The sequence below is a fragment of the Devosia rhodophyticola genome (assembly GCF_028816475.1).
Taxonomy (GTDB): domain Bacteria; phylum Pseudomonadota; class Alphaproteobacteria; order Rhizobiales; family Devosiaceae; genus Devosia; species Devosia rhodophyticola.
Genome location: NZ_CP118247.1, coordinates 2,726,475 through 2,841,817 on the forward strand (window position 1 = coordinate 2,726,475; position 115,343 = coordinate 2,841,817).

A 115,343-nucleotide genomic window follows, 5' to 3' on the forward strand; every position below is an offset into this window, starting at 1 on the left:
GGGCGAGCCGAACGGGTCACGGGTTCCCTGATAAATCATGGTTGGGGTTTTGTGCGTGCGCAGGTGTGCGGTGCGCAATTGTTGTGGCCTTTCTGGTGGGTGAAAGGGGTAGCCGAGGCAAACCAGTCCGGTGATGCGACCAGCAGCGAGAAGGTCGTCTGCGACCATGCTGGCGACGCGTCCACCCATAGACTTGCCGCCGATAATCAACGGTCCGTTGGTCGGGCCGAGATCGTCGACGGCGGCGATGAATTCGGGCATTACCCTGTCGGCGCGTGGTGGTGGTTTGCGGCCGGCAACGGTGCGTCGGCTGGCCATGTAAGCGAACTCGAAGCGGGCGACGCGAAAATTCTGTTTGGCCAGCGCATCGGCGGTCGCAGTCATGGACGCGGAGTCCATCGGGGCGCCTGCGCCATGAGCCAGCAGCACCGTTACACGCGCATCGTGGGGGCCATTAAACAGGAAATGGGTTGCCATTAGCCCGTGGTCCCGTCGCGGGTGGTTTTTTCGGCAAGACTTATGCCAGCGCGAGCGCGGCGTGCCCAGTCCGAGCTTTGATCGAGTTGCAGGTAGCTCCGCCACCAACCGCTGGCGCTGTTGAGGTTCCCGGCGTCATATTCGAGTGCGCCCAGATTATAAACGGCATCGGCAAAGGTGGGATCAAGTGTTGCGGCCTTGATCAAATGCTGTCGGGCGGCGTCAATGCGGCCCATATCTCGGAATAAACCGCCATAGTTGAACCAGGCTTCGATGAACAGGGGATCGCGCTTAAGGGCGGTCGCATAGGCCAACGCTGCTCCCTCGATATCATCAAGTTGACGCAGACAGTTGCCCAGATTGAAGGGGGCGGTGGCGTCGCTGGTGTCGATGGCGGAACAGTGTTGGTAGAGCGAGGCCGCTTCGGCATAAAGTTCGGCGGCTTCAGCGTTTTCTGCCAGTCCGAAATAGTCCTCTGCTTCGTCGTCGGTTTCGGGCAGGTCCAATAGCCGTTGCCCGCCGAGCTCGGCCAATGAATGGTTGTCACTGGTCAGTATCTTGTCGGCCCCGGCATGAAGGGTGAGCGCGGTCAATGAGCCGACCGGGCCGATCTGATGAACGGACCGAGCGATGGCACTCCAATTGGCGCCCGAGGCAATAAGCCCGGCGTATTTTTTGGCCAGGATGACATCACGGAAGGAAAAAGGTTCGGCGTGGTGCTCGAATGCATCAAGGAGGGTCAAAAGATCAAGAACAGGGGCGCTGAGCCGGGATTGATCAAGTAGTGCCTGGCGGTCGATGTTGGCGGGCGGCGTTTCGGGCAGCGTGCCGAGGGTCTTCAGAAATCCGTTTTCGCTGAGCAATCTGGCCCCATTGGCTCGTGCCGCTTCCAGCCGCGTTTCCAACTCGGTTTCGCTCAGGCGCGTCAGGAGCGTTCGGCCAACGACGATTGTAGTGGTGCCACGGGTAAAGTTGCGATGCAGGCGGCCGCCAAGTGCGGTGACGCGTTTGGCCGCGAGGCGCAGCGGAAAGGCGCTCAATGCCCCGATGACGCCAAAACTTTGCCCGCGCAAATGCATGGGACGTCAGGCTTTCTTCTTGGAGGCCGCCTTGGGCGATGCGGCCTTGCTGGCTTCGAGAGCGGCCTTGAGTGATGCCTTGGCCGGCGAAGTTTTGGCGGGCGTGGCCTTCGCAGGTGCCTTTGCCTTGCTTTTGGCGGCAGGTTTCGCATCGCCCAGACTTGCCTTGAGCGCGTCCATCAGATTGATGACGTTGCCGCGTTCGGGAGCGGCGGCGATGATCGGATTATGGCCTTTGAGCTTTTCGCGGATCATGGACATGAGTGCTTGCTCATACCGGTCCTCATAATCCTTGGGATTGAAGGGTTTTACCTTCTGTTCGATGAGTTTTTCGGCGAGTTCGAGCATTTCGGGATCGGGCTTGCCGACCGGAATGTTGTCAAAATATTCGGTGGTACCGCGCACTTCATTGGGGTTGCGCAAAGTTGTTACGAACATGCCGTTTTCGCGGGCACCAATAGTAATAACGCGCTCGCGGCTGGTCATGACCAGTCGGGCAACGGCGACCTTGCCGCTTTTGCGCAAGGCCTCGCGCAGAACAACGAACGTCTCTTCGGCCATGGCGCCGTCAGGGGCCAGATAGTAGGGCGTATCCTGATAGAGAACATCGACTTCGCTCTCGTCGACGAACGCCTCAATGTTCATCGTGTGGTTGGATTCGATGCGTACTGCATCCAGATCCTCGTTTTCGATGATAATGTATTGTTTGGGTTCGTACTCATAGCCACGCACCAGATCAGAGCGCTCTACCAGCCCCAGTTCAGGATCGACCGGCTTCATGTTGATGCGGTTGTGGGTTTCCTTGTGCAGCTGATTGAAGCTGATGCGCTCCGACGCGCTGGTTGCGGGAAACAGTTTAACTGGACAACTTACAAGGCTCAGCCTCAGTTGACCCTTCCAACTCGCTCGTGGCGCCAAGGCAGCCTCCTGTACGCGAACTCTGCTGAATCATTGGGTCTATCCTGGCGTCAAATCCCGTTCGGACTCATTAATGTCGGCCCAGGGGTCGCCAGAAGTGGTTAATAAACCCGGAAGTGTAGAGTAATTCAGGTCCGATGGAGAGTCTATGGACTCCAGATCGCGCCAATCGAGCGGCGTTGAAGCGGGCAGGTGGGGGCGGGCGCGCAAGGAATAGGCCGCTACGGCAGTGGCGCTGCGCGCATTGCGATGATAATCAATGAAAATCCGGTTCTTGCGATTGTCGGCGCCCATTGTGGTGACGAAAGTGTCGCGGCCCGTGGTGGCGAGCTTTGTCGCGATGGCGGCGCAGGCAGAGTGGGTCTGCTTCCAACCCAGTTTTTGGGTAACGGGGACGACAATGTGGACGCCCTTGCCGCCAGAGGTTTTGACAAAAGGCACAAAGCCCATGGCCTCAAGACCAGCGCGCAGGTGGACGGCGGCGTTGGCTACGTCGCGCCAGGCGATGCCTTCGCCGGGATCAAGATCAAAAATTACGCGGTCGGGTTTGTCGAGATGGCTCTTATGGGTGCCCCAGGCGTGGAATTCCACGACGCCGAACTGGGCCAGTGCCAAATAGCCCTTGGCGTCCTCAATTGAAATATAGGTCTGCTTTTCGCCTTCCGAATTCTGGGTGGGAAAAGAGGCAAGGGTTGCGGGCATGCCGGTGAATGGGTGACGCTGGAAGAAACAGTCCTGCGGTTTGCCGGTGGGGCAACGAAACAGCGACACCGGGCGGCCAAACAAATGGGGCAGCATGAAGTCACCTACGGCAGCGTAATAGACGGCGATTTCGAGCTTGGTGGGGCCGGACTTTCCGAACAGGCGCCGGGTGGGATTGGTTACCCAGATGCCGGCCAGATCGGCATCCGAGACGATGCGTTGGCGCGGCGCCGTTGGTGCCGTTGTAAGTTCGGTCTCGCGCAGACCCTTGAACACGGCGTGACGAAGCATGCCATCGCTGGTGATTGCGGCGTATTGAATGCGCGCCTTGAGCATTGGCTTGACCGGTAGGATCTCTCTTGGGGCGCCCTCAATCGGATCCTCGATGCGCATCGTGCCCAGCCGATCTGCGAGCGACTTTATAGTGGCGGCATCAAAACCGGTCCCTACCTTGCCGCGGTAGATCAAGTCATCACCTACCCATTCGGCCATGGCGAGCGCCCCGATGCCGCCATTGGCCGGACTATCACTATAGCCAGCGATAACGAAATCGCCGGTTTTGAGCGCCTTGATTTTGAGCCAGCTCTTGGAGCGCCCATCGGTGTGTTTGCTGTCGGCTCTCTTGGAGACAATGCCCTCCAAACCCAGATCGGAGGCATGGTCGAACAGCGGCGTGCCGTCGCCCTCGACGTGATCGCTGAACTGGATGGCCGAGCGAGTATCAATGTGGCCAGATAGGAGTTGGGCAAGCAGGAGCTTGCGCTTGACCAACGGCACGTTGCGAAGGTCCCAGCCATCAAGATGCAGCAGGTCGAATGCGTAAAACACCAGCTGATTGCCTGCCCCGTTCGACAGCGCGTCCTGCAATTTTCCGAAGCGGCTGATGCCTTTATCGTCCAGCACGACGATTTCGCCATCTATGACCGCTTCGCGACAATTGAGCTTGGCAAAGGCCGCCGGGAGGCCGCCGTAACGCTTGGTCCAATCGAGCCCGCCCCGCGTGATAAGGCGGGCGGTGTCGCCTTCAAGAAACGCCAAAGTCCGATAGCCGTCGAATTTGATCTCGTGCAGCCAATTGCCCTGTCTGGGCGGGGCGTCTGCGGGGGAAGCCAATTGCATCTTGAGAGAAGTCGGGAACGGCTTTTTGACTGCCCCGACACGTTTGCCCGGCTGGGGTTTGGCTTGCTTTTTGGACGGAGTGGGCGTGGCGACAAGATCTTCGATCAGGCGGCCTGATTTAACGCTTTCGGGGCGGTCGAGCAGAATATCTCCCTCGATATCCATCGCTTGATCGCGCTCCTTGAAAAGGAGCCAGTTGCTCTTTTCGCCCTCGTTCGGTTTTCCCTTGAGCCGCGCCAGCATCCAGCCGCCGCGCAGCTTTTCGCCGACCAGTCGGAATTTGAACGCACCATTTTCGAGGTCAATGGCCGGGTCACCCATTGGCGCCCAGGTGCCGGTGTCCCATACGATCATCGGACCGCCACCATATTCCCCCGCGGGGATTACGCCTTCGAAATCGAGATAATCGACGGGGTGGTCTTCGGTGGCGGCGGCGAAGCGTTTGTCGGCGGGATTGAGGGACGGGCCTTTTGGCACCGCCCAGCTCTTGAGGACGCCGCCGAGTTCCAGCCTTAAATCATAATGGTCGGCGGTGGCGGAATGCTTGTGGACGACGAAGCGATTGCTGCCGCCGTCCGACGTTCCGGTGGGCTCCGTCGTTTTGGCAAAGTTGCGTTTGCCCCGGTATTTTTCAAGTTTGCCATCGGCCATGGAAGAAATCTAACCCGGATTTGTCAGAACGCCAGTGGGGAAATCGTGTGCATGGCGGGCGGAGCATTTTGTCAATTTTCACAAGCAGGACATGAATGACGTCAGCATTGGATGGACAAACAGGTCCATTTGAATGTCGGCCAGTTCCTTTTGGGCGTGGCTGCGCTGGGCATTGATGCGGCCCGATGGAAGGTATCGAGGTCAAGATTCTGGACGAAGAATTTGGCCTGCGGGAAAAGGGTCTTTCAAGCCTTGTGGTGGTTCCCATCGGCTATCGCGATGCAGCCGCCGATTTCAATGCAGCCCTGCCGAAATCGCGTCTGACCTATGCCGATAGCGACGCCACGAAACCGACAGCCAGAATCGCCAATGGATAGCGGGAAGTGTCAGCAGCAAAACCGCACAACCGCCTAGCGGCCACGCTAGAAGACCGAGCCTGTATTTTTGAGGTCGAAGCGGTTCATTGCGAAGCCCTGGCGGCGCATTTGAGCATGGATCAAGAGCATTATGGCGCTATCAAGTTAGCTGGCGACTTGGCCGGATAGCTCAATGGTGGCGACATCGCGTGCCAGGGTCGCGGCGTCGAAATTCCATTTCCGCAGCGCGATTTTCACATCCGCTCGGGCAAGTTGCCGGTCAAAATTACCGAGCAAGCCCGCAAAAAAACGTCGCGGGGGGCGGGCGTGAGCCGACACAGGGTTGTCTTGTCGGGACCAACAAAAATGTCGGTCGCGGACATCCTGGACATCACTGGGTGTTCCAATTTCTACAAAATCAATTGGTAATAGCCCTGAACACCCTGCCTCCAATGCCGACAATGTCCGCTACCGGGTCTGGAACGCCTGCTTTATTTTCTATTTCAGATAGGCATCGCGCCAGTTTTCCGAGGCGCCGATTGCCAGGCCTGTTGCGTCGAACAGATGCACAAAATCTTCATGGAAGCCTATACTCAGCGTATCACCCGATTGCGTACCGCGAATGCCGGTCAGGGCTGCGGTGAAGGGTTCTCCAGATTTCAGCGCCGTGTGGATGATGGTCTGCGATCCCAGCACCTCGGTAGTCTCGACCTGAACCTCCAACGGTCCATCGCCGGCATGGCTATGCTCAGGCCGGATCCCCAGCGTAACCGGACTGCCGTCCGCAAGCGCGATCTGACGCCCCGGTAGTGGAATTTTGGTGCCGTCGGCAAGCGTCACGGCGAGCCTGTTATCAACCCGCTGGACTGTGCCGTTCAGCATGTTCATTGGCGGCGCGCCAAGAAATTTGGCGACGAAGGCATTCTGCGGCCTGGCATAGAGTTCGACGGGCGAACCAACCTGCTCGACCTGTCCCTCACTGAGCACCACAATCGTATCGGCCATGGTCATGGCCTCCACTTGATCGTGTGTCACATAGATCATCGTCGATCCGAGCCGCTTGTGCAGACTGATGAGTTCGCCGCGCATCGTCACCCGGAGTTCCGCATCGAGATTGCTCAGCGGTTCGTCGAACAGGAAAGCCCTGGGCTCCTTGACGATTGCCCGACCGATGGCGACGCGCTGGCTCTGCCCGCCGGAAAGCTGGTTTGTCCGTCGTGCCAACAAATGTTCGATCTGGAGAATATTGGCGGCCTTGGCCACCCGTGCCGCGATCTCGTCCTTGGGTAATCGCTGGTTCTCCAGGCCAAACCGCAAATTTTCGGCCACGCTCATATGCGGGTAGAGCGCATAGGACTGAAAAACCATGGCCATACCGCGCGCCGAAGGCAATAAATGGTCGCAGCGCTGGCCGTCAATGTGTACCTCGCCTCCGCTTACCTCTTCGAGCCCCGCCATCATGCGCAGCAGCGTAGATTTTCCACAGCCGGAGGGACCAACGAAGACGGTGAACGAGCCCTCATGAATGGCGAGATTGATGCCATGGATCACCTCCAGGCCCTGGAAGCTCTTGGTGACCGACTTGAGTTCGATTTCGGCCATCAGGACACCTCGAATGCGATGCTGTCACCGGCCTTGAGAGCAATGACATCGGCATGGCTTCGGCCATCGACGATGATCTCATTGGCAGCAAGGGTGCCGCCATCGACCGACAAATTGATGGCGTCGCCAACCTTGGTCAATGTGCCAAATCCCGTGCCTGCTGACCAGAACAGGCTGTAGTCGCCGTCCGCTTTGGGTGCAAAGCTCAAGCGACCCGCCACGAAGTCTGCGGAAAGTCCCGAATACGCATTTACCAACTGCCAAGCGGACATTGAGCGGGCATAGTAGGAGCCGCATTCGATATTGTTCCAAGGGTTGCGGCGGGCGCCATCATAACGGTCGCGGGCGGCACGGACGATATCCAGTCCCTCCTCGACAAGACCCTGCATGATCATGTGCGAAGCCGACATATATTCGACACCCGTCCATACCTCCTCTGCATAGGGGGCGGCCACCATCGGCTGACGGATGCCCGCTGGATAGGTGGCGATCAATAGACCACCTTCGCCTTCATAGGCATAATTGCGGCAGGGGTTGAAATGATTGGTCAGCGTCGTTCGGAAATTATTGCCATGAACAGATTTGAGTGCGGTCTTTACCTTGCTGGCATCAAGAAACCCGCCAAGTCCGGCAACTTCGGCATGCCATTGTCCTAGAATCTGGTCTGATATGCAGCCCTCGCCCATCTGATATTTGAGTTCGGAAAATTCATCCGACCAATAGGTCTCCATGATGCCGTCGGCCAGAACCCCGGCGTTGCGGCCCACATCGAATGGGGTCAGCACGGATCTGTCGGACAGGTCGATCTTCTGGATGAACCAGCTTCCATTGAACAGTTCACTATTGATAAAGTCGGCACCGGCCTTGCCCATGCGGTCGGTCTTCTCGGCCAGCGCATCGTCACCCATTGCCCTGGCCATCTCGGCGGTGGCCAGCAAGGCAGCCACATACATCGAATTGAGCCATGAATTGGGTTCGAAAAGCTCCATGTCGAGCGTCTGATGCTGGCGGCCGGAGAGAATGCCGGTCTGATCGGGGTCCCAGCGATCCTGGTTCTCCGGGCTCCAGGCATATTCAATGGCGCGCTTGAGTTGTGGCCAGTAGCGGCCGAGCCAGGCGCTGTCACCCGAGAGTTTCCAGTCGCGATAGGTCTTGATGATGGCACCGAAATGCCCGTCGGCGCAGGGACCGATGACGTCGAATCCGGAGCCAAGCGGTAATTTTTGTCGGAACGTCAGCCCGCCACTGGGCAGCATATTATAGGTGAGTTCGGTCTCGCGCAAAGTCCGCTCGATCGCGGGAAAAAGATGCGGAAGGGCTTGCTGGTAGTTCCAGACATGGGTACACGACCCCTCGCATGACCCGTCATGTGTATGCTGTCCCTCCCAGGCCCACAATTGACCCTGTTCGAGCCGGATCACCGTTGCGGTCCGAAGCAGGGCGAGCGTTGCACTGGCCGCATACTTGATTTCGGCGGGCAGGGTGGTGCCAAAAAAGCTGTCGCGGAACGCAACAGTGGCCTCAGTCAGCGTGTCCCAGCGGGTTAGCGCATCGGTGGCACAGGTCAGCGAGTCCGACCATTGCGTGGAATAATAATTGGTCCAGCTCGGCGTCGCCCGATCGGGGATTTCGCCATCGGGCTTGGGCCGGAACGCCCAGTATATGTCACCCTTGGGAAAGCTCCAGGAGATGACAAAGCGCACCGTCTTTCGCCCGCCAGCCGGCACGGTGATGCGCGCGCCAAGCGTGGCGTGTTCGGGTTGCTTACTCATATGCTTGCTGGCGCGCGGCTGGTCATAGTGCCGTTGTGGCAACCTGCCAGCGCGCGCGAATTCTTTCCAGAATACCGCCAGATCGTCGAACCACTGGCCGCGGAAATGATGGTCGATATGATCGACGTCATCCGCGTCGGTGGCAATGGTAAGGTCGCCACGCTGCGTTTCGGGCAGATCATTATCGGTCGAGGTGAGATGCAGTGAACTGATGCCGCCCTCCTGCCGGAACGTGTGGCGTCCGCTATTGGAGCCGTCATTGCCCAACGTTCCCGCCAGCGTATAGGTAAGCTCGTCGGCGGTGTCGTTGACCACCTCGAACTGGAACATGCCAACTGGCATGGACGAGATCCCGGTCATTGTGCGGAATAAACGGCGACAATGCCGTCATTCGTACCCCGCCTGGAAACTGGCTATCTGAAAATACCAGGTCGGCGGTGGGAAAGCGGCCGTAGAAATCGACCTTGTCGAAATGGGGTACCCCTGCCAGCGTCTGTCGGTTTGCGCCATGGCCAAAACCATCGAACATCTTGCGCATGCCTGGCGCGCCCGTCGGGTTGAGATCATAGGGACCATTGAGCACCCGGGCGTCGACAAGTTCACCTTTCTTCTCTGCCTTAATGGCGAAGTGTGAATAGCCATTATAATCCTGCAATGCTGGCCGGTTGCGGATGGACCAGTCGATCAGCCTGCCGCTGCCCGAGATCGAAAACCCGCCTGAACCAATACCGCCGAGAGGAAAGGCGAGGTATTTGGTGCGTTCGCCCGAATAGTGAAACGTGTCATCAACGGCGCGTAGATCATCCCACATGAGTCAAATATCCTTAAAGTTCAATTTTTGATGCCACTCATTGTGATGCCTTCGATCACGAATTTCTGGGCGATGAGGAAAAGCAGAACAACCGGCAGGATCGACAGGCTCATGGCGGCCATCACCACTGAAAGATTGCCCGCGCCCAGATAGCCGCGCAGCACGTCCATCGCCAGCGGCAGGGTCATCTGGTCCTGCTTGCCGAGCAATACCTTGGCCTGGAAATAGTAGTTCCAGGTCTGGGTAAAGGTGATGATGCCAAGCGCAGACAATGCTGGCCGCAATTGGGGGAGCGAAATTCGCCAGAAGATCTTGATATAACCGGCGCCATCCATCAGCGCCGCTTCTTCCAGGGCCTTGGGCTGACTGACCATGAATTGTCGCATCAGGAACACGCCAAAACTCGAGGTCAAATACATCAGCGCCAACCCCATAGGCTGGTTGACCAGACCGGTGCGCGCATAGCCAAGATAGATCGGCAGGATGGTGACCTGCGCGGGAAACATCAATCCGACCAGCAAAATGAAGAACATCGCATCGCGACCGCGAAACTTGAGCCGGGAGAATGCGAACGCGGCGAGTGAGCATGTGATCAACTGGCCAATAGTCACTACGACGGCGATCATCACCGAATTGGCATAAATCCTGATGAAGGGCACCTTGGAATTCAGCACCGCCCAGTAATTGGTAAGGTCAAGACTGGGCGGCAGGAAGCTCGGAGGCATCTTGTAGGCATCCGACACCGAGCGGAATGACATCGAGAACAACCACAGAAATGGCAGCAACATGCCGATGGCCAGCAGCATCATGCACGCGATGATGGCCCAGTCTATTATGCGCTTGGCGGAGCGTGTCTGCATCATTGTGTTCATTGTTGAACCCACCGACGGGAGAGGAGCTGTTGGATTGCGGTGATGACCAGGATGATCGCGGTCATGACCACCGAGATTGCGGCGGCGTAACCGATCTGGAAGCTGCCAAAACCCTCCTCGACGATCAGGATCGACAGCGACCGGGTCGTGTCGCCAGGTCCGCCCTGAGTCAGGATGACGATCGATTCGTAGACCTGCAGCGCGCCGATCGAGGCATAGACAATGCAGAAAAACACGACCGGCGATATATAGGGCAGGGTGATGCGCACGAATTGTCGCCATGCAGGCGTCCCGTCCATCACCGCCGCTTCGATAATCGCCTTCGGCACCCCCTGCAAGGCGGCGATAAAGATGATCATGAAGAACCCGGTATTTTTCCAGACATCCATGATGATGATCGAGGTCATCGCCTGGTCGGCATCAGTCAGCCAACGCACGCCTGGCAGGCCGATCAGCCGCAGATAATAGTTTATGACGCCCAGATCATCGCCATAGAGGTAACTCCAGACGATCGAGACGAATGCCGCCGCGATGATGACCGGCAAGAAAAACGACAATCGAAAGAAATAGAGCAGCCAGCTTGGCATCATTCTGTTCAGCGCAATCGCCAGGACGAGCCCGATGGCAACGTTGAATGTTACCGCAAAGAAGGTGAAGCGCAGCGTGTTCGACAGGATCTGGAGCGACCGTCGATCTGAAAAAAACCGGGCAAAATTGTCGAATCCTACCCAATGCGAGCCCAACATGGGATCGAAATAGGCAAAGGCGAGAATGCATGTGACGACAACGGGCGCCAGCACGAAGGTCAGATAGAGCACTGCAGTTGGCAGCACGAAGAGATATCCCGTGCGGGCCTGCGCTCGGCTCAATTCCGAGGGGCGGTTTCTTGAAACGTCGATGGCTGTCATGATCCGGGGTCCGCACAAAACGCTGTATCAGCCTTCCGCCTCAACAGACGCGGTAAGCAATGTTGTTATTGTGGAGGCCCGTCCGGGCGACGCAGCCGAGGCTGCGGGTCCGGACGGGTGGGAGAGTTCTTATCCGCCCATCTGCTGCTTGAGGCGCGCGAACGACTCGTTCAGCTCCGCATCGGCCTGCTTGACACCATCGGCGATCGAGACTTCGCCCGCCATCATCGCGGTATAATAGCGAATGACGATCTTCTCGACTTCCTGGAAATTGGCTGGTGAGGGAACTGCCTTCGTGTGCGGCAATGTCTGGTAGTAAAGTGCCGCTGACGGTGGATAGCTCAGGAAAGCTTCGGTCGAGGCTGCCGACAGGCGACCCGGTACGCCGCCACCCTTTTCGCCTTCTTCCTTCTGCGTTTCTTCGTTGGTGAGTTCAAGAATGAGCGCCTTGGCGAGGTCGGGATTGGCTGTGGCCTTGTTTATGGCGTAGCCGCCAAAGCCGATGACAGTGGTGTCGCTCTCCTTTGATGGAGGAATGGCGACGTCCATATTGAGATCGTTGGATTTGGCGCTTTGCACGATCCAGTGCCCGCGGCTGATCATCGCCACCTGACCCGCCATGAACTGGCTGTCCATCGTTGCGCCGCTGCTTGGAATGGGCGAGACGCCATCGATATGAATCAGGTCATAAAGGAACTGCAGGCTCTCGGCGACCTTGGGGTCGAGCATATTTGATGCCGACCAGTCGTCATTAAGAATACTGGTGCCGTTCGAGAAGAACCAGGGCTGTATGAAGAAGTTCTGATTGGGCACTTCATAACCGAACTGCGTCACGGTGCCCGATGCGTCCTTGATCGTCAGCTTTTTTGCGACTTCGCGGAATTCGTCCCAAGTCCATTTGCCATCCACGGGATAAGCAACGCCGGCCGCGTCGAACAGATCACGATTGTAGTTGATCATGATGTTGTTCCAGCTGATGGGGACGTAATTGATTGCCCCATTGTAGGAACCCTGTTCAAACAGGCTTGGCGCGAAGTCGGAGAAGCCGCTATTGGCCGCGACGAAATCATCGAGCGGCATCCACAAGTTACGCGATGAAAAGGCCTGGAAGGTTTCGATGGCAGTGCCATAGACGTCCGCTGCCGCGCCTGCATTGAACTGGCCCAGCACTTTGGTCACATAGTCGCCCCAGCCACCGGAGATGGCGTCGATTTCAAGCTCGACCGTGACGTTGGGATATTTGCTGTTGAATCGCGCTATGGCGTTGGTCATTGCGCCCAACTCGGCATCGCCACCAAAAGCCTGGAGTTTCAAAGTTGCCGTTTCGTCCGATTGCGCAAAAGCCGGTGCTATCCCCAAATTCACACCGGCGGCAAAAGCCGCTGACGATAGCAACAAACTGCGTCGTGAAATCTTATTCATGAATTTCCTCCCTATGCGCCGCTCTCGACGCCCAATTGTTCACTCGTTCCCCAGTCGAAACGTTTCGTGTAAAATGCCTGATACGCCGACAGTTTGATCTGTCTTCTTCCTATCGCACCAAATTTGCCTACACGAAACGTTTCGTATAATGCACTTAACGGCTCTTTTGACAAGGGGGCATACTTTACGGGAGAGAATGAATTGGCCACCATCAAGGACGTCGCACGACGGGCAGGCGTCGCCATCTCCACCGCGTCGGCGGCCATCAACCGTTCCGCCCCGGTTAGTCAGGACGTGATAGACAGGGTTGAAAAGGCTGTGCGCGATATTGGCTATGTGCCTCATGGCGCCGCACAAAGTCTGCGCATCGGCCAGTCCCGCCTGATCGGCCTGATATTGCCCGACATCACCAATCCGCACTTTTCCAATGTGGCAAAGATTGTGGAATCGGCCTGCCTGAAAATCGGCTACATGGCCGCCGTCTATTCAACCAATGAAGATTTCGATCGCGAACGGCAGATACTCAGAATGATGCGGGCGCAGCGCGTTGCCGGCCTCATCATTATCCCGACGCGCTCCGATATCGAGCACGGCAAGCGGCTGGCTGAGGAAATCCATGTGCCGACGATTCTCCTCGACTCCTTTGTCAAAGGGCTGCCTTATGACGTGATCAAGCTCGACAATGTGCGCGCCGGACGTCTGGCCACCGAATATCTGCTCGATCTTGGTCATTCTCGCATTGCGGTGACAGGCGGCCGCGACAACATCATTACCGGTGAAGATCGCCTTCGGGGTTATTTCGAAGCGCATGCCGCGCGCGGCGTCGCGGTCCAGCCGCGTCTCCAGATCGCCGGTCGCTTCCTGCAGGCGGTTGCGCATGAAAGTACGCTAGCACTGATGCGCGCGCCCGAGCCCCCGACGGCCATTTTCTCCCTATCCAACATGATGACCCTTGGCGTACTCAATGCCTTGCGCGAATTGAAGCTGTCGGTGCCAACAGATGTCTCGGTCATCAGCATCGACGACTTCGACTATGCCAATATCATGAACCCGCCGCCCACCGTCGTTGCCGCACCCGTGACCGAAATGGCCCAAACCGCGATCGATCAGCTCTTTCAGCAAATCCTGAGTAAATCCAAGCCAACCAGCTCAGTGGCCCAATTCTCGCCCGAACTCATCGTGCGCGAGAGCTGCCGATCGCCAGCCGGCGACGACCACGCCTCTTAGTTCTGGTTGAGCATTTAGAATCGCCAATTGTCGTGATTCACCAGACTGATGCGCTCGTGAGTGGGTTTCAGCCTGTGCCAGATAGGACCAGATCAGACTTTGCACTGGATCGCTAGCCTGCCCGGTGCGATACTTGACGGATGGTCCTCGATCGCCCGGTGTGCTGCGGTTTCAAGCACTGCTTCCCGCATCGTGGCGGCGTCTTTGAGAGCTAGGTCGGACGCCAGGGCGGCGCGGTGCTGTCTCAGCACATCTTCTACGAACCCGGCAACCTGCACACTGAGCGCGCGCCGGTGTTCGGCCCGTCCCACACGCGGCGCAATCCAGATCAATATCCTGCGCAGTTTCGGTTCCTGCGGGTGGTCGTCAAACGCCATGTCGACCAACGTGTCGACCGCCTCTGCGAGGGTATCGCCCGGCATCGCGGCAATTGCCTCGGCAAACCGCTCAATAAAGGCCTCGCCATAATAATCGACGACGGTGGCCACCAGCGCCTGCTTGTTGGGGAAATATTGGTAGGCGAACCGACGCTGACACCTACCCCCGTTCCGCCACTACCGCTGTGGTCGTGGTCTCACGCAGAAGAAAGGAGAAATGCAAATGACCAAGATGATCTCCGCAATCGACCAAGCATGCATCAATTTGCCAAGGGAGCCGCTTGATCAAGAGGCCCCATTTTTTGTTCCAGCAGGGGCACGTAATGGACGGGATCAAAGACCATATCTTCGCGAGTCAGCGCCTTGAGGAATGGCCCAAGTTCGGCGGCCTTGAGCGCGGCCCGGTGTTTCTGTGCACCGGCGCCTTGAGGGCGGTCGGCCTGTCCGCTGCGATCGGAAAATCTGTCACGCGACCTGAAGCAACTGACCTGCCAACACCACCGGATTGCGGCGCTTTATTCCCGCTCTTCGGGGCTATCCGAAGAGCGGGAATAGTGGGCCCACCAGCAGCGACTACCACCACCGAAAAGCCCGGATTTTCTATAATTCGAAGTAGTGGAGCGGAGCACTATGTCCCACTTGTAGGCTCAAATGCCATGCGGCCCTGGAACGCACAACGCTGCATATGCGGTGGGCGCACGAACCAGCATACGGAAAGAAGTTTGAAGTCCTCATTGATGGCGACGCTAAATGCATCACTTAGGGGTTTGACCCTCTAGCCGTCTTTCAAGACGCCTAGCGGCTGGCGCAGATAATAAATACCTTTGCGTGACCTCATTAGATAAACCGGGTTCAACAAGGCAAATGCCTCCCTTGAATGTCCCACTAACGAACATCAAGAGATAACCCATTATTTTCAAAGGGAGATGGTGGGCCCACCAGGACTCGAACCTGGAACCAGACCGTTATGAGCGGTCGGCTCTAACCATTGAGCTATGGGCCCTCGGGGGTTCAATAGCAGGCGGGTGGGGCATGTCAAATAGGTTGGGTGTTATTTTTGTGGGTTGGTGCCGAATGGTTGTCGGCGCTGACTAATGCTGGAAGACGACGAGGCCCGCTGCGGTGGCCATCATGGCGCCGGCGGTCTTGTTGAGGCGACCGAGTGCCCGGGGGCTGCGGAAAAAGTCGCGGGCGACTGAGGCCAGCAAAGCGTAGCCGCAGCCGATCGCCAGTAGAACAACGACGACAATGGCCGCTAGTTCGGCAAAGGCCAAGGGGTTCATCTGGTTGAGCGGGATGACAGTCGGCAAGATCGCCAGATAAAACACGATGGTTTTGGGATTGCCCAGCGTCAGGGAAAAGCCGGCGAGGAAGGTTTTCAGGGCGCTCTCGCTCTTGGGACGCATCTGTTCGGCGCCAGGGCGGGCGGTCCAAAATCTGTAGGCGACGTATAGCAGATAGGCAGCGCCAGCCCAGCGGACGATAATGAAGATCGGGCCGAAATAGGTGGCGATGGCCGCCAAGCCAAAGACGGCAAAAACAAAATAAAGCAAATCACCGGCGAGAATGCCCAAGACCATGGGAAATGCACCCTTGAAGCCACCGCCCAAGGCACGGGCAACAACAGCGGCGACGCCGGGTCCGGGCACGAGAACCGCGATGGCGTAGGCCAAGGTGAAGGCGAGCAGGGTAAAAAGGGACATTCGGAAATTCCACATGGCGACGCGGCACATTATGCCGCGTCAATCATGACGACAAGCTAGCAAATGAATCAGGGCAGGCGCGCCAATCGCTCCGTGAGCAGGGCGAAGTAGCCGTCCGCATTGCCGTGACGCAGATAGGTAGCGTTGCGCGGTTTATCGGTTACGTGCCAATAGTCAACTACGGTCATGCCGACAGTGAGTTCGCTGGCCGTTTCGATGCTGACGTTGCATTGGCGACCCTCAAACAATTCGGGTTGCAGCAGATAGGCGATCACGGTGGGATCATGCAACGGCGCGCCCGCCCAGCCGTATTTCTTGAGATCGAAGGTTTCGGAAAAACTGAGCATGGCGTGGACGGCTGTACCGGTCTTGTTGCCCAATTGCCTGATGGCGGCGAGGCGTTCCGGGGTTGCCTGCATACCGTGGGAAACATCAAGCGGCTGGATGGTGATGGGTGCGCCGGAGCGCATGACCACATCGGCGGCTTCGGGGTCCACATAGATATTGAATTCTGCAGCGGGAGTGATGTTGCCTGCTTCGAAATAGCCGCCGCCCATCAGGACGATTTCGGCAATGCGTTCGGCGATTGCGGGCTGTTTGATCAGCGCCATGGCAATATTGGTGAGCGGGCCCAATGCACACAGAGTGATGGTTTTGGGCGCCGCCTGCATCAGGGTTTCGACGATGTAGTCGACGCCGTGGGTTGGCTGAATGTCAATTTTGGGGTTGGGCAGGTTTGGGCCGTCAAGGCCGGTCTGGCCGTGCACGTGCTCGGCGGTAACCAGGGGACGGCGTAGTGGGCGTTCGCATCCGGCGTAGACCGGGATGGACGTTCGACCTGATAGTTCAACGACTTTAAGGGCGTTTTTGACATTTTGATTCAGCCCGACATTGCCCGCAACTGCGACTATGCCCAACACATCCAGATCCTCTGGGGAGGCGAGCGCCAGTAAAATGGCGACAGCGTCGTCCTGACCGGGATCGGTGTCGATAATAATTTTCTTCATGATTTGAACTCTCTGGCGTTACCCGATCAGTCTAGTGCGAAGCGGGCTTGGGGTCGACGGCCGTAACAGCGCTTTTCCAAGGGAACGTTTGCCATTTCGATCCGTTAGCGAAGGTGGAGACTTCAAAAATGATCAAGCCAGTGCGGCGTCCTCGTGCCTTGCAGCTATCCCAAGGCGTGTCGGATAGTCAGTTCGAACGGATATTAGGCAACGCGGCCAAAGGCGCAGTGGTGTTGATGGGGCTTGTCGTGCTGTTAGCAGCGCTCAAGACCGGGCAGGTCATTCTGGCACCGGTCAGTCTGGCCATCCTTATCGGGTTGATGTTCGGGCCGGTCGCGGACCGGATGGAGGCCTTCGGTGTGCCACCGGCGCTGTCGGCGGCGGCGGTTGTGCTGATGCTGATCGGTATCCTCTTGGGCGGCATCGCCCTGTTTGCTGTGCCGCTGTCGGACTGGGTGGATCGTGGACCGCTGATCTGGGAGAAGCTGCGCACCGAACTCGCCAACTGGAAAGAGCCGCTGCAGTCGGTTTCGGCGTTTCAGGAGCAATTGTCGGGTATTATGGGAAACTCCACTTCCATGGCTGTAACCGTGGAAGACGGTGGGCCAGTTACCAACATTGCCTTTTTGGCACCGGCGGTAGGTGCACAAATCCTGGTGTTTTTGGCGAGCTTTTACTTCTTCGTTGCAACGCGGGACCATATCCGCATTTCGGTGCTGTCGTTATGTGTCAGTCGGCGGATGCGCTGGCGGACGGCTCATATATTCCAGGACATTGAGCACAAGGTTTCGCGCTTTCTGTTATCAATCACTTTTATCAATTTTTGCGTCGCTGTGGCGGTGTCCCTAGCGATGTGGGGCATCGGCATGCCGTCGCCGATTCTGTGGGGGGCCATGGCGGGGGTGTTGAACTACATCCCGTATGTGGGGCAGGGCATCATGGTGATTGTCCTGCTGGCAGTTGGGCTGGGAACACAGACGGGACTAGCGGCAATCCTGTTGCCGACGGCCTGCTATATCGGGATCAATTTTGTCGAAGGGCAAATCGTGACCCCACATTTCATCGGACGCACGATGACGCTCAATCCGTTCATCATTTTCCTGTCGATCAGTTTCTGGATCTGGGCCTGGGGGCCAGTGGGTGGGCTCATTGCGGTGCCGAGCCTGTTGATCGCGACTTCGATCCTTGATCACGCCATACCGCGCAAGCCTGTGATGCCGAAACGCCCGGTGCGGCGCACGCGGAACATGTCCGATCGTGATGAGTTGCTGGCCAATGCAGCAACGGTTATCCGCGAAAAATCTGATGCGGAAGACGCCGCAAACGCTGCGGCTGTTGATGCCAAGAATAAAAGCAGGGATACCCCAGAGTCTGCAGATTCCCCCAAGCAGCATCTGCCACCCGAAGGCACGGCACCGTCTGGCGCACAGGCGACGTCCTGAACCTGGCGCAATATTCGGACTTGCTTGACGGGAGCGCGCTGTGGCTCAACACTGCCATTGTCCGATTGGGCAAAGGATAGTGATCAGGGGCCCCAAGTGTCAGTTGAAGCAGTTGCCAGTGGTGCAGAGGCCGCCGCCCACGGGGTGGATCTGGTTCCAGTTGTGGTATTGCTGGCGGCAGGCGTTTTTGCCGTGCCCCTGTTCAAGCGACTTGGATTGGGCTCGGTGCTCGGCTATCTGGCGGCAGGGCTGTTGCTTGGCCCCTCCGGTATTGCGCTGATCGCTGATCCCGGATCAGTACTGGCGGCAGCAGAACTGGGCGTGGTGCTGTTCCTGTTCATTATCGGACTTGAGATGGAGCCCAGCCGATTGTGGGCGCTGCGGCGGCAGATATTCGGTCTTGGCGCGCTGCAGGTGGTAATTAGCGGTGCCCTGTTGACAGGGGTTGGCGTTTTACTGGGGTTTGCACCAGCGATAGCCTTTGTTTTTGGCATGGGATTTGTGCTGACTTCGACGGCTATCGTCATGCAGATTTTGGGCGAACGCGGCGAATTGTCGACGTCGGGCGGGCAAAAGATCGTTTCAATCCTGTTGCTGGAAGACCTGGCCATCGTGCCGCTTTTGGCGTTAATTGCCATTCTTGCCCCTTCAGGAGCCGATGAAAGTCTGGTCAGCCGGCTGGGCGGGATTGCCATCGCCCTTGGTGCGGTGGGGTTGCTGATCGTTCTGGGGCGGCGGATCATGAATCCGCTGTTTGCACTTCTGGCTTCGGCAAAACTGCGCGAGGTCATGACGGCGGCGGCGTTGCTGGTTGTTCTGGGGTCCGCCCTGCTGATGCAGGTCAGCGGGCTGTCCATGGCCATGGGGGCATTTTTGGCAGGTGTGCTGTTATCCACTTCGACATTCAAGCATCAGCTTGAGGCCGATGTTGAGCCGTTTCGCGGCATTTTGCTGGGACTTTTCTTCCTTGCCGTCGGTATGTCGCTGGACCTGCAGGTAGTGACGGGACACTGGCAAATCATTGCGATAGCGGTGGTTGGCTATATGGTGGTCAAAGCGATTGCCATTTACGTGCTGGCACGGGTGCTGAAGTCGGACCATGCCCAAGCCCTTGAGCGCGCTGCGCTGATGTCACAAGGCGGCGAATTCGCCTTTGTGCTTTATACGACGGCTAGCGCCGCCGGGCTGATAGACGGGCCGACCAACGCCATATTTACGGCCACTGTGATCATATCCATGGTGATCACGCCGTGCCTGTTGATCGCATTGCGTTACCTGACGCCAAAACCGCAGCAATCGATGGAGGGGGTCGAGGTCGCCGAAGATTTGCACGAGCGCATACTGATCATCGGTTTTGGACGATTTGGCCAGATTGCCAGCCAGACCTTGCTAGGGCAGGGGCACCGCCTGACGATCATTGATACTGACACAGAGATGATCCGCGTCGCCGCGCAGTTCGGTTTCAAGGTTTATTATGGCGACGGCGGGCGGTTGGACATTTTGAGGGCTGCGGGTGCGGCCAATGCGGATCTGGTGCTGATCTGCATTGATGACAGGCGGACCGCGACCAGAATTGCTGAATTATTCCGGGATGAATTTGCACTGGTCAAAGTCATGTCCCGGGCGTTTGATCGTGGCCATGCGATTGAGCTGATCAAGGCGGGGGTCGAATATCAGCTGCGCGAAACTTTCGAATCGGCCGTCCAATTCGGAGCAAAAGCCATCGAAATACTGGGTGCCACGTCCGAGGAGATCGAGGCGGTTGTCGAGGGCGTGCGTGATCGTGACCGGCGACGGTTTGAGATGCAGATCAATGAGGACGTCAGTGCATTGGACGCCGCCAATATGTTGTTGCTGCAGAACGCGGCTGATCAGGCCCGCGAGGGTGGGGTGGCAATCGAACCGGACGAGATCGCCAAAACCGTTTCTGACGCGGGGATCGATGTTGCAAAGGAAACACAGGATTAGCCCGGCTGGATTTGGGGCTTTCAACTGCTTAAATTAAGTGCAAGACTGACGTTTCAAGAGGGGAATACATCGTTATGAAATCTGGATTGCGATATGCCGCAAAAGCCGATCGTCTACGACGCCCCTACACCCGAACCTCGGGCTACAACAGTTGAAGCCATTCAGGCGGAGATTCTTGAAAGACTAATATATTCGATAGGAAAAGATCCGATTGTTGCCCGGCCACATGACTGGCTGGCAGCGACGATTTTGACCGTGCGTGACCGGGTCATGGATCGTTGGATGGAATCATCGCGCGAGACCTGGCGCTCGTCGCAAAAGCGCGTCTACTATTTGAGTCTTGAGTTTCTCATCGGTCGGCTGATGCGCGATGCGATGAGCAATGTTGGGCTGATTGAACCGGTCCGCGACGCTTTGAAAAATCTCAATGTCGATCTGGGTGATCTAGTCAATCTGGAACCTGACGCCGCATTGGGCAATGGCGGACTTGGTCGGTTGGCGGCCTGTTTCCTGGAATCGATGTCTTCGGTCAAAATTCCTGCCTACGGCTATGGAATTCGCTATGTGCATGGCCTGTTTCGGCAGGAAATGAGCGAAGGCTGGCAGGTTGAACTGCCCGAAGAATGGCTGGCGCATGGCAATCCGTGGGAATTCGAGCGGCGCGAAAGTGCTTATGAAATCGGTTTTGGCGGCTCGGTCGAGCCGGTTATCGATCCCGATGGCATCGAGCGGCAGGAGTGGCGGCCCAATGACCATGTGATGGCGGTCGCTTTTGATACGCCCATCGTTGGGTGGCGCGGGGCGCGGGTCAACACGCTACGGCTTTGGAGCGCGCAGCCGATTGATCCGATCCTGCTCGACAAGTTCAATTCCGGTGACCATATCGGCGCGTTGGAAGAAAGCTCGCGCGCAGAAGCCATTACGCGGGTTCTTTATCCAGCTGATTCAACGGCGGCCGGACAGGAATTGCGGCTGCGACAAGAGTTCTTTTTCTCCTCGGCCTCGCTTCAGGACATCGTGCGACGGCATCTTCAGCAGTATGATGAACTCGACTCGTTGCCCGATAAGGTTGCCATTCAGCTCAACGATACTCATCCCGCGATCTCAATCTGCGAAATGATGCGCATTTTGCTCGATGTTCATGGGCTGGAATGGGCGCATGCGTGGAAATTGTCGCGTGGGGTTTTTGGATACACCAACCATACATTGCTGCCTGAAGCGCTGGAAAGTTGGCCGGTGGCCTTGCTCGAACGCCTTCTGCCAAGGCACATGCAGATCATTTATGCGATCAATGCCGAGGTATTGACCGAGGCGCGTCAGCGGGCGCAGTTCACCGATGGCCAGATTGCCAATGTTTCGCTGATTGACGAAAATGGTGGGCGTCGCGTTCGCATGGGACAGCTGGCATTTGTCGGATCGCATTCGACCAATGGCGTTTCGGCGCTGCACACGGAGCTGATGAAAAAGACCGTCTTCTCGGACTTGCACAGGCTTTATCCGGAGCGGATCAACAACAAAACCAATGGCATAACGCCAAGGCGCTGGCTGATGCAGTGCAATCCGGGCCTGACCAAGCTGATAACGGATCGGATCGGACCTGAGTTTCTGGACAATATCGATCTGCTGCAGGGGCTGAATGCGCATGCGGACGACCAGAATTTTCAAAAGCAGTTTGCGGCTGTCAAACGCGACAACAAGGTGCGGCTAGCCAAGGTGATCAAGGATCGTCTGGGCATCAATGTATCGCCAGACGCTATGTTTGACGTTCAAATCAAGCGTATCCACGAATACAAGCGCCAGTTGCTCAACATCATCCAGACCGTTGCAGCATATGACGAAATTCGCGCCCACCCGGAACGCGATTGGGTGCCGCGCGTTAAAATCTTCGCAGGCAAGGCAGCGCCGGGATACTGGAACGCCAAGCTGACCATCAAACTGATCAATGATGTCGCCAAAACGATCAACAACGATCCCTCGGTGCGGGGCCTGCTCAAGGTTGTGTTCCTGCCCAATTACAACGTCAGCCTGGCTGAAGTGATTGTGCCCGCAGCGGATCTGTCGGAACAGATTTCAACTGCAGGCATGGAAGCCTCGGGCACTGGCAACATGAAGTTCATGGCTAACGGTGCCGTCACTATCGGGACAATGGACGGCGCCAATGTTGAAATGCACAAGGAAGTGGGCGACGACAACATTGTCATTTTCGGGCTGAGGACCGAAGAGGTCAATGAAAAGCGGTCAACCAGCGAAGTACCACGATCATCCATTGATGCGTCGCCGCGGCTGATGGAGGCTCTGGAATCGATCAGCTCGGGAGTATTTTCGCCCGATGATCCGAACCGTTATCGCGATCTAATCGGCGGCCTTTACGATCACGACTGGTTTATGGTGGCACGCGATTTTGACGCCTATGTCGCCGCTCAGTCCAAGGTGGACAAATTGTGGAGCGATCCGCGCCGCTGGAGTTCGATGGCCATCAAGAACACGGCTCGGGTGGGCTATTTCTCTTCAGATCGCACCATTCGCCAATATGCGGAGGATATCTGGGGCGTTTCGGTGCCTGAGACATAGTTCGGCGACAACTTGTGCGCGGGGCATCAGCCTCGCGCCAAAGATGTGACGGTCCGGGCGGGGCCGTATGGCAGTCGCAGTTTAGCGGGGGAAGTGTAGTTGAGTAAGGAAAGCTGGCAGGCGGAATCGGCCGAGGTCGAGGCTATTGTGAATGGGCGCCACGGTGATCCGTTCGCCTTCCTGGGCCTGCAGCAGGTCGGCGAGCACTTCGTGTTGCGCGCGTTTGTGCCTCACGCCGAGATGCTGACCGCCTACACTCTTGCTGGTGAAAAGCTGGGCATGCTGGTGCCGCGCCATGGCGCTGGATTTTTCGAGGGCAAGGTAAAAATCAGCGAGCGCCAGCCGATCCGCTATCGCGCAAAAAATGCGAATGGCGAATGGGATGCGTATGATCCTTATACGTTTGGCCCGGTTCTTGGGCCGATGGACGATTATTACATTGGTGAAGGCAGCCATCTGCGCCTGTTTGACAGGTTGGGCGGCCACGAGATGGAATTTGACGGCATTCACGGCACGCATTTTGCGGTGTGGGCGCCCAATGCGCAGCGCGTGAGTGTTGTTGGCCCGTTCAACGATTGGGACGGGCGGCGAAATCCAATGCGCAAACGGTTTGATACCGGCATCTGGGAGGTTTTTGTGCCTGTGCTGGGGACGGGTACGATTTACAAATTTGAGATCGTAGGCGCCGATGGGCAAGTGTTGCCGCTGAAGGCTGATCCGTTTGCCCGCCAATCTGAAATGCGGCCGCGCACGGCCTCGGTTGTGCCCGACCCGACGCCCTTCAGCTGGACTGATCAAAAATATCTCGATGAGCGGGCGCAGCGCGACTGGCGGCGCACGCCAATGTCGATTTACGAGGTGCACCTGGGATCCTGGCGCCGACGCCCGGACGGCACATTCATGAGTTACGACCAACTGGCCGAACAACTGGTGCCCTATGTGGCCGATATGGGATATACCCACATTGAGCTGCTACCGATCACCGAACATCCGTTCGATCCCTCGTGGGGCTATCAGCCCATCGGACTTTACTCGCCGACAGCGCGGCATGGCGACCCCGCTGGATTTGCCCGGTTTGTCAATTCGGCCCATGAAGCGGGGCTTGGGGTGATCCTTGATTGGGTCCCCGCCCATTTCCCGACTGATGAGCATGGGTTAGCACATTTTGACGGCACTGCGCTTTATGAGCATTCCGATCCGCGACAGGGGTTCCACCCCGACTGGAACACGGCGATCTATAATTTCGGACGCAAGGAAGTTGTGTCGTTTCTGGTCAACAACGCGCTTTATTGGCTGGAAACATTCCACCTCGATGGATTGCGGGTCGATGCGGTGGCGTCGATGCTTTACCTCGATTATTCGCGCCAGGCGGGCGAATGGGTGCCCAACAAGCACGGTGGCAACGAAAATATCGAGGCCGTCGAGTTTCTCAAACGGGTCAATAGCGAGGCCTACCGGCTGCATCCGGGCACATTCATGATCGCTGAGGAATCCACGGCTTGGCCCGGGGTAAGCCAGCCTGTGCACACGGGCGGGCTTGGGTTCGGGTTCAAGTGGAACATGGGCTTCATGAACGACACGCTCAAATATATGAGCCGTGAAGCGGTGCATCGTCGCTATCACCACAACGACATGACCTTTGCCGCAGTTTATGGATTTTCCGAGAATTTCGTGCTGCCGCTCAGCCATGATGAAGTGGTGCATGGCAAGAAATCGTTGTTGGAAAAAATGCCGGGCGATGATTGGCAAAAGTTCGCAAATTTGCGTGCTTACTATGCCTTCATGTGGGGGTTTCCCGGCAAGAAGCTGTTGTTCATGGGACAGGAATTTGCCCAACGAGAAGAGTGGAGCGAGGCCAAGGCGCTCGATTGGTGGTTATTGGATGCTGGTATGCACGAGGGCGTGCGGCGTTTGATAACCGACCTCAATACTGCCTATCGACAAATGCCGGCACTGCATGCGCGCGATTGCGAGCCTGAAGGGTTTGAGTGGATCATCGGCAATGATCACGCAAATTCGGTTTTTGCCTGGGTGCGCCGGGCGCCGGGTGAAGACCCGGTGGTGGTTGTGGCCAATCTGACGCCGGTACCGCGCGATAATTATACGATCCCGATGCCCAAGGTCGGCAAATGGGTTGAACGGATCAACACGGACGCGGGTTGGTACTCAGGCTCCAATTCGGGCAATCAGGGCGTGGTTGAAGCACTGGCAGGAGAGGGCGGCCATTGGCCAGCCCATACCAAGTTGCATTTGCCACCATTGTCGACACTATTTTTGAAGTTCGAGGCGGATTGAACCGCACTCGTTAGACAAGATCCGGAGTAATCCGGACATTTTGAGGAGGGTATAATGGCTGATTATCGGGTTCCATCACCGCTCGCACGTGAGGCCATGGCCTACGTCCTCGCCGGTGGTCGCGGCACACGTTTGATGGAGTTGACGGACAGGCGGGCCAAGCCAGCTGTCTATTTTGGCGGCAAGTCCCGCATTATCGATTTTGCACTCTCCAACGCGATCAATTCGGGGATCAGAAGGATATCGGTGGCCACCCAGTATCAGGCCCATAGCCTGATCCGCCATTTGTCTCGCGGTTGGAACTTTTTGCGGCCAGAACGTAACGAAAGCTTTGATGTGCTTCCGGCCAGCCAGCGCGTCAAGGAAGATATGTGGTATGCAGGTACCGCCGATGCGGTTTACCAGAACATGGATATCATTGAGGATTACGGTGCACGCTATATCGTCATTCTGGCGGGCGACCACATTTACAAGATGGACTATGAAATCATGCTGCGCCAGCATGTCGATACGGGCGCCGACGTGACGATCGGGTGTCTCGAAGTGCCGCGCATGGAAGCATCCGGTTTTGGTGTCATGCACGTCGACGGGCGTGATCGGGTCATTGATTTTGTCGAGAAGCCCAAAGACCCACCTGCCATCCCTGACAAGCCGGATACGGCGCTGGCGTCGATGGGCATCTATGTGTTCGAGACGCGCTTCCTGATGGAGCAATTGCGGCGCGATGCGGCAACCGAAGGGTCCAACCGCGATTTCGGCAAGGATATCATTCCCTATATCGTCAAGAATGGCACGGCGTGGGCGCATCGCTTCACGCGATCCTGCGTGCGATCGTCTAAGGAGGAAGTGGCCTACTGGCGCGACGTTGGCACGATTGACGCCTATTGGAAGGCGTCAATTGATCTGACCGATATCAATCCGCAGCTCGATCTTTATGATCGCGACTGGCCGATCTGGACTTACGCCGAAATCACCCCACCGGCCAAGTTCGTGCATGATTTTGACGGGCGACGGGGCACGGCGGTCAATTCGCTTGTCTCGGGTGACTGCATTATTTCGGGCGGCAATCTGCAAAAGACACTTCTATCGACAGGATCGCGGGTTCATTCCTATTCGGAACTGAATGAAGCGGTGGTGCTGCCCTATTGCGATATCGGGCGCGGTGCGCGGCTCAATCGGGTGGTGGTCGATCGTGGCGTCAATGTGCCGGACGGTCTGGTCGTCGGGGAAGATCCAGAATTTGACGCACACTGGTTTCGACGTTCCGAAAATGGGGTGACCCTGATTACCCAGGCGATGATTGACAAGTATCTGGCGGGCCGATGATTGAAGTTCTTTCTGTTGCCTCAGAGGTTTATCCGCTGATTAAAACCGGAGGGCTCGCCGATGTGGCGGGCGCTTTGCCGCTGGCGGTCTCCGAATTCGGCGTGACTATGCGCACGTTGGTGCCCGGCTATCCGTCGATCCTGTCGGTCTTGAGCGACAGCAGGGTGGTCGGCGAGATCGAGGATCTTTTGGCGCGCCGGCGCGGTTGTTGGCAGGGAGGCATGCGGGGCTTGATCTGATTGTCATTGAAGCCGAGCATCTCTATTCGCGTCCCGGCAATCCCTATGTGGGGCCGGATGGGTGGGACTGGCCGGATAACTGGAAACGCTTTGCTGCGCTTTCCTGGGTGGCGGCAGAGTTGGGCAATGGGCTGATCGAGGGATATCGCCCTCAACTCATTCATTGTCACGACTGGCAGGCTGGGTTGACGCCTGCCTATATCAAGTTTGGCCCCTCGGTTGGGGTCAAGACAGTGATGACGATCCACAATATTGCTTTCAAGGGCTTTTTTGGCCCGGATGTCTTTGGTCAATTGAGATTGCCGTCGCACGCCTTTTCGGTGTCGGGCGTCGAGTTTCACGGCGGTATTTCTTATTTGAAATCAGGTATGGAATGTGCCGATTTCGTTACGACCGTCAGTCCAAATTATGCCAGTGAGATTTGCACGCCCGAATTCGGGATGGGGCTGGAGGGGTTGTTGAACGGTCGCTCGGATACCGTCACCGGCATTCTCAATGGGATTGATACGGTCGCCTGGGACCCGGCTATCGACAAGGCGCTGGTACAACCGTTCAGTGCCAACAACATTCAGAAACGACATCTCAACAAGCAGGAGGTGGCCAAAAAATTTGAGCTGGATGGAATCGACGGGCCGCTTTTCTGCGTCATTAGCCGACTGACTGACCAGAAGGGAATGGACCTGCTGCTGGAAGCGCTGGATGGACTGGTGGCGCTCGGTGGACGGTTGGCGGTCCTGGGATCGGGCGATGAAGCGCTGGAGCATGGGTTTCGCAATGCACGGACACGTCATCCCGGCAAGGTAGGCCTGATCACGGGCTACAACGAACAATTGTCGCACCTTATTCAGGGCGGGGCGGATGCTATTCTCATTCCGTCGCGGTTTGAACCCTGCGGGCTGACCCAGCTCTATGGGTTACGGTACGGGTGTGTGCCGGTGGTTAGCCGCATTGGCGGGCTGGCCGATACGATAATCGACGCCAATCCGGCCGCACTTGAAGCCGGGGTTGCTACCGGAATTTTGTTCAGCGCCAACAATACGCATGCGCTTTATGAGGCAATTCGCAAAGCTGTGCGTCTCTATCGTGATGAAAAATCATGGAAAAAAATGCAGCGACGCGGCATGAAGAGCGAAGTTTCCTGGCACAACAGTGCACGCCGCTATGTCGACCTTTATACCTCACTTATCGGAATTCAATTAAATGACGATATTGACTGAACAGACGACGCCCTATGACGACCAGAAACCTGGAACATCAGGTTTGCGCAAGCGCGTGTCGGTCTATCAACAGCCCCATTATGTCGAGAATTTTCTTCAATCGATCTTTGACAGTCTGGACGGAGTTGGCGGCAAGACGCTGGTTATTGGCGGCGACGGCCGATTTTACAATGATGTGGTTATTCAAATAGCCATTCGGATCGCGGCGGCCAACGGCTTTGGTAAGGTGATCGTGGGACAGAATGGCCTGCTGTCGACACCGGCGGCTTCCCACCTTATTCGGCACAATCAAGCGTTTGGGGGCCTAGTGCTTTCGGCGAGCCACAACCCGGGCGGGCCTGATGGCGACTTTGGCATCAAGTATAATATTGGCAATGGTGGTCCGGCACCTGAAAGAATTACTGACGCGATATTTGCGCGTAGCAAGGTGATTGATCGTTACAAGATCACCGATGCGCCCGACGTTGCGCTGGGGGAGATCGGCACCCAAAGCTCGGGCGAAATGATCGTGGAGATTGTCGATCCGGTCGCCGAATATGCCACGCTCATGCAAAGCCTGTTTGATTTTGAGGCGATCCGAAAGCTGTTTGCATCTGGCTTCAGGATGACGTTTGACGCCATGCATGCGGTCACGGGGCCTTATGCGCATGTGATCATCGAAGACATGCTGGGGGCGCCAAAAGGGACCGTAATCAATGGAACGCCTCTGCCCGATTTTGGCAAGGGGCACCCCGATCCCAATCTGGTTTATTGCAAGGACATGTTCGATCAACTGATGTCACCAGGCGGACCCGATTTTGGGGCGGCGTCGGATGGTGATGGGGACCGTAATCTGATTATTGGCAAGAACCGGTTTGTTACGCCCTCGGATTCCGTGGCAATCCTTGCGGCTAATGCGGCTCTGGCGCCCGGCTATGCCGCAGGTATCAAAGGGATTGCGCGGTCGATGCCGACCAGTGCGGCTGCGGATCGTGTGGCTGAGAAGCTGGGCATTGAAATGCACGAAACGCCAACCGGGTGGAAGTTTTTTGGCAATCTGCTCGATGCGGGGCGGGTAACCATTTGTGGCGAAGAGAGCGCTGGGACGGGTTCGGACCATGTGCGTGAAAAGGATGGTCTTTGGGCCGTTCTGCTGTGGCTCAATGTGATTGCGGCGCGAGCGCAAAGCGTTGATCAAATCGTACGCGATCACTGGGCGACTTACGGGCGCAACTATTATACCCGCCACGACTATGAAGAAGTGGACGCAGGGATCGCCAACAAACTGGTCGACGATCTGCGCGCCCGACTGTCAGGACTGGCAGGGCAGAACTTTGACGACCTGCAAATCGCTTTTGCGGATGACTTTACCTATCATGATCCGATCGACGGTTCGACCAGCGCCAAGCAGGGCATTCGCATTGGCTTTACCGATGGGTCGCGAATAGTGCTACGTCTGAGCGGAACCGGAACCGTGGGCGCAACGTTGCGGCTCTACCTTGAGCGCTATGAGGCTGCCGATGGAAGACATGATCTCGAAACCCAGGCCGCTCTCGCCGAACTCATCGAGCTTGCCGAACGGCTCTGCGGCGTCCGCGAGCGCACCGGTCGGCAAAAGCCGTCGGTCATTACCTAATTCCAGGAACACAATGAGCAAATCGCTTATCCCCAATGGGGGAAGCACTGAATATCTGGGCGCAACGATTACCGAGGAAGGCGTCAATTTCGCGGTATATTCGGAAAGCGCATCGGCCCTCTGGGTTTCAATCTATGACGAACAGGACAAGGAAACCGAACGGGTCGCATTCGACGTTCATCAAGATAATATCCATGCGGTGCATTTAGCAGGGCTTGGGGCCGGAACGCGTTATGGATTGCGGGCCGATGGGCCGTATGACCCTGGTCAGGGTTATTTCTTCGATCCGGCAAAATTGCTGGTTGATCCCTATGCCAAGCGTTTGGATCGGGTATTTGTGCGTTCGCCCAGGCTACGGTTGCCGCGTGAGGAAGCGCTCGATACCTCCCCGCTCATCCCGAAGGCTATCGTGCAGGAGGGCGGATACAAGCCGATCATGCCGCGTACCAAGGCGCCCAGTCTCATGTATGAGATGAATGTGCGCGGGTTCACCATGCGCCACCCAAGTGTGCAAGGGCCGCTGCGCGGCACTGTGGCTGCACTGACCACCCAGCGGGTGATCGACCATTTCCACTATCTGGGCGTCGATACAGTTGAGTTGATGCCGGTTGCCGCGTGGATTGATGACGGACATTTGCCCAGCCTGGGGTTGACCAATGCCTGGGGCTATAATCCGGTTTCGTATTTTGCGCCGGACCCACGACTGCTGCCACGCGGCCCGCAGGAATTGCGGCACATGACAGATCTTTACCGCAAGAACGGTATCTCGGTTATTCTTGACGTGGTTTACAATCACACCGGAGAGGGCGATGCCAACGGGCCGGTGCTAAGCATGATGGGGTTGGACGCCAAGACCTACTATCGGTTTGTCGAGGCCGACGGAAAGCAGCATCTTGTCAATGATACGGGCACGGGCAATACGCTGCGGTGCGACCATCCGGCGACACAACGCCTGGTGATTGAAAGCCTAAAATACTGGGTTGAGGAAATGGGCGTCTCCGGCTTCCGTTTTGATCTTGCGCCTGTCTTGGGGCGTGAGCCTGCGTTCAATTCGAATGCGGAGCTGCTGCAAAAAATCAAGGCTGATCCGGTGCTGTCGAAATCGCTTCTGGTTGCCGAACCGTGGGATCCGGGTCCGGGCGGATACCAGTTGGGCCAGTTCGGCAAGGAATTTCGCGAGTGGAACGACACTTATCGCGATGAGGTGCGCAGCTTCTGGAAGGGCGAACCGGGCAAGATCGGCGCGCTGGCCGGTAAGGTGGCCGGGTCCGCAGATGTGTTCAACCATGCCGGGCGTAAACCCAGCCATGGGGTCAATATGTTAGCTGTGCACGACGGTTTCACCTTGCGGGATCTGGTCAGCTACAATGATAAGCACAATGAAGCCAACGGCGAAGGAAACCGCGACGGACACAGCCACAACTCGTCCTGGAATGGCGGGGTAGAGGGCGAAAGCGACGATGAGGGTATCAATGCCAATCGCAAACGCGATGTGCGGGCGTTGCTGGCGACCTTGTTCATGTCGCGTGGCGTGCCGCTGATCCAGCAGGGCGACGAAATGTATCGCACGCAGGGCGGCAACAATAACGCCTATGCTCAAGATAATGAGATCACGTGGGTCGATTGGGAAAATTCTGACGGTGAGCTGGTTGATTTCGTGGCGGCGCTCAACCGTTTTCGCAAGGAACACAAGGCGCTGGTGCATGACCATTTCCTGACCGGAAAATCCAGGGCGGGAACACGCGATGTGGTCTGGCTGCATCCTGATGGACGCGAAATGAGCGAGCAGGACTGGGGCGATGCACATGCCTCGACGCTGGGCATGCAATTGAGCACCAAGGATGATGTGGTTCTGGTGTGGTTCAACCGTCGTGCTGATGATGTTGCCGCGCAATTGCCCGATGGAAATTGGCAGGTTGGATTGCAATCGACAGGCGGCGATGCGGTTGGAATTGCCGACGGTCGCGTCAATTTGCCGGCACGATCCGTGCTGGCATTGGTGCGCGGAACGGATTCCAGCGACTAGTTATCTATTCGGCGGCGTGGGCTGCGGATAGTCCACCCGTCGTTTCGATAAAGGTGATGATCTCATCGAGATTTTCGCGTTGCAGCATGTTTGTGAAAATATAAGGGCGGCCGTTGCGAGCGCGTTCGGTGTCGGCGTGCATTACGTCGAGGTCGGCGTGAACGTAGGGTGCCAGATCTGTGTGGGTGATCACCAGAAGATCCGAACGCGTGATGGCTGGACCGCCTTTGCGGGGGATTTTTTCGCCTTGGGCAACCGAGATGATATAGATGGTGATGTCTGCAAGGTCTGGAGAAAACGTCGCGGCAAGATTGTCGCCGCCGCTTTCAATCAGCACCAGATCGAGATCGGGAAACTTTTGGTTCAGATCAGCAATGGCTGCCAGATTGAGTGATGCATCTTCGCGGATGGCGGTGTGGGGGCAGCCGCCAGTTTCAACGCCAACGATGCGGTCTTCGGAAATGGCCTGAGCACGGGCGAGGATCAGGGCGTCTTCGCGGGTATAAATGTCGTTGGTGACGACTGCCATCGAATAGCGGTCACGCAATGCTTTGAGCAGCATTTCGCACAGGGTGGTCTTGCCGGAGCCGACCGGGCCGCCGATCCCGACGCGCAGGGGGCCGTTGGCGGATTTCATAGCAGCCTCACAACAGTAAGAACGGCAAAGCCGATGCCCAACGCCAGGCACAGCGGCGAATAGACGCGACGGTCGTTGTAGCGAAAACTGGGATGCGGGGTTTTTTCCGCCCAACGTTGGGTGTAGCCGATTGCGCCACGGCCGAGAAATATGGCAGCGAGCGGCAGGCCGAGCAGGGTGAGCGCGATGCCGCCGCTATCGTGATCTGCCAGGGACAGCGCAACGATGCCGGCCGCCAAGGTGGCAATGGCTACGGCGAGCGAAGCCAATTTGGGGGGCATGTGTTCAACACCCTTAAAGCCAGTCACCGTTTGGGCCAAAAGTTTCTCATCCCGAATGGGCCAGGTTCGACCCATCGACCAAAGAAGATGGGCCAGGGCGACCGCCAGTAGTGGAACAAACATCAGGGCGGCAATCATCATGCTCATGATCTGAATATTCTCGTCGACAAGGTTTCGTGGCGCATCTGGGCGATATCAGCGGCGTAGGCGATGCTGACTATGTCCGCAAGGTCGGCAGTCAGAATTTTCTGCGTTCGTTCGGCAATGATCGGTTCGAGCGCAGCCAAAATTGACAGGCCGTCCGTCTGGCCGATGGGCACAAGGCGCACCGCCACAGAGATTTGGGCGTGAACGGCGGCCGTCAAGAAGGCGGCGATGGCTGATGACGCGGCGATGCCATGTGCGCCGACTAACGCGCCAAAGGAAATCGGATAGGGACATTGCTGAAGGAGAGGCAGAGGGACATTGGTTGGCCAGGCTTTCGCGGCAAGGGCAAAGGCACTGCCGAGCGCCAGTGTTTCCTCGTGCCGTTCGCGGGCCGGGGTTAGTGCAAGGCAAAGGTCGGCGAGTTCCTGAAGTTGGGTTTTATCGTCAAATGCCTGACGCGCGTGGTTCAACAAAATGGCGTCAGAATTGATGCTGCCGTGGCGCAATACGCCTTCGATCCAGTTTCCGGTTGATTTCAGATCATGGACGTCGTTCGTCGCGATGGCAGTCTCGAGTCCTGCGGACCAGGCGAAGGCGCCAATGGGAAAGGCCGGGGAGAGCCAGGTCAGCAGTTTTTGCAGGTCGGTTGTTTCACTCATTTGGCACTGAGGGCGTGCGCTGTTTCACCATGCGCATGGTAAGCGCCATGCACCGGAAAGAAGGGCTCGGTGATGTCGGCTATCCGGGCGCCAAGGCCTTGGAGCATGGTTTTGAGGACATGATCGCGTTTGATCAGGATGCGCCCGCCCTCCAATTGAGCTGCCGTGTGGCGATTGCCGATGTGCCAGGCCAGTTGGACCAGCGAAGCGCCGTCTTGCGCTTCAATTTGATAGAGCAGTTCGGGAGCTGCAATTATTTCGACGATTTCGGTGTTTTCCAGCAGCAGAGCGCCGCAATGCTCCAGTGTAAGGGTTTGGGGGAAATCGACGAGAACGCCATTGCCGCCTATTGTATGCAGCAGTTTTCGGCGCAGCCGCCGTTCGTCGGCAACCAGTGATATCTGGTCTGTTGGCGAATGCGTGTGACCCGGTGCAAGGTAGGCGGTGGCGCGTTGCATTGACATTCCTGAAAATGACGCCCGATAAATAGGCTTCCCAACCTGGACGGCAGTTTAGCCGATAGTTGGCGTGCCGAAAAGTGTTGATATGATTCAGGGGGCGTCGGTCACTTCGTAGCAGGCGTCAATGGGGGCGGCGTCGGGGCCGTCGCGCAGGTCGTAAAGCTGCGCGTCGCTGCCCTTTGTCCACCAAACCCAGACGTCCGCGACATATTTGGCGCCGGATGCCGAAATGACCTCTCGCATCAGCAATTGTTTGCCGTCGATGGGCAGCAGGGCAAGGTAGTTGGGTGCCGCGTTCACATAGGTGACTTCGAACGGTTCCCCCTTGTCACAGGCATATTGCACGGCGCGTTGTTCAGCAGTGCCGGTGCCCTCGATGCCAAGATTCAGAGTAATGGTCGCGCTGAGTGCATGGGCGCCTGGCGTGGAAAGGGTCAGAAAAAGAGAGACTGCGACGGCGTGGTAGCGGTTGGGACTCATAGCTGTTCCACCTGCTCAGACTGGACAATCTCGATCTTTGTTGCTTTGACGAACGGCTTGCTGACAGCTTTGAATTCAAGCATGTGCGGGCTGGCAAGATGGGCGTCGAGCGCCGCGCGACTGTTCCAGCGCTCGACAAAAACCACGCGCTCGGGATCGGTCACGCTGGCGCACAAATCGTAGTGAATGCAGCCGGGTTCGGCGCGGGTGGCTTCGATGCAGGGGCAAGCAGCGTTAACGAATGGCTCGAGCGCCCCCAGTTCGATCTGTAGTGTGGCGACAACGTAGATCACGGCTGGCTCCTGTTTGGGCAAAGCTAACGCAAAGGCCGCCTCTATGCCACTAGTGCCAGCGGAATGGGGCGGAACTAAAACAGGAAGTAGCGCTGCGCCATTGGCAATTCGGTTGCCGGTTCACAGGTGAGCAATTCGCCATCGGCGCGCACCTCATAGGTTTCGGGGTCAACGGAAATATCGGGCGTAGCGGCATTGTGAACCATGGCGGCCTTGCCGATGCCGGATCGGGTATTGGTGACGGGCAGCAGTTGCTTGTCCACCCCGAGCTTGGCGCGCAAACCATCATCATAAGCGGCCTGGGAAATGAAGGTGACCGAGGAGTTGGTGCGCAGCTTGCCAAAGGCGCCAAACATGGGGCGGTAGTGCATGGGTTGGGGGTGGGAATGGATGCATTCGGATCACCCATGGGGGCTGCGGCGATGGAGCCGCCCAGCAGGACCATTTCAGGTTTGACGCCGAAAAAGGCCGGGCTCCAAAGTACCAGATCGGCGCGTTTGCCCACCTCTATGGAGCCGATATGCTGGCTCATGCCATGGGCGATGGCGGGATTGATTGTATATTTTGCTATGTAGCGTTTGACGCGGAAATTGTCATTGTCGCCGGTTTCGCCGGTGAGTGCGCCGCGCTGTTTTTTCATTTTGTCCGCGGTTTGCCAGGTGCGGATCAACACTTCGCCAACCCGGCCCATGGCTTGACTATCCGAGGATATGATCGAAAGCGCGCCCATGTCGTGAAGAATGTCCTCGGCGGCGATTGTCTCGCGCCGGATGCGGCTTTCGGCAAAAGCAACATCCTCGGGAATGGACGAGGACAGATGATGGCAAACCATGAGCATGTCGAGATGCTCGGCAATCGTATTGGCCGTATAGGGGCGGGTTGGATTGGTCGAGGACGGAATGACATTGGGCAAGCTGGCGACGCGCAGGATATCGGGGGCGTGGCCGCCACCAGCGCCTTCAGTATGGAAGGCGTGAATAGTGCGCCCCTTGAAGGCGGCGATGGTGTCTTCGACGAAGCCGCTTTCGTTGAGGGTGTCGGTATGGATCATTACCTGCACGTCATGGTCATCCGCCACTGACAGGCAGTTGTCGATGGCGGCGGGGGTTGTACCCCAATCCTCGTGCAACTTGAGGCAGGAAGCGCCCGCCAATACCATTTCAGCCAACGGAGCGGGCAGGGAGGCATTGCCCTTGCCAGCCAGGGCTAAATTCATGGGGAAGGCGTCGAAGCTCTCGATCATGCGCTGAATGTGCCACGCGCCGGTACAGGTTGTCGCCAGGGTGCCGTGAGCGGGACCGCTGCCGCCGCCGAGCATGGTGGTCACCCCGCTCATCAGGGCCTCTTCGATCTGTTGGGGGCAGATGAAATGGATATGGGCGTCCATCGCTCCGGCAGTGATTATCTTGCCTTCGCCGGCGATGGCCTCAGTGGAAGGTCCGATGATGATGTTGACGCCGGACTGGGTATCGGGATTGCCCGCCTTGCCGATGGCTTCGATGCGGCCGTTCTTGAGGCCGATGTCCGCTTTGTAAATTCCAGTGGCGTCAACGATGAGCACGTTGGTGATGACGGTGTCAACGGCGCCCTCGGCCCTGGTTTTCTGGGATTGCCCCATGCCGTCGCGGATCACCTTGCCGCCGCCAAATTTGACTTCTTCGCCATAGGCCGTGAAGTCTTTTTCCACCTCGATGAACAGCTCAGTGTCGGCCAGCCGCACCTTGTCGCCAGTCGTGGGGCCATACATGTCGGCATAGGTGGCGCGGGAAATCTGTGCGGGCATGAGCTAATTCCTCAGTAAGCGGCCAGATGGTCGGACTAATGCTTGGCGGCACCATGCAGGCGTCGATAGGCGGCAACGGCTGCATCGATGATGGCATCGAGCAGAATTTCACCCTCGCGAATGACGGAGTCGGCGCGCATGGTGCCCGCCACTAACGATACGGCAAGCGCCTGAATGGCGTAGGCGTGCTTTTCGCGGCCGGCCTGATAATGTTCATTGCCTTCCTGCTCGAACTTCTTGAGCAAGACCGAATAGGTCGGCGTTGTGATCAGTTTTTTGGCCTGGCTCCAGCTTACAGCATTCAGGTTGCCAGAGAGATCGAGGGCAAGGCTGCCGAGTAACTCCATTGCCGCCTGATCCTTGACGCCGCTCTCCTGCATGTCCTTGAGGATGGCGGCGAGGCGCTGTTTGAAATCCTGTTCTTTGGTCAATGTCTGTCTCCTGAAATGCATTTGCCGTGCTTAGAGCATTCTGGAAAAGAATTGGCCATGCCCGCTGAGGCGGGAAGCGGCGAAGTTGGCGATGATTGAAGCTGGCTCACGCTTTGTCCACCTTGCCCATGACCAACTGTCTGAAACCATAAATGGTGCGGCTGCCGCCGATGGGCACCAGCGTTACCTCGCGAGTCTGGCCCGGTTCGAAGCGCACGGCGGTGCCGGCCGCGATATCGAGCCGCATACCGCGCGTTGCTTCGCGATCAAAGCGCAGGCCGGTGTTTGCTTCAAAAAAATGATAATGCGAGCCGATTTGGATCGGACGATCACCGGCGTTGGCGACCTCAATGGTGAGCGCCGTGGCGCCGCTGTTGAGCTCAATGTTGCCGGATCTGGTGATGATTTGCCCGGGGATCATGGCGTTTCCTTAGCGGATTGGTTCATGCACGGTGACCAGCTTGGTGCCGTCGGGGAAGGTGGCTTCCACCTGAATATCGTGAATCATCTCTGCTATGCCGTCCATGACGTTGGCGCGACTGATGACATGAGCGCCCGCTTCCATCAGTTCGGCGACCGGGCGCCCATCGCGGGCCCCTTCGACGACAAAATCAGTTATCAGGGCGATGGCCTCGGGATGGTTCAGCTTGACGCCGCGTTCAAGACGTTTGCGGGCGACAATGGCGGCCATCGAAATGAGCAGCTTATCTTTTTCGCGTGGGGTCAGGTTCATATTCTGCGTCCTAGGTATGCCAGAGGCGGGGCAGGCCACCGCCACCCGATAATTGAGCAATAAGTGGAACAATCAGACGCCGCAAGGCCAACCCGTTGGGCGCCAACGCCCGAATGATCAGGCGGTCGCCGATGGCGCTGGCGGCGATTTTGGTATCGTCTGGCAATAGTTGGCGGATGCGGTCGAGCCGGGCAGCAGCATCGGGTGCAATCCGCAGGATTGTTGCGAAAGCGCGCATTCCGGCGAGCAGGGATATGCCGTCGCGCTCCATCGAAGTGCCGCAGAGCTGGTTCGCCTCGGCATGAATCAGCCGTCCATTGCGCCTGATGCGCCATTGATCGGTGAGTTGGGCGTTACGTGCCTCCTCGCCCATGGCGTCGCGGCCGAGCAGGACGGCTTCGACGGCGGTCAGCGTTGCGCCTTGAGCGAGATCAATGTCGATGGTGCGAGACAGCTTGCTGGCATCAAAAAGGATGGTCTCCTGCGGAAGCCAATCGATATGGGCGTTTTCACCGGCAATCAGTCGGGTCGCGACCCGGGCGACGTCGCCGGTAGACTTGTAGATCCGCTCGCAAGCCTGCGTTGTCAAAACCAGATGGCTATCTGGAGATGCCTCTGCACGCCATTCCATCGTGTCACCGCCGGTCAAACCGCCTGCGGTGTTGATCAGAACCGCCTCCAAGGCCTGACTGTGGGTATTGGGCAAGCGAATTTTTGCGCACCCGTCCTGATAAAGGGAAAGCAGGCGGGTGCCGCGCGGACCGAACTGGGTGGCAATCCGCCCTAGTCCTCTCGCCCGTTGCATCGCAACTGGAATTGACTTGTTCACGATTTCTTTAACCGATTTTTTCAAGGCAACGAATTCCGATTGCTCACGTTGTGTTCCCGAGCCGCAAATTCTGCGCCAGTAAAAAATTGAACATCTGAGAGGAATCCAAAATGAATATTAAAACCATTGCTTCCGCTATCGCTCTTTCTTCTGCAATGCTTCTTGGTGGCTCGGCCTATGCTGAGACAATGATTGGCAGTACAACTGTAATGGAGGCCGATCTCCCTGCTGTGCAGCAGCGTTGTGACCAGCTTTCATTGGCTTCCGACACGTCGGCCACCGAAAGCGATGCCATGGGCACCGATAGTACGGCCGGCGGATCTGCTGCGAATGTGGACGACGCTGAAGAGGTTAACGAACTTGAGCAGGTTACCACCACAATCGACCTTGATACTGTGACTCTTGAGCAGTGTCAGGAAGCTGGCCTCATCGCCAAATAATTGGCCCGCATTCCGTCTAATCAACGCCCAGCGCAAGCTGGGCGTTTTTCTGTTTATACCATCAAATGGCGGCGCACCTCTGGCAGATCGAGATCGCTGGCGGGGCCGGCGTGCTGAATTTCGCCGCGATCCATGACGTATATATCGTCGGCGATCTCGCGGCAGAAATCCAGATATTGTTCGACCAGCAGAATTGTCATGCCTTTCTTATCGCGCAGAAACTGCAGCGCGCGGCCAATGTCCTTGATGATTGAAGGCTGAATGCCTTCGGTTGGTTCGTCCAACACCAACATCTTGGGGCGCGTTACCAGCGCTCGCCCAATGGCCAGTTGCTGTTGTTGGCCGCCGGAAAGATCGCCGCCGCGGCGGCCCAACATGGATTTGAGGACCGGAAACAGTTCAAAAATGTATTCGGGAATCGATCTGTCGGCGCGCTTGAGGCCGGCATAGCCGGTTTCCAGATTTTCCTTGACGGTCAGCAGTGGGAAGATTTCGCGCCCCTGCGGCACATAGCCGATGCCCATGCGCGCCCGTTTGTAGGGCGGGGACTTTTTGAGAAGATCGCCGTCAAAACTGATCTGACCGTCTGAGATGGCATTTACGCCGGTGATGGCCCGTAGCGTTGAGGACTTGCCGACGCCATTGCGGCCAAGAACCGCGGTTATTCGGTTGGATTCACATTCAATCGAGATGGATTTGAGTGCCTGGGCGGCACCATAATGCATATCAATGTCGCGGATGGAAAGTGCGGTCATGGTTCAGCGTCCCAGATAGCGTTCTATGACATGGGGGTTAGCACTGACCTGTTCGAGTGAACCTTCTGCTAGCACTGAGCCCTCCGCAAGGCAGGTCACGCGTGAATCGAGATCACGCACAAAGCTCATGTCATGTTCGACCACAACGACGGAGCGAGTCTTGGCGATCTGCTTGAGCAATTTGGCGGTTTCAACGGTTTCGGCATCGGTCATGCCGGCTACGGGTTCGTCGACCAGCAGCAATTTCGGATCCTGGGCGAGAAGCATACCGATTTCGAGCCATTGCTTTTGACCGTGGCTGAGATCAGCAGCGAGGTCGTCCTTGCGCGAGAGCAGGCGAACGGTTTCAAGAATTTCAGTAATGTGATCCACGTCTGCCTGGTCTGAAGCATAGAACAGGGTCGCGAAGATGCCACGCGGCTTGCGCAGCGCCATTTCGAGATTGTCCCAGATTGTCTGGCTTTCGAAAACCGTGGGTTTTTGGAATTTCCGTCCGATACCGAGATTGGCGATGGCGGCCTCATCCAATTGGGTGAGGTCGGTGCGGCCGTTGAACAATATCTCACCGTCGTCAGGGCGGGTTTTTCCGGTGATGATATCCATCATCGTGGTTTTTCCAGCTCCATTGGGGCCGATGATGGCCAGCATTTCGGCGGGGTGTACGATGATCGACAGTTTGTTGATGGCCTTAAAGCCGTCGAAAGCGACCGAGACGCCGTCAAGATAGAGCATGGTGTCTATTTTTTCGGTCATGGTCTACTCCGCCGGCTTGGGTTGGACGTCACTTGCGGGTTTGTGCTCGGTCGGTTCGGGGCGCTGGTGTTGCTCGCGCCTCGTGGTCATGGTCCGATATTGGCCGATCAGGCCAACGATGCCCTTGGGCAGGAAAAGGGTTGTCACAACAAACAGAGCGCCGAGCGCGAACAGCCAGATTTCGGGGAAGGCACCGGTAAAATAAGATTTGCCGACATTGACTAGAACAGCGCCGATGATCGGACCGATGATGGTGCCGCGGCCTCCGACGGCGGTCCAGATGACCACTTCGATAGAGTTGGCCGGGGCAAACTCGCCGGGATTGATGATGCCGATCTGAGGGACGTAGAGCGCGCCGGCAACGCCTGCGATCACGGCCGAAACGGTGAAGGCAAATAGCTTTACATATTCAACGCGATAGCCAAGAAAGCGCGTGCGGCTTTCGGCATCGCGGACGGCGATCATGACTTTGCCGAGTTTGGAATTGACGATGGTGGAGCAGATCAACACCGAAATCGCCAGGCCAACGGCGGTGGCGGCGAAAAGGGCGGCGCGCGTGGTGTCGGCTTGCACCGATGCGCCAAGGATTTCCTTGAAGTCGGTCAGACCGTTGTTGCCGCCAAAGCCCATGTCGTTGCGAAAGAAGGCCAGAAGCAGAGCATAGGTCATGGCCTGGGTCATGATCGAGAGATAAACGCCGGTGACGCGGCTGCGGAAGGCCAGAAAGCCGAAGATGAACGCCAGTGTGCCGGGCACCAGCATGACCATGGCGCAGGCAAACCAGAAATTGTCAAAGCCGAGCCAGTACCAGGGCAGTTCCTGCCAATTGAGAAAGACCATAAAGTCGGGCAGGTCGGGGTTGGCGTAAACGCCGCGATCGCCGACCTGCCGCATCAAATACATGCCCATGGCATAGCCGCCGAGCGCGAAAAACGCGCCATGGCCAAGCGAGAGAATGCCGCAATATCCCCAGACCAGATCGAGCGCCAGCGCCAGCATGGCGTAGGTCAGATATTTGCCGAAGAGCGTGACGAGATAGACCGGAATGTGACCGAATTGCCCGGGTGGGATGATTAGGTTGGCTGCCGGGACGGCAACGGCCACGAGTAACAGGATGGAAACCAGCCAAATGGCCTTCCTGTCGATTGCGCGGAAAATGGCTTGGGTAATCATGCCTCTATTGACCTTCCCTTGAGAGCGAAAAGACCACGAGGGCGCCGCTGGATGAACAGGATGATGAGCACTAGAATGATGATCTTGCCGAGAACGGCGCCGGCATAGGGCTCGAGAAACTTGTTGGCGATCCCAAGGGTCATGGCCCCGACCAGCGTGCCCCACAGATTTCCAACGCCGCCAAATACCACCACCATGAAGCTGTCGATGATGTAGCCTTGGCCAAGGTTGGGCGACACATTGTCGATCTGGCTGAGTGCAACGCCCGCAAGTCCCGCAATGCCTGAGCCAAGACCAAAGGTCATGGCGTCGACAAACGGTGTGCGAATGCCCATGGCTGAGGCCATGCGCCGGTTTTGGGTCACCGCCCGCATTTGCAGGCCCAGCGCAGTGCGTTTGAGCACCAGCAATAGGGCAAAGAATATTACAGCCGCAAAGACAACGATCCAGAGGCGGCTATAGGTGATGGAAATGCCGCCAAGTTCAAAGCCGCCCGACATCCAGGTGGGATTGCCGACCTGCCGATTGGTGGGGCCAAAGAGCGAGCGTACCGCCTGTTGCAGAATAAGTGAGATGCCCCAGGTTGCCAGTAGCGTTTCAAGAGCGCGACCATAAAGCCAGCGAATGACCCCACGTTCGATGGCGATGCCGACAAGCGCGGTGATAAGGAAAGCAAGGGGCAGGGCGATGGCGAGAGAATAATCGAACAGGCCGGGCGCGTTCTGACGGATGGTTTCCTGTACGGCAAAGGTTGTGTAGGCACCCAGCATAACCATTTCGCCATGAGCCATATTGATGACGCCCATGACGCCGAAGGTGATGGCCAGGCCAATGGCGGCGAGCAGCAGCACCGAGCCAAGCGATATGCCGTACCAGACGTTCTGGGCGACGTCCCATGCGGCCTGATCGCGGGCCAGACCGTCGATATTGCTCTGGATGGTGAGCTTGAGTTCGTCGGGCGCTGATGCAAGAGCGGCGCTCAGTTGGGCGAGAGCGTCGCGACCACCAATAGCGGCAACGAGCGGGACGGCGGCGCGCTTTTGCTCAAGGCTTGTGGCGTCCAATTTCAGGATGATGATGGCGCGCGCGGTGATCATTGTTGCTTTGATTGTCGGATCGGTTTCGTTGGCAATGGCGCTTTCGAGCAATTCGAGGCTATCGGGATCGGCATCGCGCAAAATGCTCTGGGCCGCGGCGAGGCGCACAGAATCGTTGGGACTGAGCAGGGTCAATTGGCCAATGGCGGTGCGCAATGTGCGGCGCAGGCTATTATTGACTTTGACTTTGTCGAGATCGGATTTGGCAGCGGTGTCGAGATCGGCGTTGGTGACGGGATCGGTCAGCGCCTGTTCGGCGCCGGATTTGGCAATAAAGACCACCTTGCCCGAGGTCTTGACCATATAGAGGTCGCCAGCCGCCAGCGTTTCAAAGACGGGCACGACGCGGGGATCGCCGGTTTGAGTCAGTGCATCAATTGCGGCGGTGCGGTCCTTGAAACTGCCGGGACCAAGCGCATCGACCAATGTGGAAAGTTCGGCATCCGGGGCCTGCGCGAGGCTGGGCGTGTTGGCCGCGAATGCCAGACCGAGCAGCAGCATGAGAATGGCAAATGGCTTAATGACTGGCATGAGGGATCCCAGATAATTTTCGAAGTGTGGTGAGGGCGAATGCCGCCCTCACCGGGAATGGATTACATTGCCGAGGCAACGCCACCGCAGGTCTTGGTTGCAGTGTTGTAGTTGCCGCAGGAGATGGGTGCGGTCCAATCAGCGGTGATGTTGACGTCTTCGGGCAGGTAGTCGGACCAGGCGTCGCCACCGACGGGGTCGGTCTCGGAGACAACTTCGAACTGACCGTCATCCTGGATTTCACCGATCAGCACCGGCTTGGTGATGTGGTGGTTTGGCAGCATTTCGGCCACGCCGCCGGTCAGGTTGGGGGTCTTGAGACCGATGATGGCGTCAAGAACGGCATCGGTGTCGGTAGTGCCTGCCTTTTCAACGGCCTGAACCCAAAGATTGAAGCCGATGACGGTTGCTTCCATGGGGTCATTGGTAACGCGATCAGCGTTCTTGGTGTATTCTTGCCAGGCAGCGATAAAGGCTTCATTTTCGGGTGTTTCAACGGACTGAAAATAATTCCAGGCCGCTAGGTGGCCAACGAGTGGGGTGGTGTCGAAACCGGCCAGTTCTTCTTCACCGACCGAGAACGCGATAACCGGAATGTCTTCGGCCTTGACGCCCTGATTGGCTAGTTCCTTGTAGAATGGCACATTGGCATCGCCGTTGATGGTGGAGACCACTGCCGTCTTTTTGCCAGCTGATCCAAAATTCTTGATGTCGGTGACGATGGTCTGCCAATCGGACTGACCGAATGGGGTATAATTGATCATGATATCTTCGGGCGCGACGCCCTTCGAGGCGAGGTAGGCCTCAAGAATTTTGTTGGTGGTTTGGGGATAGACATAATCGGTTCCGGCCAGAACCCAACGCTCGACGCCTTCGTTTTCCATCAAGTAGTCAACTGCTGGTATGGCCTGCTGATTGGGCGCGGCGCCGGTGTAAAATACATTGCGCTGGCTTTCTTCGCCCTCGTACTGAACCGGATAGAACAGGATCGAGTTGAGTTCTTCAAAGACCGGAAGAACCGATTTGCGCGAAACCGAGGTCCAGCAACCAAAGACGGCAGCAACGCCATTGACGGCGATCAGTTCGCGGGCCTTTTCCGCAAACAGGGGCCAGTCGGACGCAGGATCAACGACGACGGGTTCGAGTTGCTTGCCCAAAAGGCCGCCCTTCTTGTTCTGTTCGTCAATGAGGAACAGGACGGTGTCCTTAAGGGTTGTTTCGGAAATGGCCATTGTGCCTGAGAGCGAATGCAGGACGCCAACCTTGATGGTTTCCTGTGCGACGGCAGGGGCCAGCGCCCCGACTGTCATTGCTACGCCCAGGCCAAGTCCTGCAATCATGCGGTTTAGATCTGTCATGTTTACCTCCGACAGCTGTGTGTTTGCACCGTCCAGGTAATTGCAAAGGCCGTGCCAGTACTTAGCTGTTGCCTTTAAGACATTGATTCAATTGAAGTTCGGCTTGAATGTCGATCAACGTGCGAAGATGTACACTGGCGCCGCTGCCAGTTCGCTGGGCAATTCGACAATAGAGTGCTCAATGAATAGGCAATTTTGTGGATTGAAGGATATTTGCCTTCTTTTCAGGCGATATTTGCGAGATGCAAACGGTGTGGCGATGCGGTGTCGTGTGGACTAGATTGAAGGCGCTGAAGGTTTTTCGCCTTCGGCAGAGGTCTGTTTGCACCAACGGCCTCGGCCCCATGCCGGCAACGGCATGGGGTTGTGCGACATCCAAGTCGGGGAAAGGCTCGATCACATCGTAGGGCGCGGCGGAACCGCACCAGTGCAAACCCGTTAAGTCACCAGCAAGACATCTGAATTGGCATTGGCCAATTCACCAGTGATCGGTTGGCTGCCGCAAAGGCTGACGCTCCTTTGCGGTGTCCGCCGTGGGGCGCGGAACTTTGGTTCCGCGTTTCCCCTATGCTGCCAGAACGTCTTCGGGCTTCATGAATGTATAATTCTGCACTTCGGCCACCGGTTCGCAGGTGACATGGCCATTCCAGACATTAAGACCGGCGCGCAGGTGCTTGTCGGCCCGCAATGCTTCTTTCCAGCCGAGGTTGGCCAGGCGCAGTACATGCGGCAGCGTGGCGTTATTAAGGGCGTAGGTTGAGGTTCGCGCTACGCCGCCGGGCATATTGGCAACGCAATAGTGCACGATGCCATCGACGACATAAGTGGGATCGGCGTGAGTTGTGGCGTGCGAGGTTTCAAAGCATCCGCCTTGATCGATGGCAACATCGACCAGCACTGCGCCGGGTTGCATGGTGCCAAGCATATCGCGCGTCACCAGTTTTGGCGCCGATGCGCCCGGAACCAACACGGCGCCGATGATCAGATCGGCTGCTGCAACATGTTCGGCGATTGCCGCCTTGTTTGAATAAATTACGCGTGCCTTGGCACCGAAATGGCCCGAAAGGCGCTCTAGAGCCGCTGGGCTTTTGTCCAGAATCGTGACGTCTGCCTGTAGGCCAACGGCGTTTTCGGCGGCGTGAAAGCCAACGACGCCGCCGCCAAGGACGACTACCTTTGCGGGTTTTACGCCCGGTACGCCGCCCAGCAGGACCCCGCGACCGCCATGGGCTTTTTCGAGTGCGGTAGCACCCGCCTGGATCGACATGCGGCCAGCAACCTGGCTCATGGGCTTGAGCAGGGGGAGGGCGCCGTTGGCGTCGGTGACGGTTTCATAAGCAATGGCAATTGCACCGGAATTGACCAGATCGCGAGTCTGGTCGGGGTCGGGTGCAAGATGAAGGTAGGTGAACAACAGCTGACCGGGGCGGAGCATGGCGCGCTCGACGGCTTGGGGTTCCTTGACCTTTACGATCATATCGGCGGCGTCGAAAACGACGCGGGCATCATTGGCAATTTCAGCGCCAGCGGCGCGATATTCGTCGTCGCTGTCGCCAATGCCGGCGCCAGCTTGTGTTTCGACCATGACCCGGTGGCCGGCATGGGTCAGTTCCGTCACGCTTTCCGGCGTGAGGCCGACCCGATATTCATGGTTTTTGATTTCTTTCGGTACACCAATCAGCATTGCCATCTCCCTCGACAAGAACAGGCAACCAACAAAACAAGTTTTGGCTGAAAAGTCCTTGCAATGTTGATGCGAAAGCCGCAGTTTTTCGAATGTAGTTCGGCAAATTAGCGGAATGGCGCAATGACATTGCAACTCGACGCAGTAGACCGCAAACTTTTGCGAGCGCTGCAACAGGATAGTCGAAAGAGCGTGCAGCAGCTTGGGGATATTGCAGGCCTATCAGCCTCGGCCTGCCATCGTCGCCTCAAGGCGCTGGAGGAACATGGCATTGTAGCGGGGTATCAGGCCGTTCTCAATGCATCGGCGCTCGGCCTCTCGATGCAGTTTTTTATCGAGGTGGGACTGACCAGCCAAAGCGAGGCGGTACTTGAGGCGTTTGAGGCGGCGGTACTCGACATTCCCGAAGTGCTCGAATGTCACCTGATGGCGGGGCAATCGGATTATATCCTGCGGGTGATCTGTCGCGACCACGAGGATTTCGAGCGATTGCATCGTCGCTTGAGCGCCCGGCTACCTGGGGTGGCGCGGGTTCATTCCAACATGAGCATTCGAACTGTCAAGGCGCGCTCGGGGCTGCCGCTTTAACTGTGGCGCTGGTGATGGCGTCAATTTGACTTGCCGAACGCGACGAGCTGGCGACAATGGCGTCAAAAGACGGTTGGTGACTATGGAAAAGCAAATCGTAGGTGGTGGGCCAAAGAAGGTTCTCTATACGCTCCAGACAGTGGGCAAAATGGGTTTGGGCAAGGCGGCCAAGGCGCTGACCTCGAAAAACACCTGTAAGGCCTGCGCCTATGGCATGGGCGGCCAGCGCGGCGGGATGACCAATGAACTCGATGAATTTCCATCGGTTTGCAACAAGTCCGTGCAGGCGCAATCGAGCGATGTGCAGGGGGCAATTCCAACCGAGATATTTGATCACGAAATTGCTGATTTGCAGGAGTTGACGGGACGCGAAATCGAGCAGTTGGGCCGTCTCGGCACGCCGCTTTTCAAAGCGGCTGGCGCCAACAAGTTCCGCCCGGTCGACTGGGATTGGGCGCTGGCGCACGCTGCCGAAAAGCTTTCGGCAACTGACCCGGCGCGGAGCTTTTTTTATTCTTCGGGACGGTCATCGAACGAGGCGGGGTTCATTTTTCAGCTGTTGGCGCGGGCCTATGGCACCAACAATGTCAATAATTGCTCGTACTATTGCCACCAGGCCACCAGCGAAGGGCTGGCAACCACGATCGGCAAGGGAACCTCGAGCGTTGAGCTGGAAGATCTGACCGGGACTGACCTGATATTCGTGATCGGGGCAAATCCCTCATCCAATCATCCGCGTTTCATCCATATGCTCAAGAACTGCCGCGAGCGGGGCGGGCAGGTCATTGTTATCAATCCGGCAAAAGAGCCGGGGCTGGTCAAGTTTGCCGTGCCGAAATCACCGCGTTCAATGCTCAAGGGCGGTAGCGAAATTGCCTCGGAATATTTGCAGCCGCGCATCGGGTCGGACATTGCGCTGATGAAGGGACTTGCCAAGGCTGTTCTGGAACAGGGTTCGACGGCGGACGGGTTTATTGCGAGCCATAGCAACGGCTTTGCTGAATTTCGCGCGGATATCGAAGCGCTGGGCTGGGACGAGATCGAGGCCAGTTGTGGTATTTCACGGGCTGAGATCGACCGTATCGCGCGTATTTATGGTGCCGCAGAAAACGCCGTATTTGCCTGGGGCATGGGGATGACGCACCATCTGCATGGCGTTGCCAATGTCGAGGCCATTGCCAATTTGGCGTTGTTGCGCGGCATGGTGGGTAAACGGTTTGCCGGCTTGTTGCCGCTTCGCGGCCATTCCAATGTGCAAGGGATCGGTACGATTGGCGTCAAGCCGGTTTTGGCCAACGAGGTCTTGGCGAAAATGGAGACAGCGTTTGGAATAAAATTTCCGGCGGCCAAAGGCATGGACACCATGGCCTGTCTTGAGGAAGCGGCGCGCGGCGGGATTGACAGCGCGGTCATCATGGGCGGCAATTTATGGGGCGCAACACCCGACCAGGGCTTCGCTACCCGGGCGATGGCCGCAATTGGTTTCAAACTGTTCCTGACCACCACACTCAATCTTGGTCATGTCAATGGATTGGGCGAGGGCGAAGCGCTGATCCTGCCGGTGACGGCACGCGACGAAGAATGGCAACCCACCACGCAGGAATCAATGTTCAACTACGTGCGACTGAGCGACGGCGGTATCAAGCGGGTGGGCAACGTACGCCCGGAAAGCCAGATATTGTGCGATATCGGGGCGCGGATATTGCCCAATGGCCCAATTGATTTTGCGGCGTTCAGCCAGCATCGCAAGGTGCGCGAGGCGATAGCCGCCATTGTGCCGGGCATGGAGCAGCTTGGCGATATAGACGTTGCCAAGAAGGAATTTCATATCCGGTACAGGGTGTTGCATACGCCTGAGTTCGGCACCATCGACGGGCGGGCAAATTTCGTGATCACGCCCCTACCAACAAGTGACACAGGCAAATTAACGCTGGCCACCGTTCGCAGCGAGGGGCAGTTCAACACGATCATTTATGAGGACGCCGACAGCTATCGCGGCGGCGCAGGGCGGGATGCGGTATTTTTGAACCGGCAGGATATGAGTGCATTTGGCGTTGCCGAGGGGCAGCGTATCACAATCACTTCAGGCAGCGGGCGCATGGAAGGGACGGCAACGGCGTTTGATCTGCCGCGTGGCAGCGCCATGGCCTATTATCCCGAGGCCAATGTGCTGGCGGGCAAGGCGGTTGATCCGCGCAGCCGAACGCCGGCCTTCAAGTCAATTGCGGTCACACTGGTGGCTTGAGCCCGACCACAGCCCCGGATGCTGGGGAATTCCCCGGTTGGCGAGAATGGTGCATTGCCCCGTGACCGGGGATGGCCTAGATACGGGACAAATTCAAAACCGCTATTAAGAGGTTCGCAGCCTATGGCTCGCCAGTTTATCTATCATATGAACGGAATGTCCAAAGCCTACGCCGGTGGCAAGAAGGTTCTGGACAACATCAATCTGTCTTTTTACCCCGACGCCAAGATCGGCGTTTTGGGCCCCAACGGCTCGGGTAAATCGACTTTGCTCAAAATCATGGCGGGGATTGATACAGAATTTGGCGGCGAAGCATGGTTGGCGCAGGGCGCCAAGCTTGGCTACCTGGCCCAGGAACCGGATCTTGATCCGGCACTTAACGTGCTGGGCAATGTCATGACGGGCGTCAAGGAAAAGCAGTCCATCCTTGATCGCTACAACGAACTGATGATGAATTATTCGGACGAGACGGCGGACGAAGCCACAAAACTGCAGGATCAGATCGACGCAGAAAATCTGTGGGATCTGGAAAGTCAGGTGGAAGTGGCGATGGAAGCATTGGGTTGCCCACCGGGCGATGCTGATGTGACCAAACTTTCGGGTGGTGAGCGGCGGCGCGTGGCGCTGTGTGCTCTGCTTTTGGCCAAACCGGACCTGCTGCTGCTTGACGAACCGACCAACCATCTGGACGCTGAAACAACCGCCTGGCTGGAACGGCATCTGCGTGAGTTCGATGGCGCTGTCCTAATCATTACCCATGACCGGTACTTCCTTGACAATGTGACCGGCTGGATTCTCGAACTGGATCGCGGGCGCGGTGTTCCATACGAGGGCAATTATTCAGCCTATCTGGCAGCAAAGGCCAAGCGCTTTGCGCAGGAAAAATCGGAAGATGCGGCGCGCGCAAAGGTGTTGGAGCGCGAGCGCGAATGGATGGGGCAAAGCCCGCAGGCACGCCAGTCCAAATCCAAGGCGCGTCTCAAGGCCTATGATGAGCTGGTCAAGCTCAACGATGCCCGTACGCAGTCGACGACGGCCCAGATTATCATTCCGCCCGGCGAACGACTTGGGCAAAATGTTATCGACATCGAGGGGTTGAGCAAATCCTACGGTGATCGGCTGCTGATCGACAATCTCAGCTTCAAGCTGCCACCGGGCGGCATTGTCGGGGTCATTGGTCCCAATGGTGCGGGCAAGACAACGCTGTTCCGCATGCTGACCGGTCAGGAGACGCCAGACGCGGGCGTCGTCACCATCGCTGACACCGTCAAACTGGGATATGTCGACCAAAGTCGAGACACACTCAATCCCAACAAGACTGTGTGGGAAGAGATTTCCGAAGGCGACGAAATTTTGATGCTGGGCAAGCGCGAAATGAACTCGCGGGCCTACACGTCAACGTTCAATTTCAAGGGCGGTGACCAACAGCAAAAGGTCGGAAACCTGTCGGGCGGTCAGCGCAATCGCGTGCATCTAGCCAAAATGCTGAAGTCGGGCTCCAATGTCCTGCTACTTGATGAACCGACCAATGATCTTGATACCGAAACGCTTGCAGCGCTTGAAGAAGCGTTGGAAGAGTTTGCCGGTTGCGCTGTGATCATCAGCCATGATCGCATGTTCCTTGATCGTCTGGCCACGCATATGCTGGCATTTGAAGGCGATAGCCATGTTGAATGGTTCGAAGGCAATTTTGCTGAATATGAAACCGACAAGATCCGCCGGTTGGGCGCTGATGCGGTCAATCCGAAGCGGGCGACCTACAAGCCGCTGACGCGGTAACGAGGCTGACATGGATGAGGTGTTTGGCGTCACTTTCAGTGGCGCGGCGCTGGCGTGTCGGAGCCAGGGCGATGGGCTGCCGATTGTTTTCCTGCACGCTGGCGTCTGTGATAGCCGCATGTGGGCAGATCAAATGGCGGCTGCGACTGCCGAGGGATTTCGCGCCATCGCCTATGACCGGCGCGGGTACGGGGAAACCACGTCGAGCGACGTGTCGTTCAGTCATCTCGACGATCTTGAGGCGGTATTGCGAGCACTCAATATTCATGCAGCCATTCTGGTCGGATGTTCGCTCGGCGGCGGGTTGGCGCTGGATTTCGCGCTTAAGCATCCGGGTCGGGTGATCGGGCTGGTGCTGATGGGAACATCGGTGGCGGGCGCGCCCTATGATTTGCTGGAAAGCGAGCACGGGTTGGAAATGGCGGAAGCGGACGCCGTTGAACGTGGCGATCTGGACATGCTCAATTTGGTGCATGCGCACGAATGGCTTGATGGACCGCGTGCGCAGAACGGTCGCGTTGGCGGGGACGCTCGCAGGCTGTTCCTCGATATGAATGCCAAAGCGCTCAAGGCATCGCCTTTGACACAGGAACAGGCGCGTCCCCCAGCCTATGAACTGGTCGACGTGATCAATGCTCCGACCTTGCTGATTGTTGGCGATCAGGATTTCAACAGCCAGATCCAGCTGCATGAATATCTGTCTGAGGAAATGCCCAACGCCTTTGCGGTTGTGCTGGAAAATGTCGCGCATATTCCGAGTATTGAGCGGCCGGATCTGGTCAATCCGCTACTGGTTGAGTTTCTCGATGCGGTTGTCGGTACTGACGACGACGAAGATGAAGACGAGCAAGCCGAGTAGGGGGCTTCATAAAGTGAATCAATGCCCTGCCACATTGATTCCGGGCAGGGCATCAAGATATTGAGATTAAAGGGTTTTAGACAGCGAGGATGCCGTCGAAATGCTTGTCGAGTTGTGCGGTGGGCATATTGGTCAGGTCCTTGTCCAGCTCGCCGACAATGGCGTGTCGCACGGCCGGGGTTATGGCTTTGCGTATGACACCGAGAGCGATTGGCGACGCAGCGATGACCAGTCGATCGTAAGCGCCCTTGCGCAATTTTTCATCCAGCATGGTGGCCATGGACTTGACGAACTCCGACTCGCGATGCTCGACCGGATCGGTTCGGGGCTGCATGCCACTCTTGCTATCACCGCCCGGTATGGCGCCGCGACCGGGACGATCCGCCATGATATCCTGAGCTTGCAGAGCCGGGATGGCGAAATCCAATCCATCAACCTGTTTTAACCCCTTACCCGGACCGGTATGCTCGAGAACGCGTGCCTGAGCACCGTCGGCGAGCAAAATCCAAGTGATGGTCTTTTTCATTGCAAAGCTCCTTGATTGAGGAAATGTGTCGCCCCAGAAAGGCCAACGCGGAACAAGTGAAAAAAGTTGGTGTTGATTGTGTAGCAATTTCGCCCAAACTTAAAGGCGAATTGACGCAGCGCAGGCGAAGGGACGCCTTAGTCTGGTGTTGAACTTACCAATTGAGAGCCGGTTAATCGAATAATCCGGGCGATGCATTGATAGATTTCGGCGAAAGGCGTTGCCTGTCGCCAAACCAGCGATAGTTGCCGACCAGCGCCCGGCGCTGCCAAAGTTTGTGTCTGAATCCGGGCGCCTGCAGTTTCCTTGCGCAGGGCTATCTGAGGCAGCAGCGTGACGCCCTGTCCGTGCGCGACAAATTCAACGATAGTCGATAGTGAAGTTGCCGCAAAGGTTCGGCCCCCGGCAATGTCATCGAGATTGCAGGCAGCGATTGCCTGGTCGCGAAGACAATGCCCCTCATCGAGGAGCAATATTGTCTCGGGATCAATGCTGGTGAGTTCGACAGGGGCTGTGTGGGGCACGCCGCCGACGGCGGTTGCCAAAACAAACGCATCGATAAAGAGCGATGCACTGGCGAGTGTCGGCCCGGTTGATGGTGGCTCGGTTGCGATAAGCGCCAGATCAACGCTGCCATCGTAAAGACCTGCCAGCAGCGTGTCGGTTCTACTTTCGCTGACCATGAATTTCACCTCTGGCAGTTCGGTGGCAAGAGCAGGGAAAATTTCGGGCAGCAGATATGGCGCGACGGTGGGGATCAGCCCAAAGCGAACAGGGTGCAGGGGGTGCCACTTTGACCGGCTGTAAACGCCTCGAGCGCATCGGCATTGTCGAGAACGCGACGGGCGCGTTCCATGAACTCTCGGCCAAACGGGGTTAGCTGGATGGTACGGCCTAGCCGATCAAACAATGGTGTGCCGCATTGCGCTTCCATTGATTGAATTTGTTGGGATAGTGCCGGTTGGCTGATGTGACACAGCACGGCGGCGCGTCCAAAATGGCCGGTTTCGGCGATGGCGAGCGCGTAGCGAAGCTGCTTGAGTGAGAGTACCATAGGCCTAGCTTATACCATTTAGTAGATCAATCAATTTGCCTAATGGGATTGCATGGGCCAAAAGCTCACCAGCAGATGACTTTCAACGGGAGAATATTATGGTCGACAAGCCAACGATGACCACGAGCGCCGGGGCGCCCGTTTCCGACAACCAAAATTCGCAGACGGCTGGTCCTCGCGGTCCGGTGTTGATGCAGGATTATCACTTGCTGGAGAAGTTGGCACATCAGAACCGCGAACGTATTCCTGAGCGGGTTGTGCATGCCAAGGGGTGGGGGGCGTTTGGCACGGTGACCATTACCCATGACATTTCCAAATATACGCGTGCCAAGGTGTTTGCCGAGGTTGGCAAGAAAACAGACGTGCTGCTGCGGTTTTCCACTGTGGCGGGCGAAATGGGGGCTGCTGACGCCGAGCGCGATGTGCGCGGCTTTGCGCTCAAATTTTACACGGAAGAGGGCAATTGGGATTTGGTGGGTAACAATACCCCCGTATTTTTTGTGCGCGATCCGCTAAAATTCCCCGATTTCATTCATACGCAGAAGCGCCATCCCAAGACCAATCTGCGGTCAAAGACGGCGATGTGGGATTTCTGGAGCCAAAGCCCTGAGTCGCTGCACCAGATCACGACGCTGTTTTCAGACCGGGGTCTGCCCGTCGCGCCGATGTACATGAATGGCTATGGCAGCCACACCTATTCGTTCTGGAACGATGCGGGCGAACGTTATTGGGTCAAATTTCACTTCAAGACGTTGCAGGGGCACAAGACCTATTCCAACGCCGAAGCGGAAAAGGTCATTGGTGCCAGTCGCGAAAGTTATCAGGAAGAACTTTTTGGCGGCATTGAGCGTGGCGAATTTCCAAAGTGGCGGGTCGAAGTACAGATCATGCCGGAAATGGACGCAGACAAAACGTCCTACAATCCGTTCGATCTGACCAAGGTTTGGCCGCACGCCGATTATCCGCAGATCGAGGTGGGTGTGCTTGAGCTTAACCGGAATGCTGAAAATTATTTTGCCGAGATCGAGCAAGCGGCGTTTTCGCCCTCCAACGTGGTGCCGGGAATCGGCCATTCGCCCGACAAAATGCTGCAGGCGCGGATATTTTCTTATGCAGATGCGCACCGCTATCGCCTGGGTACGCATTATGAAGCGTTGCCGGTGAACCAGCCAAAGGTTCCAGTGCGCCACTACCACAAGGATGGGGCGATGCGCTTTATGCCGAATAATCCCACCCCGGACGCCTACTATGAACCCAATTCGGTTGGCGGGCCGGTCGAGGACAATTCGGTGAAAGAGCCTCCGTTGCGCATTGTTGGCGATGCAGATCGCTATAATCACCGGGACGGCAACGACGATTATGGCCAGCCGCGAGCATTGTGGAACCTGTTCGACGATGCTCACAAGCGTCGCCTATATGCCAATTATGCCGCTGCCATGGAGGGGGTGCCCGATGCAATCATTGCACGTCAACTTGCCCATTTCGAGAAAATCCATCCCGACTATGCAGCAGGCGTATCGGCCGCGCGGGCAGAACTGGCTGCAGCTTCTGGTCCGGCTGACTCGATTTCGGACAATGAAAGCGCCAAGGTTTGATAAGATTGCGGGCATCGAAAGGTGCCCGCAATCTTCATTCGAACTGATCCATAAGATCTGGCACGGCCCGGAATTTCGATAAAAATTGAATCAAATCACGTCGCAATTTTTCAATTGATCCCATTTTCCTCCTGTCATGGTGCGCCCAATTAAGCGCCGCATCATGGAGAGCGACGATGAGTGAAATTGTTGAAGGTGAGAAGGCGTTCTCAAGTTTTCGCGTTCTCAATGGGGACGCCGATAGTGGGGAACGGGATCAGCTGTTTCGGAACATGGCACAATTGTTTGCCTATGTGTCGGATCGTTGCGATGATGATCAGGTAGCCCAGTACGACGAAGTGCTTTGTCACTTGGCCGAACTGGTCGAAGTGGAAGCACGGGTGCATGTCGCCAAGCTGTTGGCGCCGCTCGAGCGGGCACCGGGCACTGTGGTGGTCAATCTAGCCAATGACACTTTTGAAGTGGCACGCCCGCTGCTCGAATTTTCCAGTGTCCTTTCCGATGACGATTTGATCGACATTATTGGCAATCGTACCGAGGCACACCGCACGATCATCGCGGGGCGCGACAAGGTGCCGCCACGCGTTGGCGACGCAATTGTTGATCACGGCGGTACCGCGTCCGTGGCATGTCTGGTTCGGAATGCGGCTGCTGAACTGGGCCACCAAACGCTTGAAAAACTATTGGTTCGGGCGACCAAGGATGCTGAAATTGCTACCGACCTTCGGGGACGTCCCGAAATCGACTGGAGCAGCCTGCATGGCAAAATTCGTGTGGCGGCGGACAAGGTGATCGACAATCTTGCCGAGGTGGATGGCAACATCGACCAGGCGGCGGCGAGCAAGGTCAACGCGGTCGTTTACAACCGCCTGCGCAATCGTGCCGGATTCTCGGCCGCTGAGTGGAAAGTTGCCTACAATCAGGTCAAGGCGCTCAGTGATCGTCGGCAGTTGGACCAGAAGGCAATGCTGCGGTTCGTACGCTTTGGTTATGGCCACCACGCGGCTGCGGCGCTGACGGTGACGTTGCGCGTTGGTCCCGAAGTGCTAATCAAATGGTTGGCTATGCAGGATTATGTTGCCATCACCGTTGCATTAAAGGCTCTGGGGCTGCCGCCTGATCTGTTCGAAGGTCTGGTTTCGGTTCTGCCGTGGCGCGATCTGCCCGATGCCGCTGAGCTGCAAATGATCAATGCACGGTATGAAGCGCTAAGCGTTGATGAGGCAAGTGGCATTTTCGAACTTTGGCGGGCCCACGCTTTCCGTAAACGCCAGGTGTCTGAGGAACGCGCCACAGCCTAGGCAAATATCAAGCCACCACGACGCCCGAATTGGTCAAAACCGGTTCGGGCGTCGCTATTTTTGGGTAGAACAACCCCTCGCATTACACTGGACCTTTTTCAACATCAGATATAAAGACATCTTTATATCTTATTTGAGGTCCCGCCGAATGGCAGATCTGACGGCATTGGTGAATATTTTGAAAGCGGCGGGTGAAGACACGCGCTTGCGCTTGTTGGCTTTACTGGCTGAAGGCGATCACACGGTCAAGGATCTGACTGAAATTTTGCGGCAGAGCCAGCCGCGTGTGTCGCGTCATCTTAAATTGCTGGCCGATGCAGGCCTCGTGCAACGCAATGCCGAAGGGGCGTGGGCCTATTATAGTCTTGCCCAGCACGGCGAGGGAGCCGCACTCGGGCGATGGCTGGTTGAACGATTGGACGACGGGCCGGAACGTAAGCTTGATCGCGTGCGTCAGAACGCCGTGCGTGCAGCGCAGCAGGAGCAGGCTGCGGCATTTTTTGCCAAGGTTGCTGGTCACTGGGACGAGTTGCGGCGATTGCACGTACCGGAATCAGCGGTTGAAGAGGCGGTCGCGGATGCATTGGCCGGGCAGGATGTTGATCTGCTGATTGATCTGGGCACGGGTACGGGTCGCATGCTTGAAGTGCTGGCCGACAATTACAAGCGCGGCATCGGCATTGATTCGAGCCGGGAAATGCTGGGTGTAGCGCGGGCCAAACTGACAACCGGTGCCATTGGCAATGCGCAGGTTCGGCTAGGCGATATGACGGCCATGGACGCCTCGGTTGGACCGGCCGATGTATTGGTTCTGCACCAGGTTCTGCATTATTTTGATGATCCGGGCCGCATTCTCGCTCAATCAACGCCGTTACTCAAAGATGACGGGCAGATGCTGATTGTCGATTTTGCACCCCACGAACACGAATTCTTGCGCGTTGAGCAGGCGCACAGGCGGCTGGGACTTTCCACTGAACAGTTGGACGACTGGGCGAAAGCGGTTGGTTTCTCTGTCGATCTGGTGCGCGAATTTCCCAGCGAGAGTGGTGAGCAGGGGCTCACCGTATGTCTATGGCGGCTGACCCGGCCCGCCCAAAGCTTCAATATAGGTAACTGAGAATGTCACAAATTAAAGAGCGGCCCAGCCGATTGTCGGCGCAGGACCGCCCCGAGTTGCAGATTTCCTTCGAATTCTTTCCGCCCAAGACGGATGCGATGGAAGAGAAATTCTGGGACTCGATCAATAAGCTGGCACCGCTCAAGCCACGATTTGTGTCTGTTACCTATGGTGCGGGTGGGTCAACGCGCGAACGCACTTTGCGCATGGTATCGCGCATCACCAGCGATACGGGCGTTGAGGCGGCGGCGCACCTTACCTGTGTCGGGGCGACGCAGGCCGAGGTTGATGATGTCGTGCGTGGCTATCAAAGCGCAGGGGTCAATCGCATTGTTGCGTTGCGGGGCGATCCACCAGAGGGTGTGGGGCAACCGTTTGTCGCCCATCCCGACGGCTATGCCAATGCAGCCGAACTGGTCACCGGTATCCGCAAGCTGGGTGACTTCGATATTTCAGTTGCCGCTTATGTCGAACGACACCCGCAAAGCCCCAACTGGGACGTCGAAATCGACAATCTCAAACGCAAGTTTGACGCTGGGGCAAACCGCGCCATTACGCAGATGTTCTTTGATAATGAGGACTATTTCCGCTTTATGGACCGAGTGCGCGGCGCCGGCATTACCGCCGAAATTGTGCCGGGAATTCAACCAATTCACAGTTTCAAACAGATCGCCAATTTTGCCTCACGGTGCGGCACCAGCATGCCGGCCTGGATTGCGGAGCGATTCGTGGGGCTTGAGGACGATCCCGAGACGCAGGTGCTGGTTGCGGCGGCAGTTGCATCCGAGCAGGTCTTCGAACTCGTGGATGCGGGGGTAACGCGTTTTCATTTTTATACGCTGAACCGATCGAACCTGGTTTTGGCGCTGGCGCGGCTGTTGGGGCGTAGACCCGAATAGGGCGTTCGAGTTGTTCAGATTCGGTTCAGGCGGTTGGCGATAGGCTGGCAAAATGGGCCGATTCATAAAATGGCCATGAATTTCGCCTTGTTTCGGCGCCGGGCAGACCAATGGTTGGAATGAAGCATATGCAGATCAACCGAAAATTCAGCAATGGTATGGCGTGGGCGGGCGTCGTTTTTGTCGTCGGCGTCGTAACCGTGGACCTCGCAACGGGCAATCTGGCTCCGACTGCGGATCGTTTCGTAGCGGCTAGCCCAGTAGTCGCCGAACCTGTCGCTTTGGCCCAAAAATCCACTCAAGTCGCCGAACAACGCCCGGCAAAGGTCGCGCCGCAGCCTGCGGGAATGCGTCCAGCTGCGCCGATCAAAGCGGTCGTTGATCGGTCCGAGGCCACGCAACCTGCGGCTGCCGTTGAAGCGACAAAGGAGCTGTCAATTGATGGCGACGCGGTCGATAAATATCTTGCTAGTGGTAAGGCCCTGCCAGCCTATATCACTGATAGTGCTGTCCCATCCACGACCACCGCATCGACCGGAGCAACAAGCGGGCCTTTTGTGATTGAACCACAGCAGGCGGCTATCAAGCCTGTTCCTGCTGTTACGTCGGTGCCCGAGTCGGCGACGGATGAAATTATTGTCAGTTCCATATCTCAACCCCAAAAGGTTGCACCGATCCCCATGCCCCTTTCGATGCGCCCCAAATCAGTGGCGCCGTTGATCGTTGACGAGGCGGAGGTTGGTTTGCCCCAACACCCGGTTCCGGTTGCCGAAGTTGGATCGCAGGTATTGGGACCTGATGATTTGTCCGAGTGGACATCGGGTTCGCTTTCGGATTTTCTGGCACGGAAACGTTCAGGACAGACGCACACCCGCTACGATGGTGATGGGTTTTTCTTGATCAGGGGCCACAATCCGGCAACGGGGCGCGGGTCATTCGACGGTTGGATGGCGGCGGCTTCTGACGGTTCCATGAACTAATTGTAACGCTGCTGTGCAGAGTTGTAGGTGGACCGGTTGGCCAAGAGTCTATAGTTTGGTGGTTAATTGATGCGGTCACGGACCGCCTAAGGACGGGAGGCTGCCATGACATTTTGCTGTGTGCGCAAGCCCGAAGAAAATTATGACATCTGGCAAAGAATGTCCCGTTTTCTGGGATCGGCTTCGCGGCGAACCGGATTGTTCGGCTCCGTGATCAATATTCTTGACCCCGATACCTGGCTGCCCGGTGGGCGCGATGCAGCTTTTACGCTGTCGCTCATTGCGTTGGCCGCCAAGATGGCGGTGGCGGATGGGGCCGTAACGGCTTCTGAGGTGCGGGCATTCAATGCAACTGTCGAGATTGCTGCCGGACAGGAGCCGCAGGTGGAGCGGCTTTTCAATCTGGCCAAGCAGGATGTGGCTGGGTACGAATATTACGCCCGCAAAATTGGTCGGTTTTTCGCCGATAGTCCCGAAACGCTTGAGCATGTTCTGGACAGCCTGTTTTTCATCGCAACCGCCGACGGCATGGTGCATGAGTCCGAACTTGAGTATCTCAAGTCGATCAGCATGATATTCGGGTTTGACGAGGCGCGGTTTGAACAGATGGCTTCCCAGCATGTGATGCTTGAGGCTGGTGTTGATCCCTATATGGTGCTTGGATTGACGCCCGATGCTGAACCTGCCGAAGTGCGTCGGGTTTATCGACTGCTGGTTGCGGAACATCATCCGGATCGATTGATTGCCCGGGGAGTGCCCGGCGATCTGATTGATGTGGCGACGGCGCGGATGGCGTCAATTAATCGTGCCTATAGTGCGATTATGAAGCCAGCTACACCAAAACTCATTGGTTGAGCTTGCGGTTAGCCCGTTCGCCCTCTAATGGTCCAACGCCAGTTGACCGGGTGACCGCGCTCCAGTGGGTAACTGCTGGAGGGAGGAAAGTCCGGGCTCCATTGAAACACGGTGCCGGGTAACGTCCGGCGGGGGCGACCCCAGGGAAAGTGCCACAGAAAGCAAACCGCTTCGGTTTACCGGAGTAAGGGTGAAAGGGTGCGGTAAGAGCGCACCGCGGGCCGGGCAACCGGACCGGCACGGTAAACCCCACCGGGAGCAAGACCAAATAGGGATGACGCGGGGCTTGCCCCAGCCGGTTTCAAGGCCAGATCATCCGGGTTGGTTGCATAAGGCGTCCTGGTAACAGGCGTCACAGATGAATGGTCGCCACGTATCGCGTTTCGGCGCGGTGCCTTACAGAACCCGGCTTATAGGTCAACTGGCATTTATCGACCGCAGCTGCCCGGCGATTCGACAAATCGTCTATAGGAAACAGAATCTTAAAAGTCATAGGGCAAAGTGCAGGCAGTTCCGCTTGCAGGCGGCTTTGTGTTGAGTGCCGGTCGGCGACCGGAAGTTGGAGTGGCGCCAGATCATGGGCAAGCGTTCGATGCCCGAAGTTCCCCAGACCTCTGGTCCGCATGTGCCCGTTCTATTGGATGAGGTTATTGCGGCATTGTCCCCGCTCGCCGGGAAACGGATTGTCGACGGTACATTCGGCGCTGGGGGCTATTCGCGCGCGCTCTTGGCGGATGGCGCCGAGGTAATCGCAATTGACCGGGATCCCAGCGTCTTGCCGTTTGCAGAGGCGCTGGATCAAGAGTTTCCGGGTCAGTTCTCATTTGTGGCCGGCACATTCTCCGAACTGGACGACCTGTCAGCCGGGCGCGGCAAGATTGACAGCGTGGTCCTCGATATTGGCGTTTCCTCGATGCAGCTTGACGAGGCTGATCGTGGTTTTTCGTTCATGCGCGATGGGCCGCTCGACATGCGCATGGGCGCGATCGGGCAAAGCGCGGCCGATTTGGTCAATACCCTGGAAACAGAGGCGCTGGCCAATCTGCTTTATGCCTTTGGCGAAGAGCGAAAATCGCGCCGGATCGCGCAATTTATCGTTGCAGCGCGCGAGGTCGCTCCAATCGTTACAACACTTGAATTGGCACGAATTATCGAAAAGTCGATCGGGCGCAAGCCTGGCGACGCGCATCCCGCGACGCGCAGTTTTCAGGCGCTGCGAATTGCCGTCAACGCCGAGTTTGATCAGCTGGTTGAAGGTTTGTTTGCTGCGGAGCGTTTATTGGAAGAGGGCGGAACACTTGCCGTGATCAGCTTTCATTCGCTCGAAGACAGGATTGTCAAAAGGTTCTTTGACCCTGCCAAGGGCGGGCCGGCGCAATCGCGACATTTACCGCAAGTCGAGACGGCGGCGAGGCGTTGGGAAAAGATCGCCAAGGCGATCAAGCCGGGCAGCGAAGAATTGGCGCGCAACCCGAGGGCGCGGTCTTCGATACTGCGATCTGGCACGCGCACAGTCGCCGACGCACGGCCAACAAGCTTTGAGGGACTTGGCATGCCGATGGTGCGAGGCACATGATGATGCGCAATCTCAACATTATCCTGATGCTTACCAGTGCGATTGCGCTGGCAGGGGTTTATGGATTGAAGTTCTCCATTGAGGATACGGCCAACGAACGCTCGGCGCTGATTGCCAAGATCAAGAGTCAGGAGGGCGACCTGTCGTTGCTCAAGGCCGATTGGGCGGCGCTAAACCAGCCTGGCCATATTGAGCCCATTGTTCGGCGGCATCAGGAAGCGTTGGGAATTGGGCCGGTGCAGCAGGAGCAATTCGGTACGTTTGCTGATTTGCCGATGCGGCCAGCAGCTCCCGACAACAAGGCGCTCAACGCATTGTTTGAATCCCTGGACGCCGGTGTGGATCCGATTGACGCTATTCTTGAGGGGCTGCAATAATGGCTGCGATCAGCGAAAATTATGCGCCAACGATTGCTCTGGATGGGGCGCGCAAGGTCCGGGGGAATTTAACCCAGGCGCGCATCCGCTGGATGATTTTGGCCGTGCTACTCGGTTTTTCGGTTGTCGGGGGGCGGTTGATTCAGTTGGGAATGGTTGTAACCGATTCAACCATCGAAGGGCAGGCGCGCGACGTGATCACGGCTACGCGGCCGCCAATTCTGGACCGCAATGGGCTGGAAATGGCGGTCGATATCCGGGTGCCGTCGCTATATGCCGAGCCGCGCCGCATTATCGATGTCGATGAGGCAGTGCGCAAGCTGAGGACGGTTCTGCCTGAGTTGGACGCGAATTGGTTGCGCAAGCGGCTGAGCGGGGACCAGGGCTTTGTCTGGGTCGAGCGGGAGCTGTCGCCCAGCCTCGAAGAGCGTGTCATGAGGTTGGGTATTCCCGGCATTGATTTCATCACCGAGAGCAAGCGTTTCTATCCCGGACTTCGGGAAGCCTCTCACGTATTGGGATCAGTGAACGTTGATAACCAGGGCATTTCAGGCATCGAAAAGCACATCGACAACGAAGATGTTGCGCTGCTTCAGGATTTGGGATTGGCGCGCGGCAACGATCTGGCGCCGGTCACCTTGTCCATGGATATGCGGGTGCAGCATGTCCTGTACGACGAGCTTAAAGATGCACTGGTTCGCTACAAGGCCATCGCTTCGGCCGGTGTGATGCTAGACATTTATACCGGGGAAGTGCTGGCGCTGGTTTCCTTGCCGGACTTCGACCCCAACGATCCGAAGTCGGCACTCGAAAAAGGAAGTTTTAATCGGATCACCGCAGGCATCTATGAGCTGGGGTCAACGTTCAAGACCATCACCATGGCAGCAGCGCTTGATAGCGGCAAGGTCAAACTAACTGACCAGTTTGACGCGCGGTATGGCATCAAATTCGGGCGCTATACCATCGACGATTTTCATGGCAAGCATCGGATATTGAGTGTACCTGAGATATTTAAGTACTCGTCAAATATCGGTACCATCCGCGTCATGCAAGCACTTGGCAAAGATAATTTCCGGGCGTTCCTGTCCACATTGGGCTTCGACAAACGAGTGCCGTTTGAGTTGCCCGAGATGCGGACGCCGTCCATTGCCAAGGAATTTTCCGACATTGGTGCGGCGACCGCTTCGTTTGGGCATGGCCTGAGTATCAGTCCGTTGCACATGGCAGTAGCGTTGGCCGCCCTGACCAATGGGGGCAATTACATTGCCCCGACGCTTTATGAACGGAGTCGCGAGGAAGCCGAAAAATCCTACGTTCGGGTCGTGCAGCCACAAACAAGCGACTGGATCCGCTATTTGCTGCGGTTGAATGCCCTGGAAGGATCGGGCCGGCAAATGGACAAGGAAGCAGAGGGTTATCGCGTCGGCGGCAAGACGGGGACGGCAGAAAAGGTTGTCGACGGACGCTACTCCAACAGCAAGGACTTCAACGTCTTTGCCTCTGCATTCCCAATGGATAATCCGCGTTACGCAATGGTTGTCTTAGTAGATGAACCTGAAGCTGAAAATGCGCAAAGCGGGGTCACCGCTGGCTGGAACGCGGGCATGGTGACGGGGCGAATCGTGCAAAGGGTCGCGCCGATGCTGGGTATCACCCCCAATTTCAGCCCGGCGCTCGACGTAGCGACGACGCCATCCTTCCTGCGCTCGAACAATTCCGGAGGATAGACGGTCGTGTCTTTCAGCGTCACTCAGTTACTCGAAGGTTCAGGCGCCCTACCCAGTTCGGGTGTGGGCGCCATTTTTGGCGTCAATGCCGATAGCCGACGGATCGAGCCTGGGGATGTGTTTTTTGCGCTGCCGGGCGCCAATGCGCATGGCAATGCGTTTGTGGCCGAAGCCATTGCGCGTGGTGCGCTGGTTATTGTCACGGACCAAGAACCGGAAAGCGATCCCGGGGTGCCGGTGATCGTGGTGGACGATGTTCGGGCAGCTTATGCACGCGCGGCGTCGCGCATTTTTGCGCCGCAACCAGCCATTGCAGTCGCGGTCACTGGCACCAACGGCAAGACCTCGGTCGCCTCGTTCGTGCGCCAGATTTGGCAGGCGGCAGGGTTGGCGGCGAGCAGCATCGGCACACTTGGAGTGGAAACGTCGTGGGGCCTGCGTGGTGGTAGTTTGACGACACCCGACTCACGGACGCTGCATCAAAATTTACGCGCCTTGAAAGCGCAGGGCATCGACCATGTCGCCATTGAAGCGTCGAGCCACGGGCTGGAACAGCGCCGTCTTGATGGTGTTCATTTCGAAGCCGTCGCCTTCACAAATCTTACCCGCGATCACCTCGACTATCATGCAGATATGGACGGCTATCGGAGCGCAAAACTGCGCCTGTTTACCGACCTTTTGGTCGAAGGCGGTCCGGCTATCGTCAATGTCGATGATCCAGAACATGAAGCCTTCATGTTTGCTGCGCTTGGCCATAATGCGACCCTGCTCACCGTTGGGCGGGAAGGGGCCTATATCGAAATTGTCTCGATTGAACGCGAGGGTTATGGCCAGCGCGTCGAGGTCAAGCACATTGGCGAGACAATCAGTTTTCATCTACCATTGACCGGCGAATTTCAGGTCAGCAACGCGCTGATTGCGGCCGCGTTAGCGATGGCCACAGGGGTTGATCGAACTGACGCATTTGCGGCACTTTCGGGTCTGAAGGGTGCCAAGGGACGGTTGGAGTTGGTCGCTGCAAAGCAAAGCAGCGCAGTTTTTGTCGATTATGCCCATACGCCCGATGCATTGCAGACGGCGCTTGAGGCATTACGCCCCTATGCCACCGGTCGGTTGATCGTGGCTTTTGGATGTGGCGGCGACCGAGACAAGGGAAAACGGTCCTTGATGGGTGCAATTGCGGCAAAGGGGGCGGATCTGGTTATCGTTACGGACGATAATCCACGCACTGAGGAGGCCGCATCAATTCGCGCCGGGATCATGGTTGCGGTTCCCGGTGCACGGGAGATCGGCGACCGCCGGTCGGCCATTTTGGAAGGTATCAGGCTACTGGGTGAGGGCGACGTATTGCTGGTTGCCGGAAAAGGTCATGAAGACTATCAAATCATTGGCGTCAACAAGACGCATTTTTCGGATCATGAGGTGATCCTCGCGGCACTCGGCACGTCCTGATGGCGCCCCTTTTTACCAGCGACGAGATATTTGAGGCGACGGGCGCACGGGCCAAGGACGCGGCCCTCACCTCGATTAATTCCATATCCATTGATTCTCGTGAGCTGGGTTCGGATGCGCTTTTTGTTGCGATCAAGGGCGACCGGTTTGACGGGCACGATTTTGTTGAAACGGCTCTGACCAATGGTGCCGTGGCTGCCTTGGTCAGTGAGGGCAAAGCTGCTGGTGGTCGGTGTATCATTGTGCCGGATGCGTTGGCCGGATTGCGCGATCTGGCTCGATTGGCACGGCAACGCAGCAGTGCGTGCGTGGTCGCCGTGACGGGTAGCGTTGGAAAGACGACGACCAAGGAAGCGATCCGCACCATATTTGAGTTTGTGGGTTTGACTCATGCCTCGATCCGGAGCTTCAACAATCATTGGGGCGTGCCGCTGATGCTGGCACGGATGCCCGCTGAAACGCTATATGGTGTTTTTGAGCTGGGCATGAGTGCGGCAGGAGAAATTGAGCCGCTGAGCCGTCTTGTGCGACCCAATATTGCGGTGATTACCACAATTGCTCCGGCGCATCTCGAGGCGTTCGAGAGCATAGAAGGCATTGCTGCTGCCAAGGCCGAAATATTTTTGGGGCTGGAGCCAAACGGGACGGCCCTACTAAACGCGGACCATGAGCAGATCGATCTACTTATTGCGGCAGCAAAAGCTGCCGGGGTCGTCAATATCGTGACCTATGGCTTCTCCGAGAATAGCGATTGGCAGGTTGTAAATCTGGTAACCGAGGGCGATCAGTCGAAGGCTACGGTGCGCCACGGCGAAAATCGTTTTGAGCTGGCAATCAACGTGCCGGGTCGACATATGGTCGCAAATGGTGTCGCGGCGCTGGCGGTTTCCGACTTGGCGGGCGTTGATCGAGATCGCGCCATTGCTGCGCTGGCTGGTTTTGGGGCACCGGTTGGTCGGGGGCAACGGATGCAGTTGGGCGAGGTGGGCAACCCGCTCTTGCTGATCGACGAAAGCTATAATGCCAATACCGCGTCAATGAATGCAGCGTTGGAGGTCTTGGCTCAAACGACGGCGCCGGGCGGGCACAAGGTTGCCATCCTGGGCGACATGCTTGAACTTGGACCGAATAGTGCGACGCTGCACGCCAGTTTGAAGGAAGCAGTGCTCGCCAGTGGCGCTGACCGGATATACCTGGTGGGCGATGAAATGCTGGCGCTTGCCAGTGAACTTGGTGCCAACAGAGTACGATTACACGTTAAAACCGCTGCGCAACTGGCCGAAGTGATCCTTGATGAACTTGCGTATGGCGACGCAGTTATGGTCAAAGGGTCCAATGACGTCAGGCTGGCGGGCATCGTGGATGCGATCCGCGAAAGGTTCAAATAAGCCAATGCCTACTCAGAGGACCGTTTAGAGCTATGTTGTATTTTCTCGGCCAACTGGGTGATAGCCTGACGGCCTTCAATGTTTTCCGCTATATCACCTTTCGCACGGCCGGCGCGGTTGTAACCGCGCTATTCTTCGTGTTCCTGTTTGGACCCGGGATGATCATGGCGTTGCGGCTTAAGCAGGGCAAAGGCCAGCCCATCCGCGAGGACGGTCCCGCCGGTCACCTCCTGACAAAGAAGGGCACGCCGACAATGGGTGGATTGATGATCCTCTCGGGCGCGGTATTTTCCACCCTGCTGTGGTCCAATCTGGCCAACGGCTATGTCTGGGTGGTGTTGTTCGTGACCGTTGGCTTCGGTGCAATCGGGTTTTACGACGACTATCTCAAAGTCAAACGCATGAGCCATCAGGGCTTTGGCGGTAAGCAGCGCTTGATATTGGAAGCCCTGATTGGGGTTATCGCCTGCTACGCGCTTTCTCAATTGAGCGAGGAGCCTTACGCCAATTCCTTGTTGTTCCCGTTCGTCAAAGGCCTGGCCCTGAACCTGGGCTATTTCTTTGTCCTGTTTGGCGGCTTCGTCATCATGGCTGCAGGCAATTCGGTTAATCTGACAGACGGGTTGGACGGGCTGGCAATCGTTCCGGTTATGGTCGCCGCTGCCTGTTTCGCGCTGATCGCCTATCTGGTGGGGTCGCTAAACTTCTCAGAATATCTGCTGCTCAATTATGTCCCCGGTACAGCCGAATTGTCGGTGGTTTGTGGCGCGCTCATAGGTGCGGGGCTTGGGTTCTTGTGGTTCAACGCGCCACCAGCTCAAATATTCATGGGCGACACCGGTTCCTTGGCCCTGGGGGGCGCGCTCGGCTCGATTGCTGTGGCGACCAAGCATGAGATCGTGCTTGCAATCATCGGTGGGCTATTTGTGCTCGAAACAATTTCCGTGATCGTGCAGGTCGTCTCGTTCAGGCTGACTGGAAAGCGGGTTTTCCGGATGGCGCCTATCCATCACCATTTTGAGCATCTGGGGTGGACCGAAAGCCAGGTGGTGATCCGGTTCTGGATCATTTCGTTTGTACTGGCGCTGATTGGCCTGAGTTCGCTCAAGCTTCGCTAGGCAGGGATATTCGCAAAACGCGATTCCGGTGTGAAATCAGTAACCATCGCGGCGTTAGAGTGCTCCTGAGTTTTTTCAGGAGGCCGGTTCTCGGCTGTCGCGCATATGTTTTCAAGGGCACAAAAAACGCCGATTGCCGAATGGTGGTGGTCTGTTGATCGCGAATTGCTGGGTGCACTGATCCTATTGATGATCAGCGGCATCGTTCTCAGCTTTGCGGCCAGCCCGCCCGTGGCTGAGCGATTGGGGCTGGACCCCTGGCATTTTGTTATTCGTCAGGCCGGATTTTGTGTGCCCGCGCTAGTGGTATTGATTGGTGCTTCATTTCTGACGCCACGGCATGCCCGGTTTGTTGCCTTGGTCACGTTGATTGGCTCTGTCGCCATGCTGTGGGCAACGCTCAAATTTGGGACAGAGGTCAAAGGTGCGCGCCGCTGGATTTCGATTTTGGGGCAAACCATTCAACCATCCGAATTTGTCAAACCGGCCTATGCTGTGCTGGGTGCGTGGCTGTTTTCGGAAAGTATGGTTCTCAAGAATGTACCGGGAAAAACGCTGGCGACCTTGGTCGGGTTGGTGATCGTGGCTGGATTGTTGTTGCAGCCGGATATTGGTCAGACGGCCTTGATCCTGGCGACCTGGGCGGCGTTGATGTTTCTGGCCGGGATTTCCTGGTGGTTGATTTTCGGCATGGCTGGCGCTGGGATCGGATTGATTTTTGGAGCCTATTTGCTGTTTCCCCATGTGAGCAAGCGTATTGATGCGTTCATGAACCCCGAGGGTGGCGGCAATACCTATCAGATCGATAGGGCACTGCAGTCGCTGCTTGAAGGGGGCTGGTTTGGCCGGGGTCCGGGTGAATCGATGGCCAAAAAACTCATTCCGGATGCTCACGCAGACTATGTGTTTTCGGCGGCGGCAGGTGAGTTTGGTATCTTGTTCTGTCTGGTACTGGTCGGTCTGATCGCATTTATCGCGGTGCGCGGGTTAGCTGGTGCACAGCGTCAAACCAACCTCTTTCCGCGTCTCGCCGCGTCGACGCTGGCAATCCAGTTCGGGCTGCAGTCGGGCATTAATCTGGCGGTTAATCTCAATCTCATTCCGCCCAAGGGCATGACGTTACCGTTTGTGAGCTATGGCGGCACCTCGATGATCGCTATTGCTCTGGGCATGGGTCTGATGCTGGCGCTGACCCGATCCAAACCCGAGGAACGTCTGGTCACCGGTATTCCGGCCTATCGCAGTGCGGTGGCCCCAGCCGAATGAGTACATTTGTTCTTATGGCGGGGGGCACCGGGGGCCATCTGTTCCCGGCGATGGCCCTGGCGCAGGAACTGCGGCGGCGTGGACATGTGGTTGATCTGATGACTGATCACCGGGTGGAAAGCTACGGCGCCGATTTTCCGGCGCGTCGCATTCACATCGTACCGGCGGCAACACCTTCGCTCAAAAACCCGATCAAATTTGTTGGTGCGGGTTTCAAGATATTGGGCGGTATTGGCGTGGCGATCCGCAAGCTACGTGAGATCAAGCCCGACGCCGTAGTCGGCTTTGGCGGCTATCCAACTTTTCCGCCGTTTGTAGCGGCGAGCCTGCTCGGCATACCTGGTGTCCTGCACGAACAGAACGCGGTACTGGGGCGGGCCAATCGGGCGCTGGGTCGCTTTGCCAACCGGCTGGCATTGAGCTTTGAAAAGACCGCGCATGCCAACGCTTTGCGTCTGGAAAAGGTCGTCACCGGAAATCCGGTGCGAGACCAGGTGCGGGCCATTTCAAATACGCCCTATCCAACGCCGACGGACGAGGGGCCTTTGCGGCTGGTTGTGTTTGGGGGCAGTCAGGGCGCGCGGGTATTTTCCGACATTGTGCCCCCGGCGGTGACGCATCTGCCGGAAAATCTGCGGCACCGGCTGCAGATCGTGCAGCAGTGCCGCGCTGAGGACCTTGATCGCGTCGCCGAAATTTACCGGCAGGCGCGCGTCAATGTTGAACTGGCGGCGTTTTTCGACAATCTGCCGGAACGGATTGCCAATGCCCATCTGGCGGTGGCACGCTCTGGCGCATCAACCATTGCCGAACTATGTGTGCTGGGCCGCCCCGCCATTATGGTGCCTTTGCCCGGTGCCATTGATGCTGACCAGAAAAACAACGCATTGGTGATGGAGACGGCGGGGGGCGGCTGGATCGCCGAGCAGGCCTCGCTTTCGCCGCTTTCCTTGGCCATTCGCCTAAAGAACCTGCTCGATGACCCTGCAACGCTTCTGGCTGCGGCCAAGGCGGCGCATTCGATAGGTCAGCCGCTGGCCGTTGAAAAACTGGCAGATCTGGCTATCGAAATGGCTACGAAGAGACACGCAAAATTGGATAAGTCACCATGAAGATGCCGCGCAATATAGGTCCTGTCCATTTCGTCGGCATTGGCGGTATTGGCATGAGTGGCATTGCTGAAATCCTGCACAACCAAGGCTATGTGGTGCAGGGTTCTGATGCTGCTGCCAACCCCAATGTGCAGCGGTTGCGCAATATGGGCATTCGCATCGAAATTGGTCAGCATGCCGATAATCTCGGCGAGGCGGCGGTTGTGGTCGTTTCCTCTGCGATCAGGAAAGACAACCCCGAACTGGTCGCGGCGCGTCAACGCGCACTGCCGGTGGTGCGGCGGGCCGAAATGCTGGCTGAAATCATGCGCTTCAAGAATGCCATTGCTATTGGTGGCACCCACGGCAAGACGACAACAACGACGCTTGTCGCTACGCTGCTTGATGCGGGCGATCTCGACCCGACCGTGATCAATGGGGGCATCATCAATGCCTACGGAACCAACGCCCGGCTGGGTGATGGGGAATGGATGGTGGTGGAAGCGGACGAAAGCGACGGCACTTTCGTAAAGTTGCCCGCTGACGTTGTGGTCGTTACCAACATGGATCCCGAACATCTCGATCACTACAAGGATTTTGAGGGGGTCAAAAAGGCCTTCGTCAATTTTGTCGAAAATGTTCCATTCTATGGCTTTGCCGTTATGTGCCTTGATCATCCTGAGGTTCAGGCTTTGGTGGGTGAAATCCGGGACCGTCGCGTGGTTACCTATGGGCGCAATCCGCAGGCCGATGTGCGGCTGGTTGATCTGGAAAATGTTGATGGTGTCAGCACTTTTTCGGTCGAAATTCGCGACCGCATTCGGCAGACGCAACTCCGTATTGACGGGCTCGAACTGCCAATGCCGGGTGAGCACAATGCGCTCAATGCCGTTGCCGCCATTGCTGTTGCCGATCAGTTGCATGTTTCGGCTGAAGCTATTCGCAAGGGGCTCAAGGGCTTTTCGGGGGTCAAACGTCGCTTCACCAAAACAGGCGTCGTCAATGGCATTACGATTATCGATGATTATGGACACCACCCGGTTGAAATATCCTCGGTTTTGCGAGCGGCGCGGCAGTCGACCCGCCGCGATGTGATTGCAGTGGTGCAACCGCACCGTTATTCGCGCCTGCTTGATCTGTTCGATGACTTTTCAGCCTGCTTCAATGATGCTGACACGGTTATTGTCGCGCCGGTCTATGCCGCGGGTGAAAGCCCTATTGCCGGTGTAACCCACGAAGAATTGGTCAATCGTATCCGCGCTCGTGGTCATCGCGATGCGCGGGTCATTGATAGACCGGAGGCGTTGGCGCCACTGATTGCCAGTCGGGCGGAAGAGGGCGATTATGTCGTCTGTCTTGGTGCCGGTAACATTACCCAGTGGGCCAACGCCTTGCCCGATGAACTGATGGCTATTCTGGGGCAGGAGGCGCCATGAGTTTTCCCGATCTGATCCCCACACTGGAACCCTGGATTTCCGAGGTTCGTGGTCGGCTGATACCCAATCAATTGCTCTCCGAAGTCACCTGGTTTCGCGTCGGTGGACCGGCACAGCTATTATTTACCCCGGCCGATGAGGATGATCTGGCGTTTTTCATGCGCCATCTCCCGCACGATATTCGGGTGACCGTTATCGGATTGGGCTCCAATCTGCTCATCCGCGATGGCGGGCTGGACGGGGTAGTCATTCGCCTCAGTGCCAAGGGTTTTGGCGGCACTGAAGTTCTGGAAGGCCAGCGTATCCGTGTGGGCACTGCGATGCCGGACGTCAAGGTGGCAACTGCTGCAGCGGAAGCCGGCATTGACGGATTGACGTTCTATCGCGGCATTCCTGGCGGTATCGGTGGGGCGCTTTACATGAATGCGGGTTGCTATGGGACCGAGACGCGCGATCGCATGGTGGAATTGCGCGCCATCACGCGGCAGGGCGAAATTGTTACACTGACCAACGCCGATATGGCTTACCGCTATCGCAAGTCGAACGGTCCGCGCGGCGCGGTATTTGTATCAGCGACCTATCAGGGCTTTGCTGGCGATCCGCAAGATATTTTGGGTCGAATGCGCGAAATCACCGAAAAACGGGAAAGCAGCCAGCCGACAAAATCGCGGACAGGCGGTTCTACCTTCAAGAACCCCGAAGGGCATTCAAGCTGGAAGTTGATTGACGCTGCGGGCTGTCGTGGATTGAAGGTCGGTGGCGCGCAGATGAGTGAATTGCACGCAAATTTCCTGCTCAATATCGAGAATGCAACGGCGCTAGACATTGAAACGCTGGGTGAAACGGTGCGCAATCGCGTTCGCGCGACTCAGGGCGTCGAATTGCAGTGGGAAATCCGTCGCATGGGCCATTTTGCACCCGACGCGGTAGTGCGCGAATTTCTGGATGGCGACGTTTTCACGGGGGCTGTGTGAGCATGGAAAAGCACGTTGCTGTCCTGATGGGCGGCTGGTCCAACGAGCGTCCGGTATCGCTTAAGACGGGGGCCGGCTGCGCGAACGCGCTGCGGCAGGCAGGCTATGAGGTTAGCGAAGTCGATGTTGGTCGGGATATTGCCAATGTCCTGACCGAATTAAGGCCCGATGTGGCGTTCAATGCGCTGCATGGCCCTTTCGGGGAAAGCGGCATGGTTCAGGGACTGCTGGAGCTGTTGCAGTTGCCTTACACTCACTCTGGCGTTCTGGCATCGGCGCTGGCGATGGACAAGCATCAGTCCAAGATAATGTTTCGGGCCGCAGGCATTCCAGTTACCGATCACTTGATCGTGTCACGCGGCGAGGCGGCAAGGGCGCATGTGATGGCACCACCCTACGTGATCAAGCCGGTGGCGGACGGATCGAGTTTTGGCGTGTTCATCGTCAAGGGCGACATGGCTCACCCGCCTCAGGAAATCTTGCGCGAAGACTGGACTTCGGGCGAGGAAGTGATGGTTGAGCGGTTCATTCCGGGACGCGAGTTGACCTGCTCGGTCATGGGCGATGTGGCGCTCGGCGTAACCGAAGTTGTTACCGACCTGGGCTTTTACAATTATGAGGCGAAATACGCCAAGGGCGGTTCATCGCACATTATTCCTGCGCAAATTTCATCGAAAATTTACGACAAAGTGCAGAAAATGAGCCTTGCCGCACATGCGGCGCTGGGCTGCCGCGGCGTTACCCGAAGCGACTTTCGTTTCAACGATGCAGCGGGCCCGGATGGAGAACTGGTCTGTCTGGAAATCAACACCCAGCCGGGCATGACGGAGACCTCGCTCGTCCCCGAGCAGGCAGCCCACGCCGGGCATTCGTTTGAAGAACTGGTCTCCTGGATGGTGGAGGACGCGAGTTGCAACAGGTAGGAAGCAGGGCAATGTTGGCCTCGGCGCAGATCCTTGATCCGCGCGCCCTGCCTGTGCCCCAGCAGCGTGGGCCGAATCGGCGGCGGCTCTTGAGCCTTGGCCGCGTCTGGGTGTTGCATCGTCTGGTGCTGACCCGGGTTATTGCCGCTATTGTTGTGTGTATACTGATCGCCGGGATTTATCAGGTGCGCAGTCACGTGGCTGGCGCATTGGTCATGCTGGGTGAAATTGCGCAAGGCGAGTTTGCCGATGCGGGTTTTGGCGTTTCGGCAATATCAATTACCGGTCAGACCTTGACTGGTGAACAATCTATTTTCGATGCTTTGGGCATCGAGCCACGTACTTCGACGCTTGATTTCGACGCAGAGGCGGCGCGCCAGCGCATCGCCAAATTGGCCTCAGTGGCCAGTGTGGAAGTGCGCAAGCACTATCCGGGTAATGTCACTGTCACCATTCAGGAAAAAACGCCGGTAGCACGCTGGCGGGTTGATGGCGTTACCTTTGTGGTCGATGCCAGTGGTGAGCAGATTGGCGAGGACAGGGGCGCCTATGGCGACCTGCCGCTGGTCATTGGTGACGGCGCGGCCGATACAGCATTGGTCATGATCCGGGCACTCGACCAGTATCCCACACTATCTCAAGGTATTGTGGCGCTGTCCCGAATCGCCGATCGCCGTTGGGATTTGATCTATGAAACAGGTTTGCGCGTGCAATTGCCCGAAAAGGGCGTGGCACAGGCGCTCAGGAACCTCGACGAATACCAAGCCGACTATCAGTTGCTGGATCGCGACGTGAGCATTATCGACCTGCGGGTGCCCGATTCAGTGGCTGTGCGCCCAGCTGTCCATGACGAAGAAAACAAGAAATCATGATGACCAATTCGATGACATCCCGGCTTCGTCCCGTTCAGCCCGGCCGCACGACCTTGGTGGCGGTGCTTGACATTGGATCGACAAAGATCTGCTGTGTCATCGCGCGGCTGACACCGCGCCCGGAGGGCAAGGCGCTCAAGGGGCGTACGCATCAGGCCGAAGTCATCGGTTTCGGATACGGTCGCTCGGCGGGGGTCAAAAGCGGGGTTGTCACCGACATTGAAAAGGCCGAGCAGGCAATCCGATCAGTTGTCGGGATGGCCGAGCGAGCGGCTGGATTGACGCTCGAGTCAGTTATTGTCAACGTCACAGCGGGACGGCTTGGATCCGAGACTTTTTCTGCTGCTGTATCGCTTGGTGGGCAGGAGGTGGAAAAATCCGATCTGCACAAGGTTTTGCGTGTGGTCAATGAACGTAGCGTGCGGCCAGAACGCTCTATCATTCATGCCCTGCCAATCGGATATTCGCTTGATGGCCAGAAGGGCATTCGCGACCCCAAGGGGATGGTCGGCGATAAGCTGGGGATCGACGTTGCGGTCGTTACATCGGAAACCCTGGCCATGCGCAATCTGGAACTCGTCCTGCATCGGTGTCACCTGCAGGTGGAAGCCCTTATTGCGACACCCTATGCCAGCGGGTTGGCAACATTGGTGGACGATGAGGCCCAGCTGGGCGTTGCCTGCATCGATTTTGGCGGCGCAACGACCACGGTGTCGGTCTTTAACGATGGACATTTGTGCTATGCGGACGCGATAGCGATTGGTGGTCATCATCTGACGCTGGATATTGCGCGCCAACTTTCGGTCAGCGTGGCTGATGCTGAGCGGATCAAGACTTTTTACGGCAGCGTCCTGCCGGGACAGGCCGACGAACGGGACATGATTGCCATTCAACCGGTCGGCTCAAGCCACGACGAAGCGCCGGGGCAGGTGCCCCGTGCCGTGCTGACGCGCATCATGCGCCCCCGGATCGAGGAAGTGCTGACGGCGGTGCGCGATCGTATGCAAGCAACCGGGATGATGGATGTGTGTGGACGGCGTTTCGTTTTGACGGGCGGCGCCAGCGAAATGACAGGTCTGCCCGAAGTGGCGCGTCGAATATTGGCACGAAACGTGCGGAACGGACGTCCAATGGGGATTGCGGGGCTTCCCGAAATGGCAAAAGGGGCGGCATTTGCTACCGTCGCCGGGATGTTGATCTATCCGCAAGTGTGCGTGCAGGAATATGCCGAGCCGCGTGGCGTCAATAAATTGACCGGGACCGACGGCTATTTATCCCGCGTCGGAAATTGGCTCAAGACCAGTTTTTAGGCCCGTCATCACGGCGTTTCGGTGAGCCGGCGCATGGTTAATCACGCCTCAACATTATAGCGCCATTCGTTGCAAATTGCGTTCACGTTAATAAAATCAGTGCAATTGTTAGGGGCCGGTTAACGAATTTCCGCGTAAATCGTTAGCTAACCAAGCCACATATGGGGCCACTCATGACCATCAATCTCACTATCCCTGATATTCAGGAACTGAAGCCCCGCATTACCGTGTTCGGTGCGGGTGGCGCTGGCGGAAACGCTGTTAACAACATGATTGAATCCGGTCTTGATGGCGTGGATTTCGTCGTTGCCAATACCGATGCCCAGGCATTGGCCTTGAGCAAGGCCCCCGGATCATCCAACTTGGCGTTGGTGTTACTGAAGGGTTGGGCGCTGGGTCGCATCCCGAGGTTGGTCGCGCTGCAGCCGAAGAGAGCTGGGACGAGATTAACGATCATCTCAGCGGTTCGCACATGGTTTTCATAACTGCTGGCATGGGTGGTGGTACCGGAACGGGCGCGGCGCCTGTCGTGGCGCGGGCCGCTCGCGAGCAGGGGATTTTGACAGTCGGTGTTGTCACCAAGCCATTCTCGTTCGAAGGCAGTCGCCGTCAGCGATTGGCCGATGAGGGCATCGATGAGCTGCATCGTCATGTCGATACGCTGATCGTTATTCCAAACCAGAATCTTTTCCGCGTTGCCAACGAGAAGACCACCTTCGCTGACGCCTTTGCGATGGCTGATCAGGTGCTGTTCTCGGGCGTTGCCTGCATTACCGATTTGATGGTCAAGGAAGGCCTCATCAACCTCGATTTTGCCGACGTTCGTTCGGTTATGCGTGGTATGGGCAAGGCGATGATGGGTACCGGCGAAGCGTCGGGTGATGATCGTGCACGCCACGCAGCAGAAGCGGCAATCGCCAACCCATTGCTCGACGATGTGTCGATGCAGGGTGCGCGTGGCCTGTTAATTTCAATTACCGGCGGCCCGGACCTGACCCTTTATGAAGTCGATGAAGCTGCCAGCCGCATCCGCGAAGAAGTTGATGCTGACGCCAACATCATTCTTGGTGCCACCTATGATCCTAGCCTGACCGGCACAATTCGCGTCTCGGTTGTTGCGACGGGAACCGACGCGACGATGGTTCAGGCGCTTGAGCCTGCAAAGCCGCATGCATCGCGTACACCGCTATCGGTGAAGCGTCACGTGCCGGTTGAGCCTGGTCATCGTGGCCCCCATGTGGCGACTGAAGAAAATTCCACCCAGGCCGAAATCGAGCATCAGGTTGAGGCTGCCGTCGCCGAGGCCATGACGCATGAAGATTTTGTGCCAAGCCAGGAAGACGCTGGCGATGATGGCATATATGTCGAGCCCTACACGCCTTCCGGCTTTGCTCACGAAGAATTGGATGAGCCGGCGCCAACCAACGAGGAGCCAGTTCCGAGCCTTTATGTTCCCTCAAATGCAGCGCGCCCCGAAGGGCAGCGGCGGATGCCTCGAACTGAGGAGCTTCCAGTTGTTGCACGACGGTCACAGGAGCCGCAGGAACGTCATGAAGGCGAGCCGCGTAATGCACGGGCTTTGTTCAAGCGTCTGGCGTCAAATGTAGGCTTTAGTCTGGGCCAGCAGGAAGCCGCCGAGGCTGTTGAACCTCGTCACGTCGAAGCCGATGACAATGCTGCTCGCAGCGCCATAGAAGCCGGTGGCACAAGGACTTCGCGCGCTCCGCAGCCTCAGGCCGGTGCTCATGGAAACCTCGATGCGCAGGGGCGTCAGCCCGCTGCTGCGCCGCAAAAAGAGCACCTCGAAATTCCGGCCTTTTTGCGGAAACACGGTTAATCAGACGACTTTGAGTCGGTGAAACATTGCTCGGTGCGGCTTCCGCGCCGAGATTTTTTTGGGTAAGCAGTGAGTCAGGCGATTTCGGGCTGAGCTGGAGTTCCACTAAGCATGCATAAACTTTCGACGCGCCAGCGGACGCTGAGTGCCACACTTACCTTTAGTGGGTACGGCGTCCATAGTGGGCAACCAGTCAATCTGACATTGGGCCCGGCGCCAGTCGACAGTGGTTTTCTGATTTGCCGTGAGTTGGGCGAGGGCCGTACGACCACCCCGGTGGCTGTGCATTTTTCCCGGATTACCCGCACGACATTGTGCACCACACTCGATCTGGGCGACAGCGTTAGTGTTGCGACCATTGAACACGTAACTTCCGCGCTGAGCGGGATGGGCGTTGATAATGCGCTGATCACGCTCGACGGCGGTGAGTGCCCGATTCTGGATGGTAGTTCGCAGCCATTTGCAGATGGCATTTTGGAGGTCGGGCTGGAAATCCAGCCGGCCCAACGAAAATTCCTCAAAATCATGCGTGCCGTCACCGTGCGTAACAATGACGCATTCGCTGCGCTTGAGCCTTACAATGGCCGGGCGCTGGACCTTGAAATTGATTTTGACAGCAAGGTCATCGGTCGTCAGCGGATGATTTTTGATTGGTCGCCGCGCCGTTATTATGAAGACGTCGCGATGGCTCGCACCTTCGGCTTTGTGCGCGATGCCAAGATCCTGCGTCAGGCGGGCTACGCGCTTGGTTCGAGTCTCGACAACTCGATTACCGTGCACGAAGACCGGATTCTCAATCCGGGTGGATTGCGGTTCGAAGATGAGTTCGTACGGCACAAACTGCTTGATGCGATCGGTGATTTGTCGCTTGGCGGCATGCCGATTTATGGGCGTTTCCGCTCCTACAAGGGTGGGCACGCGCTCAACGCACATGTGTTGGCAGGTCTCTTTTCGAGCGACGCCAATTATGAAATAGTCTCCGCCGAGGATCTGCCGCTTGAATTTGACGCGCTTGATGACTTGCCGGAAGGATTGAACGTCAATCCATATCTGCGCTCCGTCGGGGCTTAATCTTGTCGCGGTCACAGTTTTGATCCAATTAAAATCTAGTCCGCATGCGATATGCGTGACCGAAGAGGACGGGCAGTTCGTGACAGTTGATGGATTTGGTAGATTGACCGGTCGGGTTTCCCGGTTTTTGGCTGTGGGTCTGGTTGCGCTGGCCTTGGCTGGCTGTTCGGGCTTTAATCTGTTTGGCCCGCCCAAGGTTAAGGATGAAGTCATTATCCCTGCTGAGGCATTGTATCAGCAGGCGCTCGATGACATGGACGCGCAGCGTTATCTCACGGCCATCAAATTGCTCGAAAAACTTGATCGGCAGCATCCGAGGTCGCCAACGACCGAGAAATCGAAGTTGATGCAGGTCTATGCCAATTATCGTATTGGCAAGTTTGACGAATCCATTTTGGCGGCTGACCGCTATCTGGCGATTTATCCGTCGGGCAAGGATGTGCCTTATGTGCTCTATCTCAAGGGCACGTCTTATTTCGGGCAGATCAAGGACATCACCCGTGATCAGCAATTGTCGCGCGACAGCATCGACACCTACAATCTGTTGATCAGCAATTATCCCAAATCCGAATATGCCAAGGATGCCAAGGAAAAGCTGGTTGTTGCCTATGACCAGCTGGCGGGCAAGGAAATGTCGGTGGGGCGCTATTATCTCGGACAGGGCCAATATGCGGCTGCAATCAATCGCTTCCGGACTGTCGTTGAAAAATATCAAACGTCCACGCATATCGAAGAAGCGCTGTTCCGTTTGACTGAAGCCAATCTTTCGCTTGGCCTTGTCAATGAAGCAAGGTCGGCGGCGGCTGTGCTTGGACACAACTATCCGTCCAGCGCCTGGTACAAGGAAGCGTTCGATTTGCTGGCCAAGCAGGGGCTGACGCCACAGGTGGCCGAAGGCAGCTGGCTGGCGGCGCAGCGGAACTGACGCAGAATTTTGTTGCTTGTTTGTTCCGGGGTGCGTTAGCTTGTTGACGCACCCCGTTTGCTTGTCGGAAAAATGTGCGATCATGTGGGGAGAGGTCGGTTTAGGTTTGGGCCGATCTTTGGCTGAATGCTGAACTGGCTTGGGAACTGTCCGGAATGCTGAACGCGCTTTCGGTTCGCAATATTGTTTTGATCGACCAGCTGGACCTGGCGCTTGACGGCGGGTTGACCGTTTTGACGGGCGAAACCGGCGCTGGTAAATCCATCCTGCTCGACGCCTTGACGTTGGCTCTCGGTGGGCGCGGCGACGCTTCGTTGGTTCGCAATGGCCACAATAGCGGCCAGGTGGTTGCGGTGCTTCAACTCGCCCAGGATCACCCGGCCCGCGCAGTGTTGCGGGACAATGCCATCACCGATGACGAGGACATCATATTGCGCCGGGTTCAGTTTGCCGACGGCCGGACGCGTGCCTTCATCAATGACCAGCCCGTATCGGCAACCTTGTTGCAGCGGGTGGGCGCACAGGTGGTGGAAATTCACGGACAGCACGACGATAGAGCACTGATTGATGCGGCAACGCATCGTGCTGCACTTGATGTATTTGGCGGCCTGGAAGGCAAAGCGCAGGCGGTGCAGACGGCCTGGGAAGCGCTTGTTGATGCATCCGAAGCGGTCACGGTACAAAAAAGCTGGTTGCTGATGCATTGGCCAAGGAAGATTATGCGCGGCATACGATGGAGGAGCTTTCGGCGTTGGCTCCGGCCGCAGGCGAAGAGGACGACCTTTCCCAGCGGCGCCAGACCCTGATGCAGATCGAGAAATCCGCAGCCGACGTTGGGGAAACCGACGAATTGCTGAATGGTCCTACGGCGCCGGGCCCGGCGCTGTTGAGCCTGATGAGGCGGTTGGCGCGCAAAATCGACGGTGGCGCGACCCTTTTTCAGCCTATCGTTGAAGGCCTCGACGCCACGCTTGTAGCGCTTGATACAACCTCGGATGCGCTGGAAACGCTGAAGCGCGAGATGGCCTTTGATCCGATGGAACTCGAACAGGTCGAGGAACGATTGTTTGCGCTTCGGGCCGCTGCGCGTAAGCATCAGACCAGTTGCGACGAACTCAGTGCGGTTCTGGCGCGATATGAGGCCGAACTGGAAACGCTGCATAATGGCGAAACGCGTCTGGCGGCACTGGAAGCGGCAGCCGCCGAAGCATTGGGCGTCTACAAGACGATCGCGCAATCTCTCAGTACTGCTCGCGCCAAGGCAGCGGTCAAATTGGGGAAGGCCGTTGAAGCGGAGCTGCCTGACCTCAAATTGGGCGCGGCGCGGTTTATCGTTGATCATCAAATTGATGAAACTCTGGTCTCTGCGTCGGGATTTGATCGAATTGCCTTTCACGTGCAAACCAATCCTGGCACGGATGCGGGGCCATTGCTAAAGGTTGCTTCGGGCGGCGAGTTGTCGCGTTTCCTGTTGGCGCTCAAGGTGGTTTTGGCAGATCGCGGATCGGCTCCGGTGCTGATTTTTGACGAAATTGATACGGGGGTCGGCGGGGCGGTTGCCGATGCCATCGGTCGCCGTTTGGCGCGGCTGGCCGAAAAAGTACAGGTGCTTTCAGTGACCCATGCGCCCCAAGTGGCGGCACGGGCGCAACGGCATTTGTTGATCGAGAAGCAGGCCGTGGAAGAGGGGGCGTTTGTGCGCACCCATGTCAAGCCTCTGGACGATGCAGCGCGACGCGAGGAAGTGGCGCGCATGCTGGCTGGCGCCTCGGTAACCGAGGAAGCGCGCGCCGCCGCGTCCAAACTGATGAGCGAAGTCGGCTGATCCGGCCAAACGAAGTGAGAATTGCGTTGAACGATTTGTCTGGCATTGCGGTCGAAGAACTGAGTGAGCAGGACGCGCGGATTGAATTGGAACGGCTTGCGGCCGCCATCGCCAAGGCTGATCTGGCCTACCACCAGAATGATGAGCCAGAAATTACCGACGCCGAATATGATGCGCTGCGGCGTCGCAATGTGGCGTTGGAGGAGCGGTTTCCGGCGCTGGTACGGATGGACAGCCCCTCCACGGTTGTTGGTGCCGCGCCATCGGAAGGTTTTGACAAGGTTCGGCACGGCATTCCAATGCTCAGCCTCGGCAATGCGTTTGATGATGATGACGTCAAAGAATTCGTGGGGCGGGCACGCAAGTTTTTCGAGCGCGACAAGGACCTCAAGCTGGTATTTACGGCCGAGCCCAAGATCGACGGACTTTCTGCGTCCCTGCGCTATGAGAACGGCATATTCGTGCGTGGTGCGACGAGAGGCGATGGCGCGGTTGGCGAGGACATTACCGCTAACCTCAGAACCATCGCCGACATTCCCCAACAGCTGAAAGGAAGTGGCTGGCCTGACGTCATTGAAATCCGTGGCGAAGTCTATATGACCCACGCCGACTTCAAGGCGCTCAACGAAAAATCCGCTGCCAGCGGTGGTCAGGTTTATGTCAATCCGCGCAATACCGCCGCCGGGTCGCTGCGGCAATTGGACGTTTCGATAACAGCCAGCCGCAATCTGAAGTTTTTCACCTATGCCTGGGGTGAGACTTCTGCGGCGCCAGCGGCCACCCAGTTTGAAGCGGTGCAGAAATTTATGGATTGGGGTTTCAAGACCAATTCGCTGATGATCAAGTCCGCTGATGTCGCCGTCTTGTTGGAACATTACCGTGCCATCGAGGCCCAAAGGGCAAGCCTTGGCTATGATATCGACGGGGTGGTTTACAAGCTCGACCGACTGGATCTGCAGGAACGATGGGGTTTTGTCGCCCGGGCACCGCGATGGGCTATTGCGCACAAGTTTGCAGCCGAGCAGGCAACGACAGTGCTGACGGGGATTGATATTCAAGTCGGACGAACGGGAGCGTTGACGCCGGTGGCGCGCCTGGCGCCGGTGACCGTTGGCGGGGTGGTGGTGGAAAATGCCACGCTTCATAATGAGGACTATATCAAGGGTTTGGGAAACAGTGGCGAGCCGATCCGCAATGGGGTGGATCTGCGCATTGGCGATACAGTGATTGTGCAGCGTGCCGGGGACGTTATTCCCCAGATTGTTGACGTGGTGCTCGATAAACGGCCCGAAGGGGCTGCGCCGTTTGTATTTCCCCATATCTGTCCTGAGTGTGGTTCGGAAGCTGTTCGTGAGATCAACGAAAAAACCGGACGGCGTGACGCCATCAGGCGTTGCACTGGCGAGTTGATTTGTCCGGCGCAGGCAGTTGAAAATCTCAAGCATTTCGTGTCGCGCAACGCGCTGGATATTGATGGGCTTGGCGACCGGCAAATTTCTCAATTTTATGCGGAAGGGCGAATTGCCCGACCGGCAGATATTTTTACGCTGCGGACGCGAGATGAGCGGGCGTTGAAAAAGCTCAAGGACGCGGAGGGGTTTGGCGCTGTTTCGGTCAAAAAACTGTTTGATGCCATTGATGATCGGCGCGAACCGGAACTGGATCGGTTCATTTTTGCTTTGGGCATCCGCCATGTTGGGGAGACGACGGCGGCGTTGATGGCCAGGACATTTGGCACCATGGAAGCGTTCCGGGAGGCGGCAGTGCGGGCCGCGCATGTGGATGGCGATGCGCACGAGGTTTTCCCCTCGATCAATGGAGTGGGAGAAGTTGTGCGGCAGTCGGTGATTTCGTTTTTCGCCAATGATCGAAACATTCAGGCGCTTGATGATCTGCTGAAGGAAGTTCACCCCAAGCCGTATGTCGTGACAATTTCGGCCGATAGCGAGGTGGCTGGCAAAACAGTTGTGTTTACTGGTTCGCTCGAAAAAATGACACGATCGGAGGCCAAGGCTATGGCCGAGCGCCACGGCGCGAAGGTGGCTGGCTCGGTATCGGCGGCTACTGATATTCTGGTGGCGGGGCCGGGTGCCGGTTCCAAACTCAAAAAGGCCGAAGAGGCCGGGGTCAAGGTGATCAGTGAAGAGGACTGGTTCACGCTGATCGGCAAGTAGGCCAGGGAGGAGGGCGAGCGGGATGCGACTTGTGATCGGAATGCTGGCCAGCCTATTTTTGTTTGTTCCCGCCGTATCGTTGGCGCAAGATTTCGGTAGTCCCAAAGCTGTGGTTGAGTTTGCCTATGGAGAAATCAATCCACAGGATGGATTGGCAATGCATGACTATTTTTCCGACAGTTTGAATGGACTGATCGCCGCTGAATCGGCGCGCGATGACAACGAGGGAACAGGTCTGGACTTTAATCCATTGTTGCATGGCCCCGGCGGTGGGGGATTAGATTATTCGGTTGCCGCGCCCATCGTCAGCGGCGATACGGCAAGCGTTGAGGTGTCGCTCAGCAAACCGACCGCAGAAACGATCCAACTGTTGCTGGTTTCGCAGAGAGATGGCTGGAAGGTTGACGATGTTGTTTACGCCGATGGCGTTCGCTTGAGTGAATTGCTGGCCGCTGACCCCTTGCTGAATTAGTCAAAGCCGCCGCCAGAAGCGTCGGCTTTTGTGTGGAGCGCTAGATGGGCGCGGTGGCAGATTGCAGCCATTGCTTGACCTCGCCGGTCAGGCGCGGGCCGATTTCGGTCCATACCCGTTGATGATAGGCGTTCAACCACTCGCGCTCGGCAGGTTCGAGCAGCTCCGCCTCGATCAGGCGCCTGTCGATGGGAACCAGTGTCAGGGTCTCGAAATCGAGATAGTTTTCGCCCAGTGTGCTGGGTTGGACGATCAGCAGATTTTCGATGCGGATGCCATATTCCCCGGCCTTGTAGAAACCGGGTTCGTTGGAAAAAATCATCCCGGCATCGAACGGCACAGTATGGCGCGGGGAAATGCCGATCGGACCTTCGTGGACCGCCAGGAAGGCGCCGACGCCATGGCCGGTGCCGTGATTATAGGTCTGGCCAACCTGCCAGAGGTACTGGCGCGCCAGAACGTCGATCTGGGCACCCGATGTGCCTTGGGGAAAACGGGCCCGTGAAATGGCGATCATGCCTTTGAGGACACGGGTAAAGCGGTCGCGCTGTTCGGCGGTCGATGAGCCTGTCGACATGGTGCGGGTAATGTCGGTGGTGCCCGACAGATATTGAGCGCCGCTATCGACCAGCATGATCTCGCCCGGCTGCAAGGTGCGATTTGACCCGTTGGTGACACGGTAATGGATGATTGCGCCATTGGGACCGGACCCCGAGATGGTGTCGAAGCTGGCGTCTACGCAGGTTTCGTCTTCGCGCCGGAAAGCCTCAAGAGCGGTGACGATGTCGATTTCGGTGGTCTTTCCTGCGGGCGCTGTTTGGTCAAACCAGTGCAGGAATTTGGCCATCGCCACGGCATCGCGATTATGGACTTCGACCATGCCGGCAATTTCGACCTGGTTCTTGCGCGATTTCGGCAAGAGGATGGGATCGCGTTTTTCTAGAATTTTGGCGCCGGACTGGCTCAGGGTGGATGCGATGGCCTGCGGTACGGTCGCTGGATCGATCAGGACGGTATTTTTGGCTGATCCGAGTTGGCGCAGGTCGTCGGAAAGCCTGGCGCTGTCAGCCAAGTCGGCTTTACCCTGCAGTGCGGCAGTGATTTCAGGCGTGATTTTTGCCTGATCTAGATAAAGGGTTGGGAGGCCAGTGGCGGGAACGACAGCAAAACTCAGCACGAAAGGTGTGTTGGGCACGTCGCGGCCGCGCATGTTGAGCAGCCAGCAAATGGATTCAGGCAGGGTAAGGACGACGGCGTCGGCGCTTTCGTCGGACAGTGTCTTTTGCAGGTCGGCGATCTTGTCGCTGGCGTTCTTTCCGGCGCGGTTGTGGCCGAGGAATTCAACGCTCGAAACGGGCGCGCCGGGGCGATCCGTCCAGATGGCGTTGACGAGATTTGAGGAGGCAATGAGGGTAAACTTGTCGCCCAGTTTCTCGGTCAGGTCCTTGATTTCGCCGGGCGTGTGCAGCCACGGATCGTAACCCAGGCGACCACCGGGGCCGACATAATCGCCGATCTGGGCCGACAGACCGCCCTGACCGGTTTCGATGGCGTCGACGAGGGTCGTGTCGGTTTGGGCGGGAGCCTGAAGGGTATAGCGGCTATCGACGAACAGGGCGGCACGTTCGGTGCCGACAATGGCAATACCGGCTGAGCCGGTGAAACCGGTTATGTAGGCCAGCCGGGCGTCGCCGGGTGGTACCGACTCGCCGCGATGCGCGTCGGCCCGGGGGATCAGGAAGCCATCAAGCTTTGCCTTTGCCATTTCCGCCCGCAGTGCCGCCAAGCGTGGGGCGACGTTTTTGGGGTCGGCGGTTTCGGAAAACGACTGGAAGACAGTGGGCGGGAAGGATTGCGCGGTCATTTAATGCCTCGAGGTGAGTTGCGTCGGCGGAATGGCTGGCTTGTCCAAACAGGTCTACCGCCGGGAGAAGGAAGGTCTATCTTAGCGTGGTAGTCACTAGGAGCGAAGATCATGGGTAACAAGAATTTCCTGCGTCGCGCTGTTGACGCCCTCATTGAGAGCCGTACCCGTCAGGCAAAGCGCTATGTTGAGCGTTTTGAAGCCGAGCATGACGTGCATAAGCGGCCTGAATTTACCAAGTTTTAAGCTGCTCTGCGAAAGCGGCATGGCTGTCCTGCTAAAATGAGCCTACCGGAATTTTGCAGGCGACCTAAATAGAGAATGTCGATGGATATAAATCGACTAAAGTGCATGGAGATGGAAATGACAACGAACAGGAACGATTTTCGCAAAGCCCTTGGGTCAGTAGTTGACGCGAGCGGCCGTGAAACGAGCCGTCAGGTCAGCTATCGCATGCAGCATCAACTTATCGGCGCATTCACCAAGCGCCCATAAGGCGACTGCTGGACATTGCTGACGATCGATGTGATCCCCGGAGTCCGCTTCGGGGATTTTTGCTTTTCTACCCTCCTGCTAGAGTTTTTCCAGGATCAGGGTGGCCCAATCCTTTTTGATGATCTTTTGGCGCAGCACCATGGATTGGCGGCTGTAGGCGGAAATGACGCGCGCCGCCTGATGCTCGAGAATGCCCGACAGAATGACGATGGCGCCGTGATCGGCGACGCGACCCATGCCGGGGGCGATCTGGACGAGGGGACCGGCCAGAATATTGGCAACAATCAGGTCGTAGGGCTTGTTGCGGTTGATGGTCTGGTGATCAAGCCCGGTTGCCTCAAGCGGGATGATTAACCGTCCGACGCCGTTCTGTTCGGCATTCTCGGCGGTGGTTTTTACCGAAATGGGATCAATGTCGGTTGCGAGAACCGGGGTTTTGAGCCGTTTGGCCAAGGCGATGGCCAAAACGCCGGTACCGGTGCCGACATCAAGCAGATTACGCGGTTTGCGATGCTTGAGCGTGCGCTCGATGGCTTCAAGGCAACCGGTGGTGGTTTCGTGGTGCCCGGTGCCAAAAGCCTGGGCCGCGTCAATGCGCATGGCGGTGTAACCGGCGGGGATGGGCGCTGTTTCGTGGCTGCCATAGACATAGAAACCGCCAGCTATAACCGGGGCCAGCCCTTCGAGCGAGCGGGCGACCCAGTTGATTTCCGGATCAATAGCGTCAACGGAAAAATCGACGTCGCCGCCAAGGGTTAGCCGGGCCAATTCAGAAAATGATTCCACATCCGGCGGGCTGTCGCAGGTGGCTTCAAAGAACCATTCCCCGGTTTCCTCATTTTCATGGGCCGAGGCGGTCAGAGCCAGATCGTCGCGCTCCATGACGGCGTCGACCAGAGCATAGGCCTGATCCTTGGTGAGCGGGGCGGAGAGTTGGTCGACAGCCATTTTTGCGCGGTTCCGAATTGCAGGTGGATCCTGTTTGGGCAAGGCGGCAGGGCCTGTCAATGCGGGCCATGGAAATGGCGTGAGGAAACGCCGCCCGGCGCGAAAAACCTGCGGTTGGAAAAGATTGCGACATGCGGCGAGAACCGGCCTCATGTGATTTTTATAATGCGAGACTGGTCTCGCCGCATGCGATGGGCTTTCAGGACTATGGAGCGCTTTGTTCCAGCCTGGCCGGACAAACCCGTCACACGGACCCAGGAGCGCGCGACCGCCTCCCACCCATCTGCTCTCCCACGGACCGTTCGTCGCGACCCCGCAATCGCGTGGGGAGTGCAACCATTGTGCCAGAGGTTTTGGGCGTGGGGATAAGTTTGGCTTGGGCGCGCGAACAACGGCGCGGGAAAGGCGTTGCTGCACTACACTCTTTGCACAATCTTCGCCAGTTCATCGCGTGTCGCTTAACTCACCACTTCCACCATGTCATTCCGGCGTAGGCAGGAAACCATCATGACATGCCCAACCAGCCGTGATTGCGGGAAAATCTCACGATGGCCCCGGGTCAAGCCCGGGGTGACACCTCGTGGAGGAGAGGGTAAATCGGCGGCTGTGCGCCCAAAATCTGCCGCGGGCACGTTAAATTTCCGGATTTTCCAGTTCGAGAAACTGGTGGCCCGTAAGGGTGGAAAGTGGACTGGCAGCTAACAGTTCATCTGTGGTCGAAAGCAGACAGTTCTCCTAGCCAGACTTATTTTGGACCCTCTGAGGGGCAGATACCCACCTGATTTTTGCACCGTGCAAGCCATTGAGATTGCGGGGTGGTTTCTCTGATGCATAATTCTTGAATTTTGCGCCCTACGCTAGGCTGCTTTCGATCGGTTGAACCCACCACCCCATTTCTGTCGTTCCGATTGATCGCTGCGATTCTGAGCCAAATCTTCTAAAATTGGAGCCCGCTTGCTCCGGTGCTACAGTCATCAGAAAGGAGGTTCACATCATGAATTATCAAGAGCTTTGGGAGATGGAAAAAAGCTTCTGGCTGGATGGGCCAGACTTTTACAAAAGTTCGATGGCACCCAATGCGCGTATGGTGTTTCCGGCGCCTGTAGGGATACTCGCTGGACAGGAAATTGTTGAGGGTCTTCGTCAATCGCCTCGTTGGATGTCTGTCGATTTCCACAAGAAGACAGAAACAGAGCTGGGTGACACGGCGGTGCTCGCCTACGAGGCTTCGGGAAAACGCGACGGCGAGGGCGCATATATTGCCTTCTGTGCAAGTACGTATGTGCGGAAGGATGGCGCATGGGTGTTACTGGCCCACCAGCAGACCCCGAAAGCGTGACGCGTTAGAATTCTCAACCCGATGCCGAACCGCCGCAAAGTCGGCATAGCACCAATCATGGCAAGGCCCCCGCTACCGCAACTTCCACCACAAGGCGGTGCATAATTTGATATATGCGTGACGGAGGTTAGGCGCAGGCCGTAGTGGTGCCAAGCGTTATCCTGAAGTTGCTTAAATCATTTCCTGAATTCCAATGGTTGCACTTTTAACCCCATCGTCGGATTTCAGTTTCATGGCTATTTCACACGCGGCGTCTTGCATGCGCGTGTCAGTCGTGGCGCGGTTCAATGGTCAAGATTTGATTGTTATTCTCAAAGTCTGGCCCTATCCATCCCCTTGCCACCGCAGCGCGTAACCTGTTTGGTTCAAAGCATCGGTGGCCTGTCAGCAGGAGGGATCAGGCGATGCTTTGCTGTGCCAGCCAGGTCAGAATTGCCTGGTTGGTTTCCTCCGGATTTTCCTCTTGGATCCAATGACCGCAATCGAGGCTGACGACGTCCACATTGGGCACGAAATCTGCCAGGTTTTCTGATTTCGGGATCACATCCCTGTCGCCATATATCATGAGTGTGGGTTGATGGATGATGGGGTCGACGTTCGCCAGCAAGCTCCAGTTGCGGTCAAGGTTCCGATACCAGTTGATGCCCCCCGTGAACCCGGCCTTTTCGAAGGCAGAGACGTAAACATCCAAGTCGCTGTCGCTCATCACGGGCTCGCCGAGGGGTGTTTCGGCTGTGGCGAGATTGATCATAGCCATGCCCGGCTCAGGCGCCCGGAGGGGCACGTTTTTCCGGTACAGGTTTCGAAGGAAGCGGAACGCATTCTGGTCCAGAATTGCGTCCGCAACGCCCGGTTGCCGGTTGAAATGAACAAAGTAATAGTCGCTGCCCAGGACCAGTTCCAGGAACTCGATCCAAGGTGTTTCGCCACGCTCCTGATAAGGCAGACTTAGATTGATCACTTTATTGACTCGTCCTGGATGCAGCAGGGTAAGCCCCCAAACGACTGCCGCCCCCCAGTCATGGCCGACAAAGATCGCATTCTGGTATCCGTAATGATCGAGAAGGGCGACGAGATCGCCCGTAAGGTGTTCAATGTCATATTCCGTCACCTCGTCCGGGCGGGACGAGTTGCCATAGCCCCGCTGATTGGGAACAATAACATGGTAGCCCGCCGCGACGAGGGCGGGCACCTGATGGCGCCAGGAAAAGGCATGCTCAGGCCAGCCATGGCAGAGTATGATCGGGTTTCCTGCATTTTGACGGCCTGCTTCAAACACTTCCAGTTCCACGCCGTTGACTGGAACAAGCGTCGGCTTGAGAAAATCGGTTGGGGTATGCACTGTTTTTCCTTTTTTCGTTCCGAGCGTTCGAGCGTTCGAGCGTTCGAGCGTTCCGTTCCGGATCGAGATATTTCCGCCCCGGGGCTCATAGACATTGACTAAAAGCCAATGGTGCCAAATGTTGGCACCATTTAACGGTAACTTGTGGAATGAGTGTTCGCCTTCGACATGAAGCCATCGTGCGCAGCCTTCGACGCAACGGTACTTCGACGGTCGCCAACCTGGCGACGGAAGTTCGCGCATCCAGGCGCACAGTGTTGCGTGACATCAGCGCGCTGCGCGACGAGGGCTTTGTCATTCATTCCGAACCGGGCCGCGGCGGCGGCCTGCAACTTGATCCGCAATCGGTTCAGACCACGGCCCGGCTCTCGGTCGCCGAGGTCTTTGCGCTGCTCATCAGCGTTGCATCAATGCGGGCCGCCGGGAATTTGCCCTTTGCCGGCCTCGCCGATGCAGGGCTTGCCAAGATCGAAAAGGCCTTGCCGCCAGACAAGATGCGCGACCTGCGCCGCTTTCTGGGTTGCCTCTATGTGGGACAACTTTCACCGCTGGTGGACATATCGGATAGGGAAGCGATGGAACCTGCGCTTCTGCCGGCATTCGAAAGCGCTTTCCTCCAACGGCAGTCCCTGGGTTTCCAGTACCGTGACGCAAAAGGTTCAGTAACCAGCAGAGTTGTTGAACCACAAGCCATGCTGATCCTTCCTCCGCTATGGTACCTGGTGGCCTGGGATCCTGCGCGCACGGATTTCCGCCATTTTCGAATGGACCGTATCAGCAGACCGGAATGCATCCAGGGCGCGTCATTTCGCCGACGGCGTGTACAATTCGCAGATGGCGTCTCTCCGATCCGCGGTCTACCGCGCTGATGGCCCGCTCAGGCTCATGCAAGCCAACTTGAACGGCAGCTTTGGGAAACGCAGGCGCGGTGCAAAGGCCGGGGTGACACTGCGAGGGGGAGGGGTGGCACTGCGGAGGGTGGAATTGCTGACCATGTGTTCAAAATCTGTCGTGGGCGCCGTCAGTTTCAAGCGCTGCCCCGATGCTTTAGCAGCTTATTGCTTAGGTAGTAGGCAATGCAGGCAAGATGCGCACCACCTGCAACTGGAATGAAAAGAAGAAGAATGACGAAATTGCCTAAAGGGTCACTGATGCTAAAGTAAATAACGCCAAGCGCAATAAATAAAATTGTTACGGCGATGCCGATTGCGGCAATCAATTTGGATGTTTTGGGATTTTTATCAATTGATAGCCAAACAAAAATGAAAATTGTTGGAAATAAGAAAGGAATTACTATGATGAGCGAAATCCAATACTGAAAAACGCCAAAAAAATCACCCCCTAGGGCCACATATATCATGACGAATGCAAATGCGATCAAAAGGCCCACCGACAATGTGGCGAATGCGCGTTCCAATTCTGTCTCCCTCACCGATTTATGCCCATAATGTCAGAAATGCCCACAAGACTTTGAGCGCACCAACCGGGGTGGACATGCCGAAGGCCAAAAAGCCGATCACAGAGGCAATTGCCCACGTGACCCAGAAGAAGCGGAGGCGACTTGTCAAAAACCCGGCCATGCAAATGACTAGGTTAGTCGCAAAAAAGAAAATTCCTGGCACAAGGCCGCGAATTCCGAGGCCGAAGAGAATTGCAGGCAGAAATCCAACAAATATTGCTAACTCAACGAGCCTAATTGATTTGTGCCTGGGTGACATTTCTCTGAAAAGAGCGATGGTAGATTTTCCAGGCAACATCAAATTGGACAGTTCGACATTTGGGAATGGTTCTTTTTGTTCATGGTTCTCGCGCTCGTCTTGGAATTTGACGCAGAAAGTTCGGCCAGGGACGTTCAGCAACAGTTACTACTAATCGGGCCAACCCGGAGATTATGGTGCGACGATTTTGTTTCTTTGAGTTAACAGAAGCTCGTGTCGAGGCGCTGGCCGTGAACGAACGTCGGATATGGCGTGGGAAACGGACTGTCCGCGTTCAGCTAGCAGGTCAATGAAAGCAGATATTGGCGAGCCATTGTGCGGCCGCACCAATGTCGTCCTCTTCCGGGTTCCGGTTGCGTCGCAAACCGTTTACAGCAGAAACATGTTTGATTTCCTCCGCAGCAATGTCCATTTTTTTCGCGAAAACGCCCGCTGGATCAGCGGCGGCTTTCTTCTCACCCTCTTCTCTTCCTTCGGGCAGACCTTTTTTATTGGCCTGTCGGGCAATGATTTGCGCGACACCTTCGGGCTTTCGGGTGGCGCGTTTGGCGGGATCTATATGCTTGCCACGCTGGCCAGTGCGGCGACACTGCCTTGGCTCGGTCGTTCGCTCGACGTTATGCCCGGCTGGAAAGTCGTGCGATTTACCATGCCGGCATTGGCGTTTGCCTGCGTATTGCTCGCGGTAGCGCCGAACCTGCTGCTTTTGACCGCCGCGCTTTATCTGCTGCGTCTATTCGGGCAGGGAATGATGACTGAGACCGCCTTTACCGAGACCGGGCGCTGGTTTGTTGCCAATCGGGGTCGCGCAATGGCGCTTGTCGTCATTGGTCAGCAGGCCGGCTCGGCGCTGCTGCCAGCGCTCGTTGTGCTGGTTGCCGTGATGACTGGCGACTGGCGGATCAGTTGGTACCTGTCGGCGGCACTGGTGCTACTGGTTGGTCTGCCGGTCATCATCACACTCATTCGGGTGGAACGCACACCGAGATCAACCGATCCGAAGGTTTTGCCAGAGCGGACCGCACGAGACTGGACACGAAGCGAAGTGCTCCGCGATCCTATGCTCTATCTGCTGCTTTCAGGCACGTTGGCGCCTGCGTTCATCGGCACCTCCATCCTCTTTCACCAAGGCTATCTCGTTGCACTGCGCGGCTATGATCCATTGGCGTTCGCGATCGGCTTTCCCATCATGTCTGTAACGACGGTTGTTTTCGGGTTGGTTTGCGGCCATCTGGTTGACCGGTTGGGTTCGCTCAAGCTGCTGCCGATTGTTCTTCTGCCACTGGCTGTTGCGTCCCTGGCTGTCGGGCTGGTCGAGCCTGTGTGGGGTGTTTATGCCTTCATGCTGCTTTTGGGGGTGAGCAACGGTTTCACCTCAACGTTGCTGGGGGCCCTCTGGCCCGAAGTCTATGGTCTCGCCAATCTTGGCGGCATTCGCGCCATCGTCGTCTCAGGCGGCGTGCTGGCTTCTGCACTGGGGCCAGGCATCACCGGAGCGTTGATTGATCTGAACATTTCCCTGCCAAATCAGATGCTATGGATGGCTGCCTGGTGCATTCTGGCTTCCCTCGTTCTGGCCTATGCGGCCAAGCGAATACGCTTGCGCGAGACAGAAGTGCTGGCCACAATCCGGACTGATCCCTAGAATTCGCCCTGGCCGCTTGAATATCCGGGTGCTGCTGCGCTTGGCGTAGCCTTCACCAGTCCATGGCGTGTCGCCTAACTCACCATGTCATTCAGGCGTAGGCCGGGGTGACACGGCGAGGGAAGGTTGTTCGATCGACCGGGTGGGCAAGATTAGAGTTTTACGGCGGTGCCGGAGGCGGAGACCATCAGCATGGAGCCGCCTTGCCCCACCACTTCGTAATCGATGTCGATGCCGATGATCGCATCGGCGCCGCGCTCGCGAGCCTGGGCTTCAAGCTCGGCAAAGGCCTGTTCGCGGGCCTGACCCAGCGTGCGCTCATAGGCACCAGCGCGACCGCCGACGATGTCGCGAATATTGGCAAACAGGTCCTTGAAAATATTGGCGCCGACAATGACTTCGCCGGTGACAATGCCGAGATATTCGCGCACGGGATGATTTTCGATGGTGGGGGTGGTGGTGATGATCATTGAGCGTCCGGACCTGAAGTAGGATAAGGTCCGATGATGCTATCAAGATATTGTATGGACAAGCTTAATGTCTGACAGGGCGCACCCAGGTCAGGTTGCGGTCAATGGTCGGCGATGGTCGATTGTGCAAAGCGGATATTAGCGCTTCTGAGGGCGGGTAAATGCTCAAAAAGCTCCTGTTCCACGGCGGCAGTCAATTTATTGGCATCCGCCAGCGGCAGAGAATTACTGGCCGATATGGCCAGTTCGACGTGCAATTGGTGTCCGATCCAGCGCGCCTTGGCGTCGGCCACGGCGTTGACGCCCTCGACATGTTTGGCGGCATGGTAAATCTCATCGATCACGCCCGGCTCAACGCCATCCAGCATGCGTGTCAACACGGACCGAGCCGACTGCCACACAATTGCGAAAATCGCCAGGGTGATCAGTAGGCCAATGATCGGGTCAGCAAGGGGAAAGCCAAACCAGACGCCAACAGCGCCCAGAACCACCGCCAGGCTAGTCAGGCCGTCGGTGCGGGCGTGATAGCCATCGGCGATAAGCGCAGCACTGTTGATTTCCCGACCAACGCGAATGCGGAAGACGGCAACGATCTCATTGCCCAGAAACCCGATGATTCCGGCGGCAACAACCCAGCCAAGGTGCTGGACCATCTGCGGATGGAACAGACGATCTATGGCTTCATAACCAGCGACCAGCGCGCTGAAGAGAATAATCAGCACAATGATGATTCCGGCGAGATCTTCTGTGCGGCCAAGTCCATAGGTGAAGGTCTTACTGGGCTTTCGACGCGCCAGGACAAAGGCGATCCAGAGCGGGATGGCTGTGGCGGCATCCCCGATATTATGGATTGTGTCCGCCAGCAGCGCGACGCTGCCTGAAATGATCACAACGCCAATCTGCATGAGTGCCGTCACGGCGAGAATGACGAATGACCATTTGATTGCCCATATTCCGCGCGTCGTGGTGGCAATGGTTGCGTCAATCACGCCGTGGGTGTGTCCGTGGCCGCTGCCATTGTCGTCATGGTGATGGTGGTGGTGCCCATGATCATCGTGGTGCGCGCCAAAGCCGAACCATTGCGCAATTTTTGAAAAGGGGGAGGTGCTCACAAGTATTTCGCCAATTGTTTTAATTCTGCCAGCGCCGCGCGCGATGCGCTGTCTTCGCCTTCCAGGCAATGTTCAATGTGATCATGGATCAGCTCACGCTTTGCGTTGCTGATGGCGCTTTCGACGGCGTGAAGTTGCTGGGCCAGATCAAGACAGGGGCGCTCCTGCTCGATCATGCCGATAACGGCCAGCAAATGACCGTTTGCGCGCTTCAATCGTTTCAGGATCGCTTTGTGGGAGGTGTGTTTTTCCATTTACTTATCCTATCCCCCTGGACAGGATAAGTATAGGTGCCTGTGTCGGTCGGCGCGCTGAAACCTGTCTGGCGCTTTGGGTCGATCCTGCCTCAATACACGTTGGCAGCTCGGGGCTATTTTTTGGCACTTTGCAGCAAGCGGCACAATTAGAAGGAGGGCATTTTGCGGTTTTTGAAAGGAGAACTGAAATGTCCGTTCGCAAGAATAGCCAGGTGGAAATTGCGACCCGGTTCATCGACATTGTCTGGAACGGTTCCGATGCGACCAAAATTGATGATTTTATCAGCACCGACTTTGTCGATCATGCCTATGATCCGCGTGACGCCGATGGCCATAAGGCCATGGTGACAAAGCTGGGCAGCGTGTTGCCCGATGCGCGTTGGACCATTGACCGAGTGGTGGGGATGGACGACCAGGTTATGGTTGAATTGACGTTGACCGGAACGCATCAAGGCGTGTTCGCGGGCATAGCGCCGCATGGAAATGCAATAAAAGTTCGTGGCTATCGCACGTTTGTATTTTCGGACGACAAGATATGCGCGCATCATGCCTTGCTGGACACGCACACGCTGATGCAGCAAATGTCTGGAACCAGAGTAGCCTGACCACGACCATGCATATCGGATCGAACGCATTTTACCGCATATTCGAAGAATCGTTTGCCACTGGCGAACGATCATTCGATGCGGACTATCTGCTGTTCGCCTCGCGCGGCGCCTTCGTTCTGGAAAACAAGCGGCGGCAATGGCTGTTGCCGCCGCAGCGAGCCGCCCTTATCGCTTGCGGGACGTCGATTTCGGTGAGTAGCAAAGGTCCGGCGACCTCGTCATCAATCCTGTTTCGCAATGATGAGCTGGGGCTGACAGAAGGCGAACTTCGAGTCTTTGTGATGTCCGATTTGGCGCGGCTCATGGTTGCGCAGGCCATGCGGTGGGGCGGAGCGACAGAACCGTCAAATGATCAGGCCCATTTTTTCCATGCTTTGGCGTCCGTCGTTGCAGAACTTTCGTTGATCCAACTCAATACATGGTTGCCACGTCCTTCATCGTCGGGCCTCGCGAAAGCCATCGCCGTGGGGCTGGCCGATCTGGGCCGCAACATCGGGTTTGGTCAATTGGCGCAATCCGGTGCGGTTTCGGAACGAACCCTGGCACGGCTGTTTCGGCGGGAACTTGGCATGACATGGACTGAGTTTCGCCACCGGGCACGGATGATCAAGGCCATGGAAGCGCTGGCGCAGGAAAGCGTTACCGAAGCCGGATTTCAGGTGGGCTTTGAAAGCACCAGTGCTTTCATCAGGGCGTTCAAGGCTTTTAGCGGCCAGACGCCCAATGCGTTCAAACGCAGTGTGGTCAACTCACCACGCCACGCCAGATCCCCATAAAAGTGCTGGCTGGTCGCGTTATTCGATAAGGCGCTATCCCCGCTTGATGAAGCTGTCGAGGACGCGTTTACGGCCGGCTTTTTCGAAGTCGATGGTGAGTTTATTGCCTTCAACGCCCGAGACGGTGCCGTAACCGAATTTGAGGTGGAGGACGCGGTCGCCGAAAGTGTAGGCGGAGGAGGAACCGCCCAGATCGACCGAGCGGGCGACCAGATCGCCTTCGATGGTCATGGGACCGCCGCCCTTGCGGCTGGCCTGTTGGGCCTGGGCGCGTTTCCAGCCGGGGGTTTCGTAAACGCTATCGAACGGGTCGGCCTTGTTGAATCGCGAGGCGGCACCGCCGCCATAGCCATAGCCGCCATAAGAGGAGCCGGTATCTTTGACCTCTACGGCGTCGGCGGGCAATTCATCCAAGAAACGCGACGGGATGGCCGATTGCCATAGACCGTGGATGCGGCGGTTTTGCGCCACTGAGATGAGGGCGCGTTTGCGGGCTCGGGTGATGCCGACATAAGCGAGGCGGCGTTCCTCCTCGAGTCCGGCGCGGCCCGATTCATCGAGCGAGCGCTGATGGGGGAAAAGGCCTTCTTCCCAGCCGGGCAGGAAGACATTGTTGAATTCAAGCCCTTTGGCCGAATGTAGCGTCATGATCGAGACGGCATCGCCATCATCGCCGGTGGCGCGGTCCATGACCAGGGCGATATGTTCGAGAAATCCGCCGAGCGTTTCGAATTCTTCCATCGAGCGCACCAGTTCCTTGAGGTTTTCAAGGCGGCCGGGGCTGTCGGGGGATTTGTCGTTTTGCCACATGGCGGTGTAGCCGCTCTCGTCGAGAATTTGTTCGGCGAGTTCAAAATGGGGGATGGTGCGCAGGCGCTCGGCCCAATCGTCGAACTGGGCGACGAGATTGCGCAATGTGGTGCGTTGCTTGGGTTTTAACTCTTCGGTTTCCAGCAGCATGCGCACGGTGGCCAAAAGCGGTTGGCGTTGGTGACGAGCGGCATCAAACAGGATTTTGACCGTGGAATCACCCAGCCCGCGCTTCGGGGTGTTGATGATCCGCTCAAACGCCAGATCATCGGCGGGCTGGGCGACCAGCCGCAAATAGGCGAGGGCATCGCGGATTTCCTTGCGCTCGTAAAAGCGCGGACCGCCAATAACACGGTAGTTAAGGCCAAGGGTGATGAAGCGTTCTTCAAACTCGCGCATCTGGAAGGACGCCCGCACCAGAATGGCGGCGTCGTTGAGATTTTCGCCCCGGCGCTGGATCTGCTCGAGTTCCTCGCCGATGGAGCGGGCCTCCTCTTCGCTATCCCAGACGGAGGTAACGGCAATGGGATCGCCCGCTTCGGCGACGTCGGTCTGCAGCGTTTTGCCCAACCGGCCTTCGTTAAAGGCGATCAGATGGGAGGCGGCCTTGAGGATATTGGCGGTGGAGCGGTAATTGCGCTCGAGCTTGATGACCCTGGCGCCGGGAAAGTCTTTTTCAAAGCGCAGGATGTTATCGACTTCGGCGCCGCGCCAGCCATAGATTGATTGATCATCGTCGCCAACAACGCAAATATTGGCTTCGGCAGCGGGTTTGCCCTGGGCGAGCAGACGCAGCCACAAATATTGGGCGACGTTGCTGTCCTGATATTCATCGACCAGCATATAGCGAAAGCGGCGGTGGTATTCGGCCAGAACTTCGGGGTTTTCGCGGAACAGGCGGATGCATTCGAGTAGCAGATCGCCAAAATCGGCGGCGTTGAGAGTTTTCAGGCGCGCCTGATAATCTGCATAAAGTTTTTGGCCTTTCCCATTGGCAAAGAATCCGGAATCGGCGGGCGAGACATCCTTGGGCAGCAGGCCACGGTTTTTCCAATTGTCCATCATCCCGGCGAACTGGCGGGCAGGCCAACGCTTTTCGTCGATGTTTTCGACCTGGAGCAATTGCTTGATCAGGCGGATCTGATCGTCGGTATCCAAAATGGTAAAATCGGATTTGAGATCGACCAGTTCGGCGTGGCGGCGCAGGATGCGGGCGCCGATGGAGTGGAACGTGCCAAGCCATGGCATGCCCTCAACCGAGGCACCGACCAGTTTGGCGATGCGCTCCTTCATTTCGCGCGCCGCCTTGTTGGTGAAGGTGACCGACAGAATTTCAGAACCGCGCGCCTTGCGGGTGGTCAGAATATGGGCGATGCGGGTCGTTAGAACGCGGGTCTTGCCGGTACCGGCACCGGCCAGCACCAATAGCGGGCCTTCGAGCGACAAGACGGCATCGCGCTGCTCCTCATTGAGCCCGGCCAGATAGTCGGCATCGCGTCGGCCAAACTGACTGGTGATGGGCCCAGCAGCCGGGCGTTGCATATTGTCTTGATCAGCGGCCATACGGGATTGACGAATCTCTTTTTGTTCTGGTTGTTCAATATAGGCAGGTGAAAGCTTGATGTATATGGCGGCAGGCAATCAACAGCGCGGCATTTGGCGGTTTTTGGCTGCTATTGTCGTGGTTGCGGGGTTGCACGCCGCCTGATCTTGCCTACACTGGCGACGGCTTAATTGAGCGGACATAACTCCTTGCTGAATCGCATCTATATCGTCATCGGCTTGCTTGCGATCATGGCGCTGGCGGCAGCATTCATCGCGCCACGCTTCATCCAGTGGAGCGACTATCGCGATCGCATGGAAATTCTGGCATCGGGGGTACTGGGCACCGAGGTGTCGATCCGTGGTGACATAGAATTCTCGCTGCTGCCACAGCCGAGGCTGCATTTTGCCGATGTGATTGTGGGTGATCTCGAGGACCCGGCGGCAACGGTTGCGCAGGTCGATGCCGAATTTTCGCTGATGGATTTTCTGCGCGACAATTACCGGGTTACCAAGCTGGTGTTGAACGGACCGGTGGTCGATCTCAAGGTCGATGAAAGCGGGCTGTTTGGTAGCGGGTTTGATATCAAGGGCGCAGCGGGCGGCGGCAATGTGGATGTGGCAGAGGCCAGCATCGTCAAGGGCTCGATGCGACTGCGCGACGAACGCTCGGGCGAGCTTTATGTTGCCGAGGAGATTGATGGCGTGCTCAAGCTGGGGGCGATTGATGGGCCATACCAGTTCCAGGGCAATCTGGATTATCAGGATCAGCGCTACAATGTTCGCCTCAATTCATCAGTTGCCGATGGGGATGGCAATAATCGCGTGTCGGCGTTCGTGCAGACCGAAGGCGGCTATTCGCTGGCTGCCGATGGGTTATTGAAGCCCGGCATTGCGCCACGATTTGAGGGGGCAATCACCTATCGCCAAAAGCCGCCAGCAACCGATGTTGCCGATGATATTCGCGGCGATCTGGTGCTGGAAAGCAAGGTCAATGTCTCCACCGACCGGGTGGTATTGATCGGCTACACCCTGCAGCCAGATGAAAATCGCGCCGGGACGCGGCTGACAGGGGCGGCGAGTATTCAGCTGGGCGCGCGGCGTTCGTTTGACGCGGTGATTTCGGGGGGCGTGTTTGCACTGCCGCCGCGTGATGCGTCCGAGGATCTGGCAAGCCTGCCTTATGATTTTGTGCGCACGCTGAGCGAATTGCCGCCGCCGATAATCCCGCCAATGCCGGGGCGTATCGGCGTGGATCTGGCTGAAATCGGCTTGCGCAGTTTCGCCTTGCGGGCCGTGCGGCTGGATGCTCACACCGACGGGCGGGCATGGGCGATTGATCAGTTCATTGCCAAATTACCCGGGGACACCGATGTGCGCGCCAGTGGCACCCTCAATGCGGACGAGGGGAGGCCTGCATTTTCGGGACAGATGTCGTTGAGCACAGAGCGGCTTGATGCTGTGGGTCAGATGTGGCGCAAGGGCGGCGAGGTCAATCCGCTGTTTGGCATGCATGCGGCGTTGTCGGGCCGACTGATGCTGGCGGGCAATGCGCTGGGGCTGAGCGAGGCGGCATTCACATTGGGCGAAGTCAGTCATTCCATCGGTTTGCGGATCGGTTTTGGACGCGAGCGGCGGCTGGATGTGACTGGCAAATTCGGGGTGCTGTCGCCGAACGATAGCGCGGCGCTGGCGGCGCTATTGCCCGATTTATCAAGCAGTCCGAATTTTGCAATCAGCTTTCCCGAAGGCAGCTTTGGGTTGTCGAGCGCCAGTGCCGATCTGTTTGGCCTGACGGGCACAAAACTGGTGGCGGAAGGGCAGTGGTCCAAGGATCGGATCAGCTTCAATAAGCTGGTGGCCGATGATTTGGGCGGGGTCAGCCTTGATGCAACCTTGTTTGCACGCGGTACGCTGGCGGCGCCGCAGATATGGGGCAGCGGCAAGGTTGGGGCGCAGTCAGGATCGGCGCCGGGGCTGATGGCCCTCTATGACCGGTTGGATATTGGGGCCGGGGTGCGCGAGAAACTGGCGCTGTCGGCACCGGCGGCGCTGGATTTTGAGCTGGACCAGCCCGATGGCGGCGGCTCGCAGACGCTGGCGCTCAATGGAAAGCTGGATACATCAACGCTGAGCCTGCGGGGGCAATTGGCGGGCGGGCTTTTGGCGGCGTCGAACGGTCAGATCGCGCTCAACGGAACGCTTGAATCACGAAACCCGGACGCGTTGACGCGGCAATTGGGGCTTGGCGAGGCCGCACTATTCGCGCCAGATGAGGGGCTATTTGTTTCCGGTCGGCTGGATGGGGCGATGGCCCAGGGATTTTCGGTTCGCGTCAATGCCAGTTCGGGCGAAGATCACTTGGGCTTTACCGGCGATATTGCGGTTCAGCCCGATGATGAAATTGACGGAACGGGGGCGCTGAACGGCTATCTGTCTGATGCCAGCGGTTTGGCGCGAATTATTGGCGCCGGTGGCCTGACCCTGCCGGGGGGCAGCGCTAATGCCAGGGTGCATTTTGAGGGCGAGCGCGTGCTCAGACTGACCGAAATCGATGGTCAGGCCGGGGGCAATAATTTTGCCGGCAACATATCGCTGACCCGGACGGGTGGCGTCGGCGTGGTGAGTGGCAATCTGGCGCTGGATCAGGCCGACTTCGCCATTGTGGTCAAAGCGCTCAGCGGACCGGCCTCCATGCTGAAGGGCGATGGCGCGATCTGGCCAGATGGGCCCCTCGATATCGGCGAGCAAAACCGCGATAGCCGCGGTTCTATTGCCATTTCGGCACCCAATCTCAGTGTTGCCGGGCGCGATGCGCTGACCGATGCGCGATTTAATCTGCAATGGGACGATAGCAGACTGCGGCTATCACGTTTTACCGCAAATTTGGGCGGCGGGCAGATCAGTGGCGACGTGGCCATATGTTGCAGCGACAAGCTGACCAACAAGACGCTGAGCGGTCGTGTAAGTCTGGCCGATGTTCAGTTGGCTGATGTTTTGCCGCCAGCGCTGGCCGAAGGACTGAGTGGAGTTGTTGATGGTGGCGTGCAGTTTTCGGGCACCGGCGCGTCGTTGGCGGATCTGGCGCGCAATATGACGGGGGAGGGCAGTTTTTCAACCCGAACGCTCAAGGTCAATCAATTCGATCCGCAGGTATTTCCCGCCGTTGCCAGTCTCGACAATCTTTTGGAAATCAATGGGGTGGCGCTCGGGCAACAGATTACCGAAGGGTTGAACAAGGGGGCGTTCGAGGCGGCGAGCGGCGATGGAGCGTTCACCATCGCTGGGGGTGTTTTGCGGCTGGCCAATCTGAGCATTGATGGCAATTCGGGCCGAATTGCGGGGGAAGTTGACGTGGCGCTCGAAACGCTGGGGCTCAGCGGCAATTTTGTGCTGACGCCGCGCGATTTTGTCGACGTCAATAATCTGCTCAATCAAAATACGGCGCGGATCGTTGCCCAGTTGGACGGCACCATGCTGGCGCCTGAACGCACGCTCGATCTCGATGGGTTGATCGCCACTGTGCAAATGCGAGCCAATGAAAATGAGCTGGCGCGGCTTGAAAAGCTGCGTGCAGAGGACGCGGCGCGCCAAAAGGCAGCGGCGGAAGCGCGCAATGCGCTGATTGCGGCGCAACGCAAGCGTCAGGAAGAAGAAGCGGCAGCCGCGGCAGCGGAAGCTGAAAAACAGCGGCAAGCGGAAGAGGCGCGCCAGCTCCAGCAGCAAGAGCAGGAGCCGCAACCGACGCCGCCACAGGAACCATTGGATCTGGGTTTGCCGCCGCCTCAGCTAACACCCGGCAACACTATCAACCGACCGTTGTTTTTTACGCCGCTGAACTAGGGCTGGTCTGGATTTGCGGTAGGTTGAGCGGACTGGTCCGCCGTCCAGCGCAACGCGGCCAGCCGCAGGGCAGAGGCGAGGTTGGCAACGGTGCGGGTTTCGTCGATGGTTTTGACGAGGCGGGGCAGGGCGACACTGTCGGCCGCTGCCATTGCTTCAAGCACAGCCCAGAATTCCGGCTCCAACGCTATACTGGTGCGATGGCCAGCGATTGAAAGCGAACGCTTTTCCATCGCGCCGCCGCGTCAGGGCTTTTTGCGGAAGGCGTCGAGGCTGACCACTTTTTCGCCGCTGGGCTCGGCTTCGGCTTCATTGTCGGCATTTGCCGTTTCGGGCTTGGGCGCTGCTTCGTGGGACTGATCCTCATCGTCGGAAACGTCAATTTCGGCGCCGGCAACGTCGAACTGCAAGCCGAACTGAACCGACGGGTCAAAGAAACCTTTAACGGCAGAAAAGGGGATGACCAGATGTTCGGGAATACCATCAAACGACAGGCCAACTTCAAAACCGGTCTCGCTGACCTTGAGGTCCCAATACTGGTTTTGCAGCACGATGGTCATTTCCTTTTCGTACTGGGTCAACAGCTTTTCGGAAATGCGCACGCCAGCGGCATGGGTAACAAAAGAGATGAAAAAGTGATGCTCGCCGGGCAAACCGGTCTTGACCACTTCGGCAAGCACCTTGCGCACGACGCCGCGTAGCGCCTCCTGAGCCAGAATGTCGTAGCGGAGATGATCTTCTGCCATGGTCGCCCTTCCGGCGTAGTTCGATTCTGTCAGGCCCTTTTTCGGCCTGATTGGAACAGAACGAAAGACCCCAGTCCGAATATTTTCATGCTTTGCCCATCTGAACGACTAGCCAGCCAATCTGCAAGCAATCTTTGATCACTTCAGCCTGAAGCGCCCTGATTTTCAAAGAAAATGGCCTGGTGAAAGTAAAATGCAGGCTTCTGTTGCCAGGTGCCTGCGGACCCCGCCTAACGCCCTGCAACAGGCCCCAGGACTTCAAGTTCGAGGTGTCGAACCGCTTACGCAGCCAGACGAACCTCTGCAGTGTTGTCATTTGCAACTACTGTTATAGCCCGATAACGGTGGTACAATGCCGAGCAAAAACACACCCTTTACGCCCTCGTCGATCCTATTTCGCCCCCATTGGCTCTTCTCAAGCAGAGAAGAAATGGTGGAGGCGCCGGGTACCGCCCCCGGGTCCGAAAGGTTTATTACGATGGCAGTTTATCGCCATAGCTCTTGCGAGCCCCTCCAATATAGGGTGGCGGGGCGCGCGATGCAAATGCTGCGGTGCGGAATGGGTAAAAATTCTCAGGGTTGATTTCAGTCTGTTTTAACCGGTGCGGGGCATGGTGGGTGCTTTGCGGGGGCTAAATTGGCCAGGAAATTGAACACTGGTTGGACCACTGATCTCGGGCAGAGCCGGGGACGCAGTAAATTCGGGATCGCCATTGCGGCGGCTTTGCTGATCGGGTTTGGCGGGGCATGGATGCTTTCTGACGCCGGGCTGGAGCGCTGGTTATTCGACGGCGCCGCGAGCGGTGTCATCCCGAACATGAGTGTGGCGCCCGAAACCGTGGTCGATCGCAAGTTTTCCCGATGCGTTGGCGGACCGCGGGTCAATTGCGTGGTCGATGGCGACACGATCTGGCTGGGCGGTCGCAAAATCCGGATCGCCGATATGGATACGCCCGAGGTTTACAGCCCGTCCTGTTCCAGCGAAGCGGCGCTGGGGGCGCAGGCGACGCTGCGGCTGACCCAATTGTTAAACGCGGGTCCCTTCGAGGTGCGCACGGCGGGCAGTCGTGACAGCGATAAATATGGTCGCGATCTGCGGGTGTTTACGCGCGACGGCACCTCACTGGGGGACATATTGGTGAGCGAAGGGCTGGCACATCCGTGGCGCGGGCGACGGGAAAGCTGGTGCGGTTAAGCGGCGCGTAAATTTGTTAGCATCGTGATCGGAGCGCGCGCGCGACGGGCAGAATCGTTCTAGATTGACAACATGCAGCAATATCTGACGCTTTTGAGCGATATCATTGAACGTGGCACCGACAAGGCCGACCGAACCGGAACGGGGACGCGGTCGCTGTTCGGCTATCAGATGCGGTTTGATCTGGGAGCCGGGTTTCCGCTGGTGACCACCAAGAAGCTGCATCTAAAATCGATTATTTATGAGCTGCTATGGTTTCTCAAGGGCGACACTAATGTGCGTTGGTTGCAGGAGCACGGGGTCAAAATCTGGGACGCGTGGGCCGATGAGAATGGCGATCTTGGTCCTGTCTATGGCTCGCAATGGCGGAGTTGGCCGAACCCTAGTGGGGAGGGGATCGACCAGATTGCCAATCTGATCCAGTCGCTTGCGACCAAGCCGGATTCGCGTCGACATATCGTATCGGCCTGGAACCCGGCAGAAGTGGATGAAATGGCGCTGCCGCCGTGCCACTGCCTGTTTCAGTTTTATGTGGCCAATGGCAAATTGAGTTGTCAGCTTTATCAGCGCTCCGCCGATGTGTTCTTGGGTGTGCCGTTCAACATCGCTTCATATGCGTTGCTGACCCATATGGTGGCGCAGGTAACGGGCTATAAAGTGGGGGATTTTGTGCACACGTTTGGCGATGTGCATCTTTATTCGAACCATTTTGAACAGGCGCAGCTACAGTTGAGCCGGACGCCGAAGCCGCCGCCGACATTGACGCTGAATCCGACGATCACGCGGCTTGAGGATTTTGCGTTCGAGGACATTACTATTAGCGGCTATGAGCCGGAGGCGCATATCAAGGCGCCGGTGGCGGTTTGATGTTGAATATTCGTGAAAGCACCGGCGCTGATGCTGGCCTGATCGTGCGGTTTGTGCGTGAACTGGCGGACTATGAAAAGCTGGGGCACGAGGTTGCGATAACCGAGGCCGATGTGCTGCGCGACCTGTTTAGCGCAACGCCAAAAGTATTTTGCCAGATCGCGGAATGGGACGGTGAACCGGTTGGGTTTGCGCTCTGGTATTATACCTTCTCGACCTTTCAGGGCCGGTCGGGCATTTGGCTGGAAGACCTTTATGTCGATCCGAGCCAGCGCGGGCGCGGGATTGGCAAGGCGCTGCTAGCTGATCTGGCGCAGCGGTGCACGACGGAAAATCTGGGGCGACTTGAATGGGCAGTGCTGGACTGGAACCAGCCCTCAATTGATTTCTATCTTGCGCAGGGCGCACGGTTGGGTACCGGGTGGCACCAATGTCGGCTGGATGGGGCGGCGCTTTTGGCGCTGGGGAATCTGTGAAAATTTCGCTGATTGCGGCCGTGGCTGAAAACCGGGTGATCGGGGCCGACCAGGCGATGCCCTGGCATATTCCGTCCGATTTTGGCTATTTCAAGCGCACAACGCTGGGCAAACCGATCATCATGGGGCGCAAGCAATTCGAGACGGTGGGCAAGCCTTTGCCCGGACGGGTCAATATCGTGGTGACGCGGCAGGTCGGCTATCAGCCAGATGGCGTTATTGTGATTAATGATCTGGGTGCGGCGATTGAACACGCCAAGACTATTGCGGTGGCCGACAAGGCCGATGAAGTGATGATTATCGGCGGTGGCGAGATCTATGCGCAGGCCATGGAGCAGGCAGATAGACTGTATATCAGCCACGTTGACTTGCATCCGCAGGGCGATGTGCTGTTTCCCCGTATCGATCCGCGGGAATGGGTGGTGGTTGATGTGCCCGAAATACAGCCTTCGGAAAAGGACAGTGCCGTTTACCGTGTCAAAGTCTATGAACGACGATCGCCTGCTACGCATTGATACAAGGCATCGGCTTGCCTATATAGAGCAGCAATGTTTTTGAAAGACTGAAAGGGACGCGATGCCGTGGGAGAATAATGGAGGCGGGGGTGGCCGCAACAATGGCGGCCCCTGGGGACAACCACCAAGTGGTGGTGGTGGTCCACGCAAACCGGGCGGTGGCAACACCCCGAGTTTGGAAGATATTCTCAACCGTGGTCGTGACAGGTTTCAGGGTGGCGTACCAGGCGGGATTCCGGGTGGCCGTTGGGCCATCGTTGGCGGTATTTTGGCGCTGGTCGCGTTCTGGGGACTGAATTCGGTTTATACCATCAATCCGCAGGAAGTCGGGGTCGAGCTACAGTTCGGCAAGCCTAAGACTGAACTGTCGATGCCAGGACTGCATTTCCTTTTGTGGCCAATCGAGACGGTTGAACGCGTAACCGTGACGGAAAACCAGACAACGATTGGCAGTACCTCAACCGGTGGGCGGCAGTCCAACGACGAGGGGCTGATGCTATCGGGCGACCAGAATATCGTTGATCTGAGCTTTTCGGTGTTGTGGGCTGTTTCCGATCCATCCAATTATCTGTTCAACGTTCGTGATCCTGAAGACATGGTGACCAACGCTGCGGAAAGTGCGATGCGCGAAGTTGTGGGTCGGCGTCCGGCGCAGGACATTTTCCGTGATGATCGTGCCGGTATTGCTGTTGAAGTGCAGCAGATTACCCAGACCATTCTCGACAATTACGGCATGGGCGTTCGCGTTAGCCAGATTGCCATCGAGAATGTGGCGCCGCCTACCGAAGTGGCCGATGCGTTTGACGAGGTCCAGCGCGCCGAGCAGGACGAAGACCGTTTCCAGGAAGAAGCCAGATCCTATGCCAATACCCTTTTGGGTGGGGCACGAGGCAAGGCCGCGCAAATGCGTGAAGATGCCGCCGCCTACAAGAACCGGGTGGTGCAGGAAGCAACAGGTCAAGCGGATCGCTTTGACTCGATCTATGCCGAATATGTCAATGCGCCGGATGTGACGCGCAAGCGTCTGTTCCTTGAAACCATGGAGCAGGTGTTGGCCGGTTCTGACAAGACCATCATTGAAAATGGTCAGGGTGGGCCAGGCGTTGTGCCGTATCTGCCACTTCCAGAATTGAAGAACAATACTGTCAGGAACAATAGCGCCACCAGTACTGGCGACACTTCAACAAGTGGGGGGAATTGAGCATGAACCGTCTTGTTATTGCCGGTGTCGTCGTTCTGGCCGCCATCTATGTGTTCTTTTCCTCGATATATATCGTCAATGCGCGGCAACAGGCGATCGTCATGCGCTTTGGCCAAATCACCGCTGTGAAGTCGGATCCGGGACTCTATTTCAAGATCCCGACGTCGATTATCGACACGGTGCAAATGGTCGACAAGCGTCTGCTGCGCTATGACATTGCCAACATGACGCTGCAGGTGTCGGGCGGCAAATTCTACGAGGTAGATGCTTTTCTGACCTACAGAATCACCGATGCGCGCCTGTTCCGCGAAAAGGCACTGGGTGAATTGCGCATTGCTGAACAGCGTATCGGCACGCGTTTCGACGCTGCCCTGCGTCAGGTCTATGGTCTGCGTGAATTCAATGCCGCGCTCTCTGAACAGCGTCCGCAGATGATGATCGAGGCCCGTAACCTTATCCGTCCTGATATGGCGGAACTGGGCATCGACATTGTTGATGTTCGGGTGTTGCGCACCGATCTGACCCAGCAGGTTTCGGCCCAGACCTTTGATCGAATGAAGGCTGAACGTCTGGCTGAGGCCGCGCTCTTGCGTGCCCGTGGTCAGGAACAGGCGCAAAGTCTGCGCGCTATTGCTGATCGTCAGTCAGTCGAGATCGTGGCGGCGGCAACGCGCGACAGCGAAGTGCTTCGAGGTGAAGGCGATGCCGAAACCAACAAGATCTTTGCGGCGGCCTATGGCAAGGACCAGGAGTTCTTTGATTTCTATCGTTCCATGGAAGCCTACCGCACGGCTTTGACTGGCACCGGCACCAGCATGGTCCTGTCACCAGATAGCGAATTCTTCCGCTATTTTGGTTCGGACGGGTCGTTGCCGATTTCGACCCCGACGCAAGCCGCTAATGACAATGCTGCCAGTTCGACTGCGTCTGATGTACCTGCCGACAGTGCACCTGGTGTGACAACACCGGCGCCCGAGGCGACACCAGCCCCCGTCGTGCCGGCGGATGAACCGGTCGCCGTACCGGCGCAATGAGTGATCTGTTCGCCGCGCTTGCGCTGGCGATCATGGTGGAAGGGCTGCTTTATGCAGCCTTTCCCGAACAAATGAAGCGGGCACTGGCAAGTCTTTTGGCGTTGCCAGTGCCCCAATTACGTCTGACGGCGCTATTTGTGGCGGCTGTCGGACTGGTTTTATTGTGGGTGGTTCGCGGCCAGACCTAGGATCGGCCGGGATCGGCGATCCGGTAAAGCACATGGGCACGCAGCCGGTGGTTGAGCGGAATGCGGGGATGATCGAAATCGGCCGCCGGGTCGCGGATCATACCGATCTTGGTCATGACGCGTTGGCTCGGCAGATTGATGCGCGCGGTAAAGGCCACAATTTCAGGCAGGCGGCGCCGTTCAAAAGCGTCAGCCAGAACGGCGCGGGCCCCTTCGGGCGCATAGCCCTGACCCCAATAGTCCTTGCCCAGCACCCAGCCGATTTCGACACGCGGGGCAGAGGGCAGGTCAAATTCAATATTGGCGGTTCCCAACAATCCCAACAGCGCGCCGTCGTCCTTGCGTTCGGCGGCCAAAAACCGGCCGGTATTGTTGGCGAGCGTGGTGATCATCTTGTCCATCCAGGCGTCAGCCTGGGCGCGGGTGCGGGTATTGGGATAGAACCGCATGACGTGCGGATCGCCAACGATGGCAGCAAAAGCGTTGCGGTCCTCGTCCCGCCAGGGGCGAAGCAACAGGCGTTCGGTTTCGAGAATCAACGCACCATGTCCTCGTCGGCGTATCCCTGCAAATAGAGCAGGGCGGTCAGATCGCCATGATCAATGCGGTAGGCGGCCTGTTCGGCAACATTTGGTTTGGCATGGAGCGCAACGCCCATGCCCGCTGTTTGCAGCATGGGCAGATCGTTGGCGCCGTCACCGACTGCCAGGGTCTGGTCGAGCGACAGATTGCGCTCCTCGGCCAGCGTCATCAGACGAGTGCGTTTGGTATCCTTGTCGACTATCGGCTTCGTTACGGTGCCAGTCAGCTGGCTGCCATCGAATTCAAGGACATTGGCAATGGCTTCATCAAAGCCGATGCGCTTGCCAAAATAGTCGGCAAAGAATGTAAAGCCGCCTGAAACCAGCGAAGTAAAAGCGCCGTAGGCCTTCATGGTCTGGACCAGCACCCGACCGCCGGGCGCCAGGGTGATATTTTCACGACGCACCTGTTCGATGACCTGCCGCTCCAGTCCCTTGAGCAGGGCCACGCGGGTATCGAGCGCCGCGCCAAAGTCCAATTCGCCGCGCATGGCACGATCGGTAATGTCGGCGACCTGTTCCTTAAGGCCTAGCGCGTCGGCGAGTTCGTCAATGCATTCCTGATTGATCATGGTTGAATCCATATCGGCGATCAGCAGGGATTTACGCCGCCTCTTAGATGGCACCAGCGCGGCATCGACTGTGGCGTCAGCGATAATATCGCGGGCAATGGCAAGCGCCTCGGTTGACTTCGGCTCGATGATCTCGCAGGCAATGGCATGATTGAGCCAGTTCAATTCACCGCCGGTGGCCTTATGAACCTTGGCGGCCAGAGCAACGGTGAGATCGGAGGCGTCTGGATTGGCAATGAGGCAAAGAACCGGCATGAAAAGGCCTCTGGGAGATGAATAAATGATGGGCGAAAGCGCCGGGCGCGTGGTTCTGATAGCGGGTCCAACTGCCAGCGGCAAGTCGGCACTGGCGCTGTCGATGGCCCAAAGCCTTGATGGCGTCATCGTCAATACCGATGCCATGCAGATTTATGACACGTTGTGCATTGTGACGGCACGACCAAGCACCGACGAGGTGGCACAGGTGCCGCACCGGCTTTACGGCACGGTACCGGCCACGACGCGCTATTCGACCGGGCGGTGGCTCGAGGCGGTGCGTGGTGTGATGGAGGCCGATGCGGGACGACCGTTGATTTTTGTAGGCGGAACAGGGCTTTATTTCGATGCGCTGACAAATGGATTCGCCGAAATTCCGGAAATTCCGGCGGCGGTGGCGCTTGAAGTTCAACAAGAGATTCAAGCGCTGGATGCGGACGGGCGGCGGAAAATGCTTGAGGCGGTAGATCCGGTTGCGGCATCGCGACTAAAGGTTGTCGATCCGCAACGATTGATCCGGGCTCTGGCGGTACAGCGCGTGACCGGACGGACGCTGTCGAGCTTTCAGGATACGCCGCAGGCAGGTTTGCTCGATGAAATTTCTGTTGAGCGCATGGTGCTGGAGGTGGACCGAGACGTGTTGCGGGACCGCATCGCGCGGCGGTTTGAAAAAATGTTCGAGAGTGGGGCGGTTGAGGAGGTTGAGGCGTTACTGGCGCTATCGCCCGATCTGCGCGTGCCGGCGATGAAGGCCATCGGGGTGCCCGAGATTTCGGCCTGGCTCAGCGGAACGCTTTCGGCGGACGACGCGATCGGCCAGGCGATCACGGCGACCCACCAATATGCCAAGCGGCAGCGGACATGGTTCCGCAACCGCATGGGTGATTGGCCCCGGCTCGATCCGCTCGCCTCATAGCGTCCGCCGAAGCAAGCCCAGTCGCTCGCGCATGGCAAATCTGATTACCAGTACAATTGCCGCAAATGCCAGACCTGCGGCCAGTCCCAACCAGATCCCGACGCCCTGCAAATTGAAAGTAAATCCCATGACATAGGCAATGGGCAGGCCAATGAACCAATAGCTGACGATGGCAACAAGCATCGGCACCTTTGTGTCGCTCAGGCCGCGCAGCGCGTGGGCCGCGACCACTTGGGCGCCGTCGACCAGCTGGAACAACCCGGCCACAACCAGATAGCTTGCACCCAGGCGCAATGCGTCGGTATTGGCAGCGCGGTCAGGGTCAAGGAATATGGTGACGATTAATGGGGCGCCCAGAATGAAGGTAATGCAGCTCACCGTCATGAAGGCGGTGCTCAAGCCCAGCGCGGTCCAGCCAGCTTTGCGAACTCCTTCATCGTCGCCGCGCCCATAGGCGTATCCGACACGAACGGTGCAGGCAACACCAAGGCCAAGGGGCACCATGAATGCCATTGAGGCCGATTGCATCGCGATGGCGTGGGCGGCAATTTCGTTGGTGCCGATCAACCCCATCAGCAGGGCAGCGGCAGTAAACAGGCCAACTTCGGCCAGTACCGTCATGCCGATTGGGGTGCCTATGCGGAAAATCTGGGCCAGATGATGCCAGTCGGGCTTCCAGAAATTCCATAGAATATGGAAGCGTCGGAAGCGCTTGTGATTGAGCACATAGGCCAAAAAGACCACGAACATAAACAGATTGGTGACGACGGTTGCGATGGCCGCCCCACGCAATTCGAGGCGTGGTAGGCCGAATACGCCAAACATCAGCAAATAATCGCCGATGGCGTTGACGACGACTGCGGCCAGGGTCAGCACCAGAATAATGCGGGTGGTATTGAAGGCCGACAGCATCGAGCGCAACACGACCACCGCGAGCCCCGGAATGAACATGGCCACGCCGATCTGAATATATTGCTCGGCCAGCATGGTGGTTTCCGGATTTTGGCCCAAAAACAGGAAGATCGGTTTGACCTGCAGGATGAGCGGAATCAACAAGGCGCTCAAAATGATGGTTGCCCAAAATCCCTGACGGACGATGCGGCGGACGGCGCGAATGTTGCGGGCACCGCGCGCCTGAGCGACGAGCGGTGCAATGGCGCTGATAAGGCCAACGGCGCCGACCAGAAAGGGCATGATGAAGGTCGAGGCCAGCGTGCCGGCGGCCAATTGCTTCGGCCCCAGCCAGCCCATCATGATCACATCAGTGGTAATCAGCGCATTCTGGGCGACCTGGGCAATGACAAGTGGCCAGGCCAGCGTAAATGTTTCGCGCAATTCGCGTAGCCAGCCAGCCCGTCTGCCAGCCGCCAGTGCGGCCGCGCTGGGCGCCGCCGTTGTCGTCTTATCCATATCAAAATCCTACTCGCCCGACACCCCTAGCAAAACGATTGAGGGGCGGGAAGCCTTTCCGTAACGCGCCGCATATCGTAGGCAACATGGCAAGGAGAATTGCGAATGAACCTTTCAGGATTTGCCCGTCTGATCGTTGCTGCCGGGGGGTATTCGGCGCCGTTGGTGTGATGAGCGGGGCGGGAGCCTCTCATGGCACCAATGTGCGTGACCTTGCGGCCATTTCGGTGATCTGCCTCGCGCATGGGCCAGCCCTTCTCGCACTTGGTCTACATGGGGTGCGCAGTCGTTGGTTTGGCGCTGCAGCGTTGCTGCTGGTCTTGGGCACGCTGGTCTTTGTGAGCGATTTGGCGCTCCGGCAGGGGCTTGGGGTGGCACCATTGCCGCTGGCCGCGCCGGTCGGCGGGGTGGCGATGATCGGGGGCTGGGCGTTGGTGGTTTTGGGCGCGATTGCGGGCCAAGCCACGGAATGAATATACAAAAGTTAAAATTTGGTTAGAATTGCAATGGAACTGACGTCGAGTTTCTGCATTTATACGACATCGGCTTTTTGGAGGGTAACTATGCATAAGATATTGATCGTCGCAGCTACCATTTTAACACTGGCGGCCTGTACCGCTACTGAAAAAGGTGCCGCAGTCGGTGCTGGGGCAGGCGCAGTTATTGGCGCAGCTACCACAGGCTCGGTGCTTGGCACTGTCGTTGGTGCTGGTGTTGGTGGCGTGGTCGGCGCTGCTGCGGGCAACATGATTGGCCGGGTTGAAGGCAGCAACAACCGTTGCGTTTACGAGCGTCGCAATGGCACGCGCTATGTCGATTCTTGCCCACGTGGCTAAATTAAAACGGTCGTGAGAACCCATGACCAGTCGCCGAAAGGCGTTTTGACATCCGGTTCCGGGCATGCTCCGGGATCGGGTGTTTTTTGTAAGTGCGGTAATTTGTCTTGAAATTCGAGTCGGAAACGGCCATATAATCGGCTACACGTTTACACTTGTCTTGCGCTATCTGATCGACCGGCTATGCCGGAAAGCTTGGCTACCTCCTGATCTGTGAATCGTTAGGCCCGGATTACCGTCCGGTTTTCAACCCTTAGCCGCACAATGCGGCGACCACTCGTTAAGAGGACTACGTTAATGGCCAGCATCAATGGTACCGTGAAATTCTTCAATACCACCAAGGGCTTCGGCTTCATTTCGCCAGAAAATGGTGAAAAGGACGCATTCGTGCACATCTCCGCTGTTCAGCGTTCGGGCCTGCAGGGCCTGTATGAAGGCGACAAGGTGTCGTACGAACTCGAAACCGGCCGTGACGGCAAGGTTTCGGCAACGAACCTGACCCTGCTCAGCTAAGAATTTCGCGCTTGCGCGATGACGAGAGAGGCCCCGTAAGGGGCCTTTTTTGTTTTTGTCGGGCGCGGATATGGTCGTACCGGAGGATTGTTGCTTGACTTGATCGGCCCGATTCCCTTATTTCTAAGTCAGTAAGTTTTAGGAGAGGTCCCGTGCGGAAAGCTATTCTCGTGGTAAGATTGCGCATTGGCACCGTGGGGTAAGTCCCCGCGAGCTTGCTGATGCGCCGAACACAGGTCCCGAAAGGGGCCTTTTTTATTGCCTTTTTTCCTCGAATGCGGACAAAAGGGCGCAATGGACCAGAAAAGCCGATATGGCAGCCCCAAAAGCCTGACTGGGCGGGGTGAAGAAGAAGGACCGAGACGATGACGGAGCAGACCAGCCAGGATAACCAGATAACGGGCGCCGAAATGGTGGTGCAGGCACTTGTCGATCAGGGCGTCGAGCACATCTTTGGCTATCCCGGTGGCGCGGCCCTACCGATCTATGATGCAATTTTCCAGCAGGATACGGTCCAGCACATTCTGGTTCGCCATGAGCAGGGCGCAACGCACATGGCTGAAGGCTATGCGCGGTCAACTGGCAAGGCCGGGGTTGTTCTGGTTACCTCCGGCCCCGGCGCGACGAATGCTGTTACCGGGCTGACCGACGCGCTGATGGATTCGATCCCGCTGGTTTGTATTACAGCGCAAGTGCCGACAACGCTGATCGGTACGGATGGATTCCAGGAATGCGACACTGTCGGGATTACCCGCAGCTGCACCAAGCACAATTATCTGGTCAAGAATGTCGCAGACCTGCCGCGCATCATGCATGAGGCGTTTTTGATCGCGACGACAGGCCGCCCCGGTCCGGTGGTTGTCGATATTCCCAAGGACGTGCAGTTTGCGTTGGGCGATTACACCAAGCCGGACCTCGATAATTTGCGCCATGCCAGCTATCGCCCGCGCATGGATGGTGATCACGCCGCGATCGAAGCGGCGGTTGACCTGATGTTGCGTGCCGAGCGGCCGGTGTTTTACACCGGCGGCGGCGTTATCAACGCCGGGCCAGAAGCTTCCGAGCATCTGCGTGAACTGGCTGAATTGACCGGCTTTCCGGTGACCTCGACGCTAATGGGGCTGGGGGCATTTCCAGCGTCAAACCCGCAGTGGCTGGGCATGTTGGGCATGCACGGGACCTACGAAGCCAATCTGGCAATGCATGATTGCGATCTGATGATCAATATCGGGGCGCGTTTCGACGACCGCATTACCGGGCGCATCGATGCATTCTCGCCCAATTCGCGCAAAGTGCATGTCGATATCGATCCTTCCTCAATCAACAAGGTTGTTCGGGTCGATGTGCCGATCATCGGCGATTGCGGGCGCGTGCTGGAAGAAATGATCCGCATTTATCGCAGCAAAACCAATCAGCCGCGCAGCGAAGCA

The 115,343-nt window shown here is 57.2% G+C and carries 101 protein-coding genes, 1 tRNA gene, 2 other RNA genes and 5 pseudogenes (2 of these 109 cut by a window edge); 60 read left to right on the forward strand and 49 right to left on the reverse strand.

What is annotated here, in order from left to right; all coding sequences use genetic code 11:
- The 4 genes in view from PSQ90_RS13380 to ligD are tightly spaced (at most 39 nt apart) and all read right to left on the reverse strand, a layout consistent with a single transcriptional unit that may run on beyond the window.
- Positions 1-477: the 5' portion of an alpha/beta hydrolase family protein gene (locus PSQ90_RS13380; protein ID WP_282210791.1), read on the reverse strand. It extends 168 nt beyond the left edge of the window; only the first 477 of its 645 coding nucleotides appear in the window; its start codon is at positions 475-477; the stop codon falls past the left edge of the window.
- Positions 477-1,556 carry a tetratricopeptide repeat protein gene (locus tag PSQ90_RS13385; RefSeq protein WP_282210792.1) on the reverse strand — a complete coding sequence of 360 codons (1,080 nt, stop codon included), beginning with the start codon at positions 1,554-1,556 and terminating at the stop codon, positions 477-479. Before PSQ90_RS13385 ends, PSQ90_RS13380 begins: the two co-directional genes overlap by 1 nt.
- 6 nt (positions 1,557-1,562) lie before the next feature.
- Positions 1,563-2,474 carry a non-homologous end joining protein Ku gene (gene ku, locus PSQ90_RS13390; protein WP_282210793.1) on the reverse strand — a complete coding sequence of 304 codons (912 nt, stop codon included), beginning with the start codon at positions 2,472-2,474 and terminating at the stop codon, positions 1,563-1,565.
- 39 nt (positions 2,475-2,513) lie between these two features.
- Complete coding sequence (ligD, locus tag PSQ90_RS13395; RefSeq protein ID WP_282210794.1) at positions 2,514-4,946, reverse strand: DNA ligase D; 2,433 nt, start codon at positions 4,944-4,946, stop codon at positions 2,514-2,516.
- A gap of 185 nt (positions 4,947-5,131) precedes the next feature.
- Here ligD and PSQ90_RS13400 point away from each other — a divergent pair, with 185 nt between their 5' ends.
- Positions 5,132-5,323: a nitroreductase family protein gene (locus PSQ90_RS13400; protein WP_282210795.1), complete on the forward strand. Its 192-nt coding sequence runs from the start codon at positions 5,132-5,134 to the stop codon at positions 5,321-5,323.
- 477 nt (positions 5,324-5,800) lie between these two features.
- Here PSQ90_RS13400 and PSQ90_RS13405 read toward each other — a convergent pair whose 3' ends face one another.
- The 6 genes from PSQ90_RS13405 to PSQ90_RS13430 form a co-directional block, all read right to left on the reverse strand.
- Positions 5,801-6,904 (reverse strand): ABC transporter ATP-binding protein, encoded by a 1,104-nt coding sequence (locus PSQ90_RS13405; RefSeq protein WP_282210796.1) that lies wholly within the window; start codon positions 6,902-6,904, stop codon positions 5,801-5,803.
- Positions 6,904-9,018, reverse strand: a complete 2,115-nt coding sequence (locus tag PSQ90_RS13410) for a GH116 family glycosyl hydrolase (RefSeq protein WP_282210797.1) — start codon at positions 9,016-9,018, stop codon at positions 6,904-6,906. The genes PSQ90_RS13405 and PSQ90_RS13410 overlap by 1 nt, the downstream gene beginning before the upstream one ends.
- On the reverse strand, positions 8,933-9,487 hold the full coding sequence (locus PSQ90_RS13415; protein ID WP_282210798.1) for a GH116 family glycosyl-hydrolase: 555 nt from the start codon (positions 9,485-9,487) through the stop codon (positions 8,933-8,935). Before PSQ90_RS13415 ends, PSQ90_RS13410 begins: the two co-directional genes overlap by 86 nt.
- A 20-nt stretch (positions 9,488-9,507) precedes the next feature.
- Complete coding sequence (locus tag PSQ90_RS13420; protein ID WP_282210799.1) at positions 9,508-10,359, reverse strand: carbohydrate ABC transporter permease; 852 nt, start codon at positions 10,357-10,359, stop codon at positions 9,508-9,510.
- A complete protein-coding gene (locus PSQ90_RS13425; protein ID WP_282210800.1) occupies positions 10,356-11,267 on the reverse strand; it encodes a carbohydrate ABC transporter permease in 912 nt (303 codons plus the stop codon). Before PSQ90_RS13425 ends, PSQ90_RS13420 begins: the two co-directional genes overlap by 4 nt.
- Positions 11,268-11,396: 129 nt before the next feature.
- The gene (locus PSQ90_RS13430; RefSeq protein ID WP_282210801.1) at positions 11,397-12,689 is read right to left on the reverse strand and encodes an ABC transporter substrate-binding protein; all 1,293 of its coding nucleotides are present in this window, start codon (positions 12,687-12,689) and stop codon (positions 11,397-11,399) included.
- A gap of 201 nt (positions 12,690-12,890) precedes the next feature.
- Here PSQ90_RS13430 and PSQ90_RS13435 point away from each other — a divergent pair, with 201 nt between their 5' ends.
- Positions 12,891-13,916, forward strand: a complete 1,026-nt coding sequence (locus PSQ90_RS13435) for a LacI family DNA-binding transcriptional regulator (RefSeq protein ID WP_282210802.1) — start codon at positions 12,891-12,893, stop codon at positions 13,914-13,916.
- A 92-nt stretch (positions 13,917-14,008) separates the two neighbouring features.
- Here the strand turns inward: PSQ90_RS13435 and PSQ90_RS13440 are convergent, their stop codons facing one another.
- From PSQ90_RS13440 to PSQ90_RS13455, 4 genes are all read right to left on the reverse strand, one after another.
- Positions 14,009-14,404, reverse strand: a complete 396-nt coding sequence (locus tag PSQ90_RS13440) for a hypothetical protein (protein ID WP_282210803.1) — start codon at positions 14,402-14,404, stop codon at positions 14,009-14,011.
- An 816-nt stretch (positions 14,405-15,220) separates the two neighbouring features.
- Positions 15,221-15,296 (reverse strand) — tRNA-Ile (locus tag PSQ90_RS13445).
- A gap of 88 nt (positions 15,297-15,384) precedes the next feature.
- Positions 15,385-15,996: a LysE family translocator gene (locus PSQ90_RS13450; protein ID WP_282210804.1), complete on the reverse strand. Its 612-nt coding sequence runs from the start codon at positions 15,994-15,996 to the stop codon at positions 15,385-15,387.
- A 68-nt stretch (positions 15,997-16,064) separates the two neighbouring features.
- Positions 16,065-17,003 carry a nucleoside hydrolase gene (locus tag PSQ90_RS13455; protein WP_282210805.1) on the reverse strand — a complete coding sequence of 313 codons (939 nt, stop codon included), beginning with the start codon at positions 17,001-17,003 and terminating at the stop codon, positions 16,065-16,067.
- 128 nt (positions 17,004-17,131) lie between these two features.
- Here PSQ90_RS13455 and PSQ90_RS13460 point away from each other — a divergent pair, with 128 nt between their 5' ends.
- The 8 genes and pseudogenes from PSQ90_RS13460 (at position 17,132) to glgX (ending at position 31,702) form a co-directional block, all read left to right on the forward strand.
- The gene (locus PSQ90_RS13460; RefSeq protein ID WP_282210806.1) at positions 17,132-18,445 is read left to right on the forward strand and encodes an AI-2E family transporter; all 1,314 of its coding nucleotides are present in this window, start codon (positions 17,132-17,134) and stop codon (positions 18,443-18,445) included.
- Between the two features lie 96 nt (positions 18,446-18,541).
- Positions 18,542-20,413 (forward strand): monovalent cation:proton antiporter-2 (CPA2) family protein, encoded by a 1,872-nt coding sequence (locus tag PSQ90_RS13465; protein ID WP_282210807.1) that lies wholly within the window; start codon positions 18,542-18,544, stop codon positions 20,411-20,413.
- Positions 20,414-20,506: 93 nt separating this feature from the next.
- Positions 20,507-22,984 (forward strand): glycogen/starch/alpha-glucan phosphorylase, encoded by a 2,478-nt coding sequence (locus PSQ90_RS13470; protein WP_282210808.1) that lies wholly within the window; start codon positions 20,507-20,509, stop codon positions 22,982-22,984.
- A gap of 99 nt (positions 22,985-23,083) precedes the next feature.
- The gene (gene glgB / locus PSQ90_RS13475) at positions 23,084-25,279 is read left to right on the forward strand and encodes a 1,4-alpha-glucan branching protein GlgB (protein WP_282210809.1); all 2,196 of its coding nucleotides are present in this window, start codon (positions 23,084-23,086) and stop codon (positions 25,277-25,279) included.
- Positions 25,280-25,333: 54 nt separating this feature from the next.
- Complete coding sequence (gene glgC, locus PSQ90_RS13480) at positions 25,334-26,605, forward strand: glucose-1-phosphate adenylyltransferase (protein WP_282210810.1); 1,272 nt, start codon at positions 25,334-25,336, stop codon at positions 26,603-26,605.
- A pseudogene (gene glgA, locus PSQ90_RS13485) lies at positions 26,605-28,061 on the forward strand (glycogen synthase GlgA). Before glgC ends, glgA begins: the two are co-directional and overlap by 1 nt.
- Positions 28,045-29,676 (forward strand): alpha-D-glucose phosphate-specific phosphoglucomutase, encoded by a 1,632-nt coding sequence (locus PSQ90_RS13490; RefSeq protein ID WP_282210811.1) that lies wholly within the window; start codon positions 28,045-28,047, stop codon positions 29,674-29,676. Before glgA ends, PSQ90_RS13490 begins: the two are co-directional and overlap by 17 nt.
- 13 nt (positions 29,677-29,689) lie before the next feature.
- Positions 29,690-31,702, forward strand: a complete 2,013-nt coding sequence (gene glgX, locus PSQ90_RS13495; RefSeq protein WP_282210812.1) for a glycogen debranching protein GlgX — start codon at positions 29,690-29,692, stop codon at positions 31,700-31,702.
- A 4-nt stretch (positions 31,703-31,706) separates the two neighbouring features.
- On the opposite strand, the gene ureG is transcribed toward glgX, so the two are convergent.
- From ureG to PSQ90_RS13550, 11 genes and pseudogenes are all read right to left on the reverse strand, one after another.
- The gene (ureG, locus tag PSQ90_RS13500; RefSeq protein ID WP_282210813.1) at positions 31,707-32,339 is read right to left on the reverse strand and encodes an urease accessory protein UreG; all 633 of its coding nucleotides are present in this window, start codon (positions 32,337-32,339) and stop codon (positions 31,707-31,709) included.
- Positions 32,336-32,767 carry a DUF3995 domain-containing protein gene (locus PSQ90_RS13505; protein WP_282210814.1) on the reverse strand — a complete coding sequence of 144 codons (432 nt, stop codon included), beginning with the start codon at positions 32,765-32,767 and terminating at the stop codon, positions 32,336-32,338. Before PSQ90_RS13505 ends, ureG begins: the two co-directional genes overlap by 4 nt.
- The gene (locus PSQ90_RS13510) at positions 32,764-33,426 is read right to left on the reverse strand and encodes an urease accessory protein UreF (RefSeq protein WP_282210815.1); all 663 of its coding nucleotides are present in this window, start codon (positions 33,424-33,426) and stop codon (positions 32,764-32,766) included. Before PSQ90_RS13510 ends, PSQ90_RS13505 begins: the two co-directional genes overlap by 4 nt.
- Positions 33,423-33,884: an urease accessory protein UreE gene (locus PSQ90_RS13515; RefSeq protein ID WP_282210816.1), complete on the reverse strand. Its 462-nt coding sequence runs from the start codon at positions 33,882-33,884 to the stop codon at positions 33,423-33,425. The genes PSQ90_RS13510 and PSQ90_RS13515 overlap by 4 nt, the downstream gene beginning before the upstream one ends.
- A gap of 93 nt (positions 33,885-33,977) precedes the next feature.
- The gene (locus PSQ90_RS13520; protein ID WP_282210817.1) at positions 33,978-34,367 is read right to left on the reverse strand and encodes an MliC family protein; all 390 of its coding nucleotides are present in this window, start codon (positions 34,365-34,367) and stop codon (positions 33,978-33,980) included.
- Positions 34,364-34,660 (reverse strand): putative quinol monooxygenase, encoded by a 297-nt coding sequence (locus PSQ90_RS13525; RefSeq protein WP_282210818.1) that lies wholly within the window; start codon positions 34,658-34,660, stop codon positions 34,364-34,366. Before PSQ90_RS13525 ends, PSQ90_RS13520 begins: the two co-directional genes overlap by 4 nt.
- Before the next feature lie 74 nt (positions 34,661-34,734).
- Positions 34,735-36,443 (reverse strand): annotated as a pseudogene (gene ureC / locus PSQ90_RS13530) (urease subunit alpha).
- Positions 36,444-36,478: 35 nt separating this feature from the next.
- A complete protein-coding gene (locus tag PSQ90_RS13535) occupies positions 36,479-36,874 on the reverse strand; it encodes a hypothetical protein (RefSeq protein ID WP_282210819.1) in 396 nt (131 codons plus the stop codon).
- A 106-nt stretch (positions 36,875-36,980) separates the two neighbouring features.
- A complete protein-coding gene (locus PSQ90_RS13540; protein WP_282210820.1) occupies positions 36,981-37,295 on the reverse strand; it encodes an urease subunit beta in 315 nt (104 codons plus the stop codon).
- A 9-nt stretch (positions 37,296-37,304) separates the two neighbouring features.
- Positions 37,305-37,607, reverse strand: a complete 303-nt coding sequence (locus tag PSQ90_RS13545; protein ID WP_282210821.1) for an urease subunit gamma — start codon at positions 37,605-37,607, stop codon at positions 37,305-37,307.
- A 10-nt stretch (positions 37,608-37,617) separates the two neighbouring features.
- Positions 37,618-38,460, reverse strand: a complete 843-nt coding sequence (locus PSQ90_RS13550) for an urease accessory protein UreD (protein ID WP_282210822.1) — start codon at positions 38,458-38,460, stop codon at positions 37,618-37,620.
- Positions 38,461-38,546: 86 nt separating this feature from the next.
- On the opposite strand from PSQ90_RS13550, the gene PSQ90_RS13555 reads away from it, so the two are divergent.
- Positions 38,547-38,876 carry a hypothetical protein gene (locus PSQ90_RS13555; RefSeq protein WP_282210823.1) on the forward strand — a complete coding sequence of 110 codons (330 nt, stop codon included), beginning with the start codon at positions 38,547-38,549 and terminating at the stop codon, positions 38,874-38,876.
- Positions 38,877-38,929: 53 nt separating this feature from the next.
- On the opposite strand, the gene urtE is transcribed toward PSQ90_RS13555, so the two are convergent.
- From urtE to ald, 6 genes are all read right to left on the reverse strand, one after another.
- Positions 38,930-39,631: an urea ABC transporter ATP-binding subunit UrtE gene (gene urtE, locus PSQ90_RS13560; RefSeq protein ID WP_282210824.1), complete on the reverse strand. Its 702-nt coding sequence runs from the start codon at positions 39,629-39,631 to the stop codon at positions 38,930-38,932.
- A gap of 3 nt (positions 39,632-39,634) precedes the next feature.
- On the reverse strand, positions 39,635-40,384 hold the full coding sequence (gene urtD, locus PSQ90_RS13565) for an urea ABC transporter ATP-binding protein UrtD (RefSeq protein ID WP_282210825.1): 750 nt from the start codon (positions 40,382-40,384) through the stop codon (positions 39,635-39,637).
- 3 nt (positions 40,385-40,387) lie between these two features.
- The gene (gene urtC, locus PSQ90_RS13570; protein WP_282210826.1) at positions 40,388-41,557 is read right to left on the reverse strand and encodes an urea ABC transporter permease subunit UrtC; all 1,170 of its coding nucleotides are present in this window, start codon (positions 41,555-41,557) and stop codon (positions 40,388-40,390) included.
- Positions 41,554-43,185, reverse strand: coding sequence for an urea ABC transporter permease subunit UrtB (gene urtB / locus PSQ90_RS13575; RefSeq protein ID WP_282210827.1), 1,632 nt, complete (start codon positions 43,183-43,185; stop codon positions 41,554-41,556). Before urtB ends, urtC begins: the two co-directional genes overlap by 4 nt.
- Positions 43,186-43,247: 62 nt before the next feature.
- Positions 43,248-44,525: an urea ABC transporter substrate-binding protein gene (gene urtA, locus PSQ90_RS13580; protein ID WP_407648221.1), complete on the reverse strand. Its 1,278-nt coding sequence runs from the start codon at positions 44,523-44,525 to the stop codon at positions 43,248-43,250.
- Between the two features lie 583 nt (positions 44,526-45,108).
- Complete coding sequence (ald, locus tag PSQ90_RS13585) at positions 45,109-46,227, reverse strand: alanine dehydrogenase (RefSeq protein ID WP_282210828.1); 1,119 nt, start codon at positions 46,225-46,227, stop codon at positions 45,109-45,111.
- A 123-nt stretch (positions 46,228-46,350) separates the two neighbouring features.
- Here ald and PSQ90_RS13590 point away from each other — a divergent pair, with 123 nt between their 5' ends.
- The 4 genes from PSQ90_RS13590 (at position 46,351) to PSQ90_RS13605 (ending at position 51,698) form a co-directional block, all read left to right on the forward strand.
- Complete coding sequence (locus PSQ90_RS13590; RefSeq protein WP_282210829.1) at positions 46,351-46,815, forward strand: Lrp/AsnC family transcriptional regulator; 465 nt, start codon at positions 46,351-46,353, stop codon at positions 46,813-46,815.
- A gap of 82 nt (positions 46,816-46,897) precedes the next feature.
- Positions 46,898-49,060 (forward strand): FdhF/YdeP family oxidoreductase, encoded by a 2,163-nt coding sequence (locus PSQ90_RS13595; RefSeq protein WP_282210830.1) that lies wholly within the window; start codon positions 46,898-46,900, stop codon positions 49,058-49,060.
- 123 nt (positions 49,061-49,183) lie between these two features.
- On the forward strand, positions 49,184-50,839 hold the full coding sequence (ettA, locus tag PSQ90_RS13600; protein ID WP_282210831.1) for an energy-dependent translational throttle protein EttA: 1,656 nt from the start codon (positions 49,184-49,186) through the stop codon (positions 50,837-50,839).
- Positions 50,840-50,849: 10 nt separating this feature from the next.
- Positions 50,850-51,698, forward strand: a complete 849-nt coding sequence (locus tag PSQ90_RS13605; RefSeq protein ID WP_282210832.1) for an alpha/beta fold hydrolase — start codon at positions 50,850-50,852, stop codon at positions 51,696-51,698.
- Between the two features lie 76 nt (positions 51,699-51,774).
- On the opposite strand, the gene PSQ90_RS13610 is transcribed toward PSQ90_RS13605, so the two are convergent.
- The 3 genes from PSQ90_RS13610 to PSQ90_RS13620 all read right to left on the reverse strand — a co-directional run bounded on the left by PSQ90_RS13610 (position 51,775) and on the right by PSQ90_RS13620 (position 53,278).
- A complete protein-coding gene (locus PSQ90_RS13610; RefSeq protein ID WP_282210833.1) occupies positions 51,775-52,224 on the reverse strand; it encodes a host attachment protein in 450 nt (149 codons plus the stop codon).
- 137 nt (positions 52,225-52,361) lie between these two features.
- Positions 52,362-53,006, reverse strand: coding sequence for a LysR substrate-binding domain-containing protein (locus PSQ90_RS13615; RefSeq protein WP_328517549.1), 645 nt, complete (start codon positions 53,004-53,006; stop codon positions 52,362-52,364).
- A complete protein-coding gene (locus tag PSQ90_RS13620; RefSeq protein ID WP_282210834.1) occupies positions 52,982-53,278 on the reverse strand; it encodes a LysR family transcriptional regulator in 297 nt (98 codons plus the stop codon). Before PSQ90_RS13620 ends, PSQ90_RS13615 begins: the two co-directional genes overlap by 25 nt.
- Positions 53,279-53,376: 98 nt before the next feature.
- Between PSQ90_RS13620 and PSQ90_RS13625 the strand changes: the two genes are divergently transcribed.
- From PSQ90_RS13625 to PSQ90_RS13750, 26 genes and pseudogenes are all read left to right on the forward strand, one after another.
- Entirely contained in the window at positions 53,377-54,873 is a 1,497-nt protein-coding gene (locus PSQ90_RS13625) for a catalase (RefSeq protein ID WP_282210835.1), read from the forward strand.
- A gap of 176 nt (positions 54,874-55,049) precedes the next feature.
- The gene (locus PSQ90_RS13630; protein ID WP_282210836.1) at positions 55,050-56,174 is read left to right on the forward strand and encodes a DUF2336 domain-containing protein; all 1,125 of its coding nucleotides are present in this window, start codon (positions 55,050-55,052) and stop codon (positions 56,172-56,174) included.
- Positions 56,175-56,322: 148 nt separating this feature from the next.
- Positions 56,323-57,291: an ArsR/SmtB family transcription factor gene (locus tag PSQ90_RS13635; protein WP_282210837.1), complete on the forward strand. Its 969-nt coding sequence runs from the start codon at positions 56,323-56,325 to the stop codon at positions 57,289-57,291.
- A gap of 2 nt (positions 57,292-57,293) precedes the next feature.
- Positions 57,294-58,190 carry a methylenetetrahydrofolate reductase [NAD(P)H] gene (gene metF, locus PSQ90_RS13640; protein ID WP_282210838.1) on the forward strand — a complete coding sequence of 299 codons (897 nt, stop codon included), beginning with the start codon at positions 57,294-57,296 and terminating at the stop codon, positions 58,188-58,190.
- 110 nt (positions 58,191-58,300) lie between these two features.
- The gene (locus PSQ90_RS13645; protein ID WP_282210839.1) at positions 58,301-59,170 is read left to right on the forward strand and encodes a hypothetical protein; all 870 of its coding nucleotides are present in this window, start codon (positions 58,301-58,303) and stop codon (positions 59,168-59,170) included.
- Between the two features lie 105 nt (positions 59,171-59,275).
- The gene (locus PSQ90_RS13650; RefSeq protein WP_282210840.1) at positions 59,276-60,025 is read left to right on the forward strand and encodes a J domain-containing protein; all 750 of its coding nucleotides are present in this window, start codon (positions 59,276-59,278) and stop codon (positions 60,023-60,025) included.
- A 38-nt stretch (positions 60,026-60,063) separates the two neighbouring features.
- Positions 60,064-60,454, forward strand: an RNA gene (gene rnpB / locus PSQ90_RS13655) — RNase P RNA component class A.
- Between the two features lie 148 nt (positions 60,455-60,602).
- Positions 60,603-61,601, forward strand: a complete 999-nt coding sequence (rsmH, locus tag PSQ90_RS13660) for a 16S rRNA (cytosine(1402)-N(4))-methyltransferase RsmH (protein ID WP_282210841.1) — start codon at positions 60,603-60,605, stop codon at positions 61,599-61,601.
- The gene (gene ftsL, locus PSQ90_RS13665) at positions 61,598-61,978 is read left to right on the forward strand and encodes a cell division protein FtsL (RefSeq protein WP_282210842.1); all 381 of its coding nucleotides are present in this window, start codon (positions 61,598-61,600) and stop codon (positions 61,976-61,978) included. Before rsmH ends, ftsL begins: the two co-directional genes overlap by 4 nt.
- Complete coding sequence (locus PSQ90_RS13670) at positions 61,978-63,705, forward strand: peptidoglycan D,D-transpeptidase FtsI family protein (RefSeq protein WP_282210843.1); 1,728 nt, start codon at positions 61,978-61,980, stop codon at positions 63,703-63,705. The genes ftsL and PSQ90_RS13670 overlap by 1 nt, the downstream gene beginning before the upstream one ends.
- Positions 63,706-63,711: 6 nt before the next feature.
- Positions 63,712-65,157, forward strand: a complete 1,446-nt coding sequence (locus PSQ90_RS13675) for a UDP-N-acetylmuramoyl-L-alanyl-D-glutamate--2,6-diaminopimelate ligase (protein ID WP_282210844.1) — start codon at positions 63,712-63,714, stop codon at positions 65,155-65,157.
- Positions 65,157-66,545, forward strand: coding sequence for a UDP-N-acetylmuramoyl-tripeptide--D-alanyl-D-alanine ligase (locus tag PSQ90_RS13680; RefSeq protein WP_282210845.1), 1,389 nt, complete (start codon positions 65,157-65,159; stop codon positions 66,543-66,545). The genes PSQ90_RS13675 and PSQ90_RS13680 overlap by 1 nt, the downstream gene beginning before the upstream one ends.
- Before the next feature lie 32 nt (positions 66,546-66,577).
- The gene (mraY, locus tag PSQ90_RS13685) at positions 66,578-67,663 is read left to right on the forward strand and encodes a phospho-N-acetylmuramoyl-pentapeptide-transferase (protein ID WP_282210846.1); all 1,086 of its coding nucleotides are present in this window, start codon (positions 66,578-66,580) and stop codon (positions 67,661-67,663) included.
- A 105-nt stretch (positions 67,664-67,768) separates the two neighbouring features.
- Positions 67,769-68,929: an FtsW/RodA/SpoVE family cell cycle protein gene (locus tag PSQ90_RS13690; protein WP_282210847.1), complete on the forward strand. Its 1,161-nt coding sequence runs from the start codon at positions 67,769-67,771 to the stop codon at positions 68,927-68,929.
- Positions 68,926-70,041 (forward strand): undecaprenyldiphospho-muramoylpentapeptide beta-N-acetylglucosaminyltransferase, encoded by a 1,116-nt coding sequence (murG, locus tag PSQ90_RS13695; RefSeq protein WP_282210848.1) that lies wholly within the window; start codon positions 68,926-68,928, stop codon positions 70,039-70,041. Before PSQ90_RS13690 ends, murG begins: the two co-directional genes overlap by 4 nt.
- Positions 70,038-71,456: a UDP-N-acetylmuramate--L-alanine ligase gene (murC, locus tag PSQ90_RS13700; RefSeq protein ID WP_282210849.1), complete on the forward strand. Its 1,419-nt coding sequence runs from the start codon at positions 70,038-70,040 to the stop codon at positions 71,454-71,456. The genes murG and murC overlap by 4 nt, the downstream gene beginning before the upstream one ends.
- The gene (gene murB / locus PSQ90_RS13705) at positions 71,453-72,430 is read left to right on the forward strand and encodes a UDP-N-acetylmuramate dehydrogenase (protein ID WP_282210850.1); all 978 of its coding nucleotides are present in this window, start codon (positions 71,453-71,455) and stop codon (positions 72,428-72,430) included. Before murC ends, murB begins: the two co-directional genes overlap by 4 nt.
- Before the next feature lie 2 nt (positions 72,431-72,432).
- Complete coding sequence (locus PSQ90_RS13710) at positions 72,433-73,353, forward strand: D-alanine--D-alanine ligase (RefSeq protein ID WP_282210851.1); 921 nt, start codon at positions 72,433-72,435, stop codon at positions 73,351-73,353.
- Positions 73,354-73,364: 11 nt separating this feature from the next.
- On the forward strand, positions 73,365-74,225 hold the full coding sequence (locus PSQ90_RS13715; protein WP_282210852.1) for a cell division protein FtsQ/DivIB: 861 nt from the start codon (positions 73,365-73,367) through the stop codon (positions 74,223-74,225).
- Complete coding sequence (gene ftsA / locus PSQ90_RS13720; RefSeq protein WP_282210853.1) at positions 74,222-75,535, forward strand: cell division protein FtsA; 1,314 nt, start codon at positions 74,222-74,224, stop codon at positions 75,533-75,535. The genes PSQ90_RS13715 and ftsA overlap by 4 nt, the downstream gene beginning before the upstream one ends.
- Positions 75,536-75,708: 173 nt before the next feature.
- Positions 75,709-76,668, forward strand: a pseudogene (gene ftsZ, locus PSQ90_RS17050) (cell division protein FtsZ); the annotation flags it as partial.
- 815 nt (positions 76,669-77,483) lie between these two features.
- Positions 77,484-78,443, forward strand: coding sequence for a UDP-3-O-acyl-N-acetylglucosamine deacetylase (gene lpxC / locus PSQ90_RS13730; protein ID WP_282210854.1), 960 nt, complete (start codon positions 77,484-77,486; stop codon positions 78,441-78,443).
- A 55-nt stretch (positions 78,444-78,498) separates the two neighbouring features.
- A complete protein-coding gene (locus PSQ90_RS13735) occupies positions 78,499-79,368 on the forward strand; it encodes an outer membrane protein assembly factor BamD (RefSeq protein ID WP_282210855.1) in 870 nt (289 codons plus the stop codon).
- A gap of 155 nt (positions 79,369-79,523) precedes the next feature.
- Positions 79,524-81,193, forward strand: a pseudogene (gene recN / locus PSQ90_RS13740) (DNA repair protein RecN).
- Positions 81,194-81,219: 26 nt separating this feature from the next.
- The gene (ligA, locus tag PSQ90_RS13745) at positions 81,220-83,367 is read left to right on the forward strand and encodes an NAD-dependent DNA ligase LigA (protein WP_407648122.1); all 2,148 of its coding nucleotides are present in this window, start codon (positions 81,220-81,222) and stop codon (positions 83,365-83,367) included.
- 22 nt (positions 83,368-83,389) lie between these two features.
- Entirely contained in the window at positions 83,390-83,839 is a 450-nt protein-coding gene (locus PSQ90_RS13750; protein WP_282210856.1) for a hypothetical protein, read from the forward strand.
- A gap of 40 nt (positions 83,840-83,879) precedes the next feature.
- Here the strand turns inward: PSQ90_RS13750 and PSQ90_RS13755 are convergent, their stop codons facing one another.
- Entirely contained in the window at positions 83,880-85,703 is a 1,824-nt protein-coding gene (locus PSQ90_RS13755; RefSeq protein ID WP_282210857.1) for an aminopeptidase P family protein, read from the reverse strand.
- A 111-nt stretch (positions 85,704-85,814) separates the two neighbouring features.
- On the opposite strand from PSQ90_RS13755, the gene PSQ90_RS13760 reads away from it, so the two are divergent.
- Positions 85,815-85,949: a hypothetical protein gene (locus PSQ90_RS13760; RefSeq protein WP_282210858.1), complete on the forward strand. Its 135-nt coding sequence runs from the start codon at positions 85,815-85,817 to the stop codon at positions 85,947-85,949.
- A 327-nt stretch (positions 85,950-86,276) separates the two neighbouring features.
- Here PSQ90_RS13760 and PSQ90_RS13765 read toward each other — a convergent pair whose 3' ends face one another.
- On the reverse strand, positions 86,277-87,146 hold the full coding sequence (locus tag PSQ90_RS13765) for a 50S ribosomal protein L11 methyltransferase (RefSeq protein ID WP_282210859.1): 870 nt from the start codon (positions 87,144-87,146) through the stop codon (positions 86,277-86,279).
- A 994-nt stretch (positions 87,147-88,140) separates the two neighbouring features.
- On the opposite strand from PSQ90_RS13765, the gene PSQ90_RS13770 reads away from it, so the two are divergent.
- Positions 88,141-88,485: a nuclear transport factor 2 family protein gene (locus PSQ90_RS13770; RefSeq protein ID WP_282210860.1), complete on the forward strand. Its 345-nt coding sequence runs from the start codon at positions 88,141-88,143 to the stop codon at positions 88,483-88,485.
- A gap of 397 nt (positions 88,486-88,882) precedes the next feature.
- Here PSQ90_RS13770 and PSQ90_RS13775 read toward each other — a convergent pair whose 3' ends face one another.
- Positions 88,883-89,827, reverse strand: a complete 945-nt coding sequence (locus tag PSQ90_RS13775; RefSeq protein ID WP_282210861.1) for an alpha/beta fold hydrolase — start codon at positions 89,825-89,827, stop codon at positions 88,883-88,885.
- 149 nt (positions 89,828-89,976) lie between these two features.
- Here PSQ90_RS13775 and PSQ90_RS13780 point away from each other — a divergent pair, with 149 nt between their 5' ends.
- Positions 89,977-90,696: a helix-turn-helix transcriptional regulator gene (locus tag PSQ90_RS13780; RefSeq protein WP_282210862.1), complete on the forward strand. Its 720-nt coding sequence runs from the start codon at positions 89,977-89,979 to the stop codon at positions 90,694-90,696.
- 158 nt (positions 90,697-90,854) lie between these two features.
- Here the strand turns inward: PSQ90_RS13780 and PSQ90_RS13785 are convergent, their stop codons facing one another.
- Complete coding sequence (locus PSQ90_RS13785; protein WP_282210863.1) at positions 90,855-91,244, reverse strand: hypothetical protein; 390 nt, start codon at positions 91,242-91,244, stop codon at positions 90,855-90,857.
- Between the two features lie 19 nt (positions 91,245-91,263).
- Positions 91,264-91,686: a hypothetical protein gene (locus PSQ90_RS13790; protein ID WP_282210864.1), complete on the reverse strand. Its 423-nt coding sequence runs from the start codon at positions 91,684-91,686 to the stop codon at positions 91,264-91,266.
- A gap of 241 nt (positions 91,687-91,927) precedes the next feature.
- Here PSQ90_RS13790 and PSQ90_RS13795 point away from each other — a divergent pair, with 241 nt between their 5' ends.
- Positions 91,928-93,190, forward strand: a complete 1,263-nt coding sequence (locus tag PSQ90_RS13795) for an MFS transporter (protein ID WP_282210865.1) — start codon at positions 91,928-91,930, stop codon at positions 93,188-93,190.
- Between the two features lie 152 nt (positions 93,191-93,342).
- On the opposite strand, the gene PSQ90_RS13800 is transcribed toward PSQ90_RS13795, so the two are convergent.
- The 3 genes and pseudogenes from PSQ90_RS13800 to PSQ90_RS13810 all read right to left on the reverse strand — a co-directional run bounded on the left by PSQ90_RS13800 (position 93,343) and on the right by PSQ90_RS13810 (position 95,026).
- Complete coding sequence (locus PSQ90_RS13800; protein ID WP_282210866.1) at positions 93,343-93,660, reverse strand: heavy metal-binding domain-containing protein; 318 nt, start codon at positions 93,658-93,660, stop codon at positions 93,343-93,345.
- Positions 93,661-93,800: 140 nt separating this feature from the next.
- A pseudogene (locus PSQ90_RS13805) lies at positions 93,801-94,772 on the reverse strand (cation diffusion facilitator family transporter); the annotation flags it as partial.
- Complete coding sequence (locus tag PSQ90_RS13810) at positions 94,769-95,026, reverse strand: metal-sensing transcriptional repressor (protein WP_282210867.1); 258 nt, start codon at positions 95,024-95,026, stop codon at positions 94,769-94,771. The pseudogene PSQ90_RS13805 and the gene PSQ90_RS13810, both read right to left, overlap by 4 nt.
- A 191-nt stretch (positions 95,027-95,217) precedes the next feature.
- Between PSQ90_RS13810 and PSQ90_RS13815 the strand changes: the two genes are divergently transcribed.
- Together PSQ90_RS13815 and PSQ90_RS13820 are read left to right on the forward strand one after the other, a co-directional pair.
- Complete coding sequence (locus tag PSQ90_RS13815; protein ID WP_282210868.1) at positions 95,218-95,634, forward strand: ester cyclase; 417 nt, start codon at positions 95,218-95,220, stop codon at positions 95,632-95,634.
- A gap of 8 nt (positions 95,635-95,642) precedes the next feature.
- Complete coding sequence (locus PSQ90_RS13820) at positions 95,643-96,413, forward strand: AraC family transcriptional regulator (protein ID WP_282210869.1); 771 nt, start codon at positions 95,643-95,645, stop codon at positions 96,411-96,413.
- A 33-nt stretch (positions 96,414-96,446) separates the two neighbouring features.
- Here the strand turns inward: PSQ90_RS13820 and PSQ90_RS13825 are convergent, their stop codons facing one another.
- Entirely contained in the window at positions 96,447-98,786 is a 2,340-nt protein-coding gene (locus PSQ90_RS13825; RefSeq protein ID WP_407648123.1) for a UvrD-helicase domain-containing protein, read from the reverse strand.
- Between the two features lie 189 nt (positions 98,787-98,975).
- On the opposite strand from PSQ90_RS13825, the gene PSQ90_RS13830 reads away from it, so the two are divergent.
- A complete protein-coding gene (locus tag PSQ90_RS13830) occupies positions 98,976-102,608 on the forward strand; it encodes an AsmA family protein (RefSeq protein ID WP_282210870.1) in 3,633 nt (1,210 codons plus the stop codon).
- Here PSQ90_RS13830 and PSQ90_RS13835 read toward each other — a convergent pair.
- The 3 genes from PSQ90_RS13835 to ssrA form a co-directional block, all read right to left on the reverse strand.
- Positions 102,605-102,841, reverse strand: a complete 237-nt coding sequence (locus PSQ90_RS13835) for a ribbon-helix-helix domain-containing protein (RefSeq protein WP_282210871.1) — start codon at positions 102,839-102,841, stop codon at positions 102,605-102,607. The two genes, PSQ90_RS13830 and PSQ90_RS13835, sit on opposite strands and share 4 nt — an antisense overlap.
- Positions 102,842-102,853: 12 nt before the next feature.
- Positions 102,854-103,354 carry an SspB family protein gene (locus tag PSQ90_RS13840; RefSeq protein ID WP_282210872.1) on the reverse strand — a complete coding sequence of 167 codons (501 nt, stop codon included), beginning with the start codon at positions 103,352-103,354 and terminating at the stop codon, positions 102,854-102,856.
- 192 nt (positions 103,355-103,546) lie between these two features.
- Positions 103,547-103,902, reverse strand: a transfer-messenger RNA (tmRNA) gene (gene ssrA / locus PSQ90_RS13845).
- A 101-nt stretch (positions 103,903-104,003) separates the two neighbouring features.
- Between ssrA and PSQ90_RS13850 the strand changes: the two genes are divergently transcribed.
- The 7 genes from PSQ90_RS13850 (at position 104,004) to PSQ90_RS13880 (ending at position 108,830) form a co-directional block, all read left to right on the forward strand.
- Positions 104,004-104,549, forward strand: a complete 546-nt coding sequence (locus PSQ90_RS13850) for a thermonuclease family protein (RefSeq protein ID WP_282210873.1) — start codon at positions 104,004-104,006, stop codon at positions 104,547-104,549.
- A gap of 72 nt (positions 104,550-104,621) precedes the next feature.
- Positions 104,622-105,416 (forward strand): thymidylate synthase, encoded by a 795-nt coding sequence (locus PSQ90_RS13855; protein ID WP_282210874.1) that lies wholly within the window; start codon positions 104,622-104,624, stop codon positions 105,414-105,416.
- On the forward strand, positions 105,413-105,892 hold the full coding sequence (locus PSQ90_RS13860) for a GNAT family N-acetyltransferase (protein ID WP_407648124.1): 480 nt from the start codon (positions 105,413-105,415) through the stop codon (positions 105,890-105,892). Before PSQ90_RS13855 ends, PSQ90_RS13860 begins: the two co-directional genes overlap by 4 nt.
- Positions 105,889-106,407: a dihydrofolate reductase gene (locus tag PSQ90_RS13865; protein ID WP_282210876.1), complete on the forward strand. Its 519-nt coding sequence runs from the start codon at positions 105,889-105,891 to the stop codon at positions 106,405-106,407. Before PSQ90_RS13860 ends, PSQ90_RS13865 begins: the two co-directional genes overlap by 4 nt.
- Positions 106,408-106,468: 61 nt before the next feature.
- Positions 106,469-107,608 (forward strand): FtsH protease activity modulator HflK, encoded by a 1,140-nt coding sequence (gene hflK, locus PSQ90_RS13870; RefSeq protein ID WP_282210877.1) that lies wholly within the window; start codon positions 106,469-106,471, stop codon positions 107,606-107,608.
- 2 nt (positions 107,609-107,610) lie between these two features.
- The gene (locus PSQ90_RS13875) at positions 107,611-108,642 is read left to right on the forward strand and encodes a protease modulator HflC (protein WP_282210878.1); all 1,032 of its coding nucleotides are present in this window, start codon (positions 107,611-107,613) and stop codon (positions 108,640-108,642) included.
- Complete coding sequence (locus PSQ90_RS13880) at positions 108,639-108,830, forward strand: DUF2065 domain-containing protein (RefSeq protein WP_282210879.1); 192 nt, start codon at positions 108,639-108,641, stop codon at positions 108,828-108,830. The genes PSQ90_RS13875 and PSQ90_RS13880 overlap by 4 nt, the downstream gene beginning before the upstream one ends.
- Here the strand turns inward: PSQ90_RS13880 and PSQ90_RS13885 are convergent.
- Together PSQ90_RS13885 and serB are read right to left on the reverse strand one after the other, a co-directional pair.
- A complete protein-coding gene (locus tag PSQ90_RS13885) occupies positions 108,827-109,369 on the reverse strand; it encodes a GNAT family N-acetyltransferase (protein WP_282210880.1) in 543 nt (180 codons plus the stop codon). The two genes, PSQ90_RS13880 and PSQ90_RS13885, sit on opposite strands and share 4 nt — an antisense overlap.
- Positions 109,366-110,238: a phosphoserine phosphatase SerB gene (gene serB / locus PSQ90_RS13890; protein WP_282210881.1), complete on the reverse strand. Its 873-nt coding sequence runs from the start codon at positions 110,236-110,238 to the stop codon at positions 109,366-109,368. Before serB ends, PSQ90_RS13885 begins: the two co-directional genes overlap by 4 nt.
- Positions 110,239-110,263: 25 nt before the next feature.
- On the opposite strand from serB, the gene miaA reads away from it, so the two are divergent.
- Positions 110,264-111,154, forward strand: coding sequence for a tRNA (adenosine(37)-N6)-dimethylallyltransferase MiaA (gene miaA, locus PSQ90_RS13895; RefSeq protein ID WP_282210882.1), 891 nt, complete (start codon positions 110,264-110,266; stop codon positions 111,152-111,154).
- Here miaA and PSQ90_RS13900 read toward each other — a convergent pair.
- Entirely contained in the window at positions 111,149-112,564 is a 1,416-nt protein-coding gene (locus PSQ90_RS13900; RefSeq protein WP_282210883.1) for an MATE family efflux transporter, read from the reverse strand. The two genes, miaA and PSQ90_RS13900, sit on opposite strands and share 6 nt — an antisense overlap.
- Positions 112,565-112,734: 170 nt before the next feature.
- On the opposite strand from PSQ90_RS13900, the gene PSQ90_RS13905 reads away from it, so the two are divergent.
- The 4 genes from PSQ90_RS13905 to PSQ90_RS13920 form a co-directional block, all read left to right on the forward strand.
- Positions 112,735-113,037: a DUF423 domain-containing protein gene (locus tag PSQ90_RS13905; RefSeq protein WP_282210884.1), complete on the forward strand. Its 303-nt coding sequence runs from the start codon at positions 112,735-112,737 to the stop codon at positions 113,035-113,037.
- A 90-nt stretch (positions 113,038-113,127) separates the two neighbouring features.
- Complete coding sequence (locus tag PSQ90_RS13910; protein WP_282210885.1) at positions 113,128-113,400, forward strand: glycine zipper domain-containing protein; 273 nt, start codon at positions 113,128-113,130, stop codon at positions 113,398-113,400.
- A gap of 297 nt (positions 113,401-113,697) precedes the next feature.
- Positions 113,698-113,913, forward strand: coding sequence for a cold-shock protein (locus PSQ90_RS13915; RefSeq protein ID WP_282210886.1), 216 nt, complete (start codon positions 113,698-113,700; stop codon positions 113,911-113,913).
- A 365-nt stretch (positions 113,914-114,278) separates the two neighbouring features.
- Positions 114,279-115,343, forward strand: the 5' portion of a protein-coding gene (locus PSQ90_RS13920; RefSeq protein ID WP_282210887.1) for an acetolactate synthase 3 large subunit. It continues 717 nt past the right edge of the window; only the first 1,065 of its 1,782 coding nucleotides appear in the window; it begins with the start codon at positions 114,279-114,281; its stop codon lies off the right edge, out of view.

Coding starts and splice junctions, on each gene's coding strand:
- PSQ90_RS13385 (WP_282210792.1), bottom strand. CDS start 1,556: ATGCATTTGCGCGGGCAAAGTTTTGGCGTCATCGGGGCATTGAGCGCC.
- ligD (WP_282210794.1), bottom strand. CDS start 4,946: ATGGCCGATGGCAAACTTGAAAAATACCGGGGCAAACGCAACTTTGCC.
- PSQ90_RS13400 (WP_282210795.1), top strand. CDS start 5,132: ATGGAAGGTATCGAGGTCAAGATTCTGGACGAAGAATTTGGCCTGCGG.
- PSQ90_RS13405 (WP_282210796.1), bottom strand. CDS start 6,904: ATGGCCGAAATCGAACTCAAGTCGGTCACCAAGAGCTTCCAGGGCCTG.
- PSQ90_RS13410 (WP_282210797.1), bottom strand. CDS start 9,018: ATGCCAGTTGGCATGTTCCAGTTCGAGGTGGTCAACGACACCGCCGAC.
- PSQ90_RS13415 (WP_282210798.1), bottom strand. CDS start 9,487: ATGTGGGATGATCTACGCGCCGTTGATGACACGTTTCACTATTCGGGC.
- PSQ90_RS13420 (WP_282210799.1), bottom strand. CDS start 10,359: ATGAACACAATGATGCAGACACGCTCCGCCAAGCGCATAATAGACTGG.
- PSQ90_RS13425 (WP_282210800.1), bottom strand. CDS start 11,267: ATGACAGCCATCGACGTTTCAAGAAACCGCCCCTCGGAATTGAGCCGA.
- PSQ90_RS13430 (WP_282210801.1), bottom strand. CDS start 12,689: ATGAATAAGATTTCACGACGCAGTTTGTTGCTATCGTCAGCGGCTTTT.
- PSQ90_RS13450 (WP_282210804.1), bottom strand. CDS start 15,996: ATGTCCCTTTTTACCCTGCTCGCCTTCACCTTGGCCTACGCCATCGCG.
- PSQ90_RS13455 (WP_282210805.1), bottom strand. CDS start 17,003: ATGAAGAAAATTATTATCGACACCGATCCCGGTCAGGACGACGCTGTC.
- PSQ90_RS13460 (WP_282210806.1), top strand. CDS start 17,132: ATGATCAAGCCAGTGCGGCGTCCTCGTGCCTTGCAGCTATCCCAAGGC.
- PSQ90_RS13470 (WP_282210808.1), top strand. CDS start 20,507: ATGCCGCAAAAGCCGATCGTCTACGACGCCCCTACACCCGAACCTCGG.
- glgC (WP_282210810.1), top strand. CDS start 25,334: ATGGCTGATTATCGGGTTCCATCACCGCTCGCACGTGAGGCCATGGCC.
- PSQ90_RS13490 (WP_282210811.1), top strand. CDS start 28,045: ATGACGATATTGACTGAACAGACGACGCCCTATGACGACCAGAAACCT.
- glgX (WP_282210812.1), top strand. CDS start 29,690: ATGAGCAAATCGCTTATCCCCAATGGGGGAAGCACTGAATATCTGGGC.
- ureG (WP_282210813.1), bottom strand. CDS start 32,339: ATGAAATCCGCCAACGGCCCCCTGCGCGTCGGGATCGGCGGCCCGGTC.
- PSQ90_RS13505 (WP_282210814.1), bottom strand. CDS start 32,767: ATGAGCATGATGATTGCCGCCCTGATGTTTGTTCCACTACTGGCGGTC.
- PSQ90_RS13510 (WP_282210815.1), bottom strand. CDS start 33,426: ATGAGTGAAACAACCGACCTGCAAAAACTGCTGACCTGGCTCTCCCCG.
- PSQ90_RS13515 (WP_282210816.1), bottom strand. CDS start 33,884: ATGCAACGCGCCACCGCCTACCTTGCACCGGGTCACACGCATTCGCCA.
- PSQ90_RS13520 (WP_282210817.1), bottom strand. CDS start 34,367: ATGAGTCCCAACCGCTACCACGCCGTCGCAGTCTCTCTTTTTCTGACC.
- PSQ90_RS13540 (WP_282210820.1), bottom strand. CDS start 37,295: ATGATCCCCGGGCAAATCATCACCAGATCCGGCAACATTGAGCTCAAC.
- PSQ90_RS13545 (WP_282210821.1), bottom strand. CDS start 37,607: ATGAACCTGACCCCACGCGAAAAAGATAAGCTGCTCATTTCGATGGCC.
- PSQ90_RS13555 (WP_282210823.1), top strand. CDS start 38,547: ATGAATATTAAAACCATTGCTTCCGCTATCGCTCTTTCTTCTGCAATG.
- urtE (WP_282210824.1), bottom strand. CDS start 39,631: ATGACCGCACTTTCCATCCGCGACATTGATATGCATTATGGTGCCGCC.
- urtD (WP_282210825.1), bottom strand. CDS start 40,384: ATGACCGAAAAAATAGACACCATGCTCTATCTTGACGGCGTCTCGGTC.
- urtC (WP_282210826.1), bottom strand. CDS start 41,557: ATGATTACCCAAGCCATTTTCCGCGCAATCGACAGGAAGGCCATTTGG.
- urtB (WP_282210827.1), bottom strand. CDS start 43,185: ATGCCAGTCATTAAGCCATTTGCCATTCTCATGCTGCTGCTCGGTCTG.
- urtA (WP_407648221.1), bottom strand. CDS start 44,525: ATGATTGCAGGACTTGGCCTGGGCGTAGCAATGACAGTCGGGGCGCTG.
- ald (WP_282210828.1), bottom strand. CDS start 46,227: ATGCTGATTGGTGTACCGAAAGAAATCAAAAACCATGAATATCGGGTC.
- PSQ90_RS13590 (WP_282210829.1), top strand. CDS start 46,351: ATGACATTGCAACTCGACGCAGTAGACCGCAAACTTTTGCGAGCGCTG.
- PSQ90_RS13595 (WP_282210830.1), top strand. CDS start 46,898: ATGGAAAAGCAAATCGTAGGTGGTGGGCCAAAGAAGGTTCTCTATACG.
- ettA (WP_282210831.1), top strand. CDS start 49,184: ATGGCTCGCCAGTTTATCTATCATATGAACGGAATGTCCAAAGCCTAC.
- PSQ90_RS13605 (WP_282210832.1), top strand. CDS start 50,850: ATGGATGAGGTGTTTGGCGTCACTTTCAGTGGCGCGGCGCTGGCGTGT.
- PSQ90_RS13610 (WP_282210833.1), bottom strand. CDS start 52,224: ATGAAAAAGACCATCACTTGGATTTTGCTCGCCGACGGTGCTCAGGCA.
- PSQ90_RS13620 (WP_282210834.1), bottom strand. CDS start 53,278: ATGGTACTCTCACTCAAGCAGCTTCGCTACGCGCTCGCCATCGCCGAA.
- PSQ90_RS13625 (WP_282210835.1), top strand. CDS start 53,377: ATGGTCGACAAGCCAACGATGACCACGAGCGCCGGGGCGCCCGTTTCC.
- PSQ90_RS13630 (WP_282210836.1), top strand. CDS start 55,050: ATGAGTGAAATTGTTGAAGGTGAGAAGGCGTTCTCAAGTTTTCGCGTT.
- PSQ90_RS13635 (WP_282210837.1), top strand. CDS start 56,323: ATGGCAGATCTGACGGCATTGGTGAATATTTTGAAAGCGGCGGGTGAA.
- metF (WP_282210838.1), top strand. CDS start 57,294: ATGTCACAAATTAAAGAGCGGCCCAGCCGATTGTCGGCGCAGGACCGC.
- PSQ90_RS13645 (WP_282210839.1), top strand. CDS start 58,301: ATGGTTGGAATGAAGCATATGCAGATCAACCGAAAATTCAGCAATGGT.
- PSQ90_RS13650 (WP_282210840.1), top strand. CDS start 59,276: ATGACATTTTGCTGTGTGCGCAAGCCCGAAGAAAATTATGACATCTGG.
- rsmH (WP_282210841.1), top strand. CDS start 60,603: ATGGGCAAGCGTTCGATGCCCGAAGTTCCCCAGACCTCTGGTCCGCAT.
- ftsL (WP_282210842.1), top strand. CDS start 61,598: ATGATGATGCGCAATCTCAACATTATCCTGATGCTTACCAGTGCGATT.
- PSQ90_RS13670 (WP_282210843.1), top strand. CDS start 61,978: ATGGCTGCGATCAGCGAAAATTATGCGCCAACGATTGCTCTGGATGGG.
- PSQ90_RS13680 (WP_282210845.1), top strand. CDS start 65,157: ATGGCGCCCCTTTTTACCAGCGACGAGATATTTGAGGCGACGGGCGCA.
- mraY (WP_282210846.1), top strand. CDS start 66,578: ATGTTGTATTTTCTCGGCCAACTGGGTGATAGCCTGACGGCCTTCAAT.
- PSQ90_RS13690 (WP_282210847.1), top strand. CDS start 67,769: ATGTTTTCAAGGGCACAAAAAACGCCGATTGCCGAATGGTGGTGGTCT.
- murG (WP_282210848.1), top strand. CDS start 68,926: ATGAGTACATTTGTTCTTATGGCGGGGGGCACCGGGGGCCATCTGTTC.
- murC (WP_282210849.1), top strand. CDS start 70,038: ATGAAGATGCCGCGCAATATAGGTCCTGTCCATTTCGTCGGCATTGGC.
- murB (WP_282210850.1), top strand. CDS start 71,453: ATGAGTTTTCCCGATCTGATCCCCACACTGGAACCCTGGATTTCCGAG.
- PSQ90_RS13710 (WP_282210851.1), top strand. CDS start 72,433: ATGGAAAAGCACGTTGCTGTCCTGATGGGCGGCTGGTCCAACGAGCGT.
- PSQ90_RS13715 (WP_282210852.1), top strand. CDS start 73,365: ATGTTGGCCTCGGCGCAGATCCTTGATCCGCGCGCCCTGCCTGTGCCC.
- ftsA (WP_282210853.1), top strand. CDS start 74,222: ATGATGACCAATTCGATGACATCCCGGCTTCGTCCCGTTCAGCCCGGC.
- lpxC (WP_282210854.1), top strand. CDS start 77,484: ATGCATAAACTTTCGACGCGCCAGCGGACGCTGAGTGCCACACTTACC.
- PSQ90_RS13750 (WP_282210856.1), top strand. CDS start 83,390: ATGCGACTTGTGATCGGAATGCTGGCCAGCCTATTTTTGTTTGTTCCC.
- PSQ90_RS13755 (WP_282210857.1), bottom strand. CDS start 85,703: ATGACCGCGCAATCCTTCCCGCCCACTGTCTTCCAGTCGTTTTCCGAA.
- PSQ90_RS13760 (WP_282210858.1), top strand. CDS start 85,815: ATGGGTAACAAGAATTTCCTGCGTCGCGCTGTTGACGCCCTCATTGAG.
- PSQ90_RS13765 (WP_282210859.1), bottom strand. CDS start 87,146: ATGGCTGTCGACCAACTCTCCGCCCCGCTCACCAAGGATCAGGCCTAT.
- PSQ90_RS13770 (WP_282210860.1), top strand. CDS start 88,141: ATGAATTATCAAGAGCTTTGGGAGATGGAAAAAAGCTTCTGGCTGGAT.
- PSQ90_RS13780 (WP_282210862.1), top strand. CDS start 89,977: ATGAGTGTTCGCCTTCGACATGAAGCCATCGTGCGCAGCCTTCGACGC.
- PSQ90_RS13795 (WP_282210865.1), top strand. CDS start 91,928: ATGTTTGATTTCCTCCGCAGCAATGTCCATTTTTTTCGCGAAAACGCC.
- PSQ90_RS13800 (WP_282210866.1), bottom strand. CDS start 93,660: ATGATCATCACCACCACCCCCACCATCGAAAATCATCCCGTGCGCGAA.
- PSQ90_RS13810 (WP_282210867.1), bottom strand. CDS start 95,026: ATGGAAAAACACACCTCCCACAAAGCGATCCTGAAACGATTGAAGCGC.
- PSQ90_RS13815 (WP_282210868.1), top strand. CDS start 95,218: ATGTCCGTTCGCAAGAATAGCCAGGTGGAAATTGCGACCCGGTTCATC.
- PSQ90_RS13820 (WP_282210869.1), top strand. CDS start 95,643: ATGCATATCGGATCGAACGCATTTTACCGCATATTCGAAGAATCGTTT.
- PSQ90_RS13825 (WP_407648123.1), bottom strand. CDS start 98,786: ATGGCCGCTGATCAAGACAATATGCAACGCCCGGCTGCTGGGCCCATC.
- PSQ90_RS13835 (WP_282210871.1), bottom strand. CDS start 102,841: ATGGAAAAGCGTTCGCTTTCAATCGCTGGCCATCGCACCAGTATAGCG.
- PSQ90_RS13840 (WP_282210872.1), bottom strand. CDS start 103,354: ATGGCAGAAGATCATCTCCGCTACGACATTCTGGCTCAGGAGGCGCTA.
- PSQ90_RS13855 (WP_282210874.1), top strand. CDS start 104,622: ATGCAGCAATATCTGACGCTTTTGAGCGATATCATTGAACGTGGCACC.
- hflK (WP_282210877.1), top strand. CDS start 106,469: ATGCCGTGGGAGAATAATGGAGGCGGGGGTGGCCGCAACAATGGCGGC.
- PSQ90_RS13875 (WP_282210878.1), top strand. CDS start 107,611: ATGAACCGTCTTGTTATTGCCGGTGTCGTCGTTCTGGCCGCCATCTAT.
- PSQ90_RS13880 (WP_282210879.1), top strand. CDS start 108,639: ATGAGTGATCTGTTCGCCGCGCTTGCGCTGGCGATCATGGTGGAAGGG.
- serB (WP_282210881.1), bottom strand. CDS start 110,238: ATGCCGGTTCTTTGCCTCATTGCCAATCCAGACGCCTCCGATCTCACC.
- miaA (WP_282210882.1), top strand. CDS start 110,264: ATGATGGGCGAAAGCGCCGGGCGCGTGGTTCTGATAGCGGGTCCAACT.
- PSQ90_RS13900 (WP_282210883.1), bottom strand. CDS start 112,564: ATGGATAAGACGACAACGGCGGCGCCCAGCGCGGCCGCACTGGCGGCT.
- PSQ90_RS13905 (WP_282210884.1), top strand. CDS start 112,735: ATGAGCGGGGCGGGAGCCTCTCATGGCACCAATGTGCGTGACCTTGCG.
- PSQ90_RS13910 (WP_282210885.1), top strand. CDS start 113,128: ATGCATAAGATATTGATCGTCGCAGCTACCATTTTAACACTGGCGGCC.
- PSQ90_RS13915 (WP_282210886.1), top strand. CDS start 113,698: ATGGCCAGCATCAATGGTACCGTGAAATTCTTCAATACCACCAAGGGC.